The organism is Shinella sp. 1A1 (assembly GCF_055379515.1).
This window is the reverse complement of sequence record NZ_AP039671.1, coordinates 1,602,492-1,715,261: the sequence shown is the minus strand read 5'-3', so window position 1 is coordinate 1,715,261 and position 112,770 is coordinate 1,602,492. Positions and strand designations below refer to the sequence as shown.

Here is a 112,770-nt window from a genome sequence, read left to right as displayed (position 1 = left end):
GCTCGCCAAGATCAAGAAGGGCACGCAGGATCTCATCTCCGTCGGCGAGAAGTGGCAGGCGGCGCGTGTTGCCGCCTATGCCTCGGTCGCCGATGCCAGCCAGACGCTCGAGCAGTTCGTCTCCAGCGCGCAGGAAGCCGGCAAGAAGGACAGCCAGCGATCGGCCAATGTCTCCATCATCGCCATGGTCGCGGGCACGCTGCTCGCCATCATCGGCGGCCTGATGCTGGTGGAAACCCTGCGCGGGCCGCTGAAGCGCGTCACCGAGGCCATGTCGCGGCTCGCCAGCGGCGACCTCGATATCAGCATCGACGGGCGCAACCGCGGCGACGAGATCGGCGACATGGTGCGCTCGGTCGCCGTCTTCCGCGATGCGGCGCTTGAGAACATCCGGCTGGAGCAGGAGGCCGAAGCCCAGCGCCAACTCACCGCGGAGGAAGAGGCCCGCCGCGCCAGCGAGCGCGCCCGCATCGAGGCGGAGCAGACCGAGGCGCTGACGGCGCTGTCCGACGTGCTCGGCCAGCTTGCCGCCGGCAATCTCGAGGAGAGCATGACGGAGGCGCTGGCCGCCGAATATGTCGCCATGGCCCGCACCTACAACAATGCGGTCGAGGCGCTGCGCGCCACGCTTTCCGACGTTCGCGCGACGACGATGGAGATCAACGGCGGCGCCGGCAACCTTGCCGCCTCCGCCGACGATCTCGCCCGCCGCACAGAGCAGCAGGCGGCGGCGCTGGAGGAAAGCTCCCGGGCGCTCCGCCAGCTCACCGACATCGTTCGCTCGACCGCCGAAAGCGCGCAACAGACCGCCGTTTCCGTCGACGAGACGCACAGCTATGCCCGGCGCTCCGGCGAGGTCGTGGCCAAGGCGGTTGACGCCATGGGCGAGATCAACCGTTCCTCGGAGAAGATCGGCACGATCATCGGCGTCATCGACGAGATCGCCTTCCAGACGAACCTGCTCGCCCTCAATGCGGGCGTCGAGGCCGCGCGGGCGGGCGAGGCGGGGCGCGGCTTCGCCGTCGTCGCGCAGGAGGTGCGCGAGCTTGCCCAGCGCTGCGCGGGTGCGGCCCGCGAGATCAAGGGCCTCATCTCCGACAGCTCGGCGCAGGTGCGCAACGGCGTCGCGCTCGTCACCGAGACGGGCGAGGCGCTGACCGTCATCAACGAGCACATTTCCTCGATCCATACGCTCGTCGGCAAGATCGAGGCTGCCGCCGCCGCACAGTATGAAGGCATCAACGAGGTGAACCAGGCGGTGCACCAGGTCGAGCTCATCACGCAGCAGAACGCCGCGATGGTGGAGGAGAATACCGCCGAGATCCACGGCCTGCGCCGGCGCGTGCAGACCCTCAACGAGAAGATCGACCACTTCAAGACCCGCGACCTCGACCTTCGGCAGGACGACGGTTACGGCCGGTATCACGCGGCCTGAGGGCAAAATCTTTCGATTGGAGGCGGCCGGGCGGAAGCCCGGCCGTTTTCACATCGGCCCTACCTGCCCGCCTCGTAGACGACATAGCTTTCCGGAACGTCCGGCAGAGGGTCGCCATAAGTGGGGTCGAACTCGAAGCGGGTCAGCACAAAATCGCCGCTGCGGAATGCCCATTCACCGCTGTCCCAGGCATCGCCGATGCCGCGCCATGCGGTATGGCTGTTGATGGTCCGGCTCTTCTCGTCGAAACCGGCGTTCACCAGAAGCGGCGTTGCGCGGAAACCGCGCACGGTCGGCTCGGCTTTCAGCCTGTTCCTGTTGTCGTCCGTATAGCTGTAGTCGACGTCGGGCATGGCGAAGGCGATGAGCTTCGGCGTGTCGTCGTTGCTCGTCTTCAGCACGACGGCATTGCGGATATTGTAGGCGCCGGAGCCGCAGAAGAGCAGGTAGAGCTCGGCCTGAACATCCTCGCCGTCGGGGTCGTAGGCGGGCTTGTAGGAGAAGCGGTAGACGGAATGGGCGAAGCCTTCCGCCTCGGGCCCGGCCATCGGAACCTCCTCCATGCCGTTCATGTCGCAATTCTCGCCGAGAGCCGCTTTGGCGATGACCTCGGCGGCGGCGATGCCGGCCGGGCGGTCGGCGGTGACGCCGGGCGCGGGAAGGGCGGTGCAGAGGAGGGCTGCTAGAAGACGTTTCACCAAGCCTCCGTTCCGGCGATCAGCCGCCGGTGACGCTCATGTGACGGGCGATGGCCGGGCGGTTGCGGCGGTCGATGATGAAATCGTGGCCCTTCGGCTTGCGGCCGATCGCTTCGTCGATCGCCTGCGAGAGCAGGGCGTCGTCCTCGGAGGCGCGCAGCGGCAGGCGAAGATCGGCCGCGTCGTTCTGGCCGAGGCACATATAGAGCGTGCCGGTGCAGGTGAGCCGGACGCGGTTGCAGCTTTCGCAGAAATTGTGCGTCATCGGCGTGATGAAGCCGAGGCGGCCGCCGGTCTCCTCGACCGTCACGTAGCGCGCCGGACCGCCGGTGCGGTAGGCGTTTTCGGTGAGGGTGAATTCCTCGGCGAGCCGGGCGCGCATTTGCGAGAGCGGCAGGTAGCGGTCCGTGCGGTCCTCCTCGATCTCGCCCATCGGCATGGTCTCGATGAGGGTGAGGTCCATGCCGCGGCCGTGCGCCCAGCGCATCAGGTCGGGGATTTCGCGGTCGTTGAAGTCCTTCAGCGCCACGGCGTTGATCTTGATCCTGAGGCCCGCGGCCTGCGCCGCGTCGATGCCCTCGATGACCTTGGAAAGCTCGCCCCAGCGGGTGATGGTCCTGAATTTTTCCGCGTCGAGCGTGTCGAGCGAGACGTTGATGCGCCGCACGCCGCAATCGGCAAGCTCGGCGGCATGTCTTGCGAGCTGCGAGCCGTTCGTCGTCAGCGTCAGCTCGTCGAGGCGGCCGGCATGGACATGGGCGCCGAGCCCGCGCACCAGATGCATGATGTTCTTGCGCACCAGCGGCTCGCCGCCGGTCAGGCGCAGCTTACGCACGCCCTTGGCGATGAAGGCGGAACAGAGCCGCTCCAGCTCTTCCAGCGTGAGGAGATCCTTCTTCGGCAGGAAGGTCATGTTCTCCGCCATGCAGTAGGTGCAGCGGAAATCGCAGCGGTCGGTGACCGATACGCGCAGATAGGTGATCGCCCGCCCGAAGGGGTCGATCATCGGCGCTTCGGATTGCGCGACCGCGTTCGCGCCGTTCCAGGGTCCTGCATGCGAATTCAAACCACGTCTCCTTTATCGACATGTCGTGCGCGGGGCGCGCTCCGTCAAGCCGATGCGGCGATTATGACAGCATTTTCAGCCTTGCGCATCCCCGGCTTGCGGCATAGTCCTTCGCGAAATCGAATGGAAAGGGATCAGGCATGAGCGACCTCTGGCCGACCGAGCTGCGCGTCTCCAAGGACCGCCAGCGCCTCGTCGTCACCTTTAACGACGGCGCGAGCTTCGATCTCTCCGCCGAGCTCCTGCGCGTGCTCTCGCCGTCGGCGGAAGTGCAGGGCCACGGGCCGGGGCAGAAGGTGACGGTGCCCGGCAAGCGCAATGTCGCGATCATCTCCATGACGCCGACCGGCAATTACGCCGTCCGCATCGGTTTCGACGACTTTCACGATACCGGCATCTATACGTGGTCCTATCTCCGGGAACTCGGGGAAAAGGGCGCCGGGCTCTTTGCCGATTACGAGCGCGAGCTTGCGGAGAAGGGCATGAGCCGCGATATTTCCGAGAAGCCGCGATAAACCTGGACTGCCTGCCGAAGGTAGCGTCCATTCCAATCCCGTCGGGAGACGCCCTTGGCAGCAGAAACGAACGCAAACGATCTCACCCAGGTTGTCGTGCTCCTGGCGGCGGGCGTCGCCGCCGTGCCGGTCTTCAAGAAGATCGGCCTCGGCTCGGTGCTCGGCTATCTGGCGGCGGGCCTTGCCATCGGCCCGTTCGGCCTCGGCTTCTTCTCCGATCCGCAGGCGATCATCCATGTCGCCGAGCTCGGCGTCGTGATGTTCCTCTTCATCATCGGCCTTGAAATGCAGCCCTCGCGGCTCTGGGGCATGCGCAAGGACATTTTCGGCCTCGGCACGTTCCAGGTGCTCGGCGCCATGGCGGCACTCACCGGGATCGGGCTTGCCTTCGGCTTTCCGCTCATTCCCTCCTTCGTCGCCGGCACCGGTTTCGTGCTGACATCCACCGCCATCGTCATGCAGATGCTGCAGGAGAGGGGCACGCTTTCCACGCTCAAGGGGCAGCGCATCATCGCGATCCTGCTCTTCGAGGACCTTGCCATCGTGCCGTTGCTCGCCATCGTCGCGCTGCTCGGCACGGGTGCAGCGGCGGCGGATGCATCCGACCGCTGGCTGTCGATCGCGATTGCCATCGGCGCGGTCGTCGCGCTGGTGCTGGCCGGACGGTACCTCTTGAACCCGCTCTTCCGGGTGCTGGCGGCATCCGGTGCGCGCGAGGTGATGACGGCGGCGGCATTGCTCGTGGTGCTCGGCTCGGCGCTTGCCATGCAGCTCTCGGGCCTTTCCATGGCCATGGGTGCCTTCCTTGCCGGCGTGCTTCTTTCCGAATCGTCCTTCCGCCACCAGCTCGAGGCGGATATCGAGCCGTTCCGCGGCATCCTGCTCGGCCTGTTCTTCCTCGGCGTCGGCATGGCGATTGACCTTTCGGTCATCGCCGCCAACTGGACGCTCGTGGTGGCGAGCGTCGCCGGCTACATGGTTGCCAAGACGGTGCTGATCTACGTCGTGGCGCGCCTCGTCGGCACCTGCCACAGCGAAAGCCTGGAGCGGGCGGTGCTGATGGCGCAGGGCGGCGAGTTCGCCTTCGTGCTCTATGCCGCCGCCGTCTCCGCCGGCATCCTCAACGGCGAGCAGAACGCCATCCTGACGGCGACCATCATCATCTCCATGGTGCTGACGCCGCTCTTCGTCATGCTGCACGACCGGCTGGTGCCGAAAAGCCAACCCTCCATCGAGGGGCTGACGCTGCCGGAAAATGTCGAGGGCACGGTGCTGATGATCGGCTTCGGCCGGTTCGGCCAGATCGTCAGCCAGCCGCTGCTTGCCCGTGGCTATACGCTCTCGCTGATCGACAAGGACGCGGAATTCGTGCGCGACGCCTCGGAATTCGGCTTCAAGGTCTATTACGGCGACGGCTCGCGCATCGACATCCTGCATGCGGCGGGCGCGGCGACGGCGAAAGCGATCCTCATCTGCGTCGACGACAAGGAGGCGGCGGTGAAGATCGCCGAGGTGGTGAAGGAGGAGTTCCCGCTCGTGCCCCTGCTTGCCCGCGCCTATGACCGCGGCCACGCGATCGACCTCGTCCATGCGGGGGTCGACTTCCAGATCCGCGAGACCTTCGAATCCGCCATGATCTTCAGCTGCGAGACGCTGAAGGCGCTCGGCGAGGACGAGGAACTGGCGGGCGAGGTGGTCGAGGAATTCCGCGACACGGACCGCGAGCGCTTCTCCCTCGAGACGGTCGGCGGCATCTATGCGGGCCGCCAGCTCATCCGCGGCAATGCCCAGCCCGCCGATATCGTGGCTGCGCGCACCGGCAGGGTGCGGGCGGCGGCGGAAGAGGAGCGCCAGCGCCACGCCGAGGAAGAGGCGAATTGACGTTACGCAATCTTCTGTAGCGACTCAGCGCAACATGCGGCATCTCTAATGAGAACGGATAGGGAGCGCGCATGAACAAGGGACGTCTGGAAGCCTTCAGCGATGGCGTGATCGCCATCATCATCACGATCATGGTGCTGCAGCTCACCGTGCCGAAGGAACCGACCTTCGCGGCGCTGCTGCCGCTGATGCCGGTCTTTCTCGGCTATATCCTGAGCTTCGTCTATGTGGGGATCTACTGGAACAACCATCATCACCTGCTGACGGTATGTGACAATGCCAGCGGCAGCGTGCTCTGGGCGAACATGCATCTGCTTTTCTGGATGTCGCTCATTCCCTTTGTCACCGCCTGGATGGGCAACAATCCCTCCGCGGCGCTGCCGACGGCGCTCTACGGCGCGATCCTCCTGCTGTCGGCCATCGCCTATGCCATCCTGCAGATACGAATCGTTGCGGTTCATCCCGATCCCGAGCGTGTAAAGCGCGCCCTCGGGACCGACTTCAAGGGGCGCTTTTCGCCTCTCTTCTATCTCGCCGCGATCCTGCTCGCCTTCGTTTCTCCGACGATCTCGCACCTCATCTACGCCGCCGTCGCGCTGCTCTGGGTGGTGCCGGACCGTCGTCTCGAAAAGCTCTAACCGAGGAACCCGCCATGACGGCGCAGAATGACGAACGCTTCGCCCATTCCGCGAGCTTGCGGGCGCGCGGCACCGCGCAGGAAGGCAAGGTCGCCTTTGCCGAGCTCTTCTTCGATCTCGTCTTCGTGCTGACGATCATCCAGCTTTCCCATACGCTCGCCGCACATTATTCGCCGCTCGGCCTCGTCGAGGCGGGCATGCTGTTGCTGGCGGTCTGGTGGGTGTGGATCTACACGACCTGGGCGACGAACTGGCTCGACCCGGACAAGACGCCGGTGCGCGTGCTGCTCTTCGTGCTGATGTTCCTCGGCCTGATGCTCTCCATCGCCATTCCCACCGCCTTCGGCGAGGGCGGGCTGCTGTTCGCGCTGACCTATGTCACCATGCAGGTCGGTCGCTCGGCCTTCACCGCCTTCGCGATGCGGCGGGACTGGCCGGAGAACAGCCGCAACTTCACCCGCATCACCGCCTGGACGGTGTTTTCCGCCGTATTCTGGCTGGCCGGCGCTTTCGTGGAACATGAAGCGCGGCTGGCGCTCTGGCTGGTCGCGCTCGGCGTCGAATATGTCTCGCCGGCGCTCGGCTTTGCCGTGCCCGGCCTCGGGCGTTCGTCGGTGAGCGACTGGCAGGTGTCGGGCGAGCACATGGCCGAGCGTTGCGCGCTCTTCGTCATCATCTGCCTCGGCGAGACCATCCTCGTGACCGGCCGCACGGTTGCCGGCATGGAACTGCTCGACGGCTTCACCATCTTCATGCTGGCCGCGGCCTTCGTCTCGACGGCGACCATGTGGTGGATCTACTTCCGCTTCGGCCATGGCGAGGCGGCGCATCTCATCGAGCATTCGGCAACGCCTGGCCGCATCGCGCGCATGGCCTTCACCTATGCCCATATCCCGATTGTCGCCGGCATCATCCTTTCGGCGGTGGCGGAGGAATTCGCGCTCGCCCATCCGCACGGCCATCTCGATTTCAGGACGGCGAGCGCCATCATCGGCGGGCCGGTCGTCTTCCTGCTCGGCAATATCTGGTTCAAGGCGGCGATTCGCGGGCGCTCGCCGCTGTCGCATCTCGTCGGCATCGGCGCGCTGCTGGCGCTATCGCTGGTCGTGCCGGTCGTAGAACCCTACCAGCTCTTCATGGCGGCCGGCGCGGTGCTGTTCGGCGTCGCCGTCTGGGAGTTCCTGTCGCTGCGGTCGACCCGCGCGGACGACGTCGCCGCCGTCTAGGACCGATCGCCATTCAGCCCATGCCGGCCTGCAAACGGCACTTTTCCGGGCTTCCGGTGCTCACGTACCGAAAGTACGCTGCGCTCCGGATCCCGGAAAAGCACCATTTTCGGCTCAGCCTGAACTGAATGTCGATCGGCCCTAGTCCTCTGCGTCCTCGTCCGTCTCCATCGTCTGGAGGAGGCGGATGATGTCCTCCATCGCCTCGGCGACCTGGAGGCAGCGGTCGGCGGGCGTCTGCGACATGATCTTCTCGATCATTCCCGTCTGTATGGCCATGGCTTCCATGGTGAGTTCTCGGCCGGCTTCCGTCAGCGAAAGGCGCAGGATGCGCTTGTCCTTCGTGTCGGGCCGGCGGACGATCAGGCCGCGCTTTTCGAGCTGCGGCAGCAGCATGCTCATGTTCGAGCGGCCGACCAGAAGCTTGCGAGCCAGCTCCTGCTGGGAAATGCCGTCGAAGCGGTAGAGATTGATCAGGATGTCGAGATGCGGCGTCTTGATGCCGAGGTCCGCGATCGCCCTTGTCATCGCCTGCTGCATGAGCTGGCAGGCGCGCGCCACGCCGATCCAGCTGCGAAAGCGTGGATGATCCCAGGGGAAGGCTTGATTTTCGTTCATGGTTGTACTTTATTGTTCAGCATTGAACATTTTATGGATTCCCACTATGGCATCCTTTGGCTTGAAGGTCATCCGGCTGGCGCTTTCGGGCGTGGCCGCGGTGTCTCCTAATGCGGCGGGCCGCGCCGCCTTCCGTCTCTTCGCGACGACGCCCCGCCGGCGCCCCGGCACGGCGAAGGAGAAGGAGCTGTTCGCCCGCTCGCGCGGCTGGATGCGGCAGGCGCAGCGCGTCACGCTTTCCTTCGAGGGCGGCAGCGCCGTCGCGCACCGCTTTGCCGCGCGCCCCTGCGAGGCCTTTGCGGGGCGCGTCCTCGTGGTGCATGGCTGGGGCTCGCGCACGGCCTATCTTGCCGCCCTTACCGAGGGGCTGGTCGCCGCGGGCCATGAGGTCGTCGCGCTCGACCTGCCGGGCCACGGCGCCTCGCGGGGTCGCACGCTGACGCTGCCGATGGCCGTCCGGGCGATCGACGCGGCCTGGCAGCGCTTCGGCGGCTTCGACTATTTCTGCGGCCATTCCTTCGGCGGCGCATCGCTTGCCTGCGCGGCAAGCGGCCTCGTGCCCTCCGTTCCCGCCCACCGGCCGCGCCGGCTCGTCACCATCGGCTCGCCGAGCGAAATGATGTGGCTTTTCAAGGATCTCGGCCGGCTGCTGAAGCTCGGCCCCCGGGCGCAGGCGGCACTGGAGAGCCATGTGGAACGGATCGCCGGCGCGCCGCTTTCGGCCTTCGATGCGGCGAACGGGGCAGGGCGGCTCGGAGCGCCCATGCTGGTTCTCCATGCCGAGGACGACAAGGAGGTGCCGGCGCTGCATGCCCGCCGCTATGCGGCCGCCGGGCCGAACGTGACGCTCGAATGGGCGAACGGCTTCGGCCATCGCCGCATCGTCTCGGCCGAACCGGTGATCGACCGCATCGTCGATTTCCTGGCGGAGGACCGGCGGCGTCTTGCCGCCTGATGGAAGGCTCGAATATCCGGACCCTCCCGCCCGTCTTGTCATTGCTAAGGGCTTCGGCCGGATTTGGAGTGAGAAATGCGGACAGGAATTTTCGCGGCGGCTTGTGCTGCAACATTGATGGTTTCGACGGGTGCGGCCCATGCCGACGAATTGCTGGAAAGTTATGACGCCTATATCGGGCAGGACGATCTCTACAATTCCAGCAACGAGCGCCTGACCCAGCCCTGGCAGGTCATCCGGCAGGATCGCGCTAATGTGCACCGCTTCGGCATCCGCCAGCCTGGCGACGATATCGACAACTTCTTTGCATCCGCCCGCAACCGCGATCTTGCCGAGCGCATGATCCGCGGCGGCCGGATCGAGGGCAGCGCCGCGCGCCGCATCCTCAACGGCGATGTGCGCATCTCCGTCGAAATCTGGCGCGGCGCGGGAGGCGACTATATCAATATCTCCGTCGATTAAGCGCTGGTTCGCCGCCGCGCTCGCGCTGGCGGCGGCCATGCCGGCCGCGCGCGCGGCCGAGCCCGACCTTGCCACGCGCCTCAAGCTCCTCGTGGAGGCCTATCCCGAGAGCCTTTCCGGCGTCGAGGGCAACATGCTTCTCCTGCGCGACGGCGGCGAGCCGCTTGCGATCGCCGACGGCAAGGCGAAGGACCATCAGGCGGCGCTGGCCGGCGGGGACATCGAGGACAGCCTGCGGCAGGTCTATCCGCTCGGCGCCTGCGAGGCGAAGCCGGTGGTCGATTTCGACCCGGGCCGCATCCGCAGCGATGCGCTGATGATGCGGCTTTACGGCCGGACCGCGAAGGCGGTGGAAGGCGACCTCGTTCCCGTCGCCTGGTTCGGCACGACATTGCGCGTCACCAAGCGGCAGGGCGCCGCGGCGGCGCTGGAAAAGGTGCGGGACGCGCTTGCCGAAAGGCCGGCGCTGAAGCGCTACCTGGCGCCCTCCGCCGGCACCTTCAACTGGCGCAAGGTCTCCGGCGCGCCGAACATGTCGGTGCACAGCTTCGGCGCGGCCATCGACCTCAACACGAAATTCGCCGATTACTGGGTCTGGTCCGGCGGCAAGCCGGGCAAGGTACCGCGCCATGCCAACCGGTATCCGCTGGAGATCGTCGAGATTTTCGAGCGGCACGGCTTCATCTGGGGCGGGCGCTGGTACCACTACGACACCATGCATTTCGAATACCGCCCGGAACTCATCGCAATAGCAAAAGCGGCAGGCGCATCGGCCTGCCGCTGATCGTTCCGGTCTTCCTCAATTGCGCACGATGACCGTCGTGCCGGGCGTCACCTGCGCATAGAGGTGCTCGACATCCTCGTTCGCCATGCGGATGCAGCCGGACGACTGCGCCTTGCCGAGCGAGGACGGCTGGTTCGTGCCGTGGATGCGATAGATGGTGGAGCCGAGATAGATGGCGCGCGAGCCGAGCGGATTGTCGAGGCCGCCCTTCATGGTGACCGGCAGGACCTTGCCCTTCTTCGCCTCGCGGGCGCGCATGTCCTCCGGCGGCGTCCAGGTCGGCCATTCGGTCTTGCGCGTCACCGTTTCCGTGCCGGTCCAGATGAAGCCCTCGCGGCCGACGCTGACGGCATATTTCATGGCGAGGCCGGAACCGAGCACGTGGTAGAGGCGCCGCTCGGAATTGTCGACGATGATCGTGCCGGACGGGACGTCCTCGTCGAAGGCGACGAGTTCGCGGGCGATGGGCGCGCGGGAGACGGCGGCGATCTTCGCATTGGACTTCACAGGCTTGCCGCCGGAGAGCACCTGCAGCCAGCCGGTCTTCTGCGAGGCGGAGGAGAGCGACGCGACCTCGATCGGATCGACCGTCTTGTCGGCGGCCGCGCCGATACCCGTGGTGGAAAGAAGGCCGGCGATGAGCGCGATGGCGAGCTTTTTCATGTCCTGTCCCCTGTCTTGAGGCCGGGGCGTTCCGCCCGGCGTGTTCCGATGGGGACGTTGTAGGACGGCGGCGTGCGCCGCGATGTTCCGGCGGGAACAGGCGCCCGCCGGCCGTATACCCTCAGAAGGGCTGGATCCAGACGAGGCTGCTGACCATCAGGACTGCGATGATCGTCATTTCGAGAAATCCGTTCTGCATGGCACGATCCTCCGTTTGCCGTGGAAACGCTCAGGTCCCGCCACGGTTCCGCCGGATTTGGCCGGGGAGAAAATTTCGTTGCCGAAATGCAAACGGCGCCGCGAAGGGCGCCGTTTCGGAACAGGAACGGATGTCCTACTTGCGGTAGATCAGCCAGCTCTTGGTGAAGTCCTTCTTCATGCCGTCCTCGAAGGCCATGGTGCGGTTGCGCCCGCCGTTCTTGGCGCAGTAGAGCGCGATATCGGCCTTGGAGTAGAGTTCGCCGGGACCTTCCGCCCAGGAGGCCATGCAGAAGCCGAGCGAGATGGTGATCGGGCCGTAGTTGACGCCGGTCTTGGAATTCTTGAACGGCGTGTGCTCGAGCGCGGTGCGGATGCGCTCGGCGATCGCCATCGCCTCTTCCTCGGTATTGCCCTCGACGATCATCGCGAATTCCTCGCCGCCGGTGCGTGCGACGAGGATGTCCTTGCGCACGTTCGCGCGGATCAGGCTGGCGACGGAGGCGAGGATCTTGTCGCCGACCGGGTGGCCGTAGGTGTCGTTGATCTTCTTGAAATGGTCGATATCGGCAAGGACCAGCGCGGTGACGTTGCGCGACATGGAGGAATTGTAGATCGCCGAGAGCTTGTCGTCGAAGGCGCGGCGGTTGGAGAGCTGCGTCAGCGAATCGGTGTTGGCGATACGCTTGTATTCGTCCAGCTCCTTGCGGACGTTCTCCATCTCTATGGATTTCTGCGTGACGTTCTCGACCATCTCCTTGCCCTGGGTGATGGTGTCGCCGGTCGCTTCCGTCAGGACGCCGATGGCGCTGCGGATGATCTCGGCGCTGGTGACGCTCTTGCCGCTGATGCGCACGAAGGTTTCGTCGAGCAGCCTGTTATAGCTTTCGAGCGAGGTCTGTTCCTGCTTGAGGAGGCGGAGGATGCCTTCCAGCTCGCCGACGATCCTCGTATGCGCGCCGTCGATGACGGTTTCGCCGTGATGATGGCCGAAATAGCGGGCGCCGATCTCGTCCAGTTCCTCCTGCGAGGCCTTGGTGCCGAGGGCGGCCAGTTCCCGCGTCAGCTTGGGGTTCGAGCCGATATAGGCTTCGTAGAACAGCTCGTAATTCCGCGGAATGGGAGAAACGCCCATTATGCGCATGGCATAGGTCACCTGTGCCGCGATATCGGGCACCTGGACCTTCTGCGCGACTGCCGTGTTCATTGCGGCTGCTCCTGATTTCCCTGGTTGGCTCCCATCCCGTAAAATACTGCGAAAAAGCTTTGGGAAAGATTAACGTTTGTGTATTCCGTAACGGAATGCGGAAAGAAAAAAGGCCGCAAATCCAATGATCTGCGGCCTTTTCGCTTGTTATATTAAAAAAAACTTCTTCAACCCGGCATGATCATTTTTTCCGGGCGCACAACCTCGTCGAACTCCTCGTTCGTGACGTAACCGCCGCCGACGGCCTCTTCGCGGAGCGTCGTGCCGTTCTTGTGCGCGGTCTTGGCGATCTTGGCGGCATTGTCGTAGCCGATCTTCGGGGCGAGCGCCGTGACGAGCATCAGCGAGCGGTCGAGCGCCGCCTTGATGTTGTCCTCGCGAGCCTCGATGCCGACGACGCAATTGTCGGTGAAGGAGATCGCGGCATCCGACAGGAGCTGGACCGACTGCAGGAAATTGTAGGCCATCAGCGGGTTGAAGACATTGAGCTCGAAATGCCCCTGGCTGCCGGCGAAGGTCAGCGAGGCATGGTTGCCGAAGACCTGGGCGCAGACCTGGGTGAGGGCTTCGCACTGGGTCGGGTTGACCTTGCCGGGCATGATGGACGAGCCGGGCTCGTTTTCCGGCAGGGAGAGTTCGCCGAGACCGGAGCGCGGACCGGAGCCGAGGAAGCGGATATCGTTGGCGATCTTGAAGAGGGCGGCGGCGGCCGCGTTGATCGCGCCGTGCGAGAAGACCATGGAATCGTGCGCGGCGAGCGCCTCGAACTTGTTCGGTGCGGTCTTGAAGGCGATGCCGGTGATTTTCGCGATCTGATCGGCGACCTTTTCCGCAAAGCCGACCGGGGCGTTGAGGCCGGTGCCGACGGCGGTGCCGCCCTGGGCGAGTTCGCAAAGGCCCGGCAGGGTCAGTTCGATGCGCTTGATCGAGGAGGCGACCTGCGCGGCATAGCCGGAGAATTCCTGGCCGAGGGTCAGCGGGGTGGCGTCCTGCGTGTGCGTGCGGCCGATCTTGATAATGTGGTCGAAGGCCTTGACCTTGGCTTCGAGCGCGGCGTGCAGGTGCTTGAGCGCCGGCAGCAGGTCATGGACGATGCGCTCGGCGCAGGCGATGTGCATGGCCGTCGGATAGGTATCGTTCGACGACTGGCTCATGTTGACGTGGTCGTTCGGATGCACCGGCTTCTTGGAGCCCATGACGCCGCCGAGCATTTCGATGGCCCGGTTGGAGATCACCTCGTTGGCGTTCATGTTGGACTGGGTGCCCGAGCCCGTCTGCCAGACGACGAGCGGGAAATGGTCGTTGAGCTTGCCGTCGATGACTTCCTGCGCGGCGGCGACGATCGCTTCGCCGAGCTTCGGGTCGAGGCGGCCGAGCTCCACGTTGGCGCGGGCGGCGGCCTGCTTGACGATGCCGAGGGCGCGCACGACCGAAAGCGGCTGCTTTTCCCAGCCGATCTTGAAGTTGCCGAGCGAACGCTGGGCCTGCGCGCCCCAATAGCGGCTGTTATCCACTTCGATGGGGCCGAATGTATCCGTTTCCGTGCGCGTCGATGTCATTGTGCTTCCCGCTTTAAAGCCCATGCGCTCCATCCTGCCGCCGGCGATGCCGCCGCATGGGGCGCGGCAGGCCGGGCGAGCGCGGGCCGTTCGGGAAGGGCCGCGCTGGCGCGAAAAAATCGCGCAAATCTCTGGCCCATCTCAGACCCGGTTGCAAGGGCGGATTGGCGGTGTGGGACGAGACTTTCGGTTAAAATCGATTAGGCGGCGGATATGGTCGCGCAAGGGGTCTCGAAGGCGTTGCGGGCGCTGTGCCTTTTCCATCACAACCGCCGGCACAAATTTTTTCTGATTTTCTGCCGAAGCATTTGGATAACCGGCTCCAGGCAAAAAAATCCGCGTCAATTCAAATTTTTACCGGGTGTCGTCCGTCCTGTTTTGCAGGTTCGGGCATAACGGTTTCGTGAGGCGTGGAACGGTCGGCGGGGAGGGGCGTTTCCTTTTCATTCACCATCCTTTCCTATAACTTACCGGCCTGCTGGTTCGGGCGCCGCCAGAGACCGCAAGGTGCGGTTCATTCGGGGAATGGAATACTTATGAAGCTGTCAAAGACTGCCGTGCTGGCCGCTGCGCTGGCTCTGTCCTGCGCCACCATCACGCTGCACGCCGCGCCCGCAAATGCCATTACGCTGATGGATTTCATTCGCGGCGGCAAGAAGAAGGAGCCGAAGCGCGAGGAGCTTCCGGGCGTGCAAACCGGCGCGGTGATGCCGAATGCCGCGGTGAAGCAGGAAGCAAAGCCCCTGCCGCGCGTCACCGGCCCCCGTTACTATACCTACAAGGCCGATGCCCTGAAGCGTGTCGCCGTCGATAAACTGGCCGATCCCGTCGTAACCAGCTCGATCTCCGCGGATATCGTGCCGGCCGGCGATTCCGGCATTCGCGCGGCCTTCGCCTCGGTCAACGTGCGTACCACGCCGGATGCCGCCAAGGCGGTCGAGACGTTCTACGCCGACCACAAGAAGCTCGTCTGGGTCGAGGGCACGGGCATCAGCGAGAAGGCCAAGGCTGCCATCGCGGTGCTCGCAGATGCCGCGGCCGTCGGTCTCGACCCCTGGGACTACGCGGTGCAGATCCCCGCGGACAGCTTCGACAGCGCCGACATGAACGCGCGCTACAACGAGCTTGCGACCTTCGAGATCGCCCTCTCGTCGGCCGTCGCGACCTATGTGCAGGACGCGGTGCGGGGCCGGATCGATCCGAACCGGATTTCGGGCTATCACGACTTCAAGCGCAAGGACGTCAATCTCGTCGCCGCCCTGAAGAACGTGGCGCTGAGCGGCAACGTGAAGGGCTACCTCGAAAGCCGCTCGCCGGCCAATGCCGATTTCCAGGCGCTCAAGGCCGAGCTTGCCAGGCTGCGCGCCGAGACCGAGGGCGACGACCGCGTGGTGATCGCCGAAAATACGCTGCTGAAGCCGGGCCAGAGCAGCCCGGAACTCGCCAATATCGTCAAGGGCATCGTCAAGCACGGCTCGGATGCGCTGAAGACCGATCATTCGGTGACCATCGCAAGCTATGCGGGCACGCCGGACTATACGCCGGAACTCGTCGCGCTCGTCGAAGCCTTCCAGAAGGAGAACGGCCTGAAGCCGGACGGCGTCGTCGGCAAGGCGTCGATCCGCAAGCTCGTCGGCGGCGATTCGGTGGCCGACAAGGTCGCCAAGCTCGAAGTCGCGCTGGAACAGGCCCGCTGGCTGCCGGCCGATCTCGGCGCGCGCCATGTCTTCATCAACCAGCCGGCCTTCATGGTCTATTACTACGAGGACGGCGCGGAAAAGTTCTCGATGCGCACGGTCGTCGGCTCCAAGTCGCACCAGACCTATTTCTTCGAGGACCGCATCCAGACCGTCGAGGTCAACCCATATTGGGGCGTGCCGCAGTCGATCATCATCAACGAGATGCTGCCGAAGCTGCGCAACGACCCGTCCTATCTCGACCGCATGGGCTACGAGGTCGCCGTGGGCGGCCGGGCGGTGCCGTCGTCCTCCGTCAACTGGAGCGGCTCGACCGCCGGCGTTTCCGTGCGCCAGCCGCCGAGCGGCGACAATGCGCTTGGCGAATTGAAGATCCTCTTCCCGAACAGCCACGCCATCTATATGCACGACACGCCATCGAAGAGCTTCTTCAAGAAGGACATGCGGGCGCTCAGCCACGGTTGCGTGCGCCTTGCCGAACCGCGCAAGATGGCGGCGGCCGTGCTCGGCGTCAGCGAGGCGGATGTCGGCAAGGAGATCGCGGCCGGCCGCAACAAGGCGCTGAGCGTGAAGGCGGATATCCCGATCTACATCACCTATTTCACCGCCTGGCCGAACAAGAACGGCGCGGTCGAGTATTTCGACGACGTCTATGGCCGCGACGACTATATGCGCAAGGCCTTCGCCGCCACGCGTTCGGCACGGCAGGTCCAGGGCTGATCCTGCGAGCCGGCTGGTAAATCAAAGGGCACGTCTCCCGGGAGGCGTGCCCTTTTTCATTGCAGCATTTTCACATTTGCCGGAGATGCTCTAGCGGGCGATGAGGCGCTCCACGAGGTCGGGCGTCAGTTCGTCGAAATGGGCGATGACGTGGTTCGGCTCGAGCTCGGCGACCGGCACGTCCGAATAGCCGAAGGGCACGCCGATCGACGGGACGCCGGCATTGCGGGCGACGAGCATGTCGTTGAGGCTGTCGCCGATCATCACCGTGCGCTTGGGGTCGGCCCCGGCGAGGCGGACGGTACCGAGCAGGTGCTCGGCATCCGGCTTGCGCACGGCGAAGGTATCGCCGCCGGTGATGGCGGCGAAGCGCGCCGTGAGGCCGAGGCCGTCGACGAGGCGGCGGGCAAGCCCTTCCATCTTGTTCGTGCAGACGGCGAGGCGGTAGCCGGTTCCGGCAAGACGGTCCATGGCGTCGGTGAGGCCGGGATAGGGCGCCGAGACGCCGGGCATGGCGTCCGCATAGTGCTCGACGAAGACGGCGAGCATGCGCTGCAGCTCCTCGTCGGAAATCTCGCGGCCGCGCAGCGCGAAGGCGCGTTTGATCATCACCTGGCCGCCGTGGCCGACGAGATAGGTGAGGTCGCCGTAGCCGACCGGCTCCAGCCCTTCGAGGCCGATCGTGTGGTTGAGGCTCGCCACGAGATCGTGTGCCGTATCGATGAGGGTGCCGTCGAGATCAAAGACTACGAGAGGAGCGGACATGAAAACCTGCGGGTGGAAAGAGGGAGGATGCTTCCGGTATGCGACGGCGGGGCGGCATTTGCAATCCGCTTTCCTGCCGCAGGGCGGCGGCGATTTTGGCTTTCGTTTGCCGGCAGGGGCGTGTAAGTGTCTCACCGGAATTTCGGCCGCTTCGCGCGCCGGTTTGCAACGGCTCAGGGAGTTTTGGGCATGGACGCCCGTGAAATGAAGATCAAGGCCGCCGAGGCAGCGCTGGCCCATGTAGAAGACGGCATGCGCCTCGGCATCGGCACCGGCTCGACCGCCGAGGAATTCGTGCGGCTCCTGGCCGAGAAGGTGGCCGGCGGCCTCAGGGTCGAGGGCGTGCCCACCTCCGAGCGCACGGCGCGGCTCTGCGTCGAACTCGGCGTGCCGCTGAAGTCGCTCGACGAACTGCCGGAACTCGACCTCACCATCGACGGCGCCGACGAGGTGGACGGCAGGCTGCGCCTCATCAAGGGCGGCGGCGGCGCGCTGCTGCGCGAGAAGATCGTCGCCAGCGCCTCGCAACGCATGATCGTGATCGCCGACGAGAGCAAGGTCGTCGAGACGCTCGGCGCCTTCAAGCTGCCGATCGAGGTCAATCCGTTCGGTCTCGCCGCAACACGCATCGCCATCGAGAAGATGGCCGCGCGCCTTTCCCTTTCCGGCCCGATCGCGCTGCGCACCTCCGGCGACGGCCCGTTCATGACGGACGGTGGACACTACATTCTCGACGCATCTTTTGGCCGCATTCCTGATGCAGATGCGCTCGCAAGCAATCTCAATGACATACCGGGCGTCGTCGAACACGGCCTCTTCATCAATATGGCGTCGCTTGCCATCATCGCGGGACCCGCTGGTGCGCGCACGCTGACGGCGAAAGAATAGACAGGAGCACAGACCGACATGATCAAATTTGCTGGTTTCGGCCGGACCCTCGCGGTGACCCTCATCGTTTCGGCTGGCTTTGCCGGCGCCGTCAAGGCGCAGGACGTCACGGACGCGCAGATCAAGGCAGCCCGCGCCGCCATCGACGCCATCGGCGCGACGAGCCGCTTCGACGATATCCTTCCGAGCCTTGCCGCCCGGGTGAAGGCGTCTCTCGTGCAGGCCTCGCCGAACCACGAACCGGAAATCAGTGCCGTGGTCGACGAACAGGCGCTGGCGCTGGCGCCGCGCCGTGCCGACCTCGAGAAGGAAGCCGCGACGATCTACGCCAAGACCTTCACGCAGGACGAGCTGAAGGCCATTGCCGACTTCTACGGCTCGGCCGTCGGCAAGAAGCTGCTGTCGGACGGCCCGATCGCCACGCGCGAAGTCGTGAAGGCTGCCGAAATCTGGGCTTCGGGCATCGACCGCGACCTGCGCACCGAAAGCGGCACCAAGCTCGACCAGATGATCGGCGCCAAGCCTGCCGAAGGCGGCGACGCGAAGCCGAAGCAGTAAGTATCGACGGAAAAAGGCGGCCACGGGCCGCCTTTTTCATATGCCTCGATGGCGACGGCCCGGCGCCGTCTATTCATGGATCGTATAGGAGCCGAGTTCGCACAGGTTCTGCGTGTCGGTCGTCGTATCCAAGGTGGAATCCTCCGAAAACTCGAAGCGCATGTCGTATTCGCAGACGTCGCGGCCATCCGCGATGGTGACTTCGATCGTCTCGCCGGGCTCGAGTACCTGGTCGCCGAACACATCCTCTTCCCACCGGTCCTCGCCGACCGGGGAGGTGTAGAAGGCGGTGAGCGTGGAATTGGTGCCGTTCCTTAGCTCGAAGACGAGGTCTTCGGCGGCCGCAGGGCCTGCCAGGAGGGCGAGTACGGCCGCGCAGGCCGCGATACGCAGGGGCTTTTTCATGATGATCATCCACTTGGACCACAATCGGTCGGGTATTTCCTAACGCCCCTTCGCCCCGGCGTAAATCGGGCATCCACGCCGCCCGGCCCAGCATTTGGGGCGGATTTTCCGGCAATGTAAAGCGACCGCAGCGGGCGTGGCGCTCAACCGGCGATCCGGCCTTTTCCTTTTGGGCGCGCTGTTCCTATATGTGTCGGACGCAGCGGGCGGATTCGCCTTCCGCGTCCTCAGACGGCCGTCCGGCCAGGCTTGCCCGCAGGAGATCGCGACATGACGACATTCGACTATGACCTCTTCGTCATCGGTGGAGGCTCCGGCGGCGTGCGCAGCGCGCGCCTTGCCGCCGCCATGGGCAAGAAGGTGGCGATCGCCGAGGAGTTCCGCTTCGGCGGCACTTGCGTCATCCGCGGCTGCGTGCCGAAGAAGCTCTATGTCTATGCCTCGCAGTTCCACGAGCATTTCGAGGATGCCGCCGGCTTCGGCTGGCAGGTCGGCGAAACGAAATTCGACTGGCCGGCGCTCGTTTCGGCCAAGGAGAAGGAGATTGCGCGCCTCGAAGGTCTCTATCGCAAAGGGCTGGAGAATGCCGGCGCGATCCTCCTCGCGACGCGTGCAGTGCTCGTCGGGCCGAACACGATCCGCCTCACCGCCACCGACGAGCTGGTGACGGCCGAGCGCATCCTGATCGCTGTCGGCGGTCATCCGACGCCGCATTTCGACCTGCCCGGCCATGATCTCTGCATCACCTCGAACGAGGCCTTCGACCTGCCGGCGCTGCCGAAATCCATCCTGATCGCGGGCGGCGGCTATATCGCCGTCGAATTCGCCAATATCTTCCACGGGCTCGGTGTCGAGACGACGCTGATCTATCGCGGCAGGCAGATACTCTCGCGCTTCGACCAGGACATGCGCCACGGCCTGCAGTCGGCGATGATCGGCAAGGGCATCCGCGTCATCTGCGAGGATATCATCACCAGCGTCGCCGAAGGCGAGGGAGGGCGCCGTGTCGTGAAGACCAAGACCGGCGAGACACTGACCGTCGACCAGGTGATGCTGGCGCTCGGCCGCGTGCCGAACACCGGCAGCCTCGGGCTGGAGACGGCGGGCGTCGCCATGAACGAGCGTGGCGCGATCATCGTGGATGAGCATTCGCGGACCAACGTTCCCGGCATCTTTGCGCTTGGCGACGTGACCGACCGCGTGCAGCTGACGCCGGTCGCGATCCATGAGGCCATGTGCTTCGTCGAGACGGAGTTCCGTGGCAATCCGGTCTCGCCGGACCATGATCTCATCGCGACCGCCGTGTTCTCGCAGCCCGAAATCGGCACGGTCGGGCTCAGCGAGGAGGAAGCAGCGAAGCGGTTCGACGATCTCGAAATCTACCGCGCCGAGTTCCGCCCGATGAAGGCGACGCTTTCCGGCCGGCAGGAAAAGACGATCATGAAGCTCGTCGTCAATGCCTCCGACCGAAAGGTGGTGGGCGCGCATATCCTCGGCCACGAGGCGGGCGAGATGGCGCAGCTTCTTGGCATCTCGCTGAAGGCTGGTGTCACCAAGGACGACTTCGACCGCACCATGGCGGTGCATCCGACGGCGTCGGAGGAACTGGTGACGATGTACCAGCCAAGCTACCGCGTCAGGAACGGCCAACGGGTCTGACGGCGGTTGCCACATCTGGCGCATTTGGGACAGTCGATCGCTAGAACTCCCGCTATGCAAGAACCATCTATCGGTTTATAAGCCCGCATCGTTAAAACGGAGGGGCGTTCCAGGCTTGTTGGGAGCGCTTCAGGACAGGTGAGTATCATGGCACAGAATTGGACGCCGAGCAGCTGGCGGCAGAAGCCCATCCAGCAGGTTCCGGATTATCCCGATCTCGCCGCATTGGCGGCGACCGAAGAGCGCCTCGCGAAGTTTCCGCCGCTCGTCTTCGCCGGTGAGGCACGCCGCCTCAAGACCGCGCTTGCGAACGTGGCCGAAGGCAAGGGCTTCCTGCTTCAGGGCGGCGATTGCGCCGAAAGCTTCGCCGAGCACGGTGCCGATACGATCCGCGACTTCTTCCGCGCCTTCCTCCAGATGGCCGTGGTGCTGACCTTCGGCGCCCAGCTTCCGGTGGTCAAGGTCGGCCGCATCGCCGGCCAGTTCGCCAAGCCGCGTTCCTCGGGCATCGAGAAGCAGGGCGATGTATCGCTGCCCTCCTACCGCGGCGATATCATCAACGGCATCGAGTTCACGGAAGAGGCCCGCGTGCCGAACCCGGAACGCCAGATCATGGCCTACCGCCAGTCCGCCGCGACGCTGAACCTCCTGCGCGCTTTCGCCATGGGCGGCTATGCCAACCTGGAGAACGTCAACCAGTGGATGCTCGGCTTCGTCAAAGACAGCCCGCAAGCCGAGCGCTACCGGAAGCTCGCCGACCGGATTTCCGAGACCATGGACTTCATGAAGGCCATCGGCATCACCTCGGAGAACCACGCGAACCTGCGCGAGACGGATTTCTTCACCAGCCATGAGGCGCTGCTGCTCGGTTACGAGCAGGCGCTGACCCGCGTCGATTCGACCTCGGGCGACTGGTACGCGACGTCCGGCCACATGATCTGGATCGGCGACCGCACCCGCCAGGCCGACCATGCGCATATCGAATATTGCCGCGGCATCAAGAACCCGATCGGCCTCAAGTGCGGTCCGTCGCTGACGAGCGACGGCCTCCTGGAGCTCATCGATCTCCTCAACCCGCAGAACGAGGCCGGTCGCCTGACGCTGATCTGCCGCTTCGGCCACGACAAGGTCGCGGAGAACCTGCCGCGCCTCATCCGCGCCGTCGAGCGGGAAGGCAAGAAGGTCATCTGGTCCTGCGACCCGATGCATGGCAACACGATCACGCTCAATAACTACAAGACCCGCCCCTTCGAGCGGATCCTGTCGGAAGTGGAGAGCTTCTTCCAGATCCATCGCGCCGAAGGCACGCATCCGGGCGGCATCCATATCGAGATGACCGGCAACGACGTGACGGAATGCACGGGCGGCGCACGGGCGCTTTCGGGCGCGGACCTTGGCGACCGCTACCACACGCATTGCGACCCGCGCCTCAACGCCGACCAGGCGCTGGAGCTCGCCTTCCTTCTTGCCGAGCGCATGAAGGGCGGCCGCGACGAGAAGCGGATGGTCGTGAACGGCTGATCGCCTTCCGTTCACGCTTCGGTTCCGTCAATGAGCGGGGCTGATGCATGCATTCAGGAATGTGAATTTGACAGGACCGGGCCGGCTGGCAAAGCTGGCCCGGTTTTCGTTTGGGGGGAATATGAGCGAGGAACATCGGGGACATTGCCTCTGCGGCGCGGTGCGTTTCCGCACGCAGGGAGACCTCAGCAAGATCGTCGCCTGCCATTGCAGCCAGTGCCGGCGGCAGACCGGGAATTTCTACGCCGCGGTCAATGTGCGCGACGAGAAGCTGACGGTGGAAGGATCGGAGAACGTCGCCTGGTATCGTGCAAGCGACCGGGCCGGCCGGGGCTTCTGCCGGACCTGCGGCTCCGCCCTGTTCTGGAAAGGCGACGGTTCCAACTATACCTCGGTCATGGCCGGCGCCTTCGACAGGCCGACAGGGTTTTCCATCGGCGTGCACATCTATTGCGCCGACAAGGGCGACTATTACGAGATTACCGACGGCGCGCCGCAATTCCCGCAGGGCGGGTAAGCCTATTGCACGAGGGCGGGGCGCTGGCAGGCGACGCCCGTCACGCGGATATCCGCTTCCCCGATCTTCACGCCGACGGCAAGCAGCAGATTGTACAGCAGTTCGTCCAGCGCCGGCGTCACCGCGCCGAGCGTCGAGGCGAGCGCCTGCGTGACGAGCGAGGTGCTGAGCCCGAGATTGAGCAACTTGATGTTGATCTCGACCTCGAGCTTTCCGAGCAGGCTCTGGATGGTGGAGGTGAGCGTATCGCGTGTCGAGGTGGATTTCGTCGCCTTGGCGGCGATCTCCGTCGGGGTGAAGGTGAGGCGGTCCTTCGTAAGGTTCTTGGCCTCGGCATGCGCCAGCGCGTCGATGCTGAGGAGCAGGGCATCGACGATCCGGGCTTTCTGCACCCGGGGCTCGTCGGAAAAATCGGCGAGCACGGACGGGTCCACCTTGCCGATGGCGATCTCCGCCACGCCCGCCACGGCATCGACTGCGACATTGGCATTGGACGGCGAGCCGCCGAGGCAGCGGATATCGGCGAGCTTTGCCTCGGACGCGGCGACCTCGACATAGAGCGGCAGCTTGATCCGAAGGCCCGCCAGCGCGGCAAGCCCGTCGACGCCGACCTCGACCGCAAGCCGCGTCTGGGCGCTGCGCACGGCGCTGCCCGGTGCGCCCAGACGGTGGGAGGGCGTTTCGACCGGCGGTTCGCCGATGGCGAGCGCGACGGTCACCGAGGCGAGGCCCGGAATGGCAAGGCCGGTGTCGAGCGCCACCTGGTTCTTGCCGTTGGCCAGGGCCGCGGCGGCGGTGATGATCTGCAGGGCGTTGACGGACATCGCCCAGTCGCCGCCCGTCGCCACGGCTATGCCCTTCTTCGGATCGATGTTGAGGATGCGGGCGAGGGGGAGCTTCACCTTGCTGCCCGACGTCGCCGTCTCTATGGCGTGGAGGGCGGAGCGGACAGGGCCGGAAAGCCCCTCGACGGCGCGCATGGAGGCGAGAAGCTGCGGCATGGTGATGCCGGCATTCAGCACGTCCTCATAGGTGCCGGCCGTCAGGTTCAATTGCGTGGCGACCGCCTTCAGGAAAGGTTGTACCGAAAGGTCCGTGTCGACCAACGCGCGGTAGTCCATCACCTTGAGCGAGAGTTTCGTGCCGAGGAGCTTGCCGAGTAGCGCGTTGAGGATACCCTCGTTGAGGCTGGCAAGGCGTGTGCCGATGGAAAAGGCGGCGACCTTGGTGCGCGAGGCCGAGCCCGTTGCCGAAAGCAGCGGCGACTTCGGCATGAAGACAGAGGCGACGAAGAGGTCGGCGGGGCGGGACAGCGTCACCCGTGCGGCGTCGGCATCGGCCGTCGCCGGCTTGAAGCGGTCCTCGGGCGGAATGTCGGGATCGGCGACGTAGCGGCCGCGCTCGACCGTCGCGGTGGTGACGGCGGCCTTGAGGCCGACCGGCGTTACGGCGGGGATCGTCACGCCGTTCGTGCCAGTGACGGAAGCCGGCAGGTGGTTGAGCGCGAAATAGGTCGCGGCGGCCTTTTCCGCCTCCGCCACGTTGGAGGCGGCGGCGATCGCGGCAAGGTCCGCGGAGGACTGCAACTGCCGGCGCTGCACGGTGAGGTAGCCGTAGTCCACGCCCAGCGCCAGCGAGAAGATCATCAGGGGCAGGCTCGCCGCCGCGAGTATGCCGATATTGCCGCAACGGTCCTGGAGCAGGCGGGGAGGCTTCATCTCACATCCCCCCGATGCGCACGGTGGCGTAGCGCTGAATCTCTTCCTTCGGCAGCGCGAAGGTGAAGAGCTTCCAGATCGGCAGGTCGCTGGAATCGTAGGTGATGGTGACGGTGAACTGGTCCGGATTGCCCGGATCGTCCGTGACGAGCACCTTCATCTTCGTGCGGTTGATGAAGGAATAGTCGAGGCGGGATGCATCGAGGTAGCGGTTGACGAGCGTGACACGCTCGGTCGGGTTGAGCCCGGCAACCGCCGTGCGGGCGGCATCGGCGGCGATCTGCTGCACGGAATGCGTGACGGAAAGGTAGATGCCGTAGGCGATCAGCGTGAACAGCGCGAGGAAGAAGAGCGGGGCGATGATCGCGAATTCCAGCGCCGATGTGCCGGCGCGATCCTTCGACAGGCGGGACAAGGCGTGCACGACATCTCCTCCTTCGGATTGTGTGACGGCATGGCATTCCCCGCATCCCTGATGTGGATGCACGTTTATCGTGCGCCGAGAATCTTAATTTCTCCTATAGATTGATTTGTGTGAATCCCGCCTATTTCTGGTTGTGGCGGGTTGTCACCCCCGTTGGTGCAGCACGTCGTGCAGCCGCAGGATTTCCATCTTCAGCGCGGCGATCTCCTCGATGAAATGGGTGTCGATCTTGTGATGCAGCGCCATGAGCTCGATCTCGGCCTTGAGGTTCACCTCGTAATCCTTGGTGGCCTCAAAGCGGTCGCGGGCTGCCTGCCGGTTCTGCGACATCATGATGATCGGAGCCTGGAGGGCGGCGAGCATGGAAAGCACGAGGTTGAGGAAGATGAAGGGGTAGGGATCGAAGGCATCCTTCGTCAGCAGCAGCGTATTGGCGATCGTCCAGACGACGAGGAAGGCGAGGAAGCCGATGATGAAGGTCCAGGAGCCGCCGATGCGGGCGATGGCGTCGGCGATGCGCTCGCCGACCGATTGCTTCGCCTCGTAGGCGATGTTGCGGTCTTCCGAAAGAATGCGGCCCTCGCGGGAGTGCAGCAGCACGTCGCGCTCGGTCTCGTCGAGCTGGTCGGCGGGCTTGCCGAAGAGGATCTGGGCTGCGTCGTCGAAGGGTCTCATGGCCGGGCTCCGGAAGCGGGAATCGGAGCCCTAGCCTAGCCTTATTCCGGCGAAAATCAGTAGCCTGCTGCCATCAGTTCCGCATGGGAGTCAAAGAAGCGTTCGAGGCCGTACTGCTTGCCGAACATGATGTCGTGCTGCAGGAAGCGGAAGTCGCGCACCAGCGGGTCGAGCGTCTTCTTGCGCGCCCAATCGGGCGTGGCGTTGCCCTTGGCGTCGATCAGCATGTAGCGGTCGATGACGCGCAGCTTGTCGTGCACCGCGCCGAGGAAGCCGGTGTAGTAGGGGTGCTCGTAGCCCGCTTCCTTGAGGATGTAGTAGGAGAGGAATGCCGGGCTGATCGTGCCCACTTCCTTCTCCACGCCGGTCTTGTTCGACCAGATGACGAGCGGGGTCTCGTGCTCCTTCTTCATCTGCTCGGCCGAGCCCTTGCGCGAGGCGGTGATGCCCTGCATGTAGCCGGATGTCTTGTAGACCGTGTTGAGCGGCGGCAGGTGGTCGCCGAAGACGACGATGATCGTCTCGCGGTCGCGTTCCTTCGCCCAGTCCATCAGCATCTTGAGGCTCTGGTCGGCTTCCTTCACGCCCTGGGCGTAGCTTGCCAGCATGCGGTTCTCGCGGGCGTCGAGCTTGCCGTCGATGGCGATGTCGGTCTTCTTGTAGCGGCCGTCGTCATAGGGGCCGTGGCCCTGCAGCGTGACGGCGAAGAAGAAGAACGGGTTTTCCTGCGCGTCCGCCTGGCGGATGATTTCCTTCGTCAGCGCCTCGTCCGAGGTGAAGTTGCCGCGCTTTGCCAGCGGCGGCATCTGGTCGACGTCCTTGAAAGCCTCGAAGCCGAAGGCCTTGTAGACGCTGGTGCGGTTCCAGAACCAGCCGGAGAACGGATGGATGGCGCGTGCCGTATAGCCTTCCGCGCGGAAGAACGTGGCGAGCGAGGGGATCGGCTTGCGCACATATTGCTGGTAGGGGATGCTGCCGGTCGGCAGGAAGGCGTTGGAGAAGCCCGTCAGCGCCTCGAATTCCACATTGGCCGTCAGGCCGCCGAATTCCGGCGAGAAGACGTTGCCGCTGGCGTTTTCGCGGATGACCGGCATCGGATCGGGCGAAAGCTTGACGTTCTGAAGGCGCGTCGGATCCCAGAGGGACTCGCTCATCACCACGATGACGTCCGGCTTGGAGCGATGCGTCGTGCCGGCCGGCAGGGGCTTGGACGGAATCTTGTCGATGGCGTCGATCATGTAGCCGGCAGGCGCCTGCACGTTCGCCATCGGCAGGTTGATCGCGAAGGCCATGACGAAGCCGTTATGGCGGTAGTTCTCCGCCTGGTCCCACATGATCGGGAAGACCTTCAGCCGGTCGCGCACCCAGGAGAAGTCGTTGTAGTCCATGATGGACACGAAGCCGGCAAGCAGCGGCAGCGTGACGGCAAGGCGCGTCAGGCGCTCCTTCCTGGTCAGCGGGCGGAAGCGGCGCCAGGCGAAGATCCAGAGTGCGATGAGGCCGGCGACCGCGGCGAGGACGGCAAGCGCAAGGCCCGCGGCGGTCCACGGGCGGTCCTGCACCAGCACGGGCATCAGTTCGAGGATCTGGCGGCCGAAAAGCAGGTCGGTCGGATAGAGCGGGTCGGTGAGGAACACCTGCTTCTGCTGCGAGATGACGCCCATCAGCACGACGAGCGGGGAGACCAGCAGCACGGCCTTGTGCTGGCGGCCGATCAGCGCGTCGATGGCAAGATAGAGCAGGAAGAACATGCCGGCGGTCGTCCAGCCGGGCTGCTGGAGATTGGTCAGATAGGCATAGGTCTGCCCGAGCGAGCCACGCGTGATGAGTTCGACGACGACGACGGTGGCAAGCGCCAGGAGAAACGAGACGGCCAGCGAGCGCAGAACCGCCAGCGCCTTGGCATGGCGCGCGAAAAAGCCTGCCTCTGCGGCGGAAATCTCGGTGGCTTCGATTGCCACGGCTGCGGAAGTGAACAGGGCCACGGCCTTCTCCGGGTGTCATAAAACTTTCGTGTATCTGTCATACGGATGTCATCTTGAACAGAACATGAATGGCTTGCCCAACGTTTCCGGCGTGCTTTGGTTCCTTCTGTTGCATTGCGGCAATGGTCGCGAACCCCCTGAAAAACGACGGATTTTGCCGAAATCGAATGCAAACCGGCCGCCGTTCATTCCCAAAACGCCAGCCATGCTCTAAAGAGCGTATCGACCGTCCGTCGTTTCCTTAGGCATCGCGCGGGAAAGGCGGACACGAGCAGGAGACGGGTCCGCAGACATGACTTCCGAGACTGAAAAGACCACGCTGCGCATCGCTGTCGCGCAATTGAACCCGACGGTCGGCGACATTGCCGGTAATCTCGCCAAGGCGCGCGCCGCCCGCGAGGATGCGGCCCGGCAGGGCGCCGATCTCCTGCTCCTGACGGAACTCTTCATCTCCGGCTATCCGCCGGAGGACCTCGTGCTGAAGCCAGCCTTCCTGAAGTCCTGCCGCCGGGCGATCGACGACCTTGCCGCCGATACGGCGAAGGGCGGTCCCGGCGTCGTCATCGGTTTTCCGCGCCAGGACGAGACCGGGCGATACAATGCCGTCGCCGTGCTCGACGGCGGCAAGGTGATCGCGGTGCGCGACAAGGTGGACCTGCCGAACTACGGCGAGTTCGACGAGAAGCGCGTCTTCGATCAGGGCGCCATGCCCGGTCCGGTCAATTTCCGCGGCGTGCGGCTTGGCATTCCGATCTGCGAGGATATCTGGGGCGATCTCGGCGTCTGCGAGACGCTGGCCGAGAGCGGCGCGGAAATCCTGCTGTCGCCGAACGGCTCGCCCTATTATCGCGGCAAGGTGGACATGCGCCATCAGGTCGCCCTGAAACAGGTGATCGAGACCGGCCTGCCGCTTCTCTACGCCAACCAGCTCGGCGGGCAGGACGAACTCGTCTTCGACGGCGCGAGCTTCGCCTTCAACGCGGACAAGACGCTCGCCTTCCAGATGAGCCAGTTCGAGGAGACGATCGCGCTCACCACCTGGAAGAAGCACGGCGCTGGCTGGGTCTGCGATGGCGGGCCGATGTCGCGCATTCCCGAGCGGGAGGAGGCGGATTATCGCGCGTGCCTCCTCGGCTTCCGCGACTACGTCAACAAGAACGGCTTCAAGAATGTCGTGCTCGGCCTTTCCGGCGGCATCGACTCGGCGATCTGCGCGGCCATCGCCGTGGATGCGCTCGGCGAGGAGCGGGTGCGCTGCGTCATGCTGCCCTACCGCTATACCTCGAAGGACTCGCTGAAGGACGCGGCCGATTGCGCGAAGGCGCTCGGCTGCCGCTACGACATCGTGCCGATCGAGGCGCCGGTGAGCGGCTTCCTCTCTTCGCTCTCCGAGCTTTTCGAGGGGACGGACGAGGGGATCACCGAGGAGAACCTCCAGAGCCGCGCCCGCGGCACGATCCTCATGGCGATCTCCAACAAGTTCGGCTCGATGGTCGTCACGACCGGCAACAAGTCGGAAATGTCGGTCGGCTACGCCACGCTCTACGGCGATATGAACGGCGGCTTCAATCCCATCAAGGACCTCTACAAGATGCAGGTCTACGGCCTGTCGCGCTGGCGCAACGGGCATGTGCCGCCGGGTGCGCTTGGCCCCTCGGGCGAGGTCATTCCGCACAACATCATCGACAAGGCTCCGTCCGCGGAACTGCGGCCCAACCAGACCGACCAGGATTCGCTGCCGCCCTATCCGGTGCTTGACGACATCCTCGAATGCCTCGTCGAGATGGAGATGAGCACGGAGGAGATCGTCGCGCGCGGCCACGACGCGGCGACTGTCCACCGCATCGAGCATCTGCTCTACATCGCCGAATACAAGCGCCGCCAGTCCGCGCCGGGCGTGAAGATCACCCGCAAGAATTTCGGCCGCGACCGCCGCTACCCGATCACCAACCGGTACCGTGACCGGGGGTAGTGCCGTGTATCGGCAAGCGCGCGCTGAAGAAGGTTGTCGATAACGGGCAGCCTTCCGTTGCGGTCGTGGGTTAAGCTTTCGCTCACCAGCCTGTTTAAGCGAATTTTGCCGTCTGTCCGCTAGCCTTCCCCCAACAATCCGGAAAACCGGATGGCCGGACAGGGGAAATGATGGCGGGCAGGGCGGAAAAGGGGCGGGCGAGGCGACGGCGCGGTGTCGGGACGGCAATCCGGATGACGGCCGTCTTGATTGTCGTTCTGTTCGGCGCCGCCAACTATCTCGTCCTCGACCATGCCATCGACCGGTCCGACAGCTTCGTCATCGAGACCGAGCGCACGCTGGTCCGCAACGAGTTCAGCCACCAGATCGATCAGGTGGTGCAGTATCAGAGCCAGCTTTCCTTCTGGGACAAGACTTTCAGGGAACTGGCGAACGGCATGCCCGGCGAGGCTTTCGTGCATGACCAGATCCGCGACTGGATGTGGTCGGACTTCGGCTTCTCATGGATGATCTTCGCCTCGCCGGATGGGGAAAAGGTTCTCGGCGTGCATCGCGGCGAGAAGGTCTCGGACCGCAAGGCCCGCGAGAAGCTGCAATGGGTGAGCGATCTCACCCGCAAGGCCGAGCGGGCCTACCGCAATGCGCTTTCGCCCGATCGGGGCGGCTGGCAGGTTGCCCCCGCAAAGGAGGATCCAGACCTTCTGACACCGGCGCTGCCGCAGATCCACGTCACCGGCATGCGGCTCATCGAGGGCACGATGAGCATCGTCGTCGTGCAGGCGGTCGTTCCGAAGACGCTCTATATCCCGGCAGGGCGTCTGCAGCCCACCCTGCTCGTCACGGTCAAGCCGATCTCGCAGAAGATGCTGGCCGATGCTGAACGGCGGCTCGGCGTGCATGGCCTTGCCTTCGTTCCCATCGTCAGCGTGGAGCCCGGGTTGGCGATGACGTCTGTCGGTGCCGATGCCTATAATCCCATGGTCGCCTCGTGGCGTCCGAACATGCCGGGCTCCTTCGTCTGGCACTCGGCGTTGCCGCAGATCGCGCTGTTCGTGCTGGTCTTTGCCGGCGTGATGCTTTTCGGTGCGGCCCGCTTTGCCGCTCTCGTCCGGGCGCTGCAACGCAGCGAGGAGAAGAATGCCTTTCTCGCCCGGCACGATCCGCTGACAGGGCTGAGGAACCGCAGCGGCTTCGACGAGGACCTGCTTCACGCCGAGGGCGCGGGCAAGGGCTTTTCCATCCTCTCCATCGACCTCGACCGGTTCAAGGCGGTCAACGACCGGCATGGCCATGTGGCGGGCGATATCGTGCTGCAGGCCGTCGCCCGTCGCTTTTCCGACCGGGTCGGCGGGCAGGGCTGCGTGGCGCGGCTCGGCGGCGACGAATTCTGCGTGCTGCTGGCTGGCGAGCATGACCGCGAAAGCCTTCTGGCGCTGGCCGGCAACCTCGTGCTCGATACGCAGTTGCCCATCGCCTATGGCGCCCATCTGCTGCTGATCGGCGGCAGTGCCGGCATCGCGCAGTTCCCGGTCCATGGCGGAACCGTTCACGATGTCATGGTGAAGGCCGACGCCGCGCTCTATGCGGCCAAGAACGCCGGCCGTAACCGCGCCGTCCATGCCGGCGACATCGAGAACGTCGCGAGCACGCACGCCGCCTAGCGGATGAGGTCGGCCGGGATATTGAAGGGCGTCACCACTTCGACGGCCGAGAGCCGCGCCGGGCCGCCGGCCTGCCGCGGGCGCTTTCGGGCAAGCACCGCCTCGAAGACCCGCCGCGCATCCGTGCGCAGGTCGTGGTGCAGCACAAAGGAAAGCTTTCCCGCCCGCAGGAGATCGAGATTTTCGGCATCGAGGTCATGCGCGACATAGATCCGGCAGGGTCTTGCCGCCGTCTCGAAGGCCGAGAGCACGGCGCGGTTTCCGCCGCCGATGGAATAGACACCGGCAATGTCCGGGTGCCTTGCGAGGGCCGCGGCGACGAGGGCGCCGGTCGCCGTATCGCGGCCGAAGCCCTCGCTGACCTCGACGATGCCGAGTTCGGGATAGCGCTCGCGCATCAGTCGGCGAAAGCCGATCTCGCGCTCCTCCTCGCCGCGGAAGCGGTTGGAACTGAGCGTGACGAGGATATGGAGCCTTTCGCCCTTCAGCCGCTCGCCGATGAGATAGGCCGCCGTTTCGCCGGCGGCGCGGTTGTCCGCGCCGGCATAGGCGGTGCGCGGCGTGTTGGGCAGGTCCGTCACCAGCGTGACGACGGGGATTCCCGCCGCCTCCAGCCGGGCGACCGCGCCGGCCACTTCCGGCACGTCCGCCGCCTTGAGCGCGACGCCGTCGGTGCCGCGCAGGCGGATGCGGTCGAGCATCTGTGCCATGTCCGCCGGGCGGATGAGATCGGCGAAATGGAAGCGCGCGCGGAAAACGGCGGCGGCGAATGTTGCCGCCTCGCTTTCGAAGGCGCGGCGCACCGCGCTGGTGAAGCGATCCGGTGCCTCCATGACCACGTCGATGCCATGCAGGCGGGCGGGACTGTCCTGCGCCGCCGCCTGGCGTTCCAGCTCGATGATGGCCGCATGTACGCGCGCCGCCGTCTGCCGGCGCACGCCCGGGCGGCCGTTCAGCACGCGGTCGACCGTCGCCGTGCTGAGGCCGGCCTGGAAGGCGATGTCCTTGACGAGGAAGGGATGGGCCATGGCGTTCCTGATGGATTTTTGATGGTTTCCCGATCTATCGCGGATCGGGGCAGGCCGTATAGTTCCCGTTCGATATCGCATGCTGCCGAATATCCGCTTTTCGAAGGAAAGCCTTCCGAAACAGATGGATGGCCGTCACGGCTGAGAAAAAGAGTCAATGGGAAACGGCCTCGCGATAAGGCCTGGATGGAGGAATGCAATGAGCGATGGTGCACGACTCGACGGCAGGATCGCCGTCGTCACGGGGGGAACGCAGGGGCTCGGCGCGACGATCGCCCGGCTTTTCGCCGAGCGCGGCGCGGCCGGCCTCGTCATCTGCGGCCGCAACGCGGCCAAGGGCGAGGCGAAGGCGCGGGAGATTTCGGACGCGACGGGCGTGAAGACTGTCTATGTGCAGGCGGATCTCGAAAAGGTCGACGATGCCCGTGCGGTGATCGCCGCCGCGGACAAGGCTTTCGGGCGCATCGACGCGCTGGTCAATGCCGCCGCCCTCACGGATCGCGGCACGATCCTCGATACGAGCCCGGAACTCTTCGACAGGATGTTCGCCGTCAATGTGCGCGCGCCATTCTTCCTGATGCAGGAGGCGATCAAGGTGATGCGGCGCGAGAGGATCGAGGGCACGATCGTCAATATCGGTTCCATGTCCGCCAAGGCGGGCCAGCCCTTCATCTCGGCCTATTGCGCCTCCAAGGGTGCGCTGGAGACGCTGACGAAGAACACGGCCTATGCCGTGCTGCGCAACCGCATCCGCGTCAACGGCCTCAATATCGGCTGGATGGCCTCGGAGGGCGAAGACCGCATCCAGCGCGAATATCACGGTGCGGCGGAGGACTGGCTGGCGAAGGCGGCGGCGGCCCAGCCGTTCGGCCGGCTCGTCGATCCGGCGGAAGTGGCGCGGGCCTGCGCCTATCTCTCCTCGGCGGAATCCGGCCTGATGACGGGTTCGGTCATCTGCTTCGACCAGTCGATCTGGGGCGCCTATGACGGCTCGCCCCATCCCGAAGCGCCGCTCTGAGCGGCCGGCCGCCGGCGTCAGTTGACGTCGGCGTCGGCCGGGCGGCCGAGGTCGATGGCTGTGGAGTTTTCCGGCAGGAAGACCGGGCCGACGGTGCGCACCTTGCTTTTGGCGGGATCGTAGTCGCGTTCCTCGACGGCGACCGGTGGCTTTTCGGCGACCGTTTCCTTTTTCGGCAGGGTGCGGATTGTGGTGACGGAGCCGTTCTCGCCGCCGTCCGCTTCACCGGTGCCGGCGGTCGTGCCGTTGCCTTCGGCCGCCTTCTCGCGCCTGATCATCTCCTGATAATAGGCCGAGAGATTGCAGCCGCAATCGCCGGGTCTGGAGAGGTCGCGCGTGCGGTAGGCGAAGGCGTTCTGCAATTCGTAATAGGGGCGCCCGGTGACCGTCGAGGTCATCTGGTCGGTTTCCTGGCCGCTCGACATCGACTGGTAGAAGAGCTCCGTCGGCGTCTGCGGGCACATCATCTCGCAGACCTTCTGGTCGCGGCGGAAGTCGAGGGGTGTCGCGCCCGAGGAGATCGGGAAGAAGCCGCCGTCGCAGGTGCGCACGCAGACGGTGCGCAGGTTTCCATGGCCTGAGCTGCCGCCGAGCGAGCGCAGTTCCAGCCGCTCGCTGCCCTCCGGCGCCGTGCCGAGCGGCAGGGTGCGGGTGTCGTCGAGCGTGCGCAGGGGCTCGGTCGCGGCGACCGGCATGATTTCCGGCTCGTCGTTGCAGCCATTGGCCTCCAGGGCCGCAAGCAGGCGGTTTCGCTTGCCTGAAGATGACACGCCGCCGGCAAACTCCCGCCGCTTGCCGTCGAGCACCTGGATATTCTGCTCCATGCGGCCGATGACGGAGGCGAGCGTCGCGCAGGCATCGGCATTCGGTCCGCCGATCACGATGATGCTGCCGCTGGAGCAGCGCAGGCGCCGCTGGTCGCTCTTCGCCTTGCGCAACTGGATGTTCTGCCGGGCGATCGCACTGGCATATTTGCGGGCGCTCGCCGTGTCGACGACGACCTTCGGCAGGTTCGCAAGCTCGGCCCGGATACCCTCGCACACGCCCGCCGCCGCCGTGCCGCCCGAAAGGATGAGCGGCAGGCCGGTGAGAGCGGCGAAAAGAAGACGGGCGCGTGCCTTCACGTCGATCGATCCCTGAATGCCTGAATTTCTTGGGCCTGAAGGCCGTTTTCGAGGCTTCATCATAGGCCGCGCGGAGGGGAGCGCAACGTTCTCCCGCATTTGTGATTAACGGGCCTGCCTTGCAACCGCCGCCGCCGGGCCCTAGATATCGGCCATCGTCAATGCCGACCGGATGGTGCGCCATGGAATTCGACCCGACCGCAAACCGACTTCGTTTTGTCCTCGGGGAACTCCGTATCCATGCCGCATTCCATCACACTTTCGAAAATCACGTGGTCGACGCCTGACGGGCACACGCTTCTTTCCGACCTCGACCTGACCTTCGGTTCCGAGCGCGCCGGCCTTGTCGGCCGCAACGGCGTCGGCAAGACGACGCTGCTGAAGCTCGTCACCGGCGATCTTGCGCCGCAATCCGGCTCAGTCACGGTCGAGGGCACGCTCGGCCTCCTGCGCCAGAGCGTGCAAATCGCGCCGGACGAAACGGTTGCCGATCTCTTCGGCATTGCCGAAGCGCTCGACCTTCTAGCGCGCGCCGAGCGCGGCGAGGCGAGCGCCGAGGCGCTTGCCGGGGCCGACTGGACGCTGGAGGCCCGCCTTGCCGCCGCGCTCGCCCGCGTCGGGCTGGAGGCAGAGGCGGGAACGCCGCTGGCCGCGCTTTCCGGCGGGCAGGGGACGCGGGCGGCGCTTGCCGCCCTCATCTTCCGCGAGCCGGATTTCCTGCTGCTCGACGAGCCGACCAACAATCTCGACCGCGACGGGCGGCGGGCGGTCATCGACATGCTCGCCGGCTGGCGGGCGGGCGCCATCGTTGTCAGCCACGACCGCGAACTTCTCGACACCATGGACGCCATCGTCGAGCTGACAGGCCTCGGCGCGACGCGCTACGGCGGCAACTGGAGCGCCTATCGCGCGCGAAAGGCGCTGGAGCTCGCGGCCGCGCATCGCGACCTTGCTGACGCGGAAAAGCACGCGGCCGATATCGCGCGCACAGCGCAGGCCGTCGCCGAGCGCAAGGCACGCAAGGACAGCGCCGGGCGCCGCAAGAAGGCGCGCGGCGACATTCCGCGCATCATGCTGGGCGCGATGAAGGAGCGGAGTGAGCTGACGAGCGGCGCGAATGCGCGGCTTGCCGAAAGCCGGCAGGCGCAGGCGGCCGAGGCGGTGACGACGGCGCGCGAGCGCATCGAAACCCTCCAGCCGCTCACCGTCTCCGTGCCGCCGACGCATCTTCCCGCAAGCCGGACGGTGTTGCGCATGGAGGGCGTGACGGCCGGCTACCTGCCGGAACGGCCGGTGATCCGCGACCTTTCCTTTGCGATGACCGGGCCGGAGCGGGTCGCGGTGACGGGGCCGAACGGCTCCGGCAAGACGACGTTCCTCGCACTCGTCACCGGACAGTTGCAGCCTTGGCAGGGGAGCGTGCGCCTTTTCACCGACGCCGCGATGCTGGACCAGCGCGTCAGCCTGCTCGACCCGGCGCTGTCGATCCGTGACAACTTCCGGCGCATCAATCCCGAGGCCGACGAGAATGCCTGCCGTGCGGCGCTGGCGCGCTTCATGTTCCGGGCGGATGCGGCCTTGCAGGTCGCCGGAAGCCTGAGCGGTGGGCAGATGCTACGCGCCGGCCTTGCCGCCGTGCTGGGCGGGACCAGGCCGCCGGCGCTCCTCATCCTCGACGAGCCGACGAACCATCTGGACATCGATTCCATCGAGGCGGTGGAGGCGGGGTTGCGATCCTATGACGGCGCGCTGCTGGTGGTCAGCCACGATGAGCCGTTCCTGCAAGCTATCGATATCACGCGCCGGCTGGAACTCTGAACGAAAACGGCCGCCGGAAGGCGGCCGTTTCATAAGGCGGATGGCGCGGCTCAGGCCGGATTGGAGGCTTCCACCACGGCGAGGGCGGCCATGTTGACGACGCCGCGCGAGGTGACGGACGGCGAGAGGATGTGGGCGGGCATGGCCGCGCCGAGCAGGATCGGGCCGACATGCAGGCTGTCCGTCATCGTCTTCACCACGCCGAGCGTGATGTTGGCGGCGTCGAGGTTCGGGAAGACCAGCAGGTTGGCCTCGCCGGTGAGCGTCGAATCCGGCATGACGCGCTGGCGCAGCACCTCGGAGATCGCCGAATCGCCGTGCATTTCGCCATCGGCTTCCAGCGTCGGGTCCACCTCGCGGACGATCTCCATCGCCTTGCGCATCTTGAAGCTGCTATTCGAATCCCGCGAACCGAAATTGGAATGCGAGACGAGGGCGGCACGCGGCGTGATGCCGAAGCGGCGGATTTCCTGCGCGGCCATGACGGTCATCTGCGCGACCTCCTCGGCCGTCGGGTCCATCGTCACATAGGTGTCGGTGAAGAAGGTGGCGCCGCGCTGCGAGATGAGCAGGCTGAGCGCGGAGAAGTCGAGCACGCCTTCCTTCTTGCCGATGATCTGGCTGACGTCGCGCAGGTGCTTGGCGTAGCGGCCTTCGACGCCGCAGATCAGCGCATCGGCCTCGCCGCGCTTGACGGCGAGCGCGCCGATGACCGTCTGGTTGGTGCGAACGATGGTGCGGGCGGCCTCCGGGATCACGCCGCGGCGGCCGACGATGCGGAAATAGTCGTCGACATAGTCACGGTAGCGCGGATCGTCTTCCGGGTTGACCACGGCGAAATCGGTGTTCGGGCGGATGCGCAGGCCGTAGCGGTTGAGGCGCGCCTCGATGATCTGCGGACGGCCGATGAGGATCGGCTTGGCGATCTCCTCTTCCAGCAGCACCTGGGCGGCGCGCAGCACGCGCTCGTCCTCGCCCTCGGCGAAGATCACGCGCTTCTTCTCGGCCTTCCTCGCGGCGGCGAAGATCGGCTTCATGATGAAGCCGGAGCGCCAGACGAAGCGGTTGAGCTGGTCGAGATAGGCGTCGAAATCGGTGATCGGCCGCGAAGCGACGCCGGTTTCGGCCGCGGCGCGCGCGACGGCCGGCGCGATGCGCAGGATGAGGCGCTGGTCGAAGGGCGAGGGGATCAGGTAGTTCGGGCCGAAGCTCGGCGTATCGCCGGAATAGGCGCGGGCGGCAACGTCGGACACTTCCTCACGGGCGAGCGCGGCGATGGCCCGCACGGCCGCCATCTTCATCTCCTCGTTGATCGTGCGCGCGCCGCAATCGAGCGCGCCGCGGAAGATGTAGGGGAAGCAGAGGACGTTGTTGACCTGGTTGGGGAAGTCGGAGCGGCCGGTGCAGATCATCGCGTCGGGACGGGCGGCGCGCGCCTCCTCCGGCATGATCTCCGGCTTCGGGTTGGCGAGCGCCATGATCAGCGGCTTTTCCGCCATGCGCACGAGAAGCTCCGGCTTCAGCACGCCGGCGGCCGAAAGGCCGAGGAAGACGTCGGCGCCGTCGATGGTCTCGGAAAGCTGGCGCTTGTCCGTCTCCTGCGCGTAGACGGCCTTCCACTGGTCCATCAGTTCTTCGCGGCCCTTGTAGACGACGCCCTCGATGTCGTGGACCCAGATGTTCTCGACTTTCGCGCCGAGGGCGACGAGCTGGTTGAGGCAGGCGAGCGCGGCAGCGCCAGCGCCGGAAGCGACGATCTTGGCGTCGGGCAGCGACTTGCCGGCGAGCTCCAGGCCGTTCAGGACGGCGGCCGCGACGATGATCGCCGTGCCGTGCTGGTCGTCGTGGAAAACGGGAATGTCCATCTTCTCGCGGAGCTGGCGCTCCACCTCGAAGCATTCCGGCGCCTTGATGTCTTCCAGGTTGATGCCGCCGAAGGTCGGCTCCAGCGCGGAGACGACATCGACCATCTCCCCGACGGTCGGCGCGTCGATCTCGATGTCGAAGACGTCGATGCCGGCGAATTTCTTGAAGAGGACGGCCTTGCCCTCCATCACCGGCTTGGAGGCGAGGGGGCCGATATTGCCGAGGCCGAGCACGGCCGTGCCGTTGGAGACAACCGCGACGAGGTTGGCGCGGGCGGTGTAGTCGGCGGCGGTGTTCGGATCGTCGCGGATCGCAAGACACGGCGCTGCGACGCCCGGCGAATAGGCGAGCGCGAGGTCGCGCTGGTTGCCGAGCGGCTTGGTCGGGTTGATCTCCAGCTTGCCGGGACGCGGATGACGGTGGAAGAAGAGGGCCTGCTGGTCAATGTCGCCGCTTGCGGGGCCGTCCTGCGTCCTCGATTTATCAGCCGTGCTCATGATGCGTCCTGCCATATGCTGTTTTCGTCGCGGTTTCTCGGGGGCGAAGCCGCCGCAACGGTAAGTTTCCGGAGTCTTCCATAAAGCCGCAATCGCCGGCCTGTGCAATGCCTATTTGCTGCCGGAAAAGGCATAGGTGTGTCATCAATCTGAAACAGGAGTCTGGTTTTCAACGGGAGGAAAGCCGCCCGTCCGAAGAGGATCGCGGCGGCCGGCCACCCGGAGACAGACGCATGACCGCGACCCCCGTCGACCCCAATGTCCGCCACTTCCGCACGCTGTTCATCTCGGACGTGCATCTCGGATCGAAGGCCGCCAAGGCGGACTTCCTGATCGACTTCCTGCGGCATCACGAAGCGGAGACCATCGTGCTCGTCGGCGACATCGTCGACGGCTGGCGCCTCAAGCGCAACTGGTACTGGCCGCAGGCCTTCAACGACGTGACGCAGAAGCTCCTGCGCAAGGCCCGCAAGGGCACCCGCATCGTCTATATTCCCGGCAACCACGACGAATTCCTGCGCGACTTCCCCGGCACGCATTTCGGCGGCGTCGAGGTGGCCGAGCGTATCATCCACGAGGCCGCCGACGGTCGGCGCTACCTCGTGCTGCACGGCGACGAGTTCGACGTGGTGGTGCGCCATGCCCGCGTCGTCGCCTATCTCGGCGACTGGGCCTATGACGCGGCCATCGCGATCAACGTCGTCTTCGCCGCCATCCGCCGCCGGCTGGGGCTGCCCTACTGGTCCTTCTCCTCCTGGGCCAAGCAGCAGGTGAAGACGGCCGTGAACTTCATCGGCGAATTCCAGAGGGTCGTCGTCGAGGAGGCGCGCCGCAACGATGCGGATGGCGTCATCTGCGGCCATATCCACCATGCCGTGATCACCGAGATCGACGGCATCCGCTACATCAACAGCGGCGACTGGGTGGAAAGCTGCACGGCCATCGCCGAGCACCACGACGGCCGGATGGAGCTGATCACCTGGCAGCAGATGGCCGCAGCCCCCGTCGAGGTCCTGCCGGTCTCGCGCCAGATGCCCGCCATCGAGGTGCGGGAGCCGGCCGGCGTGGAGGCTGCGTAGGGGGATTTTCGTTAGGGCAATCTTTGGGGCTTGCCCCTCACCCTAACCCTCTCCCCGCAGGCGGGGAGAGGGAACTTGCCCCAAGCGACGTTGGGGGAAATTGGGGAAACCGGTGCGGCATATCCCTTCGCCCCGCTTGCGGGGAGAAGGTGGCCGGCAGGCCGGATGAGGGGCGCGGCGTACACCGTGAAAGCCGCTCTCGCGGGGAGGCGCCGCCTCGCAGAATTATCCGCCGCCGCCCGCAGAAATAGCGGATTGGCGTACGTATATCGGCGTGATAGAGCGGAGGGCGTTCCAACGCAGGTTCCCCGCCAATGACTGCCCCTTCCGGGTTTACCGTGACCGCCGGCGCGCCGCCGTATTTTGCCGCGCGCATCGCCCTCGTCTTTTGCGCGCCGATGATGGTCAACGGCATTGCGCTGCCGTTCTTCCCGGTCTGGCTCGAAACCCTGTCGATGAACGATTTCCAGATCGGCATCGTGCTCGCCCTGCCGATGTTCGTGCGCGTCTTCACCGCGCCCGCGGCGGGTGTCATTGCGGACCGGATCGGCGAGCGCTCGGTCGTGCTCATGTGGTCGGGCGTGTTGTCGCTGGCGACGGCGCTCCTGTTCTTCGGCGTGCACGGCTTCTGGCCGGTACTCCTGCTCTATACGCTGCAATGCGCGGTCTATTCGCCCTATGTACCGATCACCGACGCCATCGCGCTTTCGGGCGTGCGGCGCTGGAATTTCGACTACAGCCGGATGCGGCTGTGGGGCTCGCTCGCCTTCATCGTAGCGACGATGATCGGCGGCTGGCTTGCCGGGCTCTACGGGGGGGCGATGGTGCTGCCGGCGATGGCCGCGGCCTTCGCGCTGACGGTGGTGGGGGCGGTGATCGTGCCGAAGATCGGCCGGCCGCGCCGTCCGTCCCCCATCGCGGCGATCGCCACCATGCCGGCGGCGCGCACGCTCCGGCAGCGCGACGTGCAGCTCATGCTGATCGGCGTTTCACTGGTCAATGCGAGCCATGCCATGCTCTATGCCTTCTCGGTGATCTACTGGCGCAAGAAGGGCTTCAGCGGCACGGATATCGGCCTTCTCTGGAGCGTCGGCGTCCTTGCCGAGGTGATCCTCTTCGCCTGCGCCGTCCGGCTGCGGCGGCGTTTCAATCTCTGGTCCATGATGATCTTCGGTTGTTCGGCCGCGGTCGGGCGCTGGCTGGTCTTTCCGCTCGAGATGCCGTTCGCCGGCTATTTCGTGCTGCAATGCCTGCATGCCTTCACCTTCGCGCTCCTGCATGTCAGCGTGCAGAGCCGCATGGTCGAGCGCGTGGCGGAGGAGCAGGAGGCGGCGGCGCAGGGGCTTTATTTCTTCTACACCGGCATCTTCATGGCGGCGGCCACCTTCATCTCCGGCTATGCCTTCAACTGGTATGGCGTCGACGGGTTCTATCTGATGTCCGTCATCGCGGCGGCGGGACTCGTCTGCGTCGTCGCAGGGCGATTCGCCGCGCCGCGCCTGGGCGATCAGCCCCAGAGCGTGGCTTCCGGCGGATAGACGTTCGAGCCCTCGTAGTGAAGGCCGGGTTCCCGGTCGCGGGCCAGCAGCAGCGGGCCGTCTAGATCGACGAAATCGGCGCCCTGTGCCAAAAGCACCGCCGGGGCCATGCCGAGCGACGTGCCGACCATGCAGCCCACCATGATCTTCAATCCATGGTCGCGCGCGGCCTGTCTGAGGGCTAGCGCCTCCGTCAGCCCGCCGGTCTTGTCGAGCTTGATGTTGACCGCGTCGTAGCGGTCGGCGAGCGCCGCCACGTCCTGCGTGCGGTGCACGCTCTCATCGGCGCAGACCGGGATGGGGCGCGCATGGTCGCGAAGCGCCGAATCGCCTCCAGCGGGAAGCGGCTGCTCGACGAGGGCGATGCGCGCCTCGGCGCAGAGCGCGAAATGATGGGCGAGGTTTTCCGGCGTCCAGCCCTCGTTGGCGTCGAGGATGATGGCGCTTTCCGGCGCGCCGGTGCGCACCGCGCGGATGCGGGCGGCATCGTCCGGCGTGCCGACCTTGACCTTCAGCAGCGGCCGCCAGGCATGTTCGGCCGCCTGGCGCTGCATCGCCTCCGGCTCGCCGAGCGAGAGCGTATAGGCCGTGACGAGCTTTTGCGGAGCGGCGGTATCGATGACCTGCCAGGTCGGCACGCCGGAGAGTTTGGCTTCGAGGTCCCAGAGCGCGCAGTCGAGGGCGTTGCGCGCCGCGCCTGCGGGCATGGCGCGGGCGAGGTCCTCCCGGCCCATGCCGTCCTCGATAGCGCCGCGCATCGCCTCGATGGCGTCGAGCACGCCGGCGACCGATTCGCCGTAGCGGGCATAGGGCACGCATTCGCCGCGGCCGGAAAGGCCCGAGGCGCCTATCGCGCAGGTCACCACCTCGGCCGTCGTCTTCGCGCCGCGCGAAATGGTGAAGGCCCCGGCAATGGGGAAGCTTTCGGTTTGGGCGAGGAGTGTGCGGCGCATGGGCAATCCTGACAGGGCAGAAAATTTCAGGGCGGAGTGAGGCTTTCGGCGGTTCGTTCGGTGACAGATGGCCGGCGAGCCGGTAAGACAGGCGCATGTTGTCCCAAGCACGGGAAGATGCAAGAGACTTGACCGCCGCCGCCAGCCCCACAGCCGAAATCTCGACCGAGCGCCTGCCGGACAATGGCGGGGAGATCTGGCGTCTCTCCGGCCCCTGGATCAACACGACCGCCGTCGCCGCCGGCAAGCGGCTCGAGAAGGTCGCGAGCGGCGCGGGCGGGACGCTCGAAATCGACCTCAGCGCGGTGGAGGAGATGGATACGGCCGGCGCCTGGCTGCTGCGCCGCGCCATCACCGCGCGGCAGGCCAAGGGGGGTGAGGTCAGCGTCAGCGACCATAAGGGCACGCGCTATGCCGACCTGATATCCGCCCTGCCGGAAACGCTCGCCGAGCCCGGCGAGGACAAGCGCCCGCCCGGTACCCTGTTCGAGCGCCTGTTCACGCCGGTCGGCAAGATCATGTACAATCTCTGGGACGATGCCGTCGCGGCGATGTTCATCCTCGGCTCGGCGGTGCGCGGCGCGCAGCTCAAGCTCGGCCGCAGGAGCGGCGTATCGCCGGCCGCCATCGTGAACCAGATCGACCATATGGGCGTGCGCGCCGTGCCGATCATCCTCCTGATGTCCTTCCTCATCGGGGCGATCATCGCGCAGCAGGGTGCTTTCCAGCTCCGCTATTTCGGCGCGGAAGTCTTCGTGGTCGACCTCGTCGGTATCCTCCAGCTCCGCGAGATCGGCGTGCTCTTGACGGCGATCATGATCGCCGGCCGCTCCGGCAGTGCCATCACGGCCGAAATCGGCTCGATGAAGATGCGCGAGGAGATCGACGCGCTGAAGGTTATGGGCCTCAGCCCTATCGGCGTGCTCGTCTTCCCGAGGCTGGTGGCGCTGACCGTCGCGCTGCCGCTCCTGACGATCATCGCGAACTTCGCGGCCCTTGCGGGCGCGGCGGTCGTCGCCTGGGCTTATTCCGGCATCACCTTCGACACGTTCCAGTCGCGCCTGCGCGAGGCGATCGACCTTTCGACCATCGTCTCGGGCATGATCAAGGCGCCGTTCATGGCCCTCATCATCGGCATCGTCGCCTCCGTGGAGGGCCTGAAGGTCGGCGGCAGCGCCGAATCGCTCGGCCGGCACGTCACCGCCTCGGTAGTGAAGGCGATCTTCGTCGTCATCCTGGTCGACGGGTTGTTCGCCATGTTCTACGCCGCTATCAATTTCTAGGGATGCCCATGGATCCGGCAAAACAGGACGACGTGGTGCTCTCGGTCAAGGACCTGACCGTTGGTTTCGGCAGCAACATCGTCCTCGACAGGCTCAACCTCGACATCTATCGCGGAGAAATCCTCGGCTTCGTCGGCGCGTCGGGCACCGGCAAGTCGGTGCTGATGCGCACCGTGCTGCGCCTCCTGCCGCGCCGTTCGGGCAATATCCGCATCTTCGGCACGGACTTCGACAAGGCATCGGAAGCCCAGAGGCTGGCGCTCGACATGAAGCTCGGCGTCCTCTTCCAGCAGGGCGCGCTATTCTCTTCGCTGACGGTGAAGGAGAATATCCAGGTGCCGATGCGCGAATATCTCGACCTGCCGCAGGCGATGATGGACGAGCTGGCGCGCCTCAAGATCGAGCTGGTCGGCCTTGCGCCCGAGGCAGCGGACAAGTTCCCTTCCGAGCTTTCCGGCGGCATGATCAAGCGCGCGGCGCTGGCCCGCGCGCTTGCGCTCGATCCGGCACTGGTCTTCCTCGACGAGCCGACCTCGGGCCTCGACCCCATCGGCGCGGCGGAATTCGACGAGTTGATCGCCAAACTGCGCGACACTCTTGGCCTCACCGTGTATATGGTGACTCACGACCTCGACAGCCTGTTTTCGGTATGCGACCGCATCGCCGTGCTCGGGCAGAAGAAGGTTCTGGTCGAAGGCACGATCGAGGACATGCTGGCCTTCGACGATCCGTGGGTGCAGTCCTATTTCCGGGGCAAGCGGGCACGGTCGATCGTGCGGAAGCAGGAATAACGGGACCTTTCGGCCCCGGCGAATAGAATTGCGGCAGGATGGACGCATGGAAACGAAAGCCAACTACGCCCTCGTCGGTTTCTTCACCGTGCTGGTCATGGCGGCCGCCTTCGTCTTCGTCTACTGGATGTCGCAATACGGGCGCGGCGGTGACATGGCGCAGCTGGCGATCCGCATTCCGGGCTCGGCCAATGGCCTTTCCGTCGGCTCGCCGGTGCGTTTCAACGGCATTCCCGTCGGCTCGGTGCGCAGCCTCGCCATCGATTCCAAGGACCCGCGCTTTTCCGTCGCCATGACGGAGGTGCTGACGAGCGCGCCGGTGAAGAAGTCGACCAGCGCGGTGCTGGAAGTGCAGGGCCTGACGGGCGCGGCCTATATCGAGCTCGGCGGCGGCAATGCGGGCGATCCCAACATCCTGCGCGAGGCCTTCGACAACGAGACAACCGCCGTGCTCCAGGCCGAGCAATCGAGCGTGACGAATATCCTTTCGACCGCCGACAAGATCCTGAAGCGCGCGGACACGGCGATCTCCGATATTCAGGGCTTTGTCGCCGATGCGCGCGGTCCGCTCACCAACACGATCCGCAACGCGGAGAAGTTCTCCGATTCGCTCGCGCGCAACGGCGAGAACATCGACGAGTTCCTGAAAAGCGTCGGCGGGCTGTCGGATACGTTCAGGAACCTTTCCGGCCGGCTGGATTCCACGCTCGCCTCCGTCGATTCGCTCATCAAGGCGGTCGATCCGAAGAAGGTCGAGGACTTCGTCGGCAATGTCGACAAGGTCAGCAGGGACATCGCGGACGCCTCGGGCGACGTGAAGGCGACTGTCGAGGGCTTCCGCAAGACGGCCGAGACCTTCGACGCCTTCGGCAAGCGCGCCAGCGAGACGCTCGACAAGGTCGATACGCTGATGGCTGCCGTCGACGCGCAAAAGGTCAGCGGCGCGATCGACAACATCTCGGTCGCGACGGACGATGTCCGCAAGGCGATCGCTTCCGTCACGGGCGTCGCTAACCGCATCGGCGAGCGCAAGGAAGACATCGACCAGATCATCACCGACGTGAAGCAGATGTCGAACAAGCTGAACGCCGCGTCCACGCGCGTCGACGGCGTGCTGGCCAAGCTCGACGGCTTCCTGGGCGAGGGGGATTCCGAATCGCTCTTCGCCGAGGCCAAGGCGACGCTGCAATCGATCAAGCAGGCCGCCGATACGCTGAACGGCCGCATCGGCCCCATCGCCGATGGCCTGCAGCGCTTCTCCGGCTCGGGCCTGCGCGACGTCGAGGCTCTCGTGCTCGACACGCGCCGGACGGTCCAGAATCTCGACAGCGCCATTTCCGGCTTCGAGCGCAATCCGCAGCGCCTGCTCTTCGGCGGCGACACCGTCAAACAATATGACGGGCGCACCCGGCGGTAACGATCCGAAGTGTGGCCCGATCCCCACATCGGGGAGGCCGCAGCAGGCGGACGCGAATTTGTCCGCCCGCGCAACCGTGACAGCGTGCCATGCCGCTGCTACACATTGATTCCCAGGGTTTGAGGATGAAATGACGGTATCGGGTATGGAGTTGTTGCGGAACGGGACTGCGGCGCGCGCCGCTCTCATCGCCGTTCTGGCGGCAACGCTCGCCGCCTGCGGCGGGGCGCCTGCGAAGAACGACACGTTCAGCCTCTCGGCCACGGCCTCTGCGGAAGGCCCTTCGGCGAAGAACCGGCAGATTCTCGTGCCGCAGCCTTCCGCCCTCAAGGCAATCGACAGCGACCAGATCGTCATCCGCCCGTCGTCCTCCGAAATCCAGTATCTCGCCAAGTCGCAGTGGAGCGACAGCCTGAGCAAGATGGTGCAGGCGAAGCTCGTGCAGGCCTTCGAGAATACCGGCCGCGTCGGCGGCGTCGGCATGCCGGGGCAGGGGCTGGCCATCGACTACCAGGTCGTCACGGATATCCGCACCTTCGAGGTGCAGACCTCGGGTGCGGCGACGGCCGTCGTGGAGATTTCCGCCAAGCTGCTCAACGACCGCAACGGCACGGTGCGCACGCAGAAGGTTTTTCGCGCGACGGCTCCGGTGCGCGGGACGGATAGCACGGCTTTCGTGAAGGGGCTCGATGCGGCCTTTGCGACGGTGACCGCCGATATCGTCGGCTGGACGCTGAAGTCCATCTGATCCGGAAAACGAAATGCCCCTCATCCGGCCTGCCGGCCACCTTCTCCCCACAAGCGGGGCGAAGGGAGGGATGATAGGGTTTCCCTTCCCAAGGACCTGAACGTTTCAGGAAAGGCGGGCATCCTCGCCTTCTCCCCGCTTGCGGGGAGAAGATCGCGGCAGCGGGATGAGGGGCGGGCGCCCCTGCATCACGCGGCTTCGACGCCCTGGATGGCCGAGACTTTCCACTCGCCGCCATTGCGGCGCAGGAATGTCCACACTTCCACCGCTTCGGTGAGATTGTCCGGATCGCCGGAGACGACGCGCCCGCTCGAACGGTCGCGCATCACGTCGATGCTTTCATAGCGCATCGCGACGGTCGCGTAGTCATCCGCGCCTTCCCGCCAAGCCTCCGCCACGTCGCCCTGGACGAGATGGATGTCGCGGACCTCGTTGCGAAGGCCCTTCGTGGCATTGTCGCCGATTTCCTCCGCGAGATAGGACATCGCTTCCGGCGTTGTGATCTGGCGAAGCGTGCGGAAATCCTCGGCTGCATAGGCTGCCTGCAATTCCTTCAGCAGGCCCTCGAACTGGTCGAGGTCCGCCTGCTGGACGCCGATCTCGTCACCGGCCTTCGGCTGCGGCGCCTGCCGGCCACCGCCGCCGATGCGCGGGATCTCGAAATCGGAGCCGCCATTGCTGTACTGGCCTCGCGCATTGCCGGAATAGGCGGGCGCGTTCGTCTGCGCGAACATGCGGCGCAGGACCATGAAGACGCCGGCGATCAGCAGAACCTGCAGGATGAGGCCGAGGAAGCCGACGCCGCCGCCGAGTCCGTGGCCGAGGAACATGCCGACGAGGCCGCCCAGCATCAGGCCGCCGAGAAGCGAGCCGCCGAAGCCGCCGAAGAGGCCGGGGCGCGGGTTGGCCGTCGTGTTGCGGCCTGCGGAGGGCTGCTGCGCGGACGGCTGGCGCGTCATGGTCCGGTCGATCGGCATGGCGTCGGTCGGCGCGGTGCGCGTCGTCGAGGGTGTCGAGAAGGTGCGCGTGCCGCGGCTGCCGAAACCGCCGCCGGCGCGGCGGGCCTCGGCGACGTCCACCACGGTCATCACCACCATCAGCGCCACGGCGACCATTGCGAGCGCGCGGCCAAATCCTTGTATCGACATCATTTTCGCTTCTCTTCCCCTGCGTTCCATCTGTGTCGGAAGGCATATAGAGGGGCGAGCATCCGATTTTAAGGTTTCGGGCGGTGAAAAATGGAGTGGCAGGCGCAGGTTTCTCGACTTTTCCCGAAAGCAGAACGGCCGCCCCGAGGGGCGGCCGTTCTCTGTTCCGGTTCCGATCCGCTCAGTTGAAGCGGCCGGCGGCGTGGGCCAGCATGGTGTAGACCTTGCCGGTATCCGAGGTGAGATAGGTCTGCGTCATGACCTTGTCGCGGTCGTTGCGGGCGACGTCGGCGAGCAGCTTCTCGAAGTCCGAGATGTAGCGGTCGACCGCGGTGCGGAATTCCGGCTCGCGCTCGTATTTGCGCTTGATCTCGTCGAAGGTCTGCTGGCCCTTCAGCGTGTAGAGGCGACGGGTGAAGACGTCGCGCTCGCCGCGCTGGTAGCGCCGCCACAGTTCGACCGAGGCGTCGTGGTCGATGGCGCGGGCGATGTCGACCGACAGCGAGTTCAGCGATTCGACGACATGGCGCGGGTTGCGGGTGTCCGCCGGGCGGGCAGCCTGGCCTTCGCCGCGCGGCTGGGCGAACTGCGCTTCCTCGCGCGAGACGGCGCCGCGCAGGAGGTCGCGCATCCAGCCGCCTTCGCCGGCCGCCTTGGCGTCGGCTTCGGCGGGCAGGGGCTGCGCGCGCTGCGGGATGCCGGCGGCGGTTGCTGCGCGCTCGATGCCGAGGCTGCCGCGCAGCTGCTGGGCCGGCTGCTCTTCACGGCGCGGCTCGACGCGGGGCTGCTGCTGTACCGGCTGGGCGACGGTCGCTTGCGCGGCCGGGCGGGAGACTTCCAGCGCCGTGGAGGACTTGCCGATGATGTCGGAAAGATCCTGCAGGGCCTTGATCTGCTCGCTGACGGCGCGGCGCATCTGGGCGGCGTTTTCCTTGGCCTCTTCCGGCAGGTCGAAGGCACCGCGCTTCAGTTCGCCGCGGGTCTGGTCGAGTTCCTTGCGGATATCGGCGGCGGCGCGGCGGATTTCCTCCGTGGCGCCGGAGAACTTGCCGACGGCTTCCTCGACGGCCTGACGCAGCGTTTCGCGCATGACGGTCGTCGCGGCCTCCGACTTCTGGCCGGATTCGGCGAGCAGGCGGTCGACGTCGGAGAGCGAGGCGCCGACGCTGCCGCGCAGGCGGTTCGCCACTTCCTTCGTGCGCTCCTCGGCGCGGGTGAAGGCGCCTTCCACCGACTGGCCGGCTTCCTCGCCGGCCTTGACCAGCGAATCCCGCAGCGTGTTGGCGGCGGCCTCCGCGCGCTTCTCGGTCTCGCCGAGAATACGGCCGACCTCGTTGAAGGAGGACTGGATACCGCCGCGCAGGTTGCCGGCGATCAGGTTCGAACGCTCCTCGGCGCGGCTGAAGACGCCTTCCACCATGCCTTCGAGCGACTGCATGGTCTTCTCGATCTCTTCCGAGCGCTGGACGAGGCCAACGGAGAGCGAGCGAAGGGCATCCTGCCGCTCCTCCAGCGTCGAGACCAGGTTCGACTGAGCGGCGGCGAGGAGATCGGAGGCCTGCGACAGGATCTTCGAATGGTCCTCGAAGCGGCCGACGATGCCGCCGATCTGCGAGAGCGTGCCGGCGGAAATGTCGGAGAGGCGGTCGACCTTGCCTTCGAGCAGACGCGACGTGGTGGAGACCATGTCGGATGCTCGCTCAGCGGAGGCGGTGAAGCGCTCTGCCGTGGAGGTGAGGCGACCGTCGATGGCGCCGAGCGTCTGGCTCGCCTCGTCGACCATGCCGGCGATGGCGCCGTTGCTTTCCGAAAGGCGGGCGATCAGGCTCTCGACATTCGACTGCAGGCCGCTCTCGATGGCGCGCATCGTGCCGGCGGCTTCCTCCGTGCGGGCCGAAATGGCGGCCAGCGTGTCGGCGGTGCGGGCGGAGATCGCGTTGATGAGCGCGGCATTCTCGTTGCGCAGGCGCTCGGCGCTCTCGCGGGCGACGCCGGTGATGCGCTCGGCGGCCTCGCGGCCGGCGGCGGCATAGTCGTCGATGACCGGACGGGCTTCCTCGTTGATGAGGCGCGACAGCTCCTCCGTGCGGCTTGCCAGCATGGAGTTGAGTTCGCGGGTGCGGTCGTCGAGCGCCGTGCGGATGGAGGCGCCGCGCGTTTCCAGCGCCTTCTCGACATCGCCGAGGCCGGTATGCAGGGACTGGGCCTGGCTTGCGAGGCGGCTTTCCGTGTCGGCGAAGCGGGCGACGGCGGAGGAGGTGGTTTCCTCGACGGCGCGGGTGAAGGCTTCGTTGCGGGCCGAAAGGTTCTCCGCGAATTCCTCGCCGGTCTTGGCGATGTTCTCCGCGGCGCGCTGCGCCTCTACGCCCATTTCCTGTGCCGCGCGGGAGACCGCGCCGCGCAGGGTGCTGCTGAGGCTTGCGAATTCCTCGCCGGTCTTGGCGAGCGACTGCGCCGAGCGGATGGCTTCGGCATCCATGTCCTGCGCGGCCTGGGAGACGGCGTCGCGCAGCGTCTGGGCAAGGCCGGCGGCCTTGCCGTCGATGGTGCGGTTGACGCTGTCGAGACCGATGGTGAGCGCCCGGTCCATCGTGCCGAGGCGTTCCTCGATGCGGCCGGTCTTCTCGTCGATGGTGGTGGCGATGCGCTCGGCGGCTTCGGTCGAGATGCGCTCGATGTCGCCCGTGCGGGTGGAGAGCGTGCCGTCGATGCGGGCCGCGGCTTCGCCGGTGATGCGCTCGATCTGGGTGGCGCGCTCGGCGAGCGTTCCGTCGATGCGGTCGGCGGCTTCGCCGGTCACGCGCTCGATGTCGCCGAGGCGGTTCGAGAGAGCGCCCTCGATGCGGTTGGCTGCATCCGCGCTGACGCGCTCGATATCGGTGAGGCGGCCCGAAAGCGCGCCTTCGATCCGGTCGGCGGCGTCGACGCTGATGCGTTCGATGTCGCCCACGCGGCCGGCAAGCGCGGCGGCGATGCGCGCGGTCGTCTCGTCGCCGATGCGGTCGACTTCGGCGATCGGGCGGGAAAGGGCGTCGGAAACGCGCAGCGAGACGTCGCCGCCCACGCGGTCGAGATCGGCGAGGCGCTCGGACAGCGTGTCCGAAATCCGGGCGGCGGCCGTGTCGACGATGCCGGAGACATTCTCGACGCTGTGTTCGATGCGGGCTTCGAGCTTGCCGAGGTTTTCCTCCAGCCGGCTGCCCGTCGTGTCGAAGCGGCTTGCGACGCTGTCGACGGTCTGCTCCATGCGCGTACCGAAGGCATGGGCTGCTTCGGCGATCTTCGAGGAGGTCTCGCCGAGGCGCTCGGCGACGGCGCCCGCGCTTTCGCGCACGCGCTGGTCGAGAAGGGCGGCGCTGCCGTCGATGGTGCGACGCAGCGTTTCCTCGTGCTGTTCCAGCGACATTTCCAACATGCCGGCGCTGGTGGCGATGGACGTGCCGATGGAGGTCGCCTGGTCGTTCAGCGTCTCGGTGAGCTGGTTGCGGCCTTCGGTGATCGCGACGTTGATCGCATTGATGCGGTCGTCGAGGGTCGTGCGGATCTGCTCGTGGGTGGAGACGAGCGAGCCGGCGAGCTCGGAGGCGCGGCCCGACAGGGCTTCGGCGATTTCTGCGGCGCGGCCGGAGAAGGCATCGGCGAACTCGGCCGCTTGGCCATGCAGGACGCCGCCGAGCTGCTGGCTGCCTTCCGTCAGGACGGTTTCCACGCGGTCGGCGGCCGCGTCGATGGCGGACTGCATGGAGCCGGCGCTGTTGGAAAGGACCGAGGCGAGGTTGGCCGTGCGGCCGGTGATGACCTCGTCGATCTGGCGAGCGGCGCCCGTCAGCGCGGTCTCGACGCGGCTTGCGGCCGAACCCACCGATTGCTCGAGCTGGCTGCCGGTCTCGTTCAGCATGGAGGAGAGGGCGGCCGTGCGCTCGGTGAGCGCGTTGTCGATGCGGTTGTGGCTTGCCGCGATGGTCGAGGTGATCTCGTCGGCGCGGGCGCCGAGCGCGTCTTCCATGCGGGCCTGTGCGGCCTCGATGCCGCCGGCAATGGTCGCGCCGCGGGTGTCGAGGGCGTCCGTCAGCCGGCGCTCGCTGCCCGAGATGCTTTCGACCAGCGCATTGGCGCGGGCGCTGAGCGCCTCTTCCATGCGGGTCTGGGCGGCGTGGATGTCGCTGGCGATGGTGGTGCCGCGCGAATCCAGCGCGTCCGTCAGGCGGCGCTCGCTGCCCGAAATGCTTTCGGCCAGCGCGTCGGCGCGGGCGCCGAAGCCGGTTTCGATGCGGTTCTGCACGTCGGCGAGGCCGCCGAGCAGCGTCGCGGACTTTTCGGAGAGGATCGCGCTCATGCGCTCATGCGCGCCGCCGACGGCGTTGCCGATGGATTCGGCATGGCCGGAAACGGCATGCTCGATGACTTCCTGGCTGGTGGCGAGGGTGGTCGCCAGCGCGAAGGACTGGTCGGTGAGCGTGTTGCCGAGGCGCTCGATGCTGGAGGTGAGGATGCCGTCGATGGAATCGTGGCCGCTGGCGACCGTCTCGTTGATGCGGGCAAGGCTCTCCATCAGCTTGGAGTCGAGCGAGCCGGCGCGCTGGTCGAAGGCGTTCGCGAATTCCTCGACGCGCTGGTCGAAGGCGCTGGCGATCTGGCCGACCGTCGCCTGCATGCGCTCGTCGAAGAAGCCGGTGCGCAGGTCGAGGTCCATGACCGTGTCGTCGGCGGCGTTCTTGAGGCTCTGGCGGAACTGCGCGCCCTTTTCATCCAGCGCTGCGTTCATCGACTGGAGGACATGGTCGAGGCCACCCGTCACGGCCTGCTGGCCGATGGAGAGGCTTTCGCTGATCTCGCGGGTGCGGGCGATCAGCGTCTCGTTGAGCTGCTTGGCGCGCTCGTTGAGGGCGGCGTTCAGCTTCTCGGTGTTGGTGTCGAGTGAGGAGGCGCGGGTCTCGAACTGCTGCAGCAGGTCGCGGCCGCGGGAATCGAGGCTTGCCGTCAGCTGGTCGAGGCGGCTGTCGAACTCGTTGGCGAGCGCAAGGCCGGAAGAGCTGAGCGTGGAGAGCAGGCTGTCGGTGCGGGCCGAGAGCATGGCGCCGATGGTCTGCGTCGCACTGTCGGACTTTTCCATCAGCATGGCGGCGCGGGTGTCGAGCATCGAGGCGAAGGCCTCGCCCGACGTCGCGATGCGCGCCGTGATGCTTTCGCCGGCGCTGGCGAGCTCGTCTTTCAGCTGCTCATGCGCGCCGGAGATCGAGGAGCGGATGCGCTCGGCATGGCTGACGATCGCCTCGCGCTCGGAGCCGAGTTCCTGCACGAGCGTGCGCACGCGCATTTCATTGTCGGAATAGCTGCGCTCGAGCGCGTTGACTTCGGAATGCACGAGGGTTTCGAGCTCGGTCGCGCGGGCGATGGTGCGCTCGATGCCTTCGTTCATCGCCGAGACTTCGCGGCGGACGGCCTGGCCGACGGACATGATGCGGTCGGTGGCGACCGTTTCCGGCTCTGACAGGCGAAGGGCGACCTCGGCCATCGAGCGGGCGGCGCTGCGCAGCTCATGGGCGCGCGCGATCATGATGGCGAAGGCGAAGAACAGCATGATCGGCATGACGATGGCGACGATCATGCCGATGGCGCCGGGCAGGGCGACGAGGTCGGCGACCGAGCGGATCTGCCAGATCTGCGGCGCATAAAGAAGATTTGCGACGCCGAGGCCGCCGATGACCCAGAGGATGGAGGCAAGCACCGCCATGCGCAGCGGGCCGCGCGAGGAGCGCATGTCGAGCGACTTCAGGATCGCGGCCGGCGTCTTGCGTGAGCCGTCGTTGGCCGGCGTGAAGACCGGGGCTTTCGGGCCGGGCTCGGGGGAAAGGTTGCGCGGGGTCTCTGCGCCGGCCGGCTGGGCCGCCGTCTTTTCCTGTGCCTTGTTGGGAATGCGGCTTGCTGGTTCCGACACGCGGGCCTCCGAGGCGTCCTGCTTTGCGGGCGTTTCCGGCGCCAGATCGTCGAAGTCGATCTTCAATGCTTCTTCGAGGGCCTGGAAGGCCTTTTCGTCGATCGACTCAATGGACTTGTTCGTCGCCATGCGGTTACGCCTCGTTACCATGTCCGGGATCGGCCTTCATGCGCGCTGCCGCTGCTCAGGCGCACTGCAACCGTCCGGGTGGTGGCCGGTCTTGCTGCTGACCCTCATGGCAAGCAGCGTCCGGACCGCCGTTCATTCCAACTTCGCTCGATAAACCGAAACGGTGAAAGGGTGTATCTCCGCGCACGGTTTATCCACCGGGACTACCCGGTCGTATCGTAGTGACACATTAGCCTGTATCACACAATTCATTGCCATCTCCCTTCGCCCGAAACTTAACAGGAAGTTAAAATCGGACGAATCCGTATCGCGATGGAAAACTTGAGAAAACGGCAATTTTTCAGCCGTTAACCATAGTTTGCGATTCATGCCCATTTTGCGCCGCCTTTTAATCGGATAGGCGCGCCGGCCGCGCAGAATGAATTGCCGGGCGGACGGTGCGGAAGGGCGGAAAACGCTCGCGCCACCCGCCGGCATCTGCGTGCATCACAACGAAACAAGCGTACGTAGCGTATATAAGGATATTGGCAATGGCAGCGCTCAACATCGCATTCGAGGCGCCCGACAATCCGGGCGGCATGTGTCCTCCGAATGGACGGCCGATCGATCTGGTACACCTTGCCCGACAGACCATGGGCGACAAGGCCCTGGAACTGGAAGTGCTGCAGATGTTCGCGCGGCAGGCCCGCGCCAGCATGAAGGAGATCGCGGAAACGCAGGGCCCCGCCCGCGCCGCTGTCGCCCATCGCCTCAAGGGCTCGGCCCAGTCCGTCGGCGCCACCATCGTCGGCGCGGCCGCCGAGGCGCTGGAGCGCAATCCCGCAAATGCCGTCGCGCTGGCGAATGTCACGGCCGCCGTGGTCGAGGCTGAAAACTTCATCCTGAAACTCTGCCGCTGAGCGACAGCCCCTGCCGCAAGGCAGCCGTGCGGCGCCGGGTCCTTAAAGTCCCGGATGCGGCGCACTATGTTGACTGGTGACAGGTTTTGTTGGAAACAGCCGCCGGAAAACCGGCGGCGCGCACCCTCTCTGCCGTCCAGCCACATGCCCGCACCGGGCAGCCTACAGGATCCGGAAGTCATCATGAGCAAACTCACCATCGTCGCCTTCGACGGCACGCGTCACGAACTGGATGTCGCCAACGGTTCCACGGTGATGGAAAATGCCGTGCGCAATTCCGTGCCCGGCATCGAGGCGGAATGCGGCGGTGCCTGCGCCTGCGCGACCTGCCATGTCTATGTCGACGATGCCTGGAGCGCCGTCGTCGGCCCGCCGGAAGCGATGGAAGAGGACATGCTGGACTTCGCCTACGATGTCCGCCCGACTTCGCGGCTTTCCTGTCAGATCAAGATGTCGGATGCACTCGACGGGCTCGTCGTCCACGTGCCGGAACGCCAGGCCTGACATCATCCTCCGGATAGAAACCTTGCCGCTCTTCTTCCCGCATGAAGAAGAGAGCGGGTGAGGTCTGTTCTTGCCTAAGAACAGATGGACAAAAAAATGCCTCGCCGGTCACCAGGGACGAGCGAGGCCAGGAGGGCGCATCGCAGTCAGGAGAGGGAGGAGAACACCTGCTGCTTCGATAGGGATGCGCCAGGAGAACCTGTCAAAACCAATTCATGCTGCGTTGGAAAGCAAGAGAAACTTCCCGATCGCTGTTGGAATGACGATAAGGTGATTTGCAGAATTGCGCTATCGCTAAAATTCACCACTGATTTTGTGCAGGACGCGCCGCTCTCGGCTTGATCCGTTCCGGTTGCACTGGGAATTTTTCGGGAAATACATGCAAGGCCCTGCGGCCTTTACTCACTTGCCGTTGTTGAGGCGGTGCGTGAGCAGGCGCATCATGCGGTCGTTGAAGTTCTTCGACTCGATGCGGTCGAAGCGCGCCTGGTCGGCGTCGTGCTTTGCGACGGCATCGGCGGTCACCCGGTCGACCCGCGCCTGCATGCGCTCGCAGCTTGCTTCCGGCGGCAGGCGCTTGAGGGTGCGCTCCAGGTCGCGGGCGTGGTTCCGGGCGATTTCGGCGTGGCGTTCCTCATGGCGGCGGATGTCGGCGGAAAGCGTGTCCCAGATGAGGGCGAGCGACGGCGTCGCGCGCTTGCGGTTCTTCCAGCGGGGCAGGATGATCTGGGTGGAGAGCGTGACCCTGGCATTGCCCACCGCGCAGCGGTCCCCGCGCCGCACATAGGTGACGGAGCCGCCCCACTTGATCCGCGTGGCGCCGGGATGGCGCGAGCCGCTGTGCTTCATGACGGGGCCGCGCTTCGACAATTCTTCGTCGAGTTCGGCGGCCGTGCGCCCGCCGACGGAAAAATAGGCGAAGGACTTGGAGGTGATCGTCTCGGCGCGGGCCGGCTGGAGGGCGAGGCAGGCGAGGGCGGCAACGGCCATCAGGGGGGCGATGGTCTTCATTTCGGTTCAGCATTCCTTTCGCCACCGGATCCGCCCGATGGTGTGCCGGCTCGATACGCTGAACCGGTTGAACTTCCTTTAAGCTTGGGGCATAGGCTCGGCGAGCGCAACACCCTTTCAGGGCACTGGTTAATCGCGGGAGGAAACCGCCATGTTCTCGCCGTTCGAACCCTTCCGCTGGGCGCTTGCGCACGGTCGGCATCTGGAACTCGGCCCGCGTGGCATTCTGATGGCGATCGTCAACGTTACCCCCGATTCCTTTTCCGACGGCGGAAGGTTCGACAGCGCGGATGCCGCGGTGGCGCAGGCGATCCTCTGTCTGGAGCAGGGCGCCGAAATCATCGACATCGGCGGGGAATCGACCCGGCCCGGCGCCGCGACCGTGACGGCCGCCGAGGAGCAGGACCGGATCCTGCCCGTCATCGAGGCGCTTGCCGGCACCACGGACGCCATTCTCTCCGTCGATACCTACCGCGCCGAAACCGCCCGGCTCGCCGTTGCCGCCGGCGCGCATATCGTCAACGACGTGCACGGGCTACAGCGCGAGCCCGATATCGCGCGCGTGGCGGCCGAGACCGGGGCGGGGCTCTGCATCATGCATACCGGCCGCGACCGGCAGAAGCTCCCCGACGTCGTGGAGGACCAGTATCTCTTCCTCGGCCGCTCGCTGGAGATCGCGCGGGAGGCTGGGGTCGCCCCCGAGGCGATGGTGCTCGATCCCGGCTTCGGCTTTGCCAAGGATACCGACGAGAATATCGAGCTCATGGCGCGTTTCGGCGCGCTTTTCGGTTTCGAACTGCCCATTCTCGCCGGCACGTCGCGAAAGCGCTTCGTCGGTGCGGTCACCGGCCGCGAGGCGGCGGAGCGGGATGCGGGCACGGCCGCGACGACGGCGCTGCTGCGTGTCGCCGGCGCGGCGGTCTTCAGGGTGCACGATGTCGCAATCAACAGGGATGCGCTTGCCATGGCGGATGCTATGCTCGACGCAGGGCGCAAGGTGAAGGCGCGCGAGGCGCGCGCCGGAGAGCCAACCGGACAGGATAGACCATGACCACGACTTATACGATCACGCTCAAGAACTGCGCCTTCTTCGCCCGCCACGGCCTGCACGATGCCGAGGAATTCCTGGGGCAGCGCTTCTTCGTCGATGCCGAGCTGGACGTGCGGCCGCTGCGCCCGCTTTCCGACGATGCGATCGAATCGACCGTCGACTACGGCGTCGCCTTCCAGGAGATCGAGAAGATCGTCACCGGCCAGCGGCGCTACCTCATCGAGGCGCTGGCGCAGGAGATCGCCACCGTTCTCTGTGCGCGCTTCCCGCAGATTTCCCGCGCGCGCATCACCGTGCGCAAGCCGAACGCGCCGGTGCCCGGCGTGCTCGATTATGTCCAGGTGACGGTCGATCATGTCGTCTGAGCCCTTCCGCCGGGCGACGCTCGGCCTCGGCGGCAATATCGGCGATCCGGTGCGATTGATGGCGGAGGCGCTGCGCATGCTCGATGCACGGCCGGACTGTCGCGTCGTTGCCGTGTCGCGGCTCTACCGCACGCCGCCCTGGGGCAAGACGGACCAGGACTGGTTCTTCAATGCCTGCGCGCTGGTGGAGACGATGCTTGCCCCGGAAGCGCTTCTCGACGCCTGTCTCGGCATCGAGCGTGACATGAAGCGCGAGCGCAAGGAGCGCTGGGGGCCGCGCACTATCGATATCGATGTCCTGACCTATGAGGGCGTGAAGCAAGCGGGTGGCCGGCTGGAACTGCCGCATCCGCGCATGACGGCGCGCGGCTTCGTACTGATGCCGCTGGCGGATGTCGCGCCGACGCTCATTGTCGAGGGGCGGACCGTCGAGGCATGGCTTAAGGATGCGGATGTCGCGGGGATCGAGCCGGCGAGTGCCGGCCCGGACTGGTGGAAGGCCTGAGCCTTACTTGATCGAGCCGACGGCGATGTCGTCGAGGCTGCGGTCGAGCGACAGGCCGATGACCGGGACCATCTTGTTCTCGACCTTCACCGAGATGGTGATGTTCATCTTGTTGTCGCTCTCCAGCCGCGCGATCATCGCGCCGTTGAGCTTCTGGCGATTGATGCCGACGACGACCTTGTTGCCGGCGACCTGACCGGAGGTGATGTCGAGGCCCTTGCCGTTCGCGCCGTCGAGGAACTTGCCCTTGTAGGTGGCGCCCGCCTTGGTGATCAGCGCGGACATCGGCTGCTTGAACACGCCGACGCGGCAGAAGCCGTCGAGCTGGATGCCGGCATCCTTCGCGGCGGCGGTGTCGCCGGTGAGGTCGCAGCTGAACTTGGTGCCCTTGTACTTTCCAGCGACGATTTCGCCGCTGCCCTGCCAGTTGCCCGCGACCTGCTGGAAGAATGCCTTGTCGCGCGAGCCGGCGGCGGCCGGAAGGACGAAGGTGGTGGTTGCGAGAATGGCCGCTACGGAGACGCGGGCGATCAAAGAGGTGCGCGAGTACATGAACGATCCTTGATGGGCGACGGCCATCTGGCCTGCTCTGGTGAGAGGAGATTTGCGCGAAAATGGTTAATGGACGGTTTCCCGCCGCCCTGTCCATTCGTATTTGATGATGGCCAAGGCCCTGAAAACCGGGGTGTTGCAGTCCGGTCACGCCTCGTCGCGGCGGCTGCTCCCGGTTCCCGGCGTCAGGTCGCCGATGAAATCGCCGATGCCGGGCCGCTTCAGCGCCCGGAAGGGCATGGGCCGGCAGAGGTCCATGGCGGCGATGCCGATTCGCGCCGTCATCAGGCCGTTGATGACGCCTTCGCCGAGCCGCGCGGAGAGCTTGGAGGCGATGCCATGGCCGAGCACCTGCTGGACGAGGCTGTCGCCCATGGCGATGGAGCCGGTGACGGCGAGGTGGGCGATGACGTCGCGCATCAGGCGCAGCATGCCGATCTTGCCCGGCCTTCCGCCATAGAGTTCCGCCATGCCGCGCACCAGCCGGCTGCTTTCGTAGACGACATAGCCGAGGTCGACCAGCGCGCGCGGGCTGACGGCGGTGACGATGGAGACGCGCTTGGCGGCGCCGAGGATCAATGCCCGCGCCTCGCGGTCGAGCGGGGCCATCAGCTCCCGTTCGGCAAGGTCGACGAGATGGGCGGCGTCGATGATCTCGCCCTCGGTCTCGGCGAGCCTTGCCCGCCCCCGGGCGGTCTGCGGCCGGGTGGCGAGAAGATGGACGAGGCGGGAGACGATGGCGCGGCCAACCGACGGCGTCGGGGAGGCAGCGGCTGCGAGGATATCGTGCTTGAGGTCCTGCACGGCGGCGAGCCGGCGCAGTCCGATCAGTTCGCGTAACACCACGCCGAGGAGGGCGAGCACGGCGACGGTGGCCGCGGCGATTGCGAGATAGCCGAGCCAGTCGTTGCGGGTGAAGAGATCGCGGATCAGCGCATCCACCCAGAGGCCGACGGCGAGCGAGAGGAGGAGGCCGAGCGCGCCGAAGGCGATGCGGCCGAGCGTCAGGCGGCGCGGGCGGGGCGTCGCGACAGGCGGCTGAAGCTCGGGCAGGTCGGCCGTGGTGGTGATGAAGGGGTCGTCCGCGTCCGGCGTCAGCGTCACGGCATCGTCGAAGGCGGCGGGCGTGCGGGGCTTGCTCCGCTCCGGTTCCTTCGCCGCGGAGGCGGGCGGAAGCGAGAAGGCGGCGGGCCTGCGCGGACGGTCTGTCATGCGAGCCGGTCTCCGATCAGATATTGCAGCGCCCGGTCGAGGCGGATGTGCGGCACCGACAGTTTCAGGCCGCCGCCTGTTTCCTCGATATGCGGCGGGCGGAAGCGGACGAAATTGAGAAGATGCGGCGCTTCGCCTTCAGGGGACGATTCAAGCGCTTGAAAAAGTGAATCCGGATCCTTCGGCAAGTCCCCGGGAAATATCGCTGTTTTCCGCTCGCCGTCGAAGACTTCGCCGTCGATCCTCTCGCCCGCCATCGGCACCCCGACGATGACCGGCAGGTCCTCGCCATCGTGCTTGACGGTCGCTTCGCGGGTGGCGCGCACGGAGGCGAGCGCCATGACCTCGATGCCCGCGCCGCTCATGCCGATGCGCTCGATGGCGCGCTCGACCAGCCGCCGGGTGATGGCCTCCAGCCGCGGATGGCTTTCATGATGCAGGTGGTCGGCCTTGGTGGCGGCGATGACGATGCGGTCGATGCGGCGCGTGACGAAGGAGGAGAGGAAGCTGTTGGCGCCGGCGCGGAAGCAGTCGAGCACGTCGCCGAGAGCCCGCTCCAGGTCGTGGACGGCTTCAGTGCCGCGATTGATCGCCTGAAGCGCGTCGATCAGCACGATCTGCCGGTCGAGGCGGGCGAAATGCTCGCGGAAGAAGGGGCGCACGACATGGGCCTTGTAGGCCTCGTAGCGACGTTCCATCATCGCATGCAGCGAGCCCCTGGCGGGACTGCCTGCGGCAAGGTTCGGCAAGGGGGCGAAGGTGAGCGCCGGCGAACCTTCGAGGTCCCCCGGCATCAGGAAACGACCGGGCGGCAGGGTGGAAAGCGAGCGCTCGTCGGACTTGCAGGCTTTCAGATAGGCGGTGAAGGCTTCGGCTAGCGACCGGGCGGTGGCCTCCTCCGCATGGGCGGCGGGATCGACCGTGCCGGAAAGCGCGAGCCAGTCGCGGGCAAGCTCGGCGCGAATGCCGGACTGTGCGAGCGCGACGGTGTTCCGGCTGAAGGTGCGAAAATCCTGCGCCAGCAGCGGCAGGTCCAGCAGCCATTCGCCGGGATAGTCGACGATGTCGATGGAGAGCTTGCCGGGCGAGAACAGGCGGCCCCAGCCGGACGCGCTCTCGTAATCCAGCGTGATGCGGAGTTGTGAGATGGCGCGGGTCGAGTCCGGCCAGAGGCGGTCGGCGACGAGCGCGCGGATATGGTCCTCGTACTGGAAGCGCGGCACGGCGTCGTCCGGCTGCGGCTCCAGCCGGATCTTCGAGACGCGGCCGGAGCGGCCGGCCTCGAACAGCGGCAGGCGTCCGCCGTTCAGCAGATTGTGCACGAGGGAGGAGATGAAGACCGTCTTGCCGGCGCGCGAAAGACCCGTCACGCCCAGCCGGATCGACGGGCTGACGAGATTGGTGGCGCGGCCGGTGAGCGCATCGAGCGCGAGCCGGGCTTCGTCGGTGAAGGTGGTCAGGCTAGGCGGCAAGGTCTCTTTCCAGCATCGAGGGCGATATAGGAAACGAAATCCGGCAGGAAAAGAGGCGACGCCGTTTCGTCAATGGGCCGGACGCGGCGCCATGAAGCCGGCAAGGCAGGCGCCCGTGTAATCCTCTTCCGTCGGGCGCCGGTCGAAATCGAGGATGGCGAGGCCCGCCGTCGGGTAGCCGAAGGGCGCGGCGGTCTCGGCGATCTCCTTGCCGACGAGGCGATGGAAGAATTCCTCGATCATCGGATTGTGGCCGACGACCATCACGGCGCTTTCCCGCCGGTTCGCGAAGGCGAGCTCTGCATAGGCGTCGATCGTGCCGGAATAGAGCGAGTCGACATAGTCTATGGAAAGCTCCTCGCTGACGGCGCGATGGAACGGTTCCGCCGTCTGGCGGCAGCGCACGGCGGTCGAGGAGATGATGAGGTCCGGCCGGTAGCCCTGATCGGCCGCTTCCTCGGCGATCACCTCGGCTTCGGCGAAGCCGTCGTCGTCGAGCGCCCGGTCGAAATCCGACTGGCCGGGCTGGGCCCAAGCGGCGCGGGCGTGGCGAAGGATATAGAGCCGGAAGGCCGGCGTGCCGAGAGATGCCAAGTCTGTCCTCCATCCGCCTGCGGCATGATCGATGCCGTCTTCAGACTTCATGTCTTTCCTTGCCGGAAAGATCAACCGGTTTTGCGCCGTTGCCGGCATGGCAAGAATTCTGTGCTTAAATTCACGGCAGGGATGGCGCTTGGCCCATTCTGGGGACACCTTTTCGTGTGAAGCGGCAAGCAAATTTGGGGCCGATTCGGGGACGTTTTCCCCATCCCGTTGTAATCTTGATGAAATATTAGTCTGGCAGGGTTTAAAATAGAGGCACGCGCGAAAACCGTGGGTAAGTCCCGGCAGGCTTGAATCGCGTTACCCGTGGGGATATACAGCGCGCCTTGAGATGTTCTTCAGGAGAATCGCGTTGAGTGAGAAGATCGATCTTAGCAATTTCGTCCTCGATGAGGGCGAGGAATTCATGAATGCAAACCAGCGCGCCTACTTTCGAGCGAAGTTGAACGCCTGGAAAAACGATATCCTGCGCGAAGCGCGCGAAACCCTCGATCATCTGGCGGAAGAAAGCGCCAACCACCCGGACCTCGCGGACCGGGCATCCTCGGAAACCGACCGTGCCATCGAACTTCGCGCTCGCGACCGCCAGCGCAAGCTGATCTCCAAGATCGATGCGGCGCTCCAGCGTCTCGACGAAGGCACCTACGGCTATTGCGAGGAAACCGGCGAACCGATCGGCCTCAAGCGTCTCGACGCCCGCCCGATCGCAACGCTGTCGATCGAGGCGCAGGAGCGCCATGAGCGTCGGGAGAAGGTGTATCGCGACGAGTAGGCGTTTCCTGCGGGTCCGAGGAGGCTCGCAGGCCGCGCCGGCAAGGATCGAACATCGGACATTGTCCGGTGCGGGCGGTTTTCGGACCGCGTGACATCGGGAAGACTGCCAAAAGCCGCCGCGGATATCCCGGCGGCTTTTTGGTTTCCGGTTTTCGAACCCTAGCCAGCGTTGTCCGGGCTTCAGGAGGAACCATGTTCGATCATGTGAAATTCGGCGTCAGCGACTATGAGGCGAGCAAGGCCTTCTTTCTCAAGGCGCTCGCGCCGCTCGGCGTGGCCGTCGTCTCGGAAGGAACGCCGGCCTATGGCGTCGAGATGAGTTCTGACGGCAAGGTGTCGCTGTGTCTTTACCGGACAGAGGAGAAGCCGGCGCATCTTCACCTTGCATTCGTCGCCGAGCGCCGGGAGCAGGTGGATGCCTTCCACCGTGCCGCTCTGGAAGCAGGCGGCAAGGATAATGGCGCGCCGGGCCTGCGTCCCCGCTACCACGCGAACTATTACGCGGCATTCGTCATCGTTCCCGACGGGCACAATATCGAAGCGGTTTGTCACGCGCCGGAGGCGTGATCCTTCACGCCTCGATTCCCTAGTCGGGCCGGAAGATCAGGCCTTGCGGTTCGCGGCGATCTCGCCGAGCAGGCGGGCCATTTCCGCTTCCGTCTCCTCGCGGCTCTTGGCGGCGGACTGGCCCTGGCCGATCATCGCCGCGGTCTGCGTGGGATTGGTCGTCGGCTGGGTGACGGTCCGGGCCGGAATGGCCGCCGCGGCAGCGGCATTGTTCGCCATTTCCGCTTCGAGGATCTTTTCGAATTCGCTCACCAGTGCCGGATTGTCGGCGGCGCTCGCCGTCGGGTTGGTGATCGCCGCGCTGGTGACGGGGCGCTGCACGGGCTGGGCGACCGTGGCCTGCGCCGTGGTTGCAGCCGTCTGCGGCGACAGCACGCGCTGGCGATTCTGCTCCAGCATCTCCTCGACGCGGCGCTCGGGCGCGCGCTGCTGCGTGCCGGTCTGCGCCTGCTGAGTGACGGCGGCCGGCTGTTGGACCGGGCGCGCGGGCAGGGCGCGGACAGCGGCATCCTCGTCGCCGGAATAGAGTACCTTGCTCATGGCCGAGACGCCTTCCGGCAGCGCGGCCGGCCGGCGCTCGGCGGCGAGGGGAACGGTTCCGGCGGCCACGCCCGCCGTGGCGGAGCGGGCGGCGAGCGGGGTCTCGGCAGTCTTGGCGATTGCCTCCTGCGCGGCGGGCGAGGGCTCGGCGCGCTGGGCCTTCTCGACCGGCTTTTCCACGGCCGGGGCCGTTTCGGCAGCGGTGGAGACGATGCGGGATTCGATGACGATATCCGTCGGGCCGCCGATCATGACGAGATGCTCGACATCGTCGCGGCGCACCAGCACGAGGCGGCGGCGCGTATCGATCGCAGCGGCGTCCAGCACGGCAAGGCGCGGCGTCCGGTTGCGTCCGCCGCGAATGAACGGCGAGGAGGGCCGGCCGCGGATGATCCACAGCACCAGCGCGAGGCAGAGAAGGCCGAGCAGCACCACCGCCACGGCAATGGCGAATTTCATGCCGTTCTCTGCTAGGATCTCCTGGGGCATGGCGCAGTCACTCCTCGGTGGACGGGTTGCTTCGTCAAACTGACAGCATTTGACGGCTTTTTACGGGCTCGTACAAGCGCGGCACGCCGCTTGTCCAGCACCTATTGCCGCTGTCATCGCCGCCCAACTATGGCAGCATGCGGAAATTGCGAGGGTAAGACCTCGAATATTCCCTGTGAATTCGCCGCCTTGCTTCCCCCGGGCGGCTTTTTGCGCTTCCCTCGGGCGGATAAACATGATTCTGGCATCGGGTCCGGCCACAGCGCAAGGCCGGACAGCTGCAGACGAGGGATTGATGACGACGATGAAGCGGCCGGGCGAGGACAATGTGCCGATCGTGGACCGCGGCCTGCGGCCGGCGGTGGTGCTGCGCATCGTGCTGCTCGCGGTTGTCCTGGCGGCGTCCGCCGGGGCCTTCATCCTCTTCAAGAACCAGCTCGACAACGAGATCGTGCTCGGCGTCCTCGGCGTGCTCGCCATGGCCGGCATCTTCTTCGTGGTTTCCGCGCTGATCGGCTTCATCGAGATCATGCCGCAGGCGAACGGTTCGGACGGGCTTGCGCGCGCCTTCGTCGATTCGCATCCGGACGGCACGGTCGTCACCGACCGAAAGGGCCGCATCGTCTATGCCAACGCCGCCTATGGGGCGCTGACGGGGGCGAAGGGCGAGGCGGAAGTGCAGACGCTGGAAACGCTGCTGTCGCGCAACCGCGACGCCACCGAGGCCGTCTACCGCCTGACGAACGGCCTGCACGAGGGCAAGGAAGGGGCGGAGGAGTTCCGCGTCCAGAAGGCGCTCAACCCGTCTTCCACCAACGGTTCCGGCGCCCATTGGTATCGCCTCAAGGCGCGCGTCCTGCCGAATTCCGGCAATGCTCGCCAGCCGCTCTATATCTGGCAGATCTCCGACATCACCTCCGAGCGGGACGATCAGGAGCGCTTCTTCAAGGAATTGCAGAACGCCATCGATTATCTCGACCACGCGCCGGCCGGCTTCTTCTCCGCCGGCCGCAAGGGCGAGATCGTCTATCTCAACGCCACGCTCGCCGAATGGCTCGGCATCGACCTGACGAAGTTCCATCCGGGCTCGCTTTCCATCGCCGACGTGGTGGCGGGCGAGGGGCTAGCGCTCATCCAGTCCGTGCAGGCCGAGCCGGGCCTCAAGCGTACCGAGACGCTCGACCTCGACCTGCGCAAGACCAACGGCCAGAGCCTGCCGGTGCGCATCGTGCACCGCGTCTCCTCCATGCGCGACGGCGCGCCGGGCGAGAGCCGCACCATCGTGCTGGCGCGCGAAGAGGGGAGCCAGAACGACCAGTCCGCCTCCATCGCCTCGATGCGCTTCACGCGCTTCTTCAACAACACGCCGATGGCCATCGCCTCGGTGGACGGCGACGGGCGCATCCTGCGCACCAATGCGCCCTTCCTCAAGCTTTTCTCCGGCGTCGTCTCGCGTGACGATATCGACCGCGGCGCCAAGCTCGAGACCATCGTGCACGAGACGGACCGCCTGCGTCTGCAATCGGCGCTCGATGCGGCAAGGGACCGGCAGGGCGACATTCCGCCGCTCGATTCGCTGCATCCCGGCGACGACGGAAGGCATTTCCGCTTCTATGTGAACGCCGTTATCGACCAGAGCGACGAGGCGCCGGAAGAGGCCGCCATCGTCTATGCCGTCGAGATCACCGAGCAGAAGGCGCTCGAGACCCAGATGGCGCAGACGCAGAAGATGAATGCGGTCGGCACGCTCGCCGGAGGCATCGCGCACGACTTCAACAACGTTCTGACGGCGATCCTGCTGTCCTCCGACCACCTGCTGCTTTCCGCGCGCCCGTCCGATGCGAGCTTCGCCGATCTCATGGAGATCAAGCGCAACGCCAACCGCGCCGCCGTGCTGGTGCGCCAGCTCCTCGCTTTCTCGCGCAAGCAGACGATGCGGCCGACCGTCCTGAACCTCACGGACGTCATCGGCGACCTGCGCATGCTCGTCGACCGGATGACCGGCACCAATGTCAAGATCGACGTCGAATACGGCCGGGACCTGTGGCCGGTGAAGACGGATCTCGGCCAGTTCGAACAGGTATTGATCAACCTTGCCGTCAATGCGCGCGACGCCATGCCGGAAGGCGGCACGATCACCTTCCGCACGCGCAATGTCGAGGCCGAGGAGGCCGCGGCACGAAACCTGCGCGACCTGCCGCCCGGCGACTATGTGGAAGTCGAGGTCGCCGACCAGGGCACCGGCATTCCGCCCGAGATCATCGACAAGATCTTCGAGCCCTTCTTCACCACCAAGGAAGTCGGCAAGGGCACCGGCCTCGGCCTCTCGATGGTCTATGGGATCGTCAAGCAGTCCGGCGGCTACATCTATCTCGATTCCGAAGTCGGCAAGGGCACGACCTTCCGCATCCTCATGCCGCGCCATACCGAAGAGGCCGTGCCGGCTGCCGAGACCGCCGCGACCGCGCAGGCCGGCGAGCAGCAGCCCGCGGCCGTCGTGCAGGCGCCGGAAAAGGAACCGCGCGACCTCACCGGCGGCTCGGCCGTCGTCCTTCTCGTCGAGGACGAGGAGGCGGTGCGCCGCGGCGGCAAGCGCATGCTGGAAACGCGCGGTTACACGGTGCATGAGGCGGGCTCGGGTGTCGAGGCGCTCGACATCATGGAAGAGCTGAACGGCGCGGTCGACATCGTCGTCTCCGATGTCGTCATGCCGGAAATGGACGGCCCGTCGCTGTTGCGGGAACTACGCAAATCCTATCCGGACATGAAGTTCATCTTCGTTTCCGGCTACGCCGAGGACGCCTTCGCCCGCAACCTGCCCGCCGACGCCAAGTTCGGCTTCCTGCCGAAGCCGTTCTCGCTGAAGCAGCTCGCCGAAGCCGTGCGGGAAATGCTGGACGCCTGAAGAAAGCCTTCGAGTCGGCCCCTGGACGGTTCCAAGCTTTCGCCCGCACCGCAAGCGAGGGCAAGACCGTGCACACGGCATCGGCATGGACATGATCGTCGTCTTCGATCCGCGGCCGGCAAGATTTTGTCCAATCTCCAACGACGAGGCAGCGGATCACCGTCCGGTTAATGGATATGGTGAACCAATCTTAAACACTTTGGCGATAACGTGGTCCCCGTAGCGTTTACAGGCGTTTGGGGCGTCCATTGATCGTTCATGCATTTCTCCGTTGGGTCGAGACCGCGCGGGCAGCCGACAGGGCGAAGGCCGCCAGCGTGCTGGCGCGGGCCTATAGCCGCTCGCGCATCGCGCCGGACGACCGGCATGCGGCGGAGATGGCGATGATCTTCCTGCTCGACGATCCGGCGCCGAAGGTGCGGCTCGCGCTGGCGGAGGCCCTTGCCGAGAGCGAGGACGCGCCGCGCGCCGTCGTTCTGCCGCTGGCGGAAGACCAGCCGGAAATCGCCGCGCATGTCATCCTTTGTTCGCCCGTGCTGACGGATGCCGATCTGGTCGATCTTGCGGCAAAGGGCGGCGACATGACGCGCACGCTGATCGCACACCGCGCCATCGTCTCGCGGCCGGTTTCGGCGGCGCTTGCGGAAGTCGGTGCGGCGCCGGATATACTGGCGCTTCTCGAAAACGAGGGCGCGGCGATCTCCCGCCGCAGCTTGGCGCGCATCGCCGACCGGCTCGGGCACGATGCGGAAATCCGCGCGCTCCTGCTCGACCGGACGGACCTGCCGAGCGATGCCCGCCATGCGCTGGTCGAGAAGATCGGCTCGGCGCTTGCCGGCTTCGGTCTGATCCAAGCCGCCGTCGGCACAAGCCGGGTGGAGCGCATCACGCGCGAGGCCTGCGACGTCGCGACGATCGGCATGGCCGCCGAAGTGGGAGCGGCCGAAATGCCGGCGCTCGTCGAGCATCTGCGCATCGCCGGCCGCCTGACGCCGGTCTTCCTCATGCATGCGCTGTGCACCGGCCGCGTCGAGTTCTTCGCGGCGGCCATCACCAATCTTTCGGGGCAGGCGGAACGGCGCGTCCGCTCGATCCTTTCCGACGGCCGCGAGGCGGCTGTGCGCGCGCTTTACGAAACGGCCGGCCTCGGCCGCGATATCAGCGCGCTCTTTGCCGAGGCGACGATGCTCTGGCGCAGCGAGGCGAAGGGCGGCGACGGCCTGCTCTCGGTCTGCGAGAGGCTGCTGGCCCGCGCCCGCGCCACGGGCAACGCCTCCTGCCAGTCCATGCTGGAACTGGTGGAACGGCTGGCCATTGCCGAGCAGCGCCAGACGGCGCGAAGCTACGCGCTCATCGCGACGCGGGAAGCGGCGTAGCAACCTGCTGCCGATCAATCGGCGAAGCGCTTCACGACCCAGGAATAACCGCCTTCCGCATAGCGGACCGGCGTGGTGACGGCGGCCTTCAGGGAGGCGGCGTCGGGGATGGCTTTTTTCACGAAGGCGAGCGTGCGGGCGGCAAGGCCCTGCCGCGCCTGTTCTGTTTCGACGGGGGCAGGGGCTTCCATGCCCGTCGCCGGCTCGGCCGGCTTCGGATCGGGCACTGTCACCTCGGCCGTCATGCGGTCGCCCGAGGTCTCGCAGACGGCGACGATGACGGGATAGTTCTTGTCCTGATGCCGGTTGATATAGGTCTCGGCCTGTGCGTCGCAAAGCGCCACGGTCTGCCAGCTCCGGTCGACCGTATCGATATAGTGGCACTGGGTCGCGCTGTCGTCGCAGCCCATGATCGTCATGACGATGAGCGCAGCTTTCATGGCCGTCCTTTCCGCGTTGGATGGCCCCGGTTAGAGGCCGGCATTGCCGCGAAAATATGGCGGCAAGGCCTCAGATATCGAGGTTGTCGGCGAAGACGGCGCGCTCCTGGATGAAGCGGAAGCGGGCCTCCGGCTTGGTGCCCATCAGGTCGTCCACCGCCGTGCGCGTGCCTTCGAAATCGACGTCGTCGATCGCCACCTTCAGGAGCGTGCGCTTGGACGGGTCCATCGTCGTTTCCTTGAGCTGCGCCGGCAGCATCTCGCCGAGGCCCTTGAAGCGGCCGATCTCCACCTTGCCGCGCCCGTTGAATTCCGTGCGCATCAGTTCCTCGCGGTGCGCGTCGTCGCGCGCATAGAGCGTCTTGCCGCCCTGGCTGATGCGGTAGAGCGGCGGAACGGCGAGATAGAGGTGCCCGCCGCGGATGAGGTCTGGCATCTCCTGGTAGAAGAAGGTGATGAGCAGCGAGGCGATATGCGCGCCGTCGACGTCGGCGTCGGTCATGACGATGACGCGCTCGTAGCGCAGGTCCTCGTCGCGATACTTCGAGCGCGTGCCGCAGCCGAGCGCCTGCACCAGATCGGAAATCTGCTGGTTGGCGCCGAGCTTTTCCCGCCCGGCGCTGGCGACGTTGAGAATCTTGCCGCGGAGCGGAAGGATGGCCTGGTTGGCGCGGTTGCGCGCCTGCTTGGCCGAGCCGCCGGCCGAATCGCCCTCGACGATGAAGAGTTCGGCACCGTCGGCCGAGCTCTGCGAGCAGTCGGCGAGCTTGCCGGGAAGGCGCAGCTTGCGCACGGCCGTCTTGCGGCTCACTTCCTTTTCCTTGCGGCGGCGCATGCGCTCTTCCGCGCGCTCAATCACCCATTCGAGCAGCTTGGCGGCTTCGGCGGGATTGTCGGCAAGGTAATGGTCGAAGGGGTCGCGCAGCGCGTTCTCGACGATGCGCTGGGCCTCGACGGTGGCGAGCTTGTCCTTGGTCTGGCCGACGAATTCCGGCTCGCGGATGAAGACCGAGAGCATGCCGACCGCCGAGATCATCACGTCGTCGGTGGTGATGGCGGCCGCGCGCTTGTTCTGCGTCAGCTCGGCGTAGTTCTTCAGGCCCTTGGTGAGGGCGATGCGCAGGCCCGCCTCGTGCGTGCCGCCGTCGGCCGTCGGGATGGTGTTGCAATAGGAATGGATCAGCGAATCGCCGCCGTACCAGGTGACGGCCCATTCCAGCGAGCCGTGGCCGCCCGACTTCTCGCTCTTGCCGGCGAAGATCTCGCGGGTGACGGTGTAATCCTTGCCGAGCGTCGCCTGCAGGTAGTCCTTCAGCCCGCCGGGGAAGTGGAAGACGGCCTTTTCCGGCGTCTCGGAGCCTTCCGGCAGCAGCGAGGGATCGCAGCTCCAGCGGATTTCCACGCCGCCGAAGAGATAGGCCTTGGAACGGGCCATGCGGAAGACGCGGCCGGGATCGAAACGGGCATGCGCGCCGAAGATCTCCGGGTCGGGATGGAAGCGCACCCGCGTGCCACGACGGTTGTGCACGTCGCCGAGGTCTTCCAGCGGCCCGAGCGGCTTGCCGCGCGAAAAGCGCTGGCGGTAGAGCTTGCGGTTGCGCGCGACCTCGACTTCGAGGAGGTCGGACAGCGCATTGACCACCGAGACGCCGACGCCGTGCAGGCCGCCCGAGGTCTCGTAGGCCTTGCCGTCGAACTTGCCGCCGGCATGGAGCACGGTGAGGATGACCTCCAGCGTCGACTTGCCGGGCATCTGCGGATGGTTCTCGACCGGGATGCCGCGGCCGTTGTCGGTGACGGTCAGGCAGCCGTCCGCATCGAGATTGACCTCGATGAAATTGGCATGGCCCGCGACGGCCTCGTCCATCGAGTTGTCGATGACTTCGGCGAAGAGATGGTGCAGCGCCTTTTCGTCCGTGCCGCCGATATACATGCCGGGGCGCATGCGCACGGGCTCGAGGCCCTCCAGCACGCGGATGGCAGAGGCGTCGTAGCCGCCGGAGCCTTCGGTCGGGGCGGCGGGCGCCGGCGCGCTTTCGGCGGCGGGGGCCGGAGCGGGCGTGGGCACGGGCTTTTCCTCCGCCGCGGCGGGCTGCCGGGCGGGCTCGGAAGGCATGTTGGCGAAAAGGTCGTTATTGTCGTCTTGCATGGGCCGTTCAGAGTTTGTTCCGTTTGCCGGTTCTTCCCGCCGATCCATGGGGATCGGGGCCGGCAAGGATGAGGTCGTCGGCGAATCACTGGCGACTCTGCCAGATTCCGTGGGTTTTCGCGATGTCCGGACGCGCCAACCGCCGGGCGAGGATTGCTTTGCGCGCGGACGGATGGCAAGTATCGCCAGCCCAGGGGAGCCTCACTTCATGCGTCAGTCCACAGTTCATTCTCTCCGCCGGCTGATTCTGGCCGCGCTCTTCGCCGGTTTTACGGCCGACAGTGCCGCCGCGCTGACGCTCAAGCCCTGGAAGGACGAGCTCTTCGGCTATCCCGCCGTGGTCGAGACGACGGATAACGGCGCGCTCCGCGTCGTCGACTACCAGGAAATGCGCGACATCAACGGCCGCGACCAGGTGCCCGAGCGGCGCGTCAGATCGGCCTATGTCTCGACGGCGGTGAAGAAGGCGCAGCAGAACCTGACGGTGGATACGCCCGCCGGGCCGATCGACGTGGCGATGACCGGCAAGGGCGAGGGCGCCTCCTTCACCGTCATCTTCATCCACGGCCGGGGCGGCGACCGTCGGCTCGGCAACAACGACTGGAACTTCGGCGGCAATTTCAACCGCATCAAGAACCTCGCCGTGCAGAACGGTGGCGTCTACTACGCGCCGAGCGTGCCCTCCTTCGACGATGCGGGCGCGGCGCGCATCTCCGGCCTGATCCTGCGCGCCAAGGCGCTTTCGCCGGACAGGCCCGTCATCCTCGCCTGCGCCTCGATGGGCAGCTTCATCTGCGCCCGCGTGGTGCGCGATGCGACGGCGGTCAGGAGCCTTTCCGGCATGGTGCTGATGGGCGGGGCGGCGGATGGCGACTATGCCAAGACCCCGGCCTTCAAGGCGAAGCTGCCGGTCTTCTTCACCCATGGCGACAGCGACAGTGTCTATGCGGCCAACGACCAGATCGCCGTCTTCCGCAAATTGCTGAAGGCCGGCATTCCGACGCGCTTCGTGCTGTTCCAGACCGGAGGCCACGGCACGCCGGTGCGCATGACCGACTGGCGCGAGACGCTGAACTGGATCTTCGCGCAGTAAGCGTTCCCGCTCAGATCGAGCGCAGCAGGACCTTGGTCGAGCCGACGGCGGCGGCGATGTCGCGGTAGTGGCTGGCGCGCTTCTCCGAATTTTCCGAGGCGCGCAGGAGCTGCGTCTGCGCCTCCTCGATGACCTGCCGGGCCGCCTCCATCGCCTTTTCGAGATTGCGCTTGCGGATGGCTGTATAGGTCTTCGTCTCCTTCATGCGCGCATTGCCGCGCGAGCGCATGCGCGGAGCCTTTGCGTCGAGATTGGCGGCCTGGATGCGCCCGAGCCGGCCGGCGGCGCGCTGGACGATCTGCCGGGCCTCGTCATAGGCCTTGCCCTTCGGGATGCGCCGGGCGATGTCGAGGAGGCGCTGGCGCAGGCAATCGATGCGGTAGACCGGCTCATAGGCTGCGCATTCGGCGCTGGCGGCGTTGATGTTCCTGACGATGGAGCGGGTGAGGTAGTCGGTCGGCGTCGGCGTATCCATGAGGCCGCCGCCCGACCCTGTGGCGATTCCCGTGGTTGTGCCGCCGCCCGGCGCCGGGGCTGCCTGTCCGTAGGCCTCCGGCATGGAGCCGAGGGCGAGCGTCGTTGCAAGGAAGGCCGCTGCGAGCGTGCGCACCGTTTCAGGCTTTCCCATCGTCCTTCCGCCTCCCGCTACTGTGTCTGCCCGAAGGCCATGCGCATGCTGCGCTGGGTGCCCGCGCCGAGATCGCCGTCTATCGCGCCGGTATAGAACCTGTTGCGCCGGAGTTCGGCCTGCAGGGCGCGCCGGGTTTCCGGCTTGAACATGGTCGGGCGGTTGGTGAGCTGCGCCAGCACGTCGTCGACGCCGGCGCGCAGCGCCTGGTAGAGATAGGCCGCGGCATCCTCGGGCGTTTTGCCGGGAATGACGCCGTCGTCGATTAGGGCGGCGACGTTGAACATGGCCTGCGGATGGCGCAGGTCCGCCGCCCTGATGAAGAGCTCGACCGCCTTCTTCGGATCGCGCGGCAGGCCTTCCGTTCCCTGGTAATAGAGGAAGCCGAGATCATTGATGGCATCGGCAAAGCCGAGATCGGCGGATCTGCGGTAGAGTTTCAGCGCCTCGGGCACGTTCTGCGGCGTGCCGATGCCCTTTTCATGAAGCTTGCCGAGTTCGAACATGGCCTCCGCATCGCCGGCCTCCGCCGCCTTGCCGAAGAGCCTGAAGGCCTCGGACGGCTGGAACTTCGCCGAATCCGGCGAGAGCGCCATATAGCCGAGGCCGATCATCGCGCGGGTGTTGCCTTCCTCGGCAAGGCTTGCGAGCTGCGCCGCCTGATCCGGCTTCAGCGCCTGCCACTGGCCGGCCTTGTCTACGATATTGGCGACCTTCGCGTCCTCGCCGGCGAGGAAGAAGGGCGCGCCCGAGAGCGAGCCGTAGAAATGCGGCTGCTGGCGGTTGGCCGTCAGGCTCATCACCCTGTCGCGGACCTGTCGGAAGACGAGGCCGATCTCGACATCGGGACGCGGCAGGCTTTCGAGGATGGCGCTGGTGAAGGGGCTGTGCTCGCCTTCGCCGTCGAGCGCCACCTTGCCGCCCTCCGCGGCATAGACGACGAGCATGCCCTGCGCGGGATCGGGCGCGGCGAGCCCGTCGCCCGTCGCCGAGGCGCCGGCCATGCCGGCCGTCGCGGCGAGGTCGTAGGAGGTGGGGAAGGGATTGTTGCGGCAGGAATCGAGAATGACGATGCGCAGCTTGCGGGCCCTGGCGACGCTGGCGAGCACCGAGCGCAGGCTGACCGCCTGCTCGGGGATCTTCCCCGGATCGTCGACATGGATGTCGACGGGAATGAGGTAGTTCTCGCCCGCCGCCTCGACGCCATGGCCGGCATAGTAGACCATGGCGATATCCGCCGTTTCGGACTTGCGCGAGAAGGCGGCGATCGTCTCCTTCATCTGCGCGAGCGGCACGTCGATCGCAAGATCGACCGTGAAGCCGAGCCTTTCGAGCATGGCGCCGACCGCGCGGGCATCGGCCTCGGTGTTGCGCAGCGGCGAGATGGAGGTATAGGCGGACATGCCGACGACGAGCGCGACGCGCCGTGCGCTGACTTCGCGCGAAGCCAGCGTCTCCTCGGCCGTCACGCGGCCGACGGGGGATTTTATCGGCATCAGGCCGCGCGTCTGCGCCGGGCCGTCCTGTGCCGCCGCGCCGCCGGCAAGCAGGAGCACGGCCATGGCGACGGCTATGCGGCGTCGTGAAGGAAGCATGCGCCTCGTCCATCCTGCATCGATCGATCTCGGCCTTGCTCCATTACGTTTCACGAACGCGGAATATTCAAGCCCGCGCGCGGCAGAACGCACCTTTTCTTGGCGGCCCCGATTTGCTACGCCCCATGCCAACGCTTTATGGAGGGGATGCTCATGACACCGGACGTTACACCGCTCGTCGCCGGAAACTGGAAGATGAACGGCACGCGCGCATCGCTCGACCAGATCAAGGCGATGGCCGAAGGCGTGAAGGGGCCGCTCTCGCAGAAGGTGGAAACGCTGATCTGCCCACCGGCGACCCTGCTCTACGTCGCGACTGCGCTCTGCGACGACAGCCCGCTCCAGATCGGCGCGCAGGATTGCCATGAAAAGGCTTCCGGCGCGCATACCGGCGACATCTCGGCCGAGATGATCGCCGACTGCTTCGGCACCCATGTCATCGTCGGCCATTCCGAACGCCGCACGGACCATGAGGAAAGCGACGCGCTGGTGCGCGCCAAGGCCGAGATCGCCCACCAGAACGAACTCGTCGCCATCGTCTGCATCGGCGAGACCGGCGACGAGCGCAAGGCCGGCAAGACGCTGGACGTGCTCAAGACCCAGCTTGTCACCTCCGTGCCGGACGGCGCGACGGCGACAAACACCGTGATCGCCTATGAGCCGGTCTGGGCCATCGGCACGGGCCTGACGCCGACGGCGGCGGACGTGGAGGAGGCTCATGCCTTCATGCGCGCCGAGCTGACCGCGCGCTTTGCCGGCGAGGGCGCGAAGATGCGCATTCTCTATGGCGGCTCGGTCAAGCCGGGCAATGCGAAGGAACTGATGGGCGTCGCCAATGTCGACGGCGCGCTGATCGGCGGGGCGAGCTTGAAATCGGACGACTTCCTTGCCATTTACCGCGCATATGAAGCGCTGACGGCCTGAGGCCCGTCCGCCGGCCCGCAAAACGGCGGGCGGAACGACGGGAAGGGCTTGGAATGCCGCGCGGCTTGGTATATTGAGCCGCAAACCTGAAATTTGGCCGTCTGGCCGGGATCTTGGAAAACATGCAGACCATCTTGCTCGTCATCTATCTCATGGTCGTCGTCGCGCTGATCGGCGTCGTGCTGATCCAGCGGTCTGAAGGCGGCGGCCTCGGCATCGGCGGCGGCTCCGGTTTCATGTCCGCCCGTGGCACGGCCAATGCGCTGACGCGCACGACCGCGATCCTCGCGACGCTGTTCTTCGTTCTGGCGATCGGCATGGGCATCCTCGCCCGCTACGAGACGCAGCCGACGGACATTCTCGACCGCATTCCGGGCACGACCGGCACGGGCGGCGTTCTCGACGCGCTCGGCGGCGCCCAGCAGAACCAGGGCACCCAGAACAACACGAACCAGACCCCTGCGACGACCGGTACGCAGACCGTTCCGAGCGAAGGCGGCGCGGCCACCGGAACGGGCAACTCGTCGACCCCGACGACGGGCACCGGCACGGGTGCCGCCACGGGCGAGGGCGGCAACGCCGGCGTCCCGAGCGGCCAGTAAGCCGCAAAAGCGAAAACAAACCGGCCGGTTGGCGCAAACCAACCGGCCTTCTTCTGTGTAAAACGCCGATTGCGACTTCCGAAATCACGCCCAAGGTGATTTTTCGGTAGCGGAATCGATTTTGAAAAGGTATCCGGTGACTCCCATGGCGCGATATGTATTCATCACTGGCGGCGTGGTTTCTTCCCTCGGAAAAGGCATCGCGGCCGCTGCACTCGGAGCTCTCCTTCAGGCCCGCGGTTACCGCGTGCGCCTCAGGAAGCTGGACCCCTATCTCAATGTCGACCCGGGCACCATGAGCCCGACGCAGCACGGCGAGGTGTTCGTCACCGACGATGGCGCGGAGACCGACCTCGACCTCGGCCACTACGAGCGCTTCACCGGCCGCTCGGCCACCAAGACCGACAACATCACCACCGGCCGCATCTACAAGAACATCATCGACAAGGAACGCCGCGGCGACTATCTCGGCGCGACCGTGCAGGTCATTCCGCACGTCACCAACGAGATCAAGAACTTCGTCACCGAAGGCAACGACGACTACGACTTCGTGCTCTGCGAGATCGGCGGCACGGTGGGCGACATCGAGGCCATGCCCTTCATGGAGGCGATCCGCCAGCTCGGCAACGACCTGCCGCGCGGCACCGCCGTCTATGTCCACCTGACGCTGATGCCCTATATCCCGGCCGCCGGCGAGCTGAAGACCAAGCCGACGCAGCATTCCGTCAAGGAGCTGCAGGCCATGGGCATCCACCCGGATATCCTGCTGGTGCGCGCCGACCGCGAAATCCCGGAAGCCGAACGCAAGAAGCTCTCGCTGTTCTGCAACGTGCGCCCGACCGCCGTGATCCAGGCGCTCGACGTCGCGTCGATCTACGACGTGCCACTCGCCTATCACAAGGAAGGCCTCGACGACGAGGTCCTGGCCGCCTTCGGCATAGAGCCGGCGCCCAAGCCCCGCCTTGAGGCCTGGCAGAAGGTTTCCGACCGCATCAAGACGCCGGAAGGCGAGGTGACCATCGCCATCGTCGGCAAGTACACCGGCCTCAAGGACGCCTACAAGTCGCTGATCGAGGCGCTCTATCACGGCGGCATCGCCAATCACGTCAAGGTCAAGCTCGAGTGGATCGAATCGGAAGTCTTCGAGAAGGAAGACCCGGCGCCTTACCTCGAGAAGGTGCACGGCATCCTCGTTCCCGGCGGTTTCGGCGAGCGCGGCTCGGAAGGCAAGATCAATGCGGCGCGCTTCGCCCGCGAGCGCAAGGTGCCCTATTTCGGCATCTGCTTCGGCATGCAGATGGCCGTGGTCGAGGCGGCGCGCAATCTCGCCGGCATCGAGAAGGCATCCTCCACCGAGTTCGGCAAGACGGCCGAGCCGGTCGTCGGCCTGATGACCGAATGGGTGAAGGGCAACGACCTGGAGAAGCGCTCCGCTTCCGGCGATCTCGGCGGTACGATGCGCCTCGGCGCCTACCGCGCCTCGCTCAAGGGCGGCACGAAGATCGCCGACATCTACGGCTCGACGGACATTTCCGAGCGTCACCGCCATCGCTACGAGGTGAATGTCGACTATAAGGGCAAGCTGGAAGGCTGCGGCCTCGTCTTCTCCGGCATGTCGCCGGACGGCCTTCTGCCGGAGACGGTCGAATATGCCGACCATCCGTGGTTCATCGGCGTGCAGTATCACCCGGAACTGAAGAGCCGGCCGCTCGATCCGCATCCGCTCTTCGCAAGCTTCGTGGAAGCGGCGCTGGAACAGAGCCGCCTCGTCTGAGAACAGCGTTCAAACGAAAAGCCCGGCATTTTCGCCGGGCTTTTTGCATTTCAGGGCACTCAGCGCGAATAGGGCGAGAAGCACTGCTTGCGCGGGCCGTTGTTCGGCTGGAACGTGTTGTCATAGGCCCGGTACGTGCGGTAGCGATTGGCGCACCAGTTCACATGAGCGCTTCCGCTGGCGCGCGGCTGATTGGCGACCGCGCCGCCGATGGCAGCACCGAGGCCGAAGGCGGCCAGCGGATACCACCAGCCGTCCGAATGGCGTCGGTAGCCCGGGCGATAATGGTTATACCCGCGATGGCCGTGCCAGCGGCGCTGGTGACGGTACTGTACCTGTTCCACCGCGGAGGACGAGGGGACGGGAACCTGAGGAAAAGTGACCGCCTGGGCAGGCACGAAGGAGGTGAGGGCGACGGCGACCGAGAGGGCGCCGGCGGCAAGGCCGGACTTCATCTTCAGCATGGGATAACCTTTCCTGCTTGTTTGGCGCCAGAACGTCCTCAGGCCGGATTCGGTTCCATTTCTGCCGCACGCGCAGATGGTTTTTGCGCAAAATGTCAAAAAAAACGGGCTGGTCCGCCTTTCGGCTCGCCAACCCGTTCCGGTAAGTTTGCGGATCAGGGTGTTCGGGGTACAGGGGCTTTCGCCGCAATCCGGCTGCATCTCCAGATCTCCTGTGAGGCCGATCATGCCCGAACGCCTTTTTCCCGATTGACATAAAGCGCAGCTTTTTTGACAATTTCCACATGAGCAGGCAAGCGCCGCGGCAGGGGCCGCTCGACGTGACCATCCTTCTTTTGCCGGAGTCGTCGATCATGTCGCTCGCCTCCGTGCTCGATCCCATGCGCGCGGCCAACCGCGTGATGCCGGAACCGGTGTTCCGCTGGACGATCTTGTCGCCCGGCGGCAAGCCGGTGGTGCTCACCTGCGGCGTGGAAATCCGCGTCGACGGCAGCTTCGACGACGCCATGAGCGGCGACGCGCTGCTCGTCATCGCCGGCTTCAACCAGGATCGTCACGCGAATCGCAGCTTCATTAGTCGGCTCAAGAAGGTGACGCGCCGGTTCGGCATCGTCGCGGGCATCGAATCGGGCTGCTGGCTGCTGGCGCGGTCGGGCCTCCTGGACGGGCGCGACGCGACGGCGCATTGGGAGGAGCTGGAGGATTTCGCCGCCGCCTTTCCGGCCCTCAACGTGCGGGCGGACCGCTTCGTCACCGACGGGCCGCTCTGGACCTCGGGCGGCGCCTCGCCGACCTTCGACATGATGCTGCATCTGGTGCGCGAGCGCTTCGGCTCGGCCGTCGCGCTCGATGTGGCGAGCGTCTTCGTCTATGACGAGACCCATGCCGCGACGGACGCCCAGCCGCTCGTCTCGCTCGGCCGGCTTGCCGAACACCAGCCGGACCTCGCCGCCGCCATCCGCCTGATGGAGCGCACCATCGACCGGCCGCTGACCATCGCGGCGCTGGCGCGCCGGCTCGGCTTCTCGACGCGCAAGCTGGAGACGCTGTTTGCGGGCGGGCTCGGCATCGGGCCGGGGAAATATTACCTGCGTCTGCGGCTGACGGCCGCGCAGCGCCTCGTGCGCGACACGCCGCTATCGATGCAGGAGGTGGCGCTGCGCAGCGGCTTCGACAGCCTCTCCGCCTTTTCCCGCGCCTTCCGCAATCATTTCGGCGCGAGCCCGCTGAAGCTGCGGGCGGAGGTTCGGGTGAAGGGGTGATGCGGGTACGGAAGTGTTTGTCGCGCGGGTCCTCGGGTCGAGCCCGAGGATCCACGCCGCACGGCGCGCACTCACTCCAAACAAAAAGGCGGACCTGAGGCCCGCCTTTTCTGTCTCGCCGCCGATCCTAGTGCAGAATCTGGCTGAGGAAGAGCTTGGTGCGCTCGTGCTGGGGATTGTCGAAGAACTCGGCCGGCGAGTTCTGCTCGACGATCTGGCCCTGGTCCATGAAGATGACCCGGTTGGCGACCTGGCGGGCAAAGCCCATTTCATGCGTCACGCACAGCATGGTCATGCCCTCTTCAGCCAGCGACACCATCGTGTCGAGCACTTCCTTGACCATTTCCGGATCGAGTGCCGAGGTCGGCTCGTCGAACAGCATGATCTTCGGCTTCATGCACAGCGAGCGGGCGATCGCCACGCGCTGCTGCTGGCCGCCCGAGAGCTGGCCGGGATATTTGTGCGCCTGCTCCGGGATCTTGACGCGCTTGAGGTAGTGCATCGCCACTTCCTCGGCGTCCTTCTTCGGCATCTTGCGCACCCAGATCGGCGCCAGCGTGCAGTTTTCCAGGATCGTCAGATGCGGGAAGAGGTTGAAGTGCTGGAACACCATGCCGACCTCGCGGCGTACCTCGTCGATCTTCTTCAGGTCGTTGGTCAGCTCGATGCCGTCGACGACGATCTGGCCCTTCTGGTGCTCTTCGAGACGGTTGATGCAGCGGATCATCGTCGACTTGCCTGAACCGGACGGACCGGCGATGACGATGCGCTCGCCCTTCATGACCTTCAGATTGATGTCGCGCAGAACGTGGAAGTCGCCGTACCACTTGTTCATGTTGGTGATCTCGACGGCGACGTCCGTTGCGGACACTTCCATCTTTTGCGCCTGGGCCTGGTTAGCCATTGTTGTTTCCTCTCAGTTATCTTTTGTGGCTCGTGTCGAGCCGGCGTTCCACGAAGGCCGAGTAGCGCGACATGCCGAAGCAGAAAATCCAGAACACGAAGCCGGCGAAGATCAGGCCCGTCAGCGGCGTGACGGGGGTGATCCAGCCCGAATCCCCAAAACTCGCCTTCACGATGCCCAGCAGGTCGTACATCGAGATGATCGTGACGAGGGACGTATCCTTGAACATGCCGATGAAGGTATTCACGATGCCCGGTATCACGAGTTTGATGGCCTGCGGTAGCACGACGAAGGTCATTTTGTGGAAGTAGTTTAGACCAAGAGCGTCGGCCGCTTCATATTGTCCTTTCGGAATGGCTTGAAGACCACCGCGAATAACCTCCGCCATATAGGCGGACGCGAAGATCGACACGCCGACGAGGGCACGCAGGAACTTGTCGATATTGTTGCCCGGCGTCAGGAAGAGCGGCAGCAGCACGCTCGCCATGAAGAGGACGGTGATCAGCGGCACGCCGCGGATCAGCTCGATGAAGACGACGCTGACCGTCTTCATCACCGGCATGCGCGAGCGCCGCCCGAGCGCCAGCAGGATGCCCGCCGGCAGCGAGACGACGATGCCGACGAAGGAGAGGATGAGCGTCACCATCAGCCCGCCCCACAGCGACGTCTCCACATGCCGCAGGCCGAACGAGCCACCGAGCAGCAGGAAGAAGGAAACGAGCGGGAAGGCGATGAGCAGCAGGAGAGCGTTCAGTCCCTTGCGCGGCACCTTCGGCATCAGGAACGGCACGAGCAGCGCCACGAACAGCGCGACCACCAGGAGCGGCCGCCACAGCTCGTCGCGGGGATAGGAGCCGAACATGAACTGCACGAAGCGGTCGTTCACATAGGCCCAGCAGGCGCCGCTCCAGCCGGTCGGCAACTGGCCGCCCTGGTCGGTGGTGAGGCAGACCGTGCGGTCCGCCCCGGTCCAGACGGCGGAGACGAACAGCCAGTTGAGCGCCTTCGGCACGTAGTAGAGGATCGCCGTGATGGCGAGGATGGACAGGATGCTGTCCTTCCACGAGGCGAACAGGTTGTTGCGGATCCAGGCGAAGGCCGACGCCTCGGAGGCCGGCGGCTTTTCCGCTTCGAGGAACCGCTCGCGGACATAGGTCGTGGTCTCGGTCATCTCAGCGCTCCACCAGGGCCATCTTGGCGTTGAACCAGTTCATGAACAGCGAGGTGATGAGGCTGATCGAGACATAGATCAGCATCCAGATCGAGATGATCTCGATCGACTTGCCGGACTGGTTGAGGATGGTGCCGCCGACCGCGACGAGGTCGGCATAACCGACAGCCACCGCGAGCGAGGAGTTCTTGATGAGGTTGAGATATTGCGAGGTGAGCGGCGGGATGATGATCCGCAGCGCCTGCGGCAGCACGACGAGCCGCGTTGCCTGCCCGGCACGAAGGCCGAGCGCATAGGACGCCTCCGACTGGCCCTTCGACACGCCGCGAATGCCGGCGCGCACGATTTCGGCGATGAACGAGGCCGTGTAGAGCGAGAGCGCGAGATAGAGCGCCAGGAATTCCGGCCCGATCACCATGCCGCCCTTCATGTTGAAGGAGCCGGGGACCGGATAGTCGAGCGAGAGCGGCATGCCCATCAGCATATGCACGACGAGCGGCAGGAGCACGATCAGGCCGAGATTGACCCAGAGCACCGGCGGGCGCTTGCCCGTGGCGCGCTGGCGCGCATTCGCCCAGATCGTGAAAGCGATCGCCGCGACGATGCCAAGGAGGAAGGCGCCGAACACGATCCCGAAACCTTCGCCGAAGACCGGCGCGGGCATATAGATGCCGCGGTTCGAGATGAAGAATGCGGCGTCGGGGTTTTCCTGCACATGCTGGAAGATGCTGCGGATCGACGGCAGCAGGGCGAGAACGCCAAGATACCAGAAGAAGATGACCAGCAGTGGCGGGATGTTGCGGAAGATTTCCACATAGACCGTGCAGAGCCTGGCGATCAGCCAGTTGTGCGACAGGCGCCCGATGCCGACGAGAAGGCCGACGATCGTCGCGGTGACGATACCGGCGGCGGCGATGACGAGCGTGTTGATGAGGCCGACCTGCAGCGCGCGGAAATAGGTGGAATCGCTGGAATAGGCGATCAGTGTCTGCGCGATGTCGAAGCCGGCGCGGCTGTTGAGGAAGCCGAAGCCCGCCGACATGTTGGCGCGGGCGAGGTTCTGGATGACGTTGTGCCACGCATACCAGACGGCGGCGACGATTATCACGAACGTCACGATCTGATAGACGACGCTTCTCAGCGCTGGATTGTAGAGTAGAGATACCTTCGGCGGTTCGCCGGACCCTGTTCGGGCATCCGCAAGAGCCATGCATTTCCCCTGACGTTGTTTTCGCCCTGTTTTCCGGGCGTTTCATTAAAGGGGAGGGCAGTTTGCTGCCCTCCCGATGCGGTCGATCCGGTTAGCGGATCGGCGGAGCGTACTGCAGGCCGCCCTTCGTCCACAGCCCGTTCAGGCCGCGGGCGATCTTGAGCGGGGAGCCTTCGCCGATATTGCGCTCGAAGGATTCGCCGTAATTGCCGACAGCCTTGATGATCTGCACGGCCCAGTCCTTCGGCACGCCGAGGTCGGCGCCGATGGTGCTGTCGGCTTCTTCACCGAGGAAGCGCTTGATGTCCGGGTTTTCGGACTTCTTCATCTCTTCGACATTGGCCTGCGTGATGCCGAATTCCTCGGCGGCCACCATCGCGTAGTGCGACCAGGTCACGATGTCGAACCACTTGGAATCGTTCTGGCGGACGGCCGGGCCGAGCGGCTCCTTGGAGATGATTTCCGGCAGGACCATGTGGTCGTCCGGATTGGTCATCTTCAGGCGGATCGAGTAGAGACCCGAGGCGTCGGTCGTGTAGGCATCGCAGCGGCCGGCATTGTAGGCGGCGTCCGCCTCATCCTGCGCTTCGAAGACGACCGGCTTGAAATCCATGTTGTTGGCACGGAAATAGTCGGCAAGGTTGAGTTCGGTGGTCGTGCCGGACTGCACGCAGACGGATGCGCCGGACAGCTCCAGCGCGGACTTCACGCCGAGTTCCTTCTTCACCATGAAGCCCTGGCCGTCATAGTAGTTGACTGCGCGGAAATCGAAGCCGAGCTGCGTATCGCGGCTGATGCTCCAGGTGGTGTTGCGGGAAAGGATATCGACTTCGCCGGACTGCAGGGCCGGGAATCGGTCCTTGGCCGAGAGGGGCGTGTACTTCACCTTCGTGGCATCGCCGAAGACGGCGGCGGCCACGGCCTTGCAGAGATCGACGTCGAGACCGGACCAGTTGCCCGCCGAATCCTGCGCGCCGAAACCGGCGAGATTCGAGCCGTTCACGCCGCACTGGACGAAGCCCTTGGCCTTCACGTCGGAAAGCGTGTCAGCCTGAGATGCCGTTGCGCCAAGCCCCAGTACGGCGGCGCCGACGAGCGCCGTCACGATTTTTTTTGCCATTTTTTACAACCTTTTTCTGTTGTCTTGTTTTATCCGCAGGCCCCTCTTCCCTCAAAGGGCACGCCTGCGGAACTCGCTACCCTCCCGGTGCGAGGTTGCTTATCTCATGCTCAAAACGACGCAGGGTCAAGGGAGGGTCGCCATTTTCCGGCCACGATTCCGATTTTGCCGCCGAATGGCGGAATTTTGGGCGGAAAAGCGTGGATTTGTGCAGTAAATCGCTCAAAAAATCACGCAATCGGCCTTCACGGGCGGGTTTTCGCGTCTTTATCCTTTCGTATTGGGGTTGACCTCAGAGGTCCTCTGGCGAAAAGTCGGCGCCTCCACATTTCTCGCAATTCCCGGACCGAACCCATGAAAAACAGAGACGAAATCCTCGCCGGCGCCGGCGTGAACACCCGCCTTGCCCATGCCGGAAACGACCCGGCCGAGTTTCACGGTTTCGTCAATCCGCCAGTGGTCCACGCCTCGACCGTGCTCTTCCCGAATGCCGCGACCATGGAAAACCGCGGGCAGAAATACACCTACGGCACCCGCGGCACGCCGACGACCGATGCGCTCTGTGCGGCGATCGACGAACTGGAAGGATCGGCCGGAACGATTCTCGTGCCCTCGGGCCTTGCCGCCGTCACCGTGCCGTTCCTCGCCTATCTTTCTGCCGGCGACCACGCGCTCATCGTCGATTCGGTCTATCACCCGACCCGCCATTTCTGCGACACGATGCTGAAGCGCCTCGGCGTGGCGGTGGAGTATTACGATCCGATGATCGGCGCGGGCATCGAGGCGCTGATCCGGCCGAACACGAGGCTGGTGCATACCGAGGCGCCGGGCTCCAACACCTTCGAGATGCAGGATATTCCGGCCATCGCCGCCGCCGCCCACAAGCACGGCGCGGTCGTGACGATGGACAATACCTGGGCGACGCCGCTCTATTTCCGCCCGCTCGATTTCGGCGTGGATGTTTCCATCCATGCGGCGACGAAATATCCGGCCGGGCATTCGGACGTGCTGTTCGGCACCGTCTCGGCCAATGCCGCCCATTGGGAGCAGTTGCACGAGACCCAGATCACGCTCGGCACCTGCGCCTCGCCGGACGATGCCTACCAGGTGCTGCGCGGCCTTCGCACCATGGGCGTGCGGCTGGAGCGGCACCAGGAAAGCGCGCTGGAGCTCGCCCGCTGGCTGGAGGGCGTCGACGACGTTTCGCGCGTTCTGCATCCGGCGCTGCCGAGCTTCCCGGGCCATGATCTCTGGAAGCGCGACTTCAAGGGGGCGAGCGGCATCTTCTCCATCGTGCTGAAGGGCGGCTCGCCGGAGCGCTACAAGGCCAAGGCCCATGCCTTCCTCGATGCGCTCGGCATTTTCGGCCTCGGCTATTCCTGGGGAGGTTTCGAATGCCTTGCCGTGTATGTGTATCTTGGCGACCGCCGGGTGGCCAAGGGGCCGGAGGAGGGGCCGGTGCTGCGGTTGCAGATCGGCCTGGAGGACGTGAAGGATATCAAGGCGGATATCGAGCGCGGGCTGGCCGCGGCGCGGGCGGTATAGGTAGTTTTGGTTGAGTAGGCGGGGTTGCCCCTCATCCGCCTGCCGGCACCTTCTCCCCGCAAGCGGGGAGAAGGAGAGGATGTGATGCCTCGCCAATCTTGATCATAGCACTTCAGGAAACCGGTTCCGGCGAACGGGAAACCAGTGCGGCAAAGTCCCTTCTCCCCGCTTGCGGGGAGAAGGTGCCGGCAGGCGGATGAGGGGCTCTTTCACTCCGGCGTGCGATATCCGTAAAGCCAGTCGAAATCCGCCGCGAGGCTTTCCGGCTTGCGCAGCGACAGGACAATGTTGCGTGCGAGCGCGACCGGGCCGCGAGCATGATAGGCGAAGCGGTTGAACGCGCCGCGGCTGCGCACGCGGGCGACGCGCACACGGCGGGTCTTCTCGAAGCCGCCGAGGGCCGCTCCGATATCCGTGGCGGTTGCCAGCCTTTCCGCGAGCAAGGCGGCATCCTCGATCGCCATCGCCGCGCCCTGCGCCGCGAAGGGCGTCATCGCATGGGCGGCATCGCCGATCAGCACCGTTTTCCCGCCATCCGTCCATGCGCCGTCCGGGCAGCCGAAGAGCGGCCAGACGAGCGGATCCTGCGCATCCGGCAGGAGGCTGCGGATATCCGGGTGCCAGCCCTTGAAGGCATCCAGCAGGCGGCCGCGCGTCCGCGCATCGCCCTTGCGCAACCAGCCCTCGGCCGGCGCGTCCGGCTGGGCGTGGATCGCGACGATGTTGAAGACGCCTGTTTCGGCGAGCGGATAGGCGACGAGATGGGCATTCGGCCCGAGGAAGGCCGCGACCGTGCGCGGATCGAGAAAGGCCGGCGCGGCTTCATAGGGCACGAGGAAGCGCCAGGCGACATTGCCGGAATAGCGGGCGGGCAGGGCGCCCGGCACCGCGCTCCGCAGGCGCGACCAGACGCCGTCCGCCGCGATCAGGACATCCGCCGGAGCCAGCGAAAGAGCGGCCTCGGCATTTGCGATATGCTCGTCGATCGTCAGCGTGCACAGCGGTTCGGCGCGAACGGCCTCGATGAGGACCTTTTGCAATGAGGCGCGGTGCAGGACGCCATAGGGCGCGCCCCAGCGGCTCTCGGCTGCCGCGCCGGCGGGAACGGAGGCGAGGGGCGCAAGCGAGAGGCCGGAGGAGAGGAGAATATGGTCCGGCTCGGTCCAGCGGGCGCGCAGCGCATCGAGAAGGCCGAGATCGGCGAGGATGCGCGAGGCATTCGGCGAGAGCTGCAAACCGGCGCCGACCTCCGCAAGCGCGGGGGCCTGTTCGAGGACATGCGAGGCGATGCCCTTGCGGGCGAGCGCAAGGGCCGTCGTCAGGCCGGCAATGCCGGCGCCGACGATCGTTACGGATTTGACGGAAGACATGGGAGTGCCGGCCTTCCGGCCGTCACGCCGCCACCTGGTTGGTGAAGGTGCAGCCGACCGGATCGGTCTGGGTGGCCTTCAGCGCCGGGTTGTAGCGGTAGAGCGTCGAGCAGTAGGGGCAGACCTTCTCGTTGTCGTCGCCCATGTCGAGGAAGACGTGCGGATGGTCGTAGGGCACGGAAGCGCCGACGCACATGAATTCCTTCACGCCGATCTCGATCGTGCGGTGGCCGCCGTCGTTCTGGAAATGGGGAATGCTGTGCCCAGCCATGTGATGCTCCGTGGAAATGCGTCTTTTCTGGCGCGGACCATAGTCGCCTTCGGCTTAAATGTGTAGATGCAAAACCGTCGCGCCGGAGGAGAAATCCGCAGCCGCCGTTTTCCTTGCGGCCGATCGGCATTATGAGCGTGGACAGAAACGAAAGACGGACCGCGATGAACCTCGACAACCCGCCCTTTTCCCGCTTCACCCATGACGGCCTTGAGCTTGCCTTCTTCGACGAGGGCGATCCGTCGGGGTATCCGGTGCTGCTGATCCACGGCTTTGCCTCCAGCGCGAATGTCAACTGGGTGTTTCCCGGCTGGCTGAAGACGCTGGGCGATGCCGGCTACCGGGTGATCGCCATCGACAATCGCGGCCATGGCGCAAGCGACAAGCCGCACGATCCGGCGCTCTACACGCCCCCGCTGATGGCGGGCGATGCCGCGGCGCTCCTCGACCATCTCGGCATTTCCGAGGCGCATGTCTTCGGCTATTCCATGGGCGCGCGCCTCACCGCCTTCCTGGCGCTGGCCCATCCGGACCGAGTGCGCTCCGTGGTCTTCGGCGGGCTCGGCATCGGCATGGTGGAGGGCGTTGGCGACTGGGACCCCATCGCGGATGCGCTGCTGGCCCCCTCTCTCGACGTGGTGACGCATGAGCGCGGCCGCATGTTCCGCGCCTTCGCCGACCAGACGAAATCCGACCGTCAGGCGCTCGCCGCCTGCATCATGACCTCGCGCGACCTCCTGACGGTTGAGGATATGGCGCGCATAGACATGCCGGCGCTGATCGGCGTCGGCACGAAGGACGACATTGCCGGCGCGCCCGAGCCGCTCGCCGCGCTGATGCCGGATGCCCGCGCGCTCGACATCCCCGGCCGCGACCACATGCTCGCCGTCGGCGACAAGGTGTTCAAGCGCGCCGTCCTCGATTTCTACGCGGAGATCGGCGGCCGCTGAGATGGCCGTTCACGACAACCTGCGGGCGGCCATTCCGCTTGGGCATGCTTTGCACTATATTCGGGCGGAACGACACCAAGGAGTGCGGCGATGGTCGCGACGAACGAACTGAGGGCCGGCGAGAAGCTCAAGGCCATGGATCCGATCTGGGACAGCCTGCGCGAGGAAGCGCGCGTGGCCGCCCAGGCCGAGCCGCTGCTGGCGGCCTTCCTCTATTCGACGGTGCTGAACCACCGCTCGCTCGAGGAAAGCGTGATCCACCGCGTCTGTGAGCGCCTCGATCATCCGGACCTGCAGGCCAACCTCCTTCACCAGATCTTCGACGAGATGCTCGAGGACTGGCCGGAATGGGGCAGCATCCTGCGCGTCGACATCCAGGCCGTCTACGACCGCGACCCGGCCTGCCTGCGCTTCCTCGACGCGGTGCTCTACTTCAAGGGCTTCCACGCCATCCAGACCCATCGCCTGGCGCACTGGCTGCATGAAAAGGGCCGGCGCGACCTCTCGCTCTATGTGCAGAGCCGCTCCTCCAGCGTCTTCCAGACGGACATCAATCCGGCCGCGCGCATCGGCAAGGGCTTCTTCCTCGACCATGCGACGGGCCTCGTCGTCGGCGAGACGGCGGTCATCGGCGATAACGTCTCGATCCTCCACAACGTCACGCTCGGCGGCACCGGCAAGGAGGGCGGCGACCGCCATCCGAAGATCGGCGACGGCGTGATGATCGGGGCGGGCGCAAAAATCCTCGGCAATATCCATATCGGCCGTTGCTCGCGCATCGCGGCCGGTTCCGTGGTGCTGAAGGCCGTGCCGCCGAAATCGACGGTCGCGGGCGTGCCGGCCAGGGTCATCGGCGAGGCTGGCTGCAACGAGCCGTCGCGCGCCATGGACCAGCTCCTCGCCGCCTTCGACTACGATCTGTGACCGGACCCGGATGCCCTGCGACGCGGTTTTCATCCGTGTTGCCTGAAGGCGGCAGGGCGGGAAAAGTCGTTTTCGTGGGTTTACAGGCCAGAGGGCAGGTGCGAGAAGCGCGGCAAATCAACCGTTACGGAGACATATCGTGAAGCCGGAAGAAATCAGGAAGCTCGAGGCCTACTTCAAGCGCAATCTCAACAAGGAGATCGTCGTGAAGGCCCGCCCGCGCAAGGATGAATCCGCCGAAGTCTACCTCGCCGACGAATTCCTGGGCGTTATCTTCCGCGACGACGAGGACGGGGAACTGTCCTACAACTTTTCCATGGCGATCCTCGACATCGACCTCTGATCCGTCGGAAGTTTCGCAGTGACAAAGGCCCGGCCGCCCTTGGCGCCGGGCTTTTTCGTTTGGGGCGCTGCCGGCCCATTTCATGATCGTTTTGCGACAAAATCGCCGTTTGCGAAGCGCAATGATCATACCTATCGCGCAACATCTTGCTTTGCTTATGGAATATTGCATTGCAGCATCGATATTGACTTTTTTGTGCGCTGCATATAGTTTCCAGGCCACTCACCGGGATCCAAAGGAGACTTCGATGTTCAATTTCGACGAGGCAAGCAAGAAGAACAAGGAAGCGGTTGACACGATCGTCAAGAGCTACACGACCGTTGCCAAGGGCATGCAGGCCATCGCAACCGAAACCGCGGACTATTCCAAGAAGTCCTTCGAGGACGGCCTCGCTCACTTCGAGAAGCTCAGCGGCGTCAAGAGCGTCGAAGCCGCTCTCGAACTGCAGACCGCCTTTGTGAAGTCCTCCTACGAAGGCTTCGTCGCCGAAGCCACCAAGCTCGGCGAAATGTATGCCGATCTCGCCAAGGGCGCCTACAAGCCCTACGAGGCGCCGGTTGCCAAGGCGACCGCCGCTGCCAAGGCTGCCGTCGCGGCCTGATCGACCGGTAAAGTCTTACGCGCATAGCGTTTACGGGCCGGCTGCGGGCAACCGCGGCCGGCCTTTCCGCGTTCCGGGATTGCGCGAGGCTGACGCAGCGGAGCCAAATTTCGCTATTTCCTTCGGATGGCCGGCGATTATGATTGCAGTGCGAAGCAGGGGTCTTACAATCGTGTGTCGAGACATTAGATAACAGTTCCAGATGGCAGCCTCGGGCGAACGCACCGAAGCAAGCGACTGTAATCAAGGGAATGAACACGCATGGAAGTGAGACGGGTTCGGATGCAGGATGGCGATGAGGGCGGCGACACTCCCGGTCGCAGCACCTCGGTCATTACCCGCACGAAGCCAAAGACCAAGAAGCCGAGCCTCTACCGCGTCCTGCTGCTGAACGATGATTATACTCCCATGGAGTTCGTGATCCACATTCTGGAGCGTTTCTTCCAGAAGGACCGGGAAGCGGCCACGCGGATCATGCTGCATGTGCACAATCACGGCGTAGGCGAGTGTGGCGTGTTCACCTACGAGGTTGCCGAAACCAAAGTGACACAGGTGATGGATTTCTCCCGCCAGCACCAGCACCCGCTGCAATGTGTCATGGAAAAGAAATGAGGAACGAACGTGCCAACATTTTCTGCCAGCCTTGAAAAGGCCCTCCATCAGGCACTGACCTACGCGAACGAGCGCCATCACGAATATGCGACGCTCGAACACCTTCTGCTCGCGCTGATCGACGACGCGGACGCTGCCGCCGTGATGGGCGCCTGCGACGTCAATCTCGATGTCCTGCGCAAGACCGTCACCGACTATGTCGACCATGACCTCGCCAACCTCGTGACGGGCTACGAGGAGGATTCCAAGCCGACCTCCGGCTTCCAGCGCGTCATCCAGCGCGCGGTGATCCATGTCCAGTCGTCCGGCCGCGAGGAAGTGACCGGCGCCAATGTGCTCGTCGCGATCTTCGCCGAGCGCGAGAGCCATGCCGCCTATTTCCTGCAGGAGCAGGAGATGACGCGCTACGACGCCGTCAATTTCATCTCGCACGGCATCGGCAAGCGGCCCGGCTCCACCGAGCAGCGGACGGTCCGCGGCAGCGAGGAGGCCGACAGCGAGCCGAAGCAGCAGCGGGGTGGTAATGAGCAGGAGGAGTCCGCCAAGAAGCAGGACGCCCTCACGGCCTATTGCGTGAACCTCAACGAGAAGGCGAAGAACGGCAAGATCGACCCGCTGATCGGCCGTCATGCCGAGGTCAACCGCACGATCCAGGTGCTCTGCCGCCGCTCCAAGAACAACCCGCTCTATGTGGGCGATCCCGGCGTCGGCAAGACGGCCATCGCCGAGGGCCTCGCCAAGCGCATCGTCGAGGGCAAGGTGCCGGAAGCGCTGGCCGACGCGACGATCTTCTCGCTCGACATGGGCACGCTGCTTGCCGGCACGCGCTATCGCGGCGACTTCGAGGAGCGCCTGAAGCAGGTCGTCAAGGAACTCGAAGAGTATCCGGGCGCCGTGCTGTTCATCGACGAGATCCACACCGTCATCGGCGCAGGGGCAACCTCCGGCGGCGCGATGGATGCGTCCAACCTCCTGAAGCCGGCGCTCTCCTCCGGCGCGATCCGCTGCATCGGCTCGACGACCTACAAGGAATACCGCCAGTTCTTCGAGAAGGACCGGGCTCTTGTCCGCCGCTTCCAGAAGATCGACGTGAACGAGCCGACCATCGACGACACGATCGAGATCATGAAGGGCCTCAAGCCCTATTTCGAGGAATATCACAAGCTTCGCTATTCCAACGAGGCGATCAAGACGGCCGTCGAGCTTTCGGCCCGCTACATCAACGACCGCAAGCTGCCGGACAAGGCGATCGACGTGATCGACGAGACCGGCGCGGCCCAGATGCTGCTGCCCGCCGGAAAACGCCGCAAGCTGATCACCGAGAAGGAGATCGAAGCGACGATCGCCACCATGGCCCGCATTCCGCCGAAGACCGTCTCGAAGGACGACGAGCAGGTGCTCGCCAACCTCGAGAAGGAACTGCGCTCGGTCGTCTACGGCCAGGACCTCGCCATCGAGGCGCTGGCCTCGGCAATCAAGCTGTCGCGTGCCGGCCTTCGCGAGCCGAACAAGCCGATCGGCTGCTACCTGTTCTCCGGCCCCACGGGCGTCGGCAAGACGGAAGTCGCCAAGCAGCTTGCAAGCTCGCTCGGCGTCGAACTCCTGCGCTTCGACATGTCGGAATACATGGAGCGGCACACGGTCTCGCGCCTGCTCGGCGCACCTCCCGGCTATGTCGGCTTCGACCAGGGTGGCCTTTTGACCGACGGCGTCGACCAGCATCCGCATTGCGTGCTGCTGCTCGACGAGATCGAGAAGGCGCATCCGGACCTCTACAACATCCTGTTGCAGGTCATGGACCACGGCTCGCTGACCGATCATAACGGCAAGAAGATCGACTTCCGCAACGTCATCCTGATCATGACGACCAATGCTGGCGCATCGGACATGGCCAAGGCCGCTATCGGCTTCGGCTCGTCCAAGCGCGAGGGCGAGGACATGGAGGCGATCAACCGCCTGTTCACGCCGGAATTCCGCAACCGCCTCGATGCGATCATCCCGTTCGGCTCGCTGCCGACGCCGGTCATCCATCAGGTCGTGCAGAAGTTCGTCATGCAGCTGGAAACCCAGCTTGCCGAGCGCAACGTCACCTTCGACCTTCAGTCCGAGGCGATCGCCTGGCTGGCAGAGAAGGGTTACGACGAGAAGATGGGCGCCCGTCCGCTGGCGCGCGTCATCCAGGAGAACATCAAGAAGAAGCTCGCCGACGAAATCCTCTTCGGCAAGCTCAAGAAGGGCGGCGTCGTCCGCGTCTCCGTCGGTACCAAGGAAGACGGGTCGAAGGGCCTGATCCTCGACGCCGTGCCGGAGACCGCGCCGATCAAGCCGAAGGCCGAGATCGAGGAGGCCGCCGCCAAGAAGGCAAAGCCGCGCAAGGCGAAGGAAACCGTCGCCGCCGAGGCAGCGCCGGCCAAGGCGCGCTCGCCCAAGAAGGCGGCAGAGGCCAAGGCCACGGAGCCGAAGGACGAGCCGCCGCGCAAGTCCGGCACGGTTCCGAAGGTTCCGCGCAAGAAATAACGGCTTTACAAATCGTACCGGCCGGGCAGGAAACTGCCCGGCTTTCTTTTTGCAGCAAGAGATTCGAATGACCGCCGGGGCAGAACCTCAATCCCAGATGCACTGGTTCCTTCTCGGCATGCGCGGCCTTTTCAGCCTGCCGGCCGTCATCCTGATGCTCTCCTTCGTCGGCTTCGCCGCCTTCACGGCGGAGGCGAAGATCCCGGTCGGGCAGGTGATGTTCATGACGGGCATCATCTGGGCGCTGCCAGCCAAGGTCATCCTCGTCGGCTCGATGCTGTCCGGCGCGCATATCGCGACGGCCTTCATCGCCGTCACGCTCTCCTCCGTGCGCATGATGCCGATGGTGGCCTCGCTGGTGCCGGAGATCCGCACCAGCCGCACGCCGACCTGGCTTCTGCTGCTCGTTTCCCATTTCGTCGCCATCACGGCCTGGGTCTTTGCGATGGAGAGGGTGCGCGACGTGCCGCGCGCCGGCCGGCTCGCCTTCTTCGCCGGCTTCGGCATAACGCTGACCACGACCAATATCGTGCTCGTTGGCCTCGTCTATGGCGCCGTGTCGGAATTTCCTCCGCTCGTCTCCGGCTGTCTGTTCTTCCTGACGCCGGTCTATTTCCTCACCTCGATCTGGATTTCCGCGCGCCATCGCGTGATCTACTGGGCGCTCGGCATCGGTCTTGCGTTCGGCTGGCTCTTCGCGGTAATTGCGCCGGAGTACGACATCCTGCTTGCCGGCATCGTCGGCGGCACGCTGGCATGGTGGGGCGAGCGCATGCTGCGCCGGCGGGAGGCGCTCCGATGAGTTTCGAGGGATATTGGCCCTATGTCTACATCGCCGTCGCTGGCTGGCTCGCGACCGATTTCTGGCGCTGGGCCGGCGTTCTCGTCGGCAACCGCATCGACGAGCGTTCGGAGCTTTTGAACTGGGTGCGGGCGGTGGCGACGGCGCTGGTGGCGGCCGTCATCGCCAAGATGATCTTCTTTCCGACCGGTACGCTCACGAGCTCGCCGCTCTGGCTGCGGCTGGGCGCGGTGGCCTTCGGTGCGGCCGCATTCTTCCTCGGCGGCCGCTTCCGGCAGATCCTCGGCATTGCCGCGGCCATGGCCTTCCTGGCCGCGGGGCTCGCACTTCTCGGCGCCTGACGGCGCGGGCGGTCACGTCAGCGCGTTGCGCAGCTTTTCCGCATTGGCGGCCAGCACGCCCTGATCTTCCATCGTGCCGGAATGGGGCTTGAGCGGCAGGCCCTCGATGCGCGGGATGACGTGGAAATGCAGGTGATAGACGGTCTGGCCGGCGGCCGGCTCGTTGAACTGGATGACTGTCACGCCGTCCGCCTCGAACGCCTCCTTTACGGCGACAGCCACCTTCTGCACCACCGGCATGAGGCGGGCGAGGGTCTGCGGGTCCGCATCGAGGATGTTGCGCGAGGGCGTCTTGGGGATGACGAGCGTGTGGCCGTTGGCCTGCGGCATGACATCCATGAAGGCGAGGGCGTGCTCGTCCTCGTAGACGCGGTGCGAGGGGATCTCGCCGCGCAGGATCTTCGCGAAAATGTTGTTGGGGTCGTAGGCGGTCATGCGTGTCTCCCGGTCAGGTCAGTCGGTGTCGTCGTGGTTTTCGCCGCGGCGGAAGGGGCCGTGTTCGGCAAGATAGTCGCCCATCATCTCGACATCTTGCCGCTCGCGTTCGAGATAGTCGGCGATGGCGCGGCGAAGGCCGGCATGGGCGATGTAATGGGCCGAATGGGTGGTGACGGGCAGGTAGCCGCGCGCCAGCTTGTGCTCGCCCTGCGCGCCGGCCTCGACGCGCGTGAGCCGCTTCTCGATCGCGAAGTCGATGGCCTGGTGGTAGCAGACCTCGAAATGCAGGAAGGGATGATCCTCGATGCAGCCCCAGTGGCGGCCGAAGAGCGTTTCGCCGCCGATGAAGTTGATCGCGCCGGCGATGTAGCGGCCCTCGCGCCGTGCCATGACGAGGAGGATGTCGTCCGCCATGCGCTCGCCGATCAGGCTGTAGAAGCGGCGGTTGAGATAGGGCCGGCCCCACTTGCGGCTGCCGGTGTCCATGTAGAAGGCGAAGAACTGGTCCCAGACGCTTTCGGTAAGGTCGCTGCCGGTCAGCCAGTCGATCTCGATGCCGTGCTCCAGTGCCGCCCGGCGCTCCTTCTTCAGCGCCTTGCGCTTGCGGGAGGCAAGCGTTTCGAGGAAATCCTCATAGGCGCCGTAGCCGGCATTGATGAAATGGAACTGCTGGTCGGTGCGGTGCAAATAGCCTGCGGCCTCGAAGACCGGCATTTCCATCTCCGGCACGAAAGTCGCATGGGCGGAGGAGACCCCATGCCGCCGGGTCAGCTCCTTCAGGCCCTCGGCGAGCGCTGCCTGCGTTTCCACGACGGGTTCACCCGTGCGATGAAGCAGGCGGGGACCGGTTGCGGGCGTGAAGGGAATGGCGGCCTGGAGCTTCGGATAGTAGCGCCCGCCGGCGCGCTCGAAGGCGTCGGCCCAGCCGTGGTCGAAAACATATTCGCCCTGGCTGTGGCTCTTGAGATAGACGGGCAGGGCGCCCCGCAACGCGCCGTCCTCACCCTCCAGCAGCAGGTGCTGGCCGAGCCAGCCGGTCTCGGCAACGGCACAGCCCGATTCTTCCAGCGAAGACAGGAAGGCATGGCTGACGAAGGGATTGTAAGGTTCGCGCGCATCGCCCCTGGAGGCGCCGGCAAGGCGCGCCCAGTCCTCCGCCGGGATATCGGCGAAGCTCGTTTCGACACGGATGCGCACCGCCTCCGTCATGTCAGGCGGTCAGCGGCTCGCGCGGATCGAAGCCCTCGAAGGTCATCTGGTCCGCGTTGTTGGCCGTGATCGTGCGCGCCTCGTCGTCGTGCACGGTCCAGGTGATGATCTTCACGCCGAGGTCGCGCTGGCGGCTGATGAAGGCGTTCGGCAGGTGGCCGTAGTAATAGGAGATGAAGTCGAGTCCGAGCTGCATTGCCTCCTCGTGCACGGCGAAATTCTCCGGGCGCTGGCCTTCCGCCGTCAGGCCGACGGGCCGGTTGGTACCGATCGCCTTGAGGTCCTGCAGCAGCCATTGGTCGAAGCTCATCAGGGCGATGGGGCCTTCGTAGTCCTCGATGGCATCGAGCACGGCCATGGCGAAGCCGTCGTCGTCGCCCTTGCGGCCCTTCAGCTCCAGCACGATGGGCACGCGGCCCTTGACGAGGTCGAGGAGCTGGCGGAGCGTCGGGATGCGGTCCGCGGTGCCGCCGATGGTCAGCAGGCCGAGCTCGGCGGCGGTGCGCTGGCGCACGTCGCCGTCGATGCCGCAGAGGCGCTTGAGGTTGTCGTCATGGAAGACGACCGGAATGGCATCGGCCGAATATTGCAGGTCGCATTCGATGGAAAAGCCGGCATCGGCGGCGCGGGCGAAGGCCGAGAGCGTGTTTTCCCAGACGTTCCGGTTGAGGTCGTGGTAGCCGCGATGGGCGATGGGCCGTTCGGTCAGCCAGTTGAACTTGGACATCAGGCGATTTCCATGATCGCGTCGATCTCGACGGCGGCGTTGAGGGGGAGGGAGGCCATGCCGACGGCGGCGCGGGCATGCTTGCCGGCATCGCCGAGCGCGCCGACGAGGAAGTTGGACGCGCCGTTGATGACGAGGTGCTGCTCGATGAAGTCGGGCGCGGAGGCGACGAAGCCGTTGATCTTGACGATGCGCCTGATGCGCGAGAGATCGCCGAGCGCGGCCTTGGCCTGGGCGAGGAGGCCGAGGGCGCACAGTTCCGCGGCCTTCTGGCCGGCCGGGACGTCGACATTCCTGCCGAGATGGCCGGTATGGGCGAGCTTGCCGCCCAGCATCGGCAACTGGCCGGAAATGTGGAGCATATTGCCGCTGATGACGAAGGGCACGTAGTTGGCCGCGGGCGCCGCCGCAACGGGGATGTCGTAGCCCAGTTCCTTGACGCGGTTTTCGATTTCAGCGGACATTGCGGTCTCCGTTCCGGGCTCTTGAGGGGCGTTGCGGCGGGGTATGCCGCACTGTGGGAAATGAATATGGCAAGGCGTGGATATTGCCTCGCTTTTGCCGGAAGAGTTCTTATAACATCGCCGTCGGTTTCAACAGGAGGAAACGGATGTTTCGTTCAGCCTTTGTCGCGGCGCTCACAGCCGGGGCATGCTTCGCCGGCAGCGGCATTACCGACGCGCTTGCCAATCCGGCGAGCGGGCTTGCGCCGCACCGCGCCGTCTACGACCTCCAGCTCAAGGATGCGACCGAGCGCTCGGGCATCGCCGGCATGTATGGCCGCATGGTCTACGAGTTCAACGGCAGCCCCTGCGACGGCTATACGGTGAGCTTCCGCTTCGTCACGCAGGTCAATACCGGCGACGAGACGCGGCTCACCGACCAGCAGACGACCACCTATGAGGACCTGAAGAACGGCAGCTTCCGCTTCCTCACTCGCTCCTTCACCGACGAGAAGCTGGACAAGGAAGTGCGCGGCACGGCGCGCGAGGACAAGAAGGGCGTCAGCGTCGACCTGACCGCGCCGGACGCCAGGAAGCTGGAGCTCGCCGCCAGCCGCTTTCCGACCGAGCACATGGTGGAGGTGATCGCGCATGCGAGGAAAGGCGAGCACTTCTTCGAATCGCGCATCTACGACGGTTCGGATTCGGGCGACAAGACGCTGATGACCACCTCCGTCGTGGGCAAGAAGGAAATGCCGAAGGCCGGTGACCCGGATGCCGACAAGGCGGGCGTCTTCGCCAAGCAGGCTTTCTGGCCGGTCTCCATCGCCTATTACAACGACACCAGCGAGGGCGATGCGCTGCCTGTCTACCGCATGTCCTTCAAGCTCTACGAGAACGGCATCACGCGCGACCTCACCATGGATTACGGCGAGTTCTCGCTGACCGGCAAGCTCGCAAAGCTGGAGCTGTTCAAGCAGCAGGAGTGCAAGTAAGGCCGGCGACGCTAGGTTGCCCCTCACCCTCACCCTCTCCCCGCAAACGGGGAGAGGGGACTTGTCCCACCAATGGGAATCGTTCGGCGAAACGGGTGAGACATATCTCCTTCTCCCCGCTTGCGGGGAGAAGGTGCCGGCAGGCGGATGAGGGGCGAAACCGCGCAGGAAGTGTCTTTTTTACCTCGCGGCCCTTGATTTGCCGGGAAACTGCGGTTAAAGGGCCGCTCATTCCACACGTGAGGCATGGGATCGTCCGGGAGAAATCCGGGCCTTTCCGCCCGGTGGCATTTCCGAAGGAAGTGCTGTTCGCCTTGCGGAGGTTCAACCGGAAAAGGATAACTAGGCATGGCATTGCCCGATTTCTCTATGCGCCAGCTTCTGGAAGCCGGCGTTCACTTCGGCCACCAGACCCACCGCTGGAACCCGAAGATGAAGCCGTACATCTTCGGCGACCGCAACAACGTTCACATCATCGACCTGGCACAGACCGTTCCGCTGCTGTCGCGCGCCCTTCAGGTCGTGTCCGACACGGTAGCCGGCGGCGGCCGCGTTCTCTTCGTCGGCACGAAGCGCCAGGCATCCGAGATCATCGCCGATGCTGCCAAGCGTTCGGCCCAGTACTACGTCAACTCCCGCTGGCTCGGCGGCATGCTGACGAACTGGAAGACGATCTCCAACTCGATCCAGCGCCTGCGCAAGCTCGACGAGATCCTGTCCTCGGAAGGCTCCGGCTATTCCAAGAAGGAACGCCTGACCCTCGAGCGCGAGCGCGAGAAGCTTGAAAAGGCTCTCGGCGGTATCCGCGACATGGGCGGCACCCCGGACCTGATGTTCATCATCGACACCAACAAGGAATCGATCGCGATCCAGGAAGCCAAGCGTCTCGGCATCCCGGTCGTCGCCATCATCGACTCGAACTGCGACCCGGACCCGATCGACTTCCCGATCCCCGGCAACGACGACGCCTCGCGCGCCATCGCCCTCTACTGCGACCTGATCGCCCGCGCTGCCATCGACGGCATCGCTCGCCAGCAGGGCGCTTCGGGCCGTGACCTCGGCGCCTCCGCCGAAGCTCCGGTCGAGCCGGCTCTCGAAGCCGAAGCTTAAGGCCAAGGGCGGAGCGAAGCCTTTCGCTCCCGCTTTCCTGTTCGACCGAGGCCAGAGAGACGATCCCTGGCCTCGGCCTGTTTGAAGGGCCTGTCCGCGCCGATCCATCGGGTCGCGGTCACGCGGCAGGCCGGCGGTGATCTTCATCACCCTGTCATATTTCCGGGTACATTCGTTCCCAAAACCTTGAGTTCGCCGAGGTTTTCCGGCGACACGCAACAAGAACCGACAAGAGGCTCACAATGGCTGAAATCACCGCTGCACTGGTGAAGGAACTGCGCGAAAAGTCCGGCGCAGGCATGATGGACTGCAAGAAGGCGCTGGCTGAGAACAACGGCGACATCGAAGCGGCAATCGACTGGCTGCGCGCCAAGGGCATCGCCAAGGCCGACAAGAAGTCGGGCCGCACGGCTGCCGAAGGCCTCATCGGCGTTGCAAGCGCCGGCACCAAGGCCGTCGTCGTCGAAGTCAACTCCGAGACCGACTTCGTCGCCCGCAACGATGCCTTCCAGGGCATGGTTCGCGGCGTTGCCGACGTTGCGCTCGGCACCGACGGCACCGTCGAAGCCGTTGGCGCTGCCATCTACCCGGCAACCGGCAAGTCGGTTACCGACACCATCAAGGACGCCGTCGCCACCATCGGCGAGAACATGAACCTGCGCCGCTCGGCTGCCCTGTCGGTCGAAGACGGCGTCGTCGCGACCTACATCCACAATGCCGCCGCTGACGGCCTCGGCAAGCTCGGCGTTCTCGTCGCGCTGAAGTCGACCGGCGACAAGGAAGCCCTGAACGCCATCGGCCGCCAGGTCGCCATGCACATTGCTGCAACGGCTCCGCTCGCCATCCGCGCCGAGGAAGTCGATGCCGCCGTTGCCGAACGCGAACGCAACGTCTTCATCGAGCAGTCCCGCGCTTCCGGCAAGCCGGACAACATCATCGAGAAGATGGTCGAAGGCCGCATGCGCAAGTTCTTCGAGGAAGTCGCCCTGCTGTCGCAGGCCTTCGTCATGAACCCCGACCTCACGGTCGGCGCTGCCGTCAAGGAAGCTGAAAAGACCGTCGGCGCGCCGATCGAAGTCACGGGCATGGCCCGCCTCCTGCTCGGCGAAGGCGTCGAGAAGGAAGAGTCGGACTTCGCCGCCGAAGTCGCAGCTGCCGCCAAGGGCTGATTTCCTTAATCCCGTTTGGGAAAAGGTGAGGGCGCCGCGTGACAACGCGGCGCCCTTCGTGTATCCGGCTTGCCGAAATGCCTGCCCCGAAATTTCTCTGCGGCCAAGGCTGCCCTGCGCGGACCCTCCCTCGGTTTCCGCCCGGCGGCCGGATCGGGCGAGCAGGCGCACGAGTTCAGGAGCGACAATGACTGCCAAGCCAATCTACAAACGTGTTCTGCTGAAAGCCTCCGGCGAGGCGCTGATGGGATCGCAGGGCTTCGGCATCGACGTCGCCGTCGCCGACCGCATCGCCTCCGACATCGCCGAGGCCCGCGCGCTCGGCGTCGAGGTCGGCGTCGTCGTCGGCGGGGGCAATATCTTCCGCGGCGTTGCCGTTGCTTCCAAGGGCGGCGACCGCGTCACCGGTGACCACATGGGCATGCTGGCGACCGTCATCAACGCGCTGGCGCTGGCGACATCGCTGCGCAAGCTCGATATCGACACCGTCGTCCTCTCGGCCATTGCCATGCCGGAAATCTGCGAGAGCTTCTCGCAGCGCGCGACGCTCTATCACCTCTCCCTCGGACGCGTGGTGATCTTCGCCGGCGGCACGGGCAACCCGTTCTTCACGACCGACTCGGCCGCAGCGCTCCGCGCCGCCGAAATGGGCGCCGAAGCCATCTTCAAGGGTACGCAGGTCGACGGCATCTATTCCGCCGATCCGAAGAAGGACCCGACCGCCACGCGCTTCGACCGCCTGACGCATAGCGAAGTGCTGGAAAAGGGCCTTGCCGTCATGGACGTTGCCGCCGTTGCGCTGGCGCGTGAAAACTCCATTCCGATCATCGTCTTCTCCATCCATGAAAAGGGCGGTTTTGCCGAAATATTGACCGGTGGCGGACGCGGTACCATCGTAACCGACAACTGATTCTGGAGGCGAGCACGCCCATGGCGTGCAGCCACGACTGAAAACGGGAGTATTCCGATGAGTGAAGGTATTGACCTCAAAGAACTGAAGCGCCGCATGGACGGTGCGATCAGCGCGTTCAAGAACGACATCGCGTCGCTGCGCACCGGCCGCGCCTCGGCCAACGTGCTCGATCCGGTGCAGGTCGAAGCCTATGGTTCGCGCGTGCCGCTGAACCAGGTCGCCAACATCTCCGTTCCCGAGCCCCGCATGCTGTCGGTCTCCGTCTGGGACAAGGGCATGGTCGGCGCCGTCGAGCGTGGCATCCGCGAATCCAATCTCGGCCTCAATCCGATCATCGACGGCCAGAACCTGCGCATTCCGCTGCCCGAACTCAACGAAGAGCGCCGCAAGTCGCTCGTCAAGGTCGCGCATGACTATGCCGAGAAGGCCAAGGTCGCGATCCGTCACGTCCGTCGCGACGGCATGGACGACCTCAAGAAAGCCGAAAAGGATGGCGATATCGGCCAGGATATGAGCCGCAGCCAGTCGGAAAAGGTGCAGAAAATGACGGACGAGGTGATTTTGGACGTCGATCGCTTGCTTGCCGAGAAGGAAAAGGAAATCATGCAGGTATAAGGCCGCGGGCCACCTGCATTCGTTTCTTTTCACCGGATTGCCCATGAACCAGCTTTCGCCCAGCACCGTACCGGCACACGTCGCCATCATCATGGATGGCAACGGACGCTGGGCGAATGCGCGCGGCCTGCCGCGCGCCATGGGGCATCGCAAGGGCGTGGAAGCCGTGCGCGAGGCCGTGAAGACGGCGGCGGAATGCGGCATTTCCTATCTCACGCTCTTCGCCTTCTCCTCGGAGAACTGGAGCCGTCCGCAAAGCGAGGTTTCCGACCTCATGGGCCTGCTGAAGACCTTCATCCGGCGTGACCTTGCCACCCTGCACAAGCAGAATGTGCGCATCCGCGTCATCGGCGACCGGACGAACCTTTCCGGTGATATCCTGCCGCTTCTCCTGGAGGCGGAGGAGACCACACGCGCCAATACCGGCATCACGCTGGTGATCGCCTTCAACTACGGTGCGCGCGACGAGATTGCCCGCGCCGTGCAGCGCCTTGCCGGCGAGGTCGCGGCCGGCCGGCTCGATGCGGCGGCGATCACGCCCGAACGCATCGGCGCCTCCCTCGATACCGTCGGCATTCCCGATCCCGACCTCGTCATCCGCACCAGCGGGGAGGAGCGGCTGTCGAATTTCCTGCTCTGGCAGGCCGCCTATGCCGAGCTCATGTTCGTTCCCGAATTCTGGCCCGATTTTTCGCGCGAGACCTTCATCGCCGCGCTTTCCCGCTATGCCATGCGGGAGCGCCGGTTCGGCGGGCTCCAGCCTGCCGCCACCCTTGCAGTAGGTTCCTGATGCAGAGTGAACTGCGCCTGCGCATCCTTTCCGGCATCGTCCTTGCCATCGTCGTGCTCGCTGCAACCTGGCTCGGCGGGCTTGCCTTCCGCGTGCTGGCGGCCGCCATCGGGCTTCTCGTCTACTACGAATGGTCGACGATGACGCGGCTCGCCGAAAGGGATTTCCGCGCCAACGCCTTCGGCTGGCTCTCCGTCGCGCTTGTCGCCGCGCTTGTCGTCTTCGCCTTCGATGAGCTGGCGCTGCCGGTGCTTCTTGGGGCGGCCGTGCTCGCGATCGTCTATGCGCTGGCAAGTCAGGGAAGCAACTGGCTCGCGGGCGGCGTCGCCTATTCCGGCCTTACGGTGATCTCTCTCGCCGCGATCCGCGGCGATACCGCGCACGGTTTTGCGGCGATGCTCTTCATCTTCGCCGTCGTGTGGGCGACGGATATCCTTGCCTATTTCGTCGGCCGGGCCATCGGCGGGCCGAAGCTCGCGCCATCGATCTCACCGGGCAAGACCTGGTCGGGCGCCATCGGCGGGGCGATTTCGGCCGTAATCGCCGGCACGTTGCTGCATATGGCCTTCTTCTCGCTGGACGGGCTCTGGGTGCCGGTCATCGCGCTGGTGCTTTCGGTCTTCAGCCAGATCGGCGACCTCTTCGAATCCTTCATCAAGCGCCGCTTCGGCGTGAAGGACTCGAGCCGCCTCATTCCGGGACATGGCGGCGTCATGGACCGGGTCGACGGCCTTGTTTTCGCCTGCTTCGCCGCGTTCCTCATTGCGCTCGGCGATGCCATCGTTTCGAGCGCCGCGAACACGCCGGCGGGCGTCATTCTTTTCGGCCCGTAACGGCCAGGGACTTGGGACTGGAACAATGGAAATGCTGGCTGGCTCCCTTGGTTTCTTGACGGGCTATATCGTTCCGTTCCTGCTCGTGCTGACGCTGATCGTCTTCGTGCACGAGATGGGGCACTATCTTGCCGGCCGCTGGTCGGGCATCGGCATCACCGCCTTTTCCGTGGGCTTCGGGCCGGAGCTCCTCGGCTTCACCGACCGGCACGGCACGCGCTGGAAGCTCTCTGCCATTCCGCTCGGCGGCTATGTGAAGTTCCTCGGCGACGACGATCCGGCATCGATTCCCGATTACAAGTCCGTCGCCGGCCTGCCGGAGGAGGTGCGAAAGCGCACGTTCCTCGGCGCGGCCCTGTGGAAAAGGGCGGTAACCGTCGCCGCCGGCCCGATCGCCAATTTCGTTCTCGCCATCGCCATCTTCGCGGTGATGTTCGCCATCTACGGCCGCCAGGTCGCCGACCCGGTCGTCGCGGAAGTCCGTCCCGACAGCGCGGCGGCGGAGGCGGGCGTGCAGCCCGGCGACCTTCTCGTCGCGCTGGACGGAATGCCGGTCACCACCTTCGACGACGTCCGCCGCTATGTCAGCGTGCGTCCCGAGCTGAAGATCACCGTCACCGTGCGGCGCGCCGGCGCGGATATCGACCTGCCGATGGTGCCCAAGCGCACCGAGATCACCGACCAGTTCGGCAACAAGGTCGAGCTGGGCCTGATCGGCATCGTCACCAACCAGGAAGCCGGCAATTTCCGGATCGTGGAGTACGGGCCGATCGAGGCGGTCGGGCAGGGCGTCGTGCAGAGCTGGCATATCGTGACGGGCACGTTCGACTACATCTCGAACCTCGTGACGGGGCGCATGAAGGCCGATCAGCTCGGCGGGCCGATCCGCGTGGCGCAGGCTTCCGGCCAGATGGCGACGCTCGGTGTTGCCGCATTGCTGCAGCTGGCCGCGGTTCTCTCTGTTTCCATTGGACTTTTGAACCTGATGCCCGTGCCGGTACTTGATGGCGGCCACCTGATGTTCTATGCGGTGGAGGCTGTCCGAGGCAGGCCTGTCGGCCCCGGGGCGCAGGAGATAGCATTCCGCATCGGCATGGCGCTGGTGCTCATGCTGATGGTCTTTGCGACCTGGAACGACATATCCATGCTGCTCGGCTGAGGAGCCGGCGCCGCCGGACGGGACTGGAATCAAGGGGAGCCGCATCGTAGAGGCAGTCGCGCTAACGGTCTGTTTACCGTGTTCAAAAGCATTTAGTGGCCTTCGGGCCACGGTTTGAATTGAAGTAAACAGAAATTAACGCGTGACCTTGCTTGTATGGCAAAAGCGGTTAAAACGGCAAACGTGTCCGGAATCGGGCATGCCTGCCGGGCGATAAAACGAAGGTAAGTTGTGAAGATGAAAGCTGGTTCAAACTTCTTGAACGCCGTGTCTGCCGTTGCACTGTCGGCGAGTCTGGTTGTCACGGGCGGCTCTGTTGCTACGCTGGTTTCTGCCACTGCTGCCCAGGCGGCCGTCGTCCGGAACATTCAGGTCCAGGGTGCCGATCGCGTCAGCGCCGAGACGGTCAAGGCAAACCTTGCGATCAAGCCCGGCAAGGCCTTCTCCAATGCCGACATCGACGACTCGGTGCGCCGCCTCTATGCGACCGGCTACTTCTCGGATGTTCGGATCTCGGTTTCCGGCGGCACGCTCGTCGTGGTCGTCAACGAGAACCAGCTGATCAACGAAGTCGTCATCAACGGCAACCGCAAGATCAAGGACGACAAGCTGCAGGGCGTCATCCGCTCGCGCTCGCTCGGCCCGTACAACGAGACGACGATCGAAGCCGACAAGCAGGCGATCCGCGATGCCTATGCCGCGATCGGCCGCAGCGATGCCACCGTCACGACGCAGACCTATCCGCTCGGCAATGGCCGCGTGAACCTTGCCTTCGTCGTCGACGAAGGTGATCGCACGAAGATCTCGCAAATCAATTTCGTCGGCAATCAGGCCTACAGCAATGGCCGCCTGCGTTCCGTCATCCTGACCAAGAAGTCGAACTTCCTGTCGTTCCTGACCCGCAAGGACGTCTACAGCCAGGAGAAGCTGCGCGCCGACGAAGAGGCGCTGCGCCAGTTTTACTTCAACAACGGCTATGCCGACTTCCGTGTCGTTTCCTCGGAAGCCGTTCTCGATGAAGCGTCGAACGAATACGTCGTGACCTTCACGGTCGAGGAAGGTCAGCGCTACAACTTCGGCGACGTGAACGTCGAATCGACGGTCGAAGGCCTCGACTCCGACGAGCTGAAGGGTCTCATCGAATCCCGTCCGGGCAAGGTCTACCGCGCCAAGGACGTCCAGGACACGATGTCCGAAATTTCACAGCGCGTCGCCGCGAAGGGCTACCCGTTCGCCCGCGTCACGCCGCGCGGTAACCGCGACCTCGGCAACGGCACGATCGCCGTCGACTATCTTGTCGACCAGGGCGAGCGCGCCTATGTCGAGCGCATCGAGATCCGCGGCAACACCCGCACGCGCGACTACGTCATCCGCCGCGAGTTCGATATCGGTGAAGGCGACGCCTTCAACCAGGAAGTCGTCACGCGCGCCAAGCGCCGCCTCGAGGCTCTCGGCTACTTCTCCTCCGTCAACGTCACCACGGCGCCCGGCAGCGAAGCCGACCGCGTTGTCCTGATCGTCGATGTTCAGGACCAGTCGACCGGCTCGTTCGGCGTTGGTGCCGGTTACGAGACGGGCAGCAAGGGCGGCTTCAAGCTCGAAGCCTCCATCGAAGAAAAGAACTTCCTCGGTCGTGGCCAATATATTCGCGTTGCGGCCGGCGGCGGTGCCGATTCGCGTGACTACAGCCTGTCCTTTACCGAGCCGTATTTCCTCGGCTACCGTCTTGCTGCGGGCTTTGATGTCTTCAAGAACGAAGACAGGAGCGAAGACTACTATAATGTTGATACGCAGGGCTTTACCCTGCGTGTGACGGCGCCCATCACGGAAGACCTGTCGACGACATTCAAGTATAATTATGCGAAGCTGGATTACAGCTCTTCTGATCTGGCGAAGATCGCAACCCCTTATAAGGATGCGGTTACTAATGGTCCTTGGGTCCGCTCTTCGGTCTCGCACTCTCTGACCTTCGACACCATCGATGATCGTACATTGCCGCGTGACGGTATCTTCGCACAGGTTACACAGGAATTTGCCGGTCTCGGCGGGGATTCTGATTTCTACAAGATTTCCGGCAGGGCGCGTTATTTCCACACGATCCTAGAGGATGCCGATGTCGTCGGATCGCTTGCGGTTAGTGGTGGCCATGTATGGGGCACGGGCAGCGGTGGCAGCCTGAACGTATTCGACCAGTTCAACCTGTCGGCCTCGGAATTGCGCGGCTTCGAATCCAATGGCATCGGCCCGCGGGCGACTGCCACAGGCGACGCACTCGGCGGCACGACTTACTTCACCGCTTCCGCCGAGGCGTCCTTCCCGCTGCCAATGGTTCCGCGTGATGCGGGCTTCCGGGGTGCGTTCTTCGCGGATGCCGGTACGCTCTATGGCAACAAGACGAACACTGTTGCTGCCGATGCGGTCAAGGGTACCGACATGAGCCTTCGCGCTTCCGTCGGCGCTAGTATCATCTGGGCTTCGCCGTTCGGCCCGCTGCGTTTCGACTATGCAGTTCCGATCAAGAAGGAAGATTTCGACGAGGTCCAGCGCTTCAAGTTCGGCATCGCGACCCAGTTCTGACGTATCGCGTCCAGAACCGTGAGAACATGAACGTTCTGGAGTGCCACGATGGAGCATAACTGGTTCTTTCCGCCCCATGACGGCATTCGTCTGGGAGACCTGGCGGTAGCGCTTGGGGCGGAGCTTGCCGATGCTGCGCATGCCGACCGTGTCGTCCGCAGCGTGTCGCCCGTCGGCCGGGCGAAGGGCGGCGATCTCTGCTATATTCTTTCCCGCAAGATGCGCGCCGAGCTGGAGACGAGCGAGGCGACGGCGATTCTTTGTGATCGCGCGCTGGTATCGCTGATACCGGCGCATATTGCCGTTCTGGTTTCCCCGCGCCCGCATACCGCCTTCGCCATTGCCGGCGAACTGCTGCATCCGGTCGCCATGCGTCCGGAGCCGATGACCTCGTCTGCGAGCGGCGTTGCCGCCGGCGCCTATGTCGATTCGACGGCGCGGCTTGAAGCCGATGTGACGGTCGAGCCCATGGCGGTAATCGGCAAGGGGGCGGAGATCGGCGAGGGCACGCAGATCGGACCGGGGGTCATCATCGGGCCGGGCGTCAGGATCGGTCGCAACTGTACGATTGCCGCCGGCGCGACACTCCAGTGCGCGCTCGTCGGCAACAATGTCATCATCCATCCGGGCGCCCGCATCGGTCAGGACGGCTTCGGCTACGCGCCGGGCCTCAAGCCGGGCATGATCAAGATCGTTCAGATCGGCCGCGTCATCATCCAGGACCATGTCGAAATCGGCGCGAACACGACGATCGACCGCGGCACGATGGACGATACGGTGATCGGCGAGGGCACCAAGATCGACAACCAGGTCCAGGTCGGTCACAATGTGCGCATCGGCCGGCATTGCGGCATCGTCAGCAAGGTCGGCATCGCCGGCAGCACGCGGATCGGCGACGGCGTCATGATCGGCGGTGCTTCCGGCATCAACGGCCATATCAACATCGGCGACGGCGTGCAGATCGCCGCGATGAGCGGCGTGGTGGGCGATATCCCTCCTGGCGAGAAATATGGCGGCATTCCCGCGCGTCCCATGCGCGATTTCCTGCGCGACGTGGCGGAGATGGCCATGCGTGCCAATGCCCGTGAAAAGGGCGCTCGTGAAAAGAAGAAGGGTGGCAAGGATGAGTGACGAGACCAAGACAACGCTCGGCGTGGCCGACCTGCGCGAGATCCTGAAGCTTCTTCCCCATCGCTATCCTTTTCTGATGGTCGACAAGATCATCGAGATCGATGGGGATGATTCGGCTGTCGGCATCAAGAATGTCACGGTGAACGAGCCGCATTTCATGGGCCATTTCCCCGACCATCCGATCATGCCGGGCGTGCTGCTCGTCGAGGGCATGGCCCAGACGGCCGGCGCGATCTGCGCGCGCAAGGCCGGTACCGGCTCGAACCTCGTCTACTTCATGACGATCGACAATGCCCGCTTCCGCAAGCCGGTCGTGCCGGGGGACCGCGTGGAATTCCACGTCACCAAGCAGAAGCAGCGCGGCAATATCTGGAAGTTTCACTGCGACGCAAAAGTTGACGGGCAACTTGCCGCCGAAGCTGATATCGGCGCGATGATCGTGAAAAAGGAAGATGCCTGAAAATGATTGCCGCCAGTGCGAAGATCCATCCGCTCTCCGTCATCGAGGACGGAGCGGTCATCGGTGAGAACGTCGTCGTCGGTCCCTTCTGCCATGTCGGGCCCAAGGTCGTTCTCAAGGATGATGTGGAGCTTCTGACGCATGTGGTGGTGACGGGACGCACCGTTATCGGTCGCGGCACGCGCATCTTCCCCAATGCCGTCATCGGCGGCGATCCGCAGAGCGTGCATCACGACGGCGCGGAGACAACGCTCGATGTGGGCGAGATGTGCGTGATCCGCGAAGGCGTGACGATGAATGCCGGCACGACCGAAGGCGGCGGTAAAACGATCGTCGGCAATCACAATCTCTTTCTCGCCAATTCGCATGTCGCGCATGACTGCATTCTCGGCGACCACATCATCCTGTCGAACAACGTCATGCTTGCGGGCCATGTGAAGGTCGAGGATCGGGTCATCCTCGGCGGCGGCTCGGCGGTGCACCAGTTCACCCGCATCGGCCGCCAGGCCTTCATCGGTGGCCTTTCGGCCGTGTCCTACGACGTCATCCCCTATGGCATGCTGAACGGCAATCCCGGAATTCTGGGCGGCCTCAATGTCGTCGGCATGGCGCGTGCGGGCATGGAAAAGGCGACGATCCACGAGGTCCGCCGCGCCTTCAAGCAGATTTTCGAGGGCGAGGGCTCCATCCGCGTCAATGCGGCGGCCATCCGCGATGAATACGCGAACAGCGTTCCCGTCATGCAGATCCTCGATTTCATCGCGGCCGAAAGCGACCGCGCGCTTTCTTCTCCCAACCGGGGCAAGGGCTGACCGGCATGGCTGAGAGCCGGCCCGAAGCGCGCGACCGGCTGGCCATCATCGCCGGCGGCGGCATGCTGCCGCGCTATGTCGCGGATGCGGCCCGCGCGCGGGGGGAAAGTCCCTATATCCTCGCTCTTACCAACGAATCGGGCGAGGACTGGTCGGGCTTCGACCATGAGGTGATTTCCATCGGGAACTATGCCGGCATCGGCAATGCCTTTCGCCGGCAGGGGATCGGCCGCGCCGTGCTGTCGGGCTGGGTGCGCCGCCGGCCGGAATGGCGCGATATCCATGCGCCCTTCAAGGCGCTGCTCGCCGTGCCGTCCGTCGTCCGCACGCTGCTGAAGGGCGGCGACGACGCCGTTCTGAAGATGGTCATCCGGCTGATCGAGTCGGAAGGGGTGCGGGTCGTCGGTGCGCATGAAATCGTGCCGGACCTTCTCGGCAGCGAGGGGCCGCTCGGCGGCATTACACCGGATGCGGCGGCCGAGGCGGACATCACGGCTGCGGCCATGGCCGCTCTGGCGCTTGGCCGGCTCGACGTGGGGCAGGGCGCCGTCGCCGTCGGTGGCCGCGTGGTGGCCCTGGAAGGCGCCGAGGGCACGGACGGCATGCTGGAGCGCGTGGCGCAGCTTCGCGCCGCCGGCCGCATTTCGCAGCGCCGCAGGGGCGTTCTCGTCAAGCTCTGCAAGCCGGGGCAGGATCTGAGGGCCGACCTGCCGTCGATCGGCCTCGAAACGCTGCGGCGGGCGAAGGAGGCCGGGCTTGCTGGCATCGCCGTCGAGGCGGGCCGCTCGCTGATCCTGGAGCGCGAGGCGCTTGTCGCGGAGGCGGATGCCGGCGGTCTCTTCGTGACGGGAATCCTTCCGGAAAGATCGGAGTGAAGGCAATGACCGCAGAAACGATCAAGGTCGGCATCATCGCCGGGGAAGTCTCCGGAGACCTTCTCGGCGGCGACCTGATCGCGGCGCTGCGCATGGCCCATGACGGCAGGATCGAGCTCGTCGGCGTCGGCGGGGAGGCGCTGGAGCGGCAGGGGCTAAAGTCGCTGTTCGATTTCTCCGAACTCTCCATAATGGGCATTTCGCAGGTGCTGAAGCGCCTGCCGTCGCTGCTGCGCCGCATCCGCCAGACGGCGGACGCGCTTGTCGCAGCCCGGCCGGATCTGCTCGTCATCATCGACAGCCCGGATTTCACCCATCGTGTCGCACGGCGCGTGCGCAAGGCCTTGCCGGATCTTCCGGTGGTCAACTACGTCTGCCCCAGCGTCTGGGCTTGGAAGGAAGAGCGGGCACCGCGCATGCGCGCCTATGTCGACCGCGTGCTGGCGCTGCTGCCTTTCGAGCCGGCGGCGATGGAGCGGCTCGGCGGCCCGGTAACCACCTATGTCGGCCACCGGCTGATCGCCGACGCGGATATCCAGCGGGTGCGCGCGGCGCGCCTTGGGCGGAGTACCGGCGAGGCCGGCGGGAAGACCTGCCTGTTGCTGCCCGGCTCGCGCAGCACGGAGATCAGCCGGCTGCTGCCGGTCTTCGGGCAGATGGCGGCGGAGCTTTCGGCGCGGAACGCCGGCATGCGCTTTCTCCTGCCCACCGTGCCGCGGCAGGAAGCGCTGGTCCGGCGCCTGACGGCGGACTGGCCGAACCCGCCGCAGATCACCATCACCACGGAAGAGAAGTGGCAGGCCTTCGCCGACGCCGATGCGGCGATCGCCGCGTCGGGAACGGTCATCCTGGAGCTCGCGCTCGCCCGCGTGCCGGTCGTCTCCACCTACCGCTTCGACTGGATCGCCAATATCTTCCTGCGCAGGGTGAAGGTCTGGACGGCCGCCATTCCCAACCTCATCGCCGACTATGCCGTCGTGCCGGAATATCTCAACGAGCAGGTGCGCCCCGGCGTCCTGACGCGCTGGTTCGAGCGGCTTTCGGCCGACACGACGGAGCGGCGCGCCATGCTGGAGGGCTACGACCTCGTCCACGCGCGCATGCAGACGGAGCGGCCGCCCGGAGAGACCGGAGCGGCGGTGATCCTCGATCTTCTCGCAACAAAAAAGCCCGGTCGAAACTGACCGGGCTTTTTTTGTCTGGCTTTCGCTGCGATCAGCGCTTGGAGACCGGCACGTAGTCGCGCTTGGGTTCGCCGATATAGAGCTGGCGCGGACGGCCGATGCGCTGTTCCGGGTCCTCGATCATCTCGTTCCACTGGGCGATCCAGCCGACCGTGCGGGCGAGGGCGAAGAGCACCGTGAACATGGTGGTGGGGAAGCCGAGCGCCTTCAGCGTGATGCCGGAATAGAAGTCGATGTTCGGATAGAGCTTCTTCTCGACGAAGTAGTCGTCCGTCAGCGCGATGCGCTCGAGTTCCATCGCGACTTCCAGCATCGGGTCGTCCTTGATGCCGAGCTCGCCGAGAACCTCGTGCGTCGTCTTCTGCATGATGCGGGCGCGCGGGTCGTAGTTCTTGTAGACGCGGTGGCCGAAGCCCATCAGGCGGAACGGGTCGTTCTTGTCCTTGGCCTTGGCGATATATTCCGGGATGCGATCCACGGAGCCGATTTCGGCCAGCATGTTGAGCGCCGCTTCGTTCGCGCCGCCATGGGCCGGGCCCCAGAGGCAGGCGATGCCGGCCGCGATACAGGCGAAGGGATTGGCGCCCGAAGAGCCGGCGAGGCGAACGGTCGAGGTCGAGGCGTTCTGCTCGTGGTCGGCGTGCAGGATGAAGATGCGGTCCATCGCGCGCGAGAGAACCGGGTTCGCGGTGTATTCCTCGCACGGAACGGCAAAGCACATGCGCAGGAAGTTCGACGCATAATCGAGGTCGTTCTTCGGGTAAACGAAGGGCTGGCCGATATGGTACTTGAAGGCCATGGCGGCGATGGTCGGCATCTTGGCGATCATGCGCAGCGAAGCGACCATGCGCTGGTGCGGATCGGTGATGTCGGTCGAGTCGTGGTAGAAGGCCGAGAGCGCGCCGACGACGCCGCACATGACGGCCATCGGGTGGGCATCACGGCGGAAGCCGGTGAAGAACTTCGACATCTGCTCGTGCACCATGGTGTGGTGCGTGACGCGATAGTCGAAATCGTCCTTCTGCGCCTTGGTCGGCAGTTCGCCGTAGAGCAGCAGGTAGCAGACTTCGAGAAAGTCGCCGTGCTCGGCGAGTTGCTCGATCGGGTAGCCGCGGTGCAGCAGCACGCCTTCGTCACCGTCGATATAGGTGATCTTCGATTCGCAGGATGCGGTGGAAGTGAAGCCGGGGTCGTAGGTGAAGGTACCGGTATTCTTGTACAGCGTGCCGATGTCGATCACATCGGGGCCGATCGTACCGGATCGGGTGGGCAACTCAACTGACTTGCCACCGACCGATACATCCGCGCTTGTTCCTGTCATAACGATCCTCCGTTGTTTCCAATGGTGGCACGAGGTCCGTGCCGACCCATGAACATGCTCGTTTTGCTAGCCCATTCCACCGCCTCTGCCAAGCACGACGAAAGGCAAATTGTGCATTGCGGAAACA

101 protein-coding genes (1 of these 101 cut by a window edge) are annotated in these 112,770 nt (G+C 65.3%); 61 read left to right on the top strand and 40 right to left on the bottom strand.

Going from position 1 to position 112,770, the window contains the following annotated elements:
• On the top strand, window positions 1-1,435 hold the 3' portion of the coding sequence (locus ACZ48C_RS08595; protein ID WP_464782744.1) for a methyl-accepting chemotaxis protein. The gene continues 1,109 nt to the left of window position 1, outside the view; 1,435 of the gene's 2,544 nt are visible here — the last part of the coding sequence; its start codon lies off the left edge, out of view; its stop codon occupies window positions 1,433-1,435.
• A gap of 59 nt (window positions 1,436-1,494) precedes the next feature.
• On the opposite strand, the gene ACZ48C_RS08590 is transcribed toward ACZ48C_RS08595, so the two are convergent.
• Together ACZ48C_RS08590 and moaA are read right to left on the bottom strand one after the other, a co-directional pair.
• Window positions 1,495-2,133, bottom strand: a complete 639-nt coding sequence (locus tag ACZ48C_RS08590) for a DUF1176 domain-containing protein (RefSeq protein ID WP_464782743.1) — start codon at window positions 2,131-2,133, stop codon at window positions 1,495-1,497.
• Between the two features lie 19 nt (window positions 2,134-2,152).
• Complete coding sequence (moaA, locus tag ACZ48C_RS08585; RefSeq protein ID WP_464782795.1) at window positions 2,153-3,139, bottom strand: GTP 3',8-cyclase MoaA; 987 nt, start codon at window positions 3,137-3,139, stop codon at window positions 2,153-2,155.
• A gap of 200 nt (window positions 3,140-3,339) precedes the next feature.
• Between moaA and ACZ48C_RS08580 the strand changes: the two genes are divergently transcribed.
• From ACZ48C_RS08580 to ACZ48C_RS08565, 4 genes are all read left to right on the top strand, one after another.
• On the top strand, window positions 3,340-3,714 hold the full coding sequence (locus ACZ48C_RS08580; protein ID WP_318912151.1) for a gamma-butyrobetaine hydroxylase family protein: 375 nt from the start codon (window positions 3,340-3,342) through the stop codon (window positions 3,712-3,714).
• Between the two features lie 54 nt (window positions 3,715-3,768).
• Window positions 3,769-5,595 carry a monovalent cation:proton antiporter-2 (CPA2) family protein gene (locus ACZ48C_RS08575; protein ID WP_464782742.1) on the top strand — a complete coding sequence of 609 codons (1,827 nt, stop codon included), beginning with the start codon at window positions 3,769-3,771 and terminating at the stop codon, window positions 5,593-5,595.
• A 71-nt stretch (window positions 5,596-5,666) separates the two neighbouring features.
• The gene (locus tag ACZ48C_RS08570) at window positions 5,667-6,233 is read left to right on the top strand and encodes a TMEM175 family protein (RefSeq protein ID WP_119256182.1); all 567 of its coding nucleotides are present in this window, start codon (window positions 5,667-5,669) and stop codon (window positions 6,231-6,233) included.
• A gap of 14 nt (window positions 6,234-6,247) precedes the next feature.
• Window positions 6,248-7,459 carry a low temperature requirement protein A gene (locus ACZ48C_RS08565; RefSeq protein ID WP_424548707.1) on the top strand — a complete coding sequence of 404 codons (1,212 nt, stop codon included), beginning with the start codon at window positions 6,248-6,250 and terminating at the stop codon, window positions 7,457-7,459.
• A 141-nt stretch (window positions 7,460-7,600) separates the two neighbouring features.
• Here ACZ48C_RS08565 and ACZ48C_RS08560 read toward each other — a convergent pair whose 3' ends face one another.
• Window positions 7,601-8,077 carry a MarR family winged helix-turn-helix transcriptional regulator gene (locus ACZ48C_RS08560; RefSeq protein WP_313192959.1) on the bottom strand — a complete coding sequence of 159 codons (477 nt, stop codon included), beginning with the start codon at window positions 8,075-8,077 and terminating at the stop codon, window positions 7,601-7,603.
• Between the two features lie 46 nt (window positions 8,078-8,123).
• Here ACZ48C_RS08560 and ACZ48C_RS08555 point away from each other — a divergent pair, with 46 nt between their 5' ends.
• From ACZ48C_RS08555 to ACZ48C_RS08545, 3 genes are all read left to right on the top strand, one after another.
• Window positions 8,124-9,032, top strand: coding sequence for an alpha/beta hydrolase (locus ACZ48C_RS08555; RefSeq protein WP_318912146.1), 909 nt, complete (start codon window positions 8,124-8,126; stop codon window positions 9,030-9,032).
• Between the two features lie 117 nt (window positions 9,033-9,149).
• Window positions 9,150-9,494, top strand: a complete 345-nt coding sequence (locus ACZ48C_RS08550; protein ID WP_464782741.1) for a hypothetical protein — start codon at window positions 9,150-9,152, stop codon at window positions 9,492-9,494.
• Between the two features lie 37 nt (window positions 9,495-9,531).
• Window positions 9,532-10,278: a M15 family metallopeptidase gene (locus tag ACZ48C_RS08545; RefSeq protein WP_464782740.1), complete on the top strand. Its 747-nt coding sequence runs from the start codon at window positions 9,532-9,534 to the stop codon at window positions 10,276-10,278.
• Between the two features lie 15 nt (window positions 10,279-10,293).
• Here the strand turns inward: ACZ48C_RS08545 and ACZ48C_RS08540 are convergent, their stop codons facing one another.
• From ACZ48C_RS08540 to fumC, 3 genes are all read right to left on the bottom strand, one after another.
• A complete protein-coding gene (locus ACZ48C_RS08540) occupies window positions 10,294-10,941 on the bottom strand; it encodes a L,D-transpeptidase (protein ID WP_464782739.1) in 648 nt (215 codons plus the stop codon).
• 334 nt (window positions 10,942-11,275) lie between these two features.
• The gene (locus ACZ48C_RS08535; RefSeq protein WP_424548712.1) at window positions 11,276-12,346 is read right to left on the bottom strand and encodes a GGDEF domain-containing protein; all 1,071 of its coding nucleotides are present in this window, start codon (window positions 12,344-12,346) and stop codon (window positions 11,276-11,278) included.
• A gap of 167 nt (window positions 12,347-12,513) precedes the next feature.
• Complete coding sequence (gene fumC, locus ACZ48C_RS08530; RefSeq protein ID WP_119256190.1) at window positions 12,514-13,938, bottom strand: class II fumarate hydratase; 1,425 nt, start codon at window positions 13,936-13,938, stop codon at window positions 12,514-12,516.
• A 503-nt stretch (window positions 13,939-14,441) separates the two neighbouring features.
• Here fumC and ACZ48C_RS08525 point away from each other — a divergent pair.
• Complete coding sequence (locus tag ACZ48C_RS08525) at window positions 14,442-16,322, top strand: L,D-transpeptidase family protein (protein ID WP_464782738.1); 1,881 nt, start codon at window positions 14,442-14,444, stop codon at window positions 16,320-16,322.
• 90 nt (window positions 16,323-16,412) lie between these two features.
• On the opposite strand, the gene ACZ48C_RS08520 is transcribed toward ACZ48C_RS08525, so the two are convergent.
• Window positions 16,413-17,087, bottom strand: a complete 675-nt coding sequence (locus ACZ48C_RS08520; protein ID WP_464782737.1) for an HAD family hydrolase — start codon at window positions 17,085-17,087, stop codon at window positions 16,413-16,415.
• 189 nt (window positions 17,088-17,276) lie between these two features.
• On the opposite strand from ACZ48C_RS08520, the gene rpiA reads away from it, so the two are divergent.
• On the top strand, window positions 17,277-17,975 hold the full coding sequence (gene rpiA / locus ACZ48C_RS08515; protein WP_424548715.1) for a ribose-5-phosphate isomerase RpiA: 699 nt from the start codon (window positions 17,277-17,279) through the stop codon (window positions 17,973-17,975).
• A gap of 18 nt (window positions 17,976-17,993) precedes the next feature.
• Window positions 17,994-18,533: a DUF2059 domain-containing protein gene (locus ACZ48C_RS08510; RefSeq protein WP_318912133.1), complete on the top strand. Its 540-nt coding sequence runs from the start codon at window positions 17,994-17,996 to the stop codon at window positions 18,531-18,533.
• Window positions 18,534-18,602: 69 nt separating this feature from the next.
• Here the strand turns inward: ACZ48C_RS08510 and ACZ48C_RS08505 are convergent, their stop codons facing one another.
• A complete protein-coding gene (locus tag ACZ48C_RS08505; RefSeq protein WP_464782736.1) occupies window positions 18,603-18,938 on the bottom strand; it encodes a hypothetical protein in 336 nt (111 codons plus the stop codon).
• 270 nt (window positions 18,939-19,208) lie between these two features.
• Between ACZ48C_RS08505 and gor the strand changes: the two genes are divergently transcribed.
• The 3 genes from gor (at window position 19,209) to ACZ48C_RS08490 (ending at window position 22,635) form a co-directional block, all read left to right on the top strand.
• Window positions 19,209-20,597 (top strand): glutathione-disulfide reductase, encoded by a 1,389-nt coding sequence (gor, locus tag ACZ48C_RS08500; protein ID WP_464782735.1) that lies wholly within the window; start codon window positions 19,209-19,211, stop codon window positions 20,595-20,597.
• Window positions 20,598-20,744: 147 nt separating this feature from the next.
• Window positions 20,745-22,118 carry a class II 3-deoxy-7-phosphoheptulonate synthase gene (locus ACZ48C_RS08495; protein ID WP_464782734.1) on the top strand — a complete coding sequence of 458 codons (1,374 nt, stop codon included), beginning with the start codon at window positions 20,745-20,747 and terminating at the stop codon, window positions 22,116-22,118.
• A 121-nt stretch (window positions 22,119-22,239) separates the two neighbouring features.
• Window positions 22,240-22,635, top strand: coding sequence for a GFA family protein (locus ACZ48C_RS08490; RefSeq protein ID WP_454635537.1), 396 nt, complete (start codon window positions 22,240-22,242; stop codon window positions 22,633-22,635).
• A gap of 2 nt (window positions 22,636-22,637) precedes the next feature.
• Here ACZ48C_RS08490 and ACZ48C_RS08485 read toward each other — a convergent pair whose 3' ends face one another.
• The 4 genes from ACZ48C_RS08485 to ACZ48C_RS08470 form a co-directional block, all read right to left on the bottom strand.
• Window positions 22,638-24,353, bottom strand: coding sequence for a pilus assembly protein TadG-related protein (locus tag ACZ48C_RS08485; RefSeq protein WP_464782733.1), 1,716 nt, complete (start codon window positions 24,351-24,353; stop codon window positions 22,638-22,640).
• A 1-nt stretch (window position 24,354) separates the two neighbouring features.
• A complete protein-coding gene (locus ACZ48C_RS08480) occupies window positions 24,355-24,777 on the bottom strand; it encodes a TadE/TadG family type IV pilus assembly protein (protein WP_245424795.1) in 423 nt (140 codons plus the stop codon).
• 144 nt (window positions 24,778-24,921) lie between these two features.
• Window positions 24,922-25,452 carry a DUF1003 domain-containing protein gene (locus tag ACZ48C_RS08475; RefSeq protein ID WP_464782732.1) on the bottom strand — a complete coding sequence of 177 codons (531 nt, stop codon included), beginning with the start codon at window positions 25,450-25,452 and terminating at the stop codon, window positions 24,922-24,924.
• 56 nt (window positions 25,453-25,508) lie between these two features.
• A complete protein-coding gene (locus tag ACZ48C_RS08470) occupies window positions 25,509-27,437 on the bottom strand; it encodes an LTA synthase family protein (RefSeq protein WP_464782731.1) in 1,929 nt (642 codons plus the stop codon).
• 292 nt (window positions 27,438-27,729) lie between these two features.
• On the opposite strand from ACZ48C_RS08470, the gene ACZ48C_RS08465 reads away from it, so the two are divergent.
• Complete coding sequence (locus ACZ48C_RS08465) at window positions 27,730-29,409, top strand: NAD+ synthase (protein WP_464782730.1); 1,680 nt, start codon at window positions 27,730-27,732, stop codon at window positions 29,407-29,409.
• A 233-nt stretch (window positions 29,410-29,642) separates the two neighbouring features.
• On the top strand, window positions 29,643-31,070 hold the full coding sequence (locus tag ACZ48C_RS08460) for a diguanylate cyclase domain-containing protein (protein WP_464782729.1): 1,428 nt from the start codon (window positions 29,643-29,645) through the stop codon (window positions 31,068-31,070).
• Here ACZ48C_RS08460 and ACZ48C_RS08455 read toward each other — a convergent pair.
• Window positions 31,067-32,098, bottom strand: a complete 1,032-nt coding sequence (locus ACZ48C_RS08455) for a LacI family DNA-binding transcriptional regulator (RefSeq protein ID WP_464782728.1) — start codon at window positions 32,096-32,098, stop codon at window positions 31,067-31,069. The two genes, ACZ48C_RS08460 and ACZ48C_RS08455, sit on opposite strands and share 4 nt — an antisense overlap.
• A 199-nt stretch (window positions 32,099-32,297) precedes the next feature.
• Between ACZ48C_RS08455 and ACZ48C_RS08450 the strand changes: the two genes are divergently transcribed.
• Window positions 32,298-33,116, top strand: coding sequence for an SDR family oxidoreductase (locus ACZ48C_RS08450; RefSeq protein WP_454635542.1), 819 nt, complete (start codon window positions 32,298-32,300; stop codon window positions 33,114-33,116).
• Window positions 33,117-33,133: 17 nt separating this feature from the next.
• Here the strand turns inward: ACZ48C_RS08450 and ACZ48C_RS08445 are convergent, their stop codons facing one another.
• Window positions 33,134-34,240: a DUF2865 domain-containing protein gene (locus ACZ48C_RS08445; protein ID WP_464782727.1), complete on the bottom strand. Its 1,107-nt coding sequence runs from the start codon at window positions 34,238-34,240 to the stop codon at window positions 33,134-33,136.
• Window positions 34,241-34,480: 240 nt separating this feature from the next.
• Between ACZ48C_RS08445 and ACZ48C_RS08440 the strand changes: the two genes are divergently transcribed.
• A complete protein-coding gene (locus tag ACZ48C_RS08440; protein WP_464782726.1) occupies window positions 34,481-36,058 on the top strand; it encodes an ABC-F family ATP-binding cassette domain-containing protein in 1,578 nt (525 codons plus the stop codon).
• 50 nt (window positions 36,059-36,108) lie between these two features.
• Here the strand turns inward: ACZ48C_RS08440 and ACZ48C_RS08435 are convergent, their stop codons facing one another.
• A complete protein-coding gene (locus tag ACZ48C_RS08435) occupies window positions 36,109-38,421 on the bottom strand; it encodes an NADP-dependent malic enzyme (RefSeq protein ID WP_318912110.1) in 2,313 nt (770 codons plus the stop codon).
• 233 nt (window positions 38,422-38,654) lie between these two features.
• On the opposite strand from ACZ48C_RS08435, the gene ACZ48C_RS08430 reads away from it, so the two are divergent.
• Entirely contained in the window at window positions 38,655-39,500 is an 846-nt protein-coding gene (locus ACZ48C_RS08430; RefSeq protein ID WP_313192986.1) for a UDP-2,3-diacylglucosamine diphosphatase, read from the top strand.
• A gap of 314 nt (window positions 39,501-39,814) precedes the next feature.
• A complete protein-coding gene (locus ACZ48C_RS08425) occupies window positions 39,815-41,038 on the top strand; it encodes an MFS transporter (RefSeq protein WP_119256211.1) in 1,224 nt (407 codons plus the stop codon).
• Here the strand turns inward: ACZ48C_RS08425 and dgcA are convergent.
• On the bottom strand, window positions 41,008-41,991 hold the full coding sequence (gene dgcA / locus ACZ48C_RS08420) for an N-acetyl-D-Glu racemase DgcA (RefSeq protein WP_464782725.1): 984 nt from the start codon (window positions 41,989-41,991) through the stop codon (window positions 41,008-41,010). The two genes, ACZ48C_RS08425 and dgcA, sit on opposite strands and share 31 nt — an antisense overlap.
• 95 nt (window positions 41,992-42,086) lie before the next feature.
• Here dgcA and ACZ48C_RS08415 point away from each other — a divergent pair, with 95 nt between their 5' ends.
• From ACZ48C_RS08415 to ACZ48C_RS08400, 4 genes are all read left to right on the top strand, one after another.
• A complete protein-coding gene (locus ACZ48C_RS08415) occupies window positions 42,087-43,274 on the top strand; it encodes an MlaE family lipid ABC transporter permease subunit (RefSeq protein WP_464782724.1) in 1,188 nt (395 codons plus the stop codon).
• A gap of 8 nt (window positions 43,275-43,282) precedes the next feature.
• A complete protein-coding gene (locus tag ACZ48C_RS08410) occupies window positions 43,283-44,065 on the top strand; it encodes an ABC transporter ATP-binding protein (RefSeq protein ID WP_245424796.1) in 783 nt (260 codons plus the stop codon).
• 46 nt (window positions 44,066-44,111) lie between these two features.
• A complete protein-coding gene (locus ACZ48C_RS08405; RefSeq protein WP_464782723.1) occupies window positions 44,112-45,482 on the top strand; it encodes an MlaD family protein in 1,371 nt (456 codons plus the stop codon).
• A 130-nt stretch (window positions 45,483-45,612) separates the two neighbouring features.
• Window positions 45,613-46,230, top strand: a complete 618-nt coding sequence (locus ACZ48C_RS08400) for an ABC-type transport auxiliary lipoprotein family protein (RefSeq protein WP_413251123.1) — start codon at window positions 45,613-45,615, stop codon at window positions 46,228-46,230.
• 188 nt (window positions 46,231-46,418) lie between these two features.
• Here the strand turns inward: ACZ48C_RS08400 and ACZ48C_RS08395 are convergent, their stop codons facing one another.
• Both ACZ48C_RS08395 and ACZ48C_RS08390 read right to left on the bottom strand, forming a co-directional pair.
• Window positions 46,419-47,378: a Tim44 domain-containing protein gene (locus tag ACZ48C_RS08395; RefSeq protein ID WP_464782794.1), complete on the bottom strand. Its 960-nt coding sequence runs from the start codon at window positions 47,376-47,378 to the stop codon at window positions 46,419-46,421.
• A gap of 181 nt (window positions 47,379-47,559) precedes the next feature.
• On the bottom strand, window positions 47,560-53,445 hold the full coding sequence (locus ACZ48C_RS08390; RefSeq protein ID WP_464782722.1) for an apolipoprotein A-IV repeat region-like domain-containing protein: 5,886 nt from the start codon (window positions 53,443-53,445) through the stop codon (window positions 47,560-47,562).
• Between the two features lie 530 nt (window positions 53,446-53,975).
• Here ACZ48C_RS08390 and ACZ48C_RS08385 point away from each other — a divergent pair.
• The gene (locus ACZ48C_RS08385) at window positions 53,976-54,344 is read left to right on the top strand and encodes an Hpt domain-containing protein (RefSeq protein WP_119256217.1); all 369 of its coding nucleotides are present in this window, start codon (window positions 53,976-53,978) and stop codon (window positions 54,342-54,344) included.
• Window positions 54,345-54,527: 183 nt separating this feature from the next.
• Window positions 54,528-54,848 (top strand): 2Fe-2S iron-sulfur cluster-binding protein, encoded by a 321-nt coding sequence (locus tag ACZ48C_RS08380; protein WP_119256218.1) that lies wholly within the window; start codon window positions 54,528-54,530, stop codon window positions 54,846-54,848.
• A 402-nt stretch (window positions 54,849-55,250) separates the two neighbouring features.
• Here the strand turns inward: ACZ48C_RS08380 and ACZ48C_RS08375 are convergent, their stop codons facing one another.
• On the bottom strand, window positions 55,251-55,859 hold the full coding sequence (locus ACZ48C_RS08375; protein ID WP_464782721.1) for a DUF922 domain-containing Zn-dependent protease: 609 nt from the start codon (window positions 55,857-55,859) through the stop codon (window positions 55,251-55,253).
• 151 nt (window positions 55,860-56,010) lie between these two features.
• Between ACZ48C_RS08375 and folP the strand changes: the two genes are divergently transcribed.
• Genes folP through folK form a run of 3 tightly spaced genes read left to right on the top strand, consistent with a single transcriptional unit; the run spans window position 56,011 to window position 57,780 of the window.
• Window positions 56,011-56,910, top strand: coding sequence for a dihydropteroate synthase (folP, locus tag ACZ48C_RS08370; RefSeq protein ID WP_464782720.1), 900 nt, complete (start codon window positions 56,011-56,013; stop codon window positions 56,908-56,910).
• On the top strand, window positions 56,907-57,275 hold the full coding sequence (folB, locus tag ACZ48C_RS08365) for a dihydroneopterin aldolase (RefSeq protein WP_464782719.1): 369 nt from the start codon (window positions 56,907-56,909) through the stop codon (window positions 57,273-57,275). The genes folP and folB overlap by 4 nt, the downstream gene beginning before the upstream one ends.
• Window positions 57,265-57,780, top strand: a complete 516-nt coding sequence (folK, locus tag ACZ48C_RS08360) for a 2-amino-4-hydroxy-6-hydroxymethyldihydropteridine diphosphokinase (RefSeq protein WP_464782718.1) — start codon at window positions 57,265-57,267, stop codon at window positions 57,778-57,780. The genes folB and folK overlap by 11 nt, the downstream gene beginning before the upstream one ends.
• Window positions 57,781-57,783: 3 nt before the next feature.
• Here the strand turns inward: folK and ACZ48C_RS08355 are convergent, their stop codons facing one another.
• The 4 genes from ACZ48C_RS08355 to ACZ48C_RS08340 form a co-directional block, all read right to left on the bottom strand.
• Window positions 57,784-58,332 (bottom strand): hypothetical protein, encoded by a 549-nt coding sequence (locus ACZ48C_RS08355; RefSeq protein ID WP_464782717.1) that lies wholly within the window; start codon window positions 58,330-58,332, stop codon window positions 57,784-57,786.
• Between the two features lie 147 nt (window positions 58,333-58,479).
• A complete protein-coding gene (locus ACZ48C_RS08350) occupies window positions 58,480-59,544 on the bottom strand; it encodes a YcjF family protein (protein ID WP_464782716.1) in 1,065 nt (354 codons plus the stop codon).
• A complete protein-coding gene (locus ACZ48C_RS08345) occupies window positions 59,541-61,016 on the bottom strand; it encodes a YcjX family GTP-binding protein (RefSeq protein ID WP_464782715.1) in 1,476 nt (491 codons plus the stop codon). Before ACZ48C_RS08345 ends, ACZ48C_RS08350 begins: the two co-directional genes overlap by 4 nt.
• A 69-nt stretch (window positions 61,017-61,085) precedes the next feature.
• The gene (locus ACZ48C_RS08340) at window positions 61,086-61,610 is read right to left on the bottom strand and encodes a SixA phosphatase family protein (RefSeq protein ID WP_245424797.1); all 525 of its coding nucleotides are present in this window, start codon (window positions 61,608-61,610) and stop codon (window positions 61,086-61,088) included.
• A gap of 361 nt (window positions 61,611-61,971) precedes the next feature.
• Here ACZ48C_RS08340 and dksA point away from each other — a divergent pair, with 361 nt between their 5' ends.
• Both dksA and ACZ48C_RS08330 read left to right on the top strand, forming a co-directional pair.
• Window positions 61,972-62,391 (top strand): RNA polymerase-binding protein DksA, encoded by a 420-nt coding sequence (gene dksA, locus ACZ48C_RS08335; protein ID WP_119256227.1) that lies wholly within the window; start codon window positions 61,972-61,974, stop codon window positions 62,389-62,391.
• Window positions 62,392-62,585: 194 nt separating this feature from the next.
• The gene (locus tag ACZ48C_RS08330) at window positions 62,586-62,960 is read left to right on the top strand and encodes a VOC family protein (RefSeq protein WP_464782714.1); all 375 of its coding nucleotides are present in this window, start codon (window positions 62,586-62,588) and stop codon (window positions 62,958-62,960) included.
• A 36-nt stretch (window positions 62,961-62,996) separates the two neighbouring features.
• On the opposite strand, the gene ACZ48C_RS08325 is transcribed toward ACZ48C_RS08330, so the two are convergent.
• The gene (locus ACZ48C_RS08325) at window positions 62,997-63,989 is read right to left on the bottom strand and encodes a flagellar biosynthetic protein FliO (protein WP_464782713.1); all 993 of its coding nucleotides are present in this window, start codon (window positions 63,987-63,989) and stop codon (window positions 62,997-62,999) included.
• 295 nt (window positions 63,990-64,284) lie between these two features.
• Here ACZ48C_RS08325 and cckA point away from each other — a divergent pair, with 295 nt between their 5' ends.
• Both cckA and ACZ48C_RS08315 read left to right on the top strand, forming a co-directional pair.
• Entirely contained in the window at window positions 64,285-66,894 is a 2,610-nt protein-coding gene (cckA, locus tag ACZ48C_RS08320; protein ID WP_464782712.1) for a cell cycle histidine kinase CckA, read from the top strand.
• Between the two features lie 248 nt (window positions 66,895-67,142).
• Window positions 67,143-68,270 (top strand): DUF2336 domain-containing protein, encoded by a 1,128-nt coding sequence (locus tag ACZ48C_RS08315; protein ID WP_464782711.1) that lies wholly within the window; start codon window positions 67,143-67,145, stop codon window positions 68,268-68,270.
• Between the two features lie 14 nt (window positions 68,271-68,284).
• Here ACZ48C_RS08315 and ACZ48C_RS08310 read toward each other — a convergent pair whose 3' ends face one another.
• A complete protein-coding gene (locus ACZ48C_RS08310) occupies window positions 68,285-68,710 on the bottom strand; it encodes a hypothetical protein (protein ID WP_464782710.1) in 426 nt (141 codons plus the stop codon).
• Between the two features lie 70 nt (window positions 68,711-68,780).
• A complete protein-coding gene (gene parE / locus ACZ48C_RS08305) occupies window positions 68,781-70,859 on the bottom strand; it encodes a DNA topoisomerase IV subunit B (RefSeq protein WP_119258247.1) in 2,079 nt (692 codons plus the stop codon).
• A gap of 208 nt (window positions 70,860-71,067) precedes the next feature.
• Between parE and ACZ48C_RS08300 the strand changes: the two genes are divergently transcribed.
• Complete coding sequence (locus ACZ48C_RS08300; RefSeq protein WP_318911852.1) at window positions 71,068-71,952, top strand: alpha/beta hydrolase; 885 nt, start codon at window positions 71,068-71,070, stop codon at window positions 71,950-71,952.
• A 10-nt stretch (window positions 71,953-71,962) separates the two neighbouring features.
• Here ACZ48C_RS08300 and ACZ48C_RS08295 read toward each other — a convergent pair whose 3' ends face one another.
• Together ACZ48C_RS08295 and ACZ48C_RS08290 are read right to left on the bottom strand one after the other, a co-directional pair.
• The gene (locus tag ACZ48C_RS08295) at window positions 71,963-72,580 is read right to left on the bottom strand and encodes a hypothetical protein (protein ID WP_464782709.1); all 618 of its coding nucleotides are present in this window, start codon (window positions 72,578-72,580) and stop codon (window positions 71,963-71,965) included.
• Between the two features lie 17 nt (window positions 72,581-72,597).
• On the bottom strand, window positions 72,598-74,175 hold the full coding sequence (locus tag ACZ48C_RS08290) for a caspase family protein (protein ID WP_464782708.1): 1,578 nt from the start codon (window positions 74,173-74,175) through the stop codon (window positions 72,598-72,600).
• A 153-nt stretch (window positions 74,176-74,328) separates the two neighbouring features.
• On the opposite strand from ACZ48C_RS08290, the gene tpiA reads away from it, so the two are divergent.
• The 3 genes from tpiA to ACZ48C_RS08275 all read left to right on the top strand — a co-directional run bounded on the left by tpiA (window position 74,329) and on the right by ACZ48C_RS08275 (window position 77,475).
• Complete coding sequence (gene tpiA, locus ACZ48C_RS08285) at window positions 74,329-75,099, top strand: triose-phosphate isomerase (protein ID WP_464782707.1); 771 nt, start codon at window positions 74,329-74,331, stop codon at window positions 75,097-75,099.
• Window positions 75,100-75,221: 122 nt separating this feature from the next.
• Entirely contained in the window at window positions 75,222-75,701 is a 480-nt protein-coding gene (gene secG, locus ACZ48C_RS08280; RefSeq protein WP_464782706.1) for a preprotein translocase subunit SecG, read from the top strand.
• Between the two features lie 136 nt (window positions 75,702-75,837).
• Complete coding sequence (locus tag ACZ48C_RS08275) at window positions 75,838-77,475, top strand: CTP synthase (RefSeq protein ID WP_464782793.1); 1,638 nt, start codon at window positions 75,838-75,840, stop codon at window positions 77,473-77,475.
• Between the two features lie 59 nt (window positions 77,476-77,534).
• On the opposite strand, the gene ACZ48C_RS08270 is transcribed toward ACZ48C_RS08275, so the two are convergent.
• Window positions 77,535-77,939 (bottom strand): BA14K family protein, encoded by a 405-nt coding sequence (locus tag ACZ48C_RS08270; RefSeq protein ID WP_464782705.1) that lies wholly within the window; start codon window positions 77,937-77,939, stop codon window positions 77,535-77,537.
• A 284-nt stretch (window positions 77,940-78,223) separates the two neighbouring features.
• Between ACZ48C_RS08270 and ACZ48C_RS08265 the strand changes: the two genes are divergently transcribed.
• The gene (locus ACZ48C_RS08265) at window positions 78,224-79,201 is read left to right on the top strand and encodes a GlxA family transcriptional regulator (protein ID WP_464782704.1); all 978 of its coding nucleotides are present in this window, start codon (window positions 78,224-78,226) and stop codon (window positions 79,199-79,201) included.
• A gap of 127 nt (window positions 79,202-79,328) precedes the next feature.
• Here the strand turns inward: ACZ48C_RS08265 and ACZ48C_RS08260 are convergent, their stop codons facing one another.
• From ACZ48C_RS08260 to ACZ48C_RS08245, 4 genes are all read right to left on the bottom strand, one after another.
• Entirely contained in the window at window positions 79,329-80,105 is a 777-nt protein-coding gene (locus ACZ48C_RS08260) for an amino acid ABC transporter ATP-binding protein (RefSeq protein WP_464782703.1), read from the bottom strand.
• A gap of 16 nt (window positions 80,106-80,121) precedes the next feature.
• Window positions 80,122-81,276, bottom strand: coding sequence for an amino acid ABC transporter permease (locus ACZ48C_RS08255; protein ID WP_119259246.1), 1,155 nt, complete (start codon window positions 81,274-81,276; stop codon window positions 80,122-80,124).
• Between the two features lies 1 nt (window position 81,277).
• Complete coding sequence (locus ACZ48C_RS08250) at window positions 81,278-82,486, bottom strand: amino acid ABC transporter permease (protein ID WP_464782702.1); 1,209 nt, start codon at window positions 82,484-82,486, stop codon at window positions 81,278-81,280.
• Window positions 82,487-82,577: 91 nt separating this feature from the next.
• Window positions 82,578-83,606: an amino acid ABC transporter substrate-binding protein gene (locus tag ACZ48C_RS08245; protein ID WP_318911866.1), complete on the bottom strand. Its 1,029-nt coding sequence runs from the start codon at window positions 83,604-83,606 to the stop codon at window positions 82,578-82,580.
• 354 nt (window positions 83,607-83,960) lie between these two features.
• On the opposite strand from ACZ48C_RS08245, the gene ACZ48C_RS08240 reads away from it, so the two are divergent.
• Complete coding sequence (locus ACZ48C_RS08240) at window positions 83,961-85,151, top strand: cystathionine beta-lyase (RefSeq protein ID WP_464782701.1); 1,191 nt, start codon at window positions 83,961-83,963, stop codon at window positions 85,149-85,151.
• 209 nt (window positions 85,152-85,360) lie between these two features.
• On the opposite strand, the gene ACZ48C_RS08235 is transcribed toward ACZ48C_RS08240, so the two are convergent.
• The gene (locus ACZ48C_RS08235) at window positions 85,361-86,521 is read right to left on the bottom strand and encodes an FAD-dependent monooxygenase (protein ID WP_464782700.1); all 1,161 of its coding nucleotides are present in this window, start codon (window positions 86,519-86,521) and stop codon (window positions 85,361-85,363) included.
• 22 nt (window positions 86,522-86,543) lie between these two features.
• Window positions 86,544-86,792 carry a zinc-finger domain-containing protein gene (locus tag ACZ48C_RS08230; protein ID WP_119259241.1) on the bottom strand — a complete coding sequence of 83 codons (249 nt, stop codon included), beginning with the start codon at window positions 86,790-86,792 and terminating at the stop codon, window positions 86,544-86,546.
• A 164-nt stretch (window positions 86,793-86,956) separates the two neighbouring features.
• Between ACZ48C_RS08230 and ACZ48C_RS08225 the strand changes: the two genes are divergently transcribed.
• The 8 genes from ACZ48C_RS08225 to ACZ48C_RS08190 all read left to right on the top strand — a co-directional run bounded on the left by ACZ48C_RS08225 (window position 86,957) and on the right by ACZ48C_RS08190 (window position 93,882).
• On the top strand, window positions 86,957-87,742 hold the full coding sequence (locus ACZ48C_RS08225) for an alpha/beta fold hydrolase (protein WP_318911873.1): 786 nt from the start codon (window positions 86,957-86,959) through the stop codon (window positions 87,740-87,742).
• A 90-nt stretch (window positions 87,743-87,832) separates the two neighbouring features.
• Window positions 87,833-88,666: a serine O-acetyltransferase gene (gene cysE / locus ACZ48C_RS08220; RefSeq protein ID WP_119259239.1), complete on the top strand. Its 834-nt coding sequence runs from the start codon at window positions 87,833-87,835 to the stop codon at window positions 88,664-88,666.
• A gap of 139 nt (window positions 88,667-88,805) precedes the next feature.
• Window positions 88,806-89,009, top strand: a complete 204-nt coding sequence (locus tag ACZ48C_RS08215) for a DUF3126 family protein (protein WP_119259238.1) — start codon at window positions 88,806-88,808, stop codon at window positions 89,007-89,009.
• Between the two features lie 247 nt (window positions 89,010-89,256).
• Window positions 89,257-89,610, top strand: coding sequence for a phasin family protein (locus tag ACZ48C_RS08210; protein ID WP_119259237.1), 354 nt, complete (start codon window positions 89,257-89,259; stop codon window positions 89,608-89,610).
• 261 nt (window positions 89,611-89,871) lie between these two features.
• Complete coding sequence (gene clpS / locus ACZ48C_RS08205; protein WP_119259236.1) at window positions 89,872-90,222, top strand: ATP-dependent Clp protease adapter ClpS; 351 nt, start codon at window positions 89,872-89,874, stop codon at window positions 90,220-90,222.
• A 9-nt stretch (window positions 90,223-90,231) separates the two neighbouring features.
• Window positions 90,232-92,739 carry an ATP-dependent Clp protease ATP-binding subunit ClpA gene (gene clpA, locus ACZ48C_RS08200; RefSeq protein ID WP_464782699.1) on the top strand — a complete coding sequence of 836 codons (2,508 nt, stop codon included), beginning with the start codon at window positions 90,232-90,234 and terminating at the stop codon, window positions 92,737-92,739.
• Window positions 92,740-92,806: 67 nt separating this feature from the next.
• Complete coding sequence (locus ACZ48C_RS08195) at window positions 92,807-93,541, top strand: AzlC family ABC transporter permease (protein WP_464782698.1); 735 nt, start codon at window positions 92,807-92,809, stop codon at window positions 93,539-93,541.
• Window positions 93,538-93,882: an AzlD domain-containing protein gene (locus ACZ48C_RS08190; protein ID WP_424547308.1), complete on the top strand. Its 345-nt coding sequence runs from the start codon at window positions 93,538-93,540 to the stop codon at window positions 93,880-93,882. The genes ACZ48C_RS08195 and ACZ48C_RS08190 overlap by 4 nt, the downstream gene beginning before the upstream one ends.
• 12 nt (window positions 93,883-93,894) lie before the next feature.
• Here ACZ48C_RS08190 and ACZ48C_RS08185 read toward each other — a convergent pair whose 3' ends face one another.
• From ACZ48C_RS08185 to ACZ48C_RS08170, 4 genes are read right to left on the bottom strand one after another with little or no spacing between them, the layout of a single operon-like run.
• The gene (locus tag ACZ48C_RS08185) at window positions 93,895-94,317 is read right to left on the bottom strand and encodes an HIT family protein (protein WP_464782697.1); all 423 of its coding nucleotides are present in this window, start codon (window positions 94,315-94,317) and stop codon (window positions 93,895-93,897) included.
• 18 nt (window positions 94,318-94,335) lie between these two features.
• Entirely contained in the window at window positions 94,336-95,529 is a 1,194-nt protein-coding gene (locus tag ACZ48C_RS08180; RefSeq protein WP_464782696.1) for a GNAT family N-acetyltransferase, read from the bottom strand.
• Window position 95,530: 1 nt separating this feature from the next.
• Window positions 95,531-96,256, bottom strand: coding sequence for a glycerophosphodiester phosphodiesterase (locus tag ACZ48C_RS08175; RefSeq protein WP_318911884.1), 726 nt, complete (start codon window positions 96,254-96,256; stop codon window positions 95,531-95,533).
• Window positions 96,256-96,720, bottom strand: a complete 465-nt coding sequence (locus ACZ48C_RS08170) for a RidA family protein (RefSeq protein WP_464782695.1) — start codon at window positions 96,718-96,720, stop codon at window positions 96,256-96,258. The genes ACZ48C_RS08175 and ACZ48C_RS08170 overlap by 1 nt, the downstream gene beginning before the upstream one ends.
• 146 nt (window positions 96,721-96,866) lie before the next feature.
• Between ACZ48C_RS08170 and ACZ48C_RS08165 the strand changes: the two genes are divergently transcribed.
• From ACZ48C_RS08165 to lpxB, 14 genes are all read left to right on the top strand, one after another.
• On the top strand, window positions 96,867-97,694 hold the full coding sequence (locus tag ACZ48C_RS08165) for a cell envelope integrity EipB family protein (protein ID WP_424547312.1): 828 nt from the start codon (window positions 96,867-96,869) through the stop codon (window positions 97,692-97,694).
• A gap of 348 nt (window positions 97,695-98,042) precedes the next feature.
• Complete coding sequence (gene rpsB, locus ACZ48C_RS08160; protein WP_119259227.1) at window positions 98,043-98,804, top strand: 30S ribosomal protein S2; 762 nt, start codon at window positions 98,043-98,045, stop codon at window positions 98,802-98,804.
• 242 nt (window positions 98,805-99,046) lie between these two features.
• Window positions 99,047-99,973 carry a translation elongation factor Ts gene (gene tsf, locus ACZ48C_RS08155; RefSeq protein WP_119259226.1) on the top strand — a complete coding sequence of 309 codons (927 nt, stop codon included), beginning with the start codon at window positions 99,047-99,049 and terminating at the stop codon, window positions 99,971-99,973.
• 187 nt (window positions 99,974-100,160) lie between these two features.
• On the top strand, window positions 100,161-100,883 hold the full coding sequence (gene pyrH, locus ACZ48C_RS08150) for a UMP kinase (protein WP_203318923.1): 723 nt from the start codon (window positions 100,161-100,163) through the stop codon (window positions 100,881-100,883).
• A 57-nt stretch (window positions 100,884-100,940) separates the two neighbouring features.
• Window positions 100,941-101,501 (top strand): ribosome recycling factor, encoded by a 561-nt coding sequence (gene frr, locus ACZ48C_RS08145; RefSeq protein WP_119259224.1) that lies wholly within the window; start codon window positions 100,941-100,943, stop codon window positions 101,499-101,501.
• Window positions 101,502-101,544: 43 nt separating this feature from the next.
• On the top strand, window positions 101,545-102,291 hold the full coding sequence (locus tag ACZ48C_RS08140; RefSeq protein WP_464782694.1) for an isoprenyl transferase: 747 nt from the start codon (window positions 101,545-101,547) through the stop codon (window positions 102,289-102,291).
• A complete protein-coding gene (locus ACZ48C_RS08135; RefSeq protein WP_119259222.1) occupies window positions 102,291-103,124 on the top strand; it encodes a phosphatidate cytidylyltransferase in 834 nt (277 codons plus the stop codon). The genes ACZ48C_RS08140 and ACZ48C_RS08135 overlap by 1 nt, the downstream gene beginning before the upstream one ends.
• 25 nt (window positions 103,125-103,149) lie before the next feature.
• Window positions 103,150-104,283: an RIP metalloprotease RseP gene (gene rseP, locus ACZ48C_RS08130; RefSeq protein ID WP_119259221.1), complete on the top strand. Its 1,134-nt coding sequence runs from the start codon at window positions 103,150-103,152 to the stop codon at window positions 104,281-104,283.
• Between the two features lie 237 nt (window positions 104,284-104,520).
• Entirely contained in the window at window positions 104,521-106,860 is a 2,340-nt protein-coding gene (bamA, locus tag ACZ48C_RS08125) for an outer membrane protein assembly factor BamA (RefSeq protein WP_464782693.1), read from the top strand.
• A 48-nt stretch (window positions 106,861-106,908) separates the two neighbouring features.
• The gene (lpxD, locus tag ACZ48C_RS08120) at window positions 106,909-107,991 is read left to right on the top strand and encodes a UDP-3-O-(3-hydroxymyristoyl)glucosamine N-acyltransferase (RefSeq protein WP_464782692.1); all 1,083 of its coding nucleotides are present in this window, start codon (window positions 106,909-106,911) and stop codon (window positions 107,989-107,991) included.
• Window positions 107,984-108,451 (top strand): 3-hydroxyacyl-ACP dehydratase FabZ, encoded by a 468-nt coding sequence (gene fabZ, locus ACZ48C_RS08115; protein WP_119259219.1) that lies wholly within the window; start codon window positions 107,984-107,986, stop codon window positions 108,449-108,451. The genes lpxD and fabZ overlap by 8 nt, the downstream gene beginning before the upstream one ends.
• Window positions 108,448-109,263, top strand: a complete 816-nt coding sequence (lpxA, locus tag ACZ48C_RS08110) for an acyl-ACP--UDP-N-acetylglucosamine O-acyltransferase (protein ID WP_318912394.1) — start codon at window positions 108,448-108,450, stop codon at window positions 109,261-109,263. The genes fabZ and lpxA overlap by 4 nt, the downstream gene beginning before the upstream one ends.
• A 5-nt stretch (window positions 109,264-109,268) precedes the next feature.
• Window positions 109,269-110,138: an LpxI family protein gene (locus ACZ48C_RS08105; protein ID WP_464782691.1), complete on the top strand. Its 870-nt coding sequence runs from the start codon at window positions 109,269-109,271 to the stop codon at window positions 110,136-110,138.
• Between the two features lie 5 nt (window positions 110,139-110,143).
• Window positions 110,144-111,322 (top strand): lipid-A-disaccharide synthase, encoded by a 1,179-nt coding sequence (lpxB, locus tag ACZ48C_RS08100; protein WP_464782690.1) that lies wholly within the window; start codon window positions 110,144-110,146, stop codon window positions 111,320-111,322.
• A 31-nt stretch (window positions 111,323-111,353) separates the two neighbouring features.
• Here the strand turns inward: lpxB and gltA are convergent, their stop codons facing one another.
• The gene (gene gltA, locus ACZ48C_RS08095; protein ID WP_119256371.1) at window positions 111,354-112,643 is read right to left on the bottom strand and encodes a citrate synthase; all 1,290 of its coding nucleotides are present in this window, start codon (window positions 112,641-112,643) and stop codon (window positions 111,354-111,356) included.
• Between the last annotated feature and the right edge of the window lie 127 nt (window positions 112,644-112,770).

What these genes read in the sequence shown, in the direction of transcription:
- moaA (WP_464782795.1), bottom strand. Translation starts at nt 3,139, where the DNA reads ATGATCGACCCCTTCGGGCGGGCGATCACCTATCTGCGCGTATCGGTC.
- ACZ48C_RS08580 (WP_318912151.1), top strand. Translation starts at nt 3,340, where the DNA reads ATGAGCGACCTCTGGCCGACCGAGCTGCGCGTCTCCAAGGACCGCCAG.
- ACZ48C_RS08570 (WP_119256182.1), top strand. Translation starts at nt 5,667, where the DNA reads ATGAACAAGGGACGTCTGGAAGCCTTCAGCGATGGCGTGATCGCCATC.
- ACZ48C_RS08565 (WP_424548707.1), top strand. Translation starts at nt 6,248, where the DNA reads ATGACGGCGCAGAATGACGAACGCTTCGCCCATTCCGCGAGCTTGCGG.
- ACZ48C_RS08560 (WP_313192959.1), bottom strand. Translation starts at nt 8,077, where the DNA reads ATGAACGAAAATCAAGCCTTCCCCTGGGATCATCCACGCTTTCGCAGC.
- ACZ48C_RS08555 (WP_318912146.1), top strand. Translation starts at nt 8,124, where the DNA reads ATGGCATCCTTTGGCTTGAAGGTCATCCGGCTGGCGCTTTCGGGCGTG.
- ACZ48C_RS08550 (WP_464782741.1), top strand. Translation starts at nt 9,150, where the DNA reads ATGGTTTCGACGGGTGCGGCCCATGCCGACGAATTGCTGGAAAGTTAT.
- ACZ48C_RS08545 (WP_464782740.1), top strand. Translation starts at nt 9,532, where the DNA reads ATGCCGGCCGCGCGCGCGGCCGAGCCCGACCTTGCCACGCGCCTCAAG.
- ACZ48C_RS08540 (WP_464782739.1), bottom strand. Translation starts at nt 10,941, where the DNA reads ATGAAAAAGCTCGCCATCGCGCTCATCGCCGGCCTTCTTTCCACCACG.
- ACZ48C_RS08535 (WP_424548712.1), bottom strand. Translation starts at nt 12,346, where the DNA reads ATGAACACGGCAGTCGCGCAGAAGGTCCAGGTGCCCGATATCGCGGCA.
- fumC (WP_119256190.1), bottom strand. Translation starts at nt 13,938, where the DNA reads ATGGAGCGCATGGGCTTTAAAGCGGGAAGCACAATGACATCGACGCGC.
- ACZ48C_RS08525 (WP_464782738.1), top strand. Translation starts at nt 14,442, where the DNA reads ATGAAGCTGTCAAAGACTGCCGTGCTGGCCGCTGCGCTGGCTCTGTCC.
- ACZ48C_RS08520 (WP_464782737.1), bottom strand. Translation starts at nt 17,087, where the DNA reads ATGTCCGCTCCTCTCGTAGTCTTTGATCTCGACGGCACCCTCATCGAT.
- rpiA (WP_424548715.1), top strand. Translation starts at nt 17,277, where the DNA reads ATGGACGCCCGTGAAATGAAGATCAAGGCCGCCGAGGCAGCGCTGGCC.
- ACZ48C_RS08510 (WP_318912133.1), top strand. Translation starts at nt 17,994, where the DNA reads ATGATCAAATTTGCTGGTTTCGGCCGGACCCTCGCGGTGACCCTCATC.
- ACZ48C_RS08505 (WP_464782736.1), bottom strand. Translation starts at nt 18,938, where the DNA reads ATGAAAAAGCCCCTGCGTATCGCGGCCTGCGCGGCCGTACTCGCCCTC.
- gor (WP_464782735.1), top strand. Translation starts at nt 19,209, where the DNA reads ATGACGACATTCGACTATGACCTCTTCGTCATCGGTGGAGGCTCCGGC.
- ACZ48C_RS08495 (WP_464782734.1), top strand. Translation starts at nt 20,745, where the DNA reads ATGGCACAGAATTGGACGCCGAGCAGCTGGCGGCAGAAGCCCATCCAG.
- ACZ48C_RS08490 (WP_454635537.1), top strand. Translation starts at nt 22,240, where the DNA reads ATGAGCGAGGAACATCGGGGACATTGCCTCTGCGGCGCGGTGCGTTTC.
- ACZ48C_RS08485 (WP_464782733.1), bottom strand. Translation starts at nt 24,353, where the DNA reads ATGAAGCCTCCCCGCCTGCTCCAGGACCGTTGCGGCAATATCGGCATA.
- ACZ48C_RS08475 (WP_464782732.1), bottom strand. Translation starts at nt 25,452, where the DNA reads ATGAGACCCTTCGACGACGCAGCCCAGATCCTCTTCGGCAAGCCCGCC.
- ACZ48C_RS08465 (WP_464782730.1), top strand. Translation starts at nt 27,730, where the DNA reads ATGACTTCCGAGACTGAAAAGACCACGCTGCGCATCGCTGTCGCGCAA.
- ACZ48C_RS08460 (WP_464782729.1), top strand. Translation starts at nt 29,643, where the DNA reads ATGACGGCCGTCTTGATTGTCGTTCTGTTCGGCGCCGCCAACTATCTC.
- ACZ48C_RS08455 (WP_464782728.1), bottom strand. Translation starts at nt 32,098, where the DNA reads ATGGCCCATCCCTTCCTCGTCAAGGACATCGCCTTCCAGGCCGGCCTC.
- ACZ48C_RS08450 (WP_454635542.1), top strand. Translation starts at nt 32,298, where the DNA reads ATGAGCGATGGTGCACGACTCGACGGCAGGATCGCCGTCGTCACGGGG.
- ACZ48C_RS08440 (WP_464782726.1), top strand. Translation starts at nt 34,481, where the DNA reads ATGCCGCATTCCATCACACTTTCGAAAATCACGTGGTCGACGCCTGAC.
- ACZ48C_RS08435 (WP_318912110.1), bottom strand. Translation starts at nt 38,421, where the DNA reads ATGAGCACGGCTGATAAATCGAGGACGCAGGACGGCCCCGCAAGCGGC.
- ACZ48C_RS08430 (WP_313192986.1), top strand. Translation starts at nt 38,655, where the DNA reads ATGACCGCGACCCCCGTCGACCCCAATGTCCGCCACTTCCGCACGCTG.
- ACZ48C_RS08425 (WP_119256211.1), top strand. Translation starts at nt 39,815, where the DNA reads ATGACTGCCCCTTCCGGGTTTACCGTGACCGCCGGCGCGCCGCCGTAT.
- dgcA (WP_464782725.1), bottom strand. Translation starts at nt 41,991, where the DNA reads ATGCGCCGCACACTCCTCGCCCAAACCGAAAGCTTCCCCATTGCCGGG.
- ACZ48C_RS08415 (WP_464782724.1), top strand. Translation starts at nt 42,087, where the DNA reads ATGTTGTCCCAAGCACGGGAAGATGCAAGAGACTTGACCGCCGCCGCC.
- ACZ48C_RS08410 (WP_245424796.1), top strand. Translation starts at nt 43,283, where the DNA reads ATGGATCCGGCAAAACAGGACGACGTGGTGCTCTCGGTCAAGGACCTG.
- ACZ48C_RS08405 (WP_464782723.1), top strand. Translation starts at nt 44,112, where the DNA reads ATGGAAACGAAAGCCAACTACGCCCTCGTCGGTTTCTTCACCGTGCTG.
- ACZ48C_RS08400 (WP_413251123.1), top strand. Translation starts at nt 45,613, where the DNA reads ATGACGGTATCGGGTATGGAGTTGTTGCGGAACGGGACTGCGGCGCGC.
- ACZ48C_RS08395 (WP_464782794.1), bottom strand. Translation starts at nt 47,378, where the DNA reads ATGTCGATACAAGGATTTGGCCGCGCGCTCGCAATGGTCGCCGTGGCG.
- ACZ48C_RS08390 (WP_464782722.1), bottom strand. Translation starts at nt 53,445, where the DNA reads ATGGCGACGAACAAGTCCATTGAGTCGATCGACGAAAAGGCCTTCCAG.
- ACZ48C_RS08385 (WP_119256217.1), top strand. Translation starts at nt 53,976, where the DNA reads ATGGCAGCGCTCAACATCGCATTCGAGGCGCCCGACAATCCGGGCGGC.
- ACZ48C_RS08380 (WP_119256218.1), top strand. Translation starts at nt 54,528, where the DNA reads ATGAGCAAACTCACCATCGTCGCCTTCGACGGCACGCGTCACGAACTG.
- ACZ48C_RS08375 (WP_464782721.1), bottom strand. Translation starts at nt 55,859, where the DNA reads ATGAAGACCATCGCCCCCCTGATGGCCGTTGCCGCCCTCGCCTGCCTC.
- folP (WP_464782720.1), top strand. Translation starts at nt 56,011, where the DNA reads ATGTTCTCGCCGTTCGAACCCTTCCGCTGGGCGCTTGCGCACGGTCGG.
- folB (WP_464782719.1), top strand. Translation starts at nt 56,907, where the DNA reads ATGACCACGACTTATACGATCACGCTCAAGAACTGCGCCTTCTTCGCC.
- folK (WP_464782718.1), top strand. Translation starts at nt 57,265, where the DNA reads ATGTCGTCTGAGCCCTTCCGCCGGGCGACGCTCGGCCTCGGCGGCAAT.
- ACZ48C_RS08355 (WP_464782717.1), bottom strand. Translation starts at nt 58,332, where the DNA reads ATGTACTCGCGCACCTCTTTGATCGCCCGCGTCTCCGTAGCGGCCATT.
- ACZ48C_RS08350 (WP_464782716.1), bottom strand. Translation starts at nt 59,544, where the DNA reads ATGACAGACCGTCCGCGCAGGCCCGCCGCCTTCTCGCTTCCGCCCGCC.
- ACZ48C_RS08330 (WP_464782714.1), top strand. Translation starts at nt 62,586, where the DNA reads ATGTTCGATCATGTGAAATTCGGCGTCAGCGACTATGAGGCGAGCAAG.
- ACZ48C_RS08325 (WP_464782713.1), bottom strand. Translation starts at nt 63,989, where the DNA reads ATGCCCCAGGAGATCCTAGCAGAGAACGGCATGAAATTCGCCATTGCC.
- cckA (WP_464782712.1), top strand. Translation starts at nt 64,285, where the DNA reads ATGACGACGATGAAGCGGCCGGGCGAGGACAATGTGCCGATCGTGGAC.
- ACZ48C_RS08310 (WP_464782710.1), bottom strand. Translation starts at nt 68,710, where the DNA reads ATGAAAGCTGCGCTCATCGTCATGACGATCATGGGCTGCGACGACAGC.
- parE (WP_119258247.1), bottom strand. Translation starts at nt 70,859, where the DNA reads ATGCAAGACGACAATAACGACCTTTTCGCCAACATGCCTTCCGAGCCC.
- ACZ48C_RS08300 (WP_318911852.1), top strand. Translation starts at nt 71,068, where the DNA reads ATGCGTCAGTCCACAGTTCATTCTCTCCGCCGGCTGATTCTGGCCGCG.
- ACZ48C_RS08295 (WP_464782709.1), bottom strand. Translation starts at nt 72,580, where the DNA reads ATGGGAAAGCCTGAAACGGTGCGCACGCTCGCAGCGGCCTTCCTTGCA.
- ACZ48C_RS08290 (WP_464782708.1), bottom strand. Translation starts at nt 74,175, where the DNA reads ATGCTTCCTTCACGACGCCGCATAGCCGTCGCCATGGCCGTGCTCCTG.
- tpiA (WP_464782707.1), top strand. Translation starts at nt 74,329, where the DNA reads ATGACACCGGACGTTACACCGCTCGTCGCCGGAAACTGGAAGATGAAC.
- secG (WP_464782706.1), top strand. Translation starts at nt 75,222, where the DNA reads ATGCAGACCATCTTGCTCGTCATCTATCTCATGGTCGTCGTCGCGCTG.
- ACZ48C_RS08270 (WP_464782705.1), bottom strand. Translation starts at nt 77,939, where the DNA reads ATGCTGAAGATGAAGTCCGGCCTTGCCGCCGGCGCCCTCTCGGTCGCC.
- ACZ48C_RS08265 (WP_464782704.1), top strand. Translation starts at nt 78,224, where the DNA reads ATGAGCAGGCAAGCGCCGCGGCAGGGGCCGCTCGACGTGACCATCCTT.
- ACZ48C_RS08260 (WP_464782703.1), bottom strand. Translation starts at nt 80,105, where the DNA reads ATGGCTAACCAGGCCCAGGCGCAAAAGATGGAAGTGTCCGCAACGGAC.
- ACZ48C_RS08255 (WP_119259246.1), bottom strand. Translation starts at nt 81,276, where the DNA reads ATGACCGAGACCACGACCTATGTCCGCGAGCGGTTCCTCGAAGCGGAA.
- ACZ48C_RS08250 (WP_464782702.1), bottom strand. Translation starts at nt 82,486, where the DNA reads ATGGCTCTTGCGGATGCCCGAACAGGGTCCGGCGAACCGCCGAAGGTA.
- ACZ48C_RS08245 (WP_318911866.1), bottom strand. Translation starts at nt 83,606, where the DNA reads ATGGCAAAAAAAATCGTGACGGCGCTCGTCGGCGCCGCCGTACTGGGG.
- ACZ48C_RS08240 (WP_464782701.1), top strand. Translation starts at nt 83,961, where the DNA reads ATGAAAAACAGAGACGAAATCCTCGCCGGCGCCGGCGTGAACACCCGC.
- ACZ48C_RS08235 (WP_464782700.1), bottom strand. Translation starts at nt 86,521, where the DNA reads ATGTCTTCCGTCAAATCCGTAACGATCGTCGGCGCCGGCATTGCCGGC.
- ACZ48C_RS08230 (WP_119259241.1), bottom strand. Translation starts at nt 86,792, where the DNA reads ATGGCTGGGCACAGCATTCCCCATTTCCAGAACGACGGCGGCCACCGC.
- ACZ48C_RS08225 (WP_318911873.1), top strand. Translation starts at nt 86,957, where the DNA reads ATGAACCTCGACAACCCGCCCTTTTCCCGCTTCACCCATGACGGCCTT.
- cysE (WP_119259239.1), top strand. Translation starts at nt 87,833, where the DNA reads ATGGTCGCGACGAACGAACTGAGGGCCGGCGAGAAGCTCAAGGCCATG.
- ACZ48C_RS08210 (WP_119259237.1), top strand. Translation starts at nt 89,257, where the DNA reads ATGTTCAATTTCGACGAGGCAAGCAAGAAGAACAAGGAAGCGGTTGAC.
- clpS (WP_119259236.1), top strand. Translation starts at nt 89,872, where the DNA reads ATGGAAGTGAGACGGGTTCGGATGCAGGATGGCGATGAGGGCGGCGAC.
- ACZ48C_RS08195 (WP_464782698.1), top strand. Translation starts at nt 92,807, where the DNA reads ATGACCGCCGGGGCAGAACCTCAATCCCAGATGCACTGGTTCCTTCTC.
- ACZ48C_RS08190 (WP_424547308.1), top strand. Translation starts at nt 93,538, where the DNA reads ATGAGTTTCGAGGGATATTGGCCCTATGTCTACATCGCCGTCGCTGGC.
- ACZ48C_RS08185 (WP_464782697.1), bottom strand. Translation starts at nt 94,317, where the DNA reads ATGACCGCCTACGACCCCAACAACATTTTCGCGAAGATCCTGCGCGGC.
- ACZ48C_RS08180 (WP_464782696.1), bottom strand. Translation starts at nt 95,529, where the DNA reads ATGACGGAGGCGGTGCGCATCCGTGTCGAAACGAGCTTCGCCGATATC.
- ACZ48C_RS08175 (WP_318911884.1), bottom strand. Translation starts at nt 96,256, where the DNA reads ATGTCCAAGTTCAACTGGCTGACCGAACGGCCCATCGCCCATCGCGGC.
- ACZ48C_RS08170 (WP_464782695.1), bottom strand. Translation starts at nt 96,720, where the DNA reads ATGTCCGCTGAAATCGAAAACCGCGTCAAGGAACTGGGCTACGACATC.
- ACZ48C_RS08165 (WP_424547312.1), top strand. Translation starts at nt 96,867, where the DNA reads ATGTTTCGTTCAGCCTTTGTCGCGGCGCTCACAGCCGGGGCATGCTTC.
- rpsB (WP_119259227.1), top strand. Translation starts at nt 98,043, where the DNA reads ATGGCATTGCCCGATTTCTCTATGCGCCAGCTTCTGGAAGCCGGCGTT.
- tsf (WP_119259226.1), top strand. Translation starts at nt 99,047, where the DNA reads ATGGCTGAAATCACCGCTGCACTGGTGAAGGAACTGCGCGAAAAGTCC.
- pyrH (WP_203318923.1), top strand. Translation starts at nt 100,161, where the DNA reads ATGACTGCCAAGCCAATCTACAAACGTGTTCTGCTGAAAGCCTCCGGC.
- frr (WP_119259224.1), top strand. Translation starts at nt 100,941, where the DNA reads ATGAGTGAAGGTATTGACCTCAAAGAACTGAAGCGCCGCATGGACGGT.
- ACZ48C_RS08140 (WP_464782694.1), top strand. Translation starts at nt 101,545, where the DNA reads ATGAACCAGCTTTCGCCCAGCACCGTACCGGCACACGTCGCCATCATC.
- ACZ48C_RS08135 (WP_119259222.1), top strand. Translation starts at nt 102,291, where the DNA reads ATGCAGAGTGAACTGCGCCTGCGCATCCTTTCCGGCATCGTCCTTGCC.
- rseP (WP_119259221.1), top strand. Translation starts at nt 103,150, where the DNA reads ATGGAAATGCTGGCTGGCTCCCTTGGTTTCTTGACGGGCTATATCGTT.
- bamA (WP_464782693.1), top strand. Translation starts at nt 104,521, where the DNA reads ATGAAAGCTGGTTCAAACTTCTTGAACGCCGTGTCTGCCGTTGCACTG.
- lpxD (WP_464782692.1), top strand. Translation starts at nt 106,909, where the DNA reads ATGGAGCATAACTGGTTCTTTCCGCCCCATGACGGCATTCGTCTGGGA.
- fabZ (WP_119259219.1), top strand. Translation starts at nt 107,984, where the DNA reads ATGAGTGACGAGACCAAGACAACGCTCGGCGTGGCCGACCTGCGCGAG.
- ACZ48C_RS08105 (WP_464782691.1), top strand. Translation starts at nt 109,269, where the DNA reads ATGGCTGAGAGCCGGCCCGAAGCGCGCGACCGGCTGGCCATCATCGCC.
- lpxB (WP_464782690.1), top strand. Translation starts at nt 110,144, where the DNA reads ATGACCGCAGAAACGATCAAGGTCGGCATCATCGCCGGGGAAGTCTCC.
- gltA (WP_119256371.1), bottom strand. Translation starts at nt 112,643, where the DNA reads ATGACAGGAACAAGCGCGGATGTATCGGTCGGTGGCAAGTCAGTTGAG.